Origin of the sequence: Oceanospirillum sediminis (assembly GCF_014164585.1) — a bacterium.
Lineage (GTDB): Bacteria > Pseudomonadota > Gammaproteobacteria > Pseudomonadales > Halomonadaceae > Oceanospirillum > Oceanospirillum sediminis.
Genome location: NZ_JACJFM010000008.1, coordinates 1 through 115,343, shown reverse-complemented (window position 1 = coordinate 115,343; position 115,343 = coordinate 1). Strand labels below are relative to the sequence as shown.

At 48.9% G+C, this 115,343-nt stretch carries 103 protein-coding genes and 4 tRNA genes (1 of these 107 running past the window's edge); 66 read left to right on the top strand and 41 right to left on the bottom strand.

Annotated features, from left to right (window positions below; all coding sequences use genetic code 11):
- From H4O21_RS08575 to H4O21_RS08540, 8 genes are all read left to right on the top strand, one after another.
- Positions 1-648: the end of an AsmA family protein gene (locus H4O21_RS08575; RefSeq protein ID WP_182808440.1), read on the top strand. The gene continues 2,073 nt to the left of window position 1, outside the view; only the last 648 of its 2,721 coding nucleotides appear in the window; its start codon lies off the left edge, out of view; the stop codon is at positions 646-648.
- 126 nt (positions 649-774) lie between these two features.
- Positions 775-1,857, top strand: a complete 1,083-nt coding sequence (gene mutY / locus H4O21_RS08570; RefSeq protein WP_182808439.1) for an A/G-specific adenine glycosylase — start codon at positions 775-777, stop codon at positions 1,855-1,857.
- Positions 1,858-1,913: 56 nt separating this feature from the next.
- Entirely contained in the window at positions 1,914-2,201 is a 288-nt protein-coding gene (locus tag H4O21_RS08565) for an oxidative damage protection protein (protein WP_182808438.1), read from the top strand.
- Between the two features lie 75 nt (positions 2,202-2,276).
- Positions 2,277-2,352, top strand: a tRNA-Phe gene (locus tag H4O21_RS08560).
- A gap of 10 nt (positions 2,353-2,362) precedes the next feature.
- Positions 2,363-2,437 (top strand) — tRNA-Gln (locus H4O21_RS08555).
- A gap of 6 nt (positions 2,438-2,443) precedes the next feature.
- Positions 2,444-2,519 (top strand) — tRNA-Thr (locus tag H4O21_RS08550).
- A 54-nt stretch (positions 2,520-2,573) separates the two neighbouring features.
- A tRNA-Thr gene (locus H4O21_RS08545) sits at positions 2,574-2,649 on the top strand.
- Between the two features lie 228 nt (positions 2,650-2,877).
- On the top strand, positions 2,878-4,395 hold the full coding sequence (locus H4O21_RS08540) for a response regulator (protein WP_182808437.1): 1,518 nt from the start codon (positions 2,878-2,880) through the stop codon (positions 4,393-4,395).
- A gap of 95 nt (positions 4,396-4,490) precedes the next feature.
- Here H4O21_RS08540 and H4O21_RS08535 read toward each other — a convergent pair whose 3' ends face one another.
- Both H4O21_RS08535 and pomA read right to left on the bottom strand, forming a co-directional pair.
- Entirely contained in the window at positions 4,491-5,411 is a 921-nt protein-coding gene (locus H4O21_RS08535) for a flagellar motor protein MotB (protein WP_182808436.1), read from the bottom strand.
- A 33-nt stretch (positions 5,412-5,444) separates the two neighbouring features.
- A complete protein-coding gene (gene pomA, locus H4O21_RS08530; RefSeq protein WP_182808435.1) occupies positions 5,445-6,221 on the bottom strand; it encodes a flagellar motor protein PomA in 777 nt (258 codons plus the stop codon).
- A 359-nt stretch (positions 6,222-6,580) separates the two neighbouring features.
- On the opposite strand from pomA, the gene H4O21_RS08525 reads away from it, so the two are divergent.
- The 4 genes from H4O21_RS08525 to H4O21_RS08510 all read left to right on the top strand — a co-directional run bounded on the left by H4O21_RS08525 (position 6,581) and on the right by H4O21_RS08510 (position 10,260).
- Positions 6,581-6,826, top strand: a complete 246-nt coding sequence (locus H4O21_RS08525) for an exodeoxyribonuclease VII small subunit (protein ID WP_182808434.1) — start codon at positions 6,581-6,583, stop codon at positions 6,824-6,826.
- Positions 6,827-6,835: 9 nt separating this feature from the next.
- On the top strand, positions 6,836-7,711 hold the full coding sequence (ispA, locus tag H4O21_RS08520; protein ID WP_368737537.1) for a (2E,6E)-farnesyl diphosphate synthase: 876 nt from the start codon (positions 6,836-6,838) through the stop codon (positions 7,709-7,711).
- A gap of 20 nt (positions 7,712-7,731) precedes the next feature.
- The gene (gene dxs / locus H4O21_RS08515) at positions 7,732-9,639 is read left to right on the top strand and encodes a 1-deoxy-D-xylulose-5-phosphate synthase (protein WP_182808433.1); all 1,908 of its coding nucleotides are present in this window, start codon (positions 7,732-7,734) and stop codon (positions 9,637-9,639) included.
- Positions 9,640-9,777: 138 nt separating this feature from the next.
- A complete protein-coding gene (locus H4O21_RS08510; RefSeq protein ID WP_182808432.1) occupies positions 9,778-10,260 on the top strand; it encodes a cupin domain-containing protein in 483 nt (160 codons plus the stop codon).
- 138 nt (positions 10,261-10,398) lie between these two features.
- Here the strand turns inward: H4O21_RS08510 and ribA are convergent, their stop codons facing one another.
- On the bottom strand, positions 10,399-11,055 hold the full coding sequence (ribA, locus tag H4O21_RS08505; RefSeq protein ID WP_182808431.1) for a GTP cyclohydrolase II: 657 nt from the start codon (positions 11,053-11,055) through the stop codon (positions 10,399-10,401).
- Between the two features lie 256 nt (positions 11,056-11,311).
- Here ribA and hemE point away from each other — a divergent pair, with 256 nt between their 5' ends.
- Both hemE and H4O21_RS08495 read left to right on the top strand, forming a co-directional pair.
- Complete coding sequence (gene hemE, locus H4O21_RS08500) at positions 11,312-12,376, top strand: uroporphyrinogen decarboxylase (RefSeq protein WP_182808430.1); 1,065 nt, start codon at positions 11,312-11,314, stop codon at positions 12,374-12,376.
- A gap of 39 nt (positions 12,377-12,415) precedes the next feature.
- The gene (locus H4O21_RS08495) at positions 12,416-12,775 is read left to right on the top strand and encodes a hypothetical protein (RefSeq protein ID WP_182808429.1); all 360 of its coding nucleotides are present in this window, start codon (positions 12,416-12,418) and stop codon (positions 12,773-12,775) included.
- Positions 12,776-12,836: 61 nt separating this feature from the next.
- On the opposite strand, the gene H4O21_RS08490 is transcribed toward H4O21_RS08495, so the two are convergent.
- Complete coding sequence (locus H4O21_RS08490) at positions 12,837-13,427, bottom strand: peroxidase-related enzyme (RefSeq protein ID WP_182808428.1); 591 nt, start codon at positions 13,425-13,427, stop codon at positions 12,837-12,839.
- 433 nt (positions 13,428-13,860) lie between these two features.
- Between H4O21_RS08490 and H4O21_RS08485 the strand changes: the two genes are divergently transcribed.
- Positions 13,861-14,172 (top strand): YqfO family protein, encoded by a 312-nt coding sequence (locus H4O21_RS08485; protein WP_182808427.1) that lies wholly within the window; start codon positions 13,861-13,863, stop codon positions 14,170-14,172.
- Between the two features lie 6 nt (positions 14,173-14,178).
- Here the strand turns inward: H4O21_RS08485 and H4O21_RS08480 are convergent, their stop codons facing one another.
- Positions 14,179-14,763 carry an NUDIX hydrolase gene (locus H4O21_RS08480; protein ID WP_182808426.1) on the bottom strand — a complete coding sequence of 195 codons (585 nt, stop codon included), beginning with the start codon at positions 14,761-14,763 and terminating at the stop codon, positions 14,179-14,181.
- A gap of 249 nt (positions 14,764-15,012) precedes the next feature.
- Here H4O21_RS08480 and H4O21_RS08475 point away from each other — a divergent pair, with 249 nt between their 5' ends.
- The 7 genes from H4O21_RS08475 to H4O21_RS08445 all read left to right on the top strand — a co-directional run bounded on the left by H4O21_RS08475 (position 15,013) and on the right by H4O21_RS08445 (position 20,926).
- On the top strand, positions 15,013-15,654 hold the full coding sequence (locus tag H4O21_RS08475; RefSeq protein ID WP_182808425.1) for a CoA pyrophosphatase: 642 nt from the start codon (positions 15,013-15,015) through the stop codon (positions 15,652-15,654).
- A gap of 174 nt (positions 15,655-15,828) precedes the next feature.
- Entirely contained in the window at positions 15,829-16,353 is a 525-nt protein-coding gene (locus H4O21_RS08470) for a gamma carbonic anhydrase family protein (protein ID WP_182808424.1), read from the top strand.
- A 51-nt stretch (positions 16,354-16,404) separates the two neighbouring features.
- On the top strand, positions 16,405-16,635 hold the full coding sequence (locus H4O21_RS08465) for a DUF1289 domain-containing protein (protein WP_182808423.1): 231 nt from the start codon (positions 16,405-16,407) through the stop codon (positions 16,633-16,635).
- Positions 16,636-16,894: 259 nt separating this feature from the next.
- A complete protein-coding gene (gene purT, locus H4O21_RS08460; protein WP_182808422.1) occupies positions 16,895-18,076 on the top strand; it encodes a formate-dependent phosphoribosylglycinamide formyltransferase in 1,182 nt (393 codons plus the stop codon).
- Between the two features lie 260 nt (positions 18,077-18,336).
- Positions 18,337-19,365 (top strand): tryptophan--tRNA ligase, encoded by a 1,029-nt coding sequence (trpS, locus tag H4O21_RS08455; protein WP_182808421.1) that lies wholly within the window; start codon positions 18,337-18,339, stop codon positions 19,363-19,365.
- Positions 19,366-19,519: 154 nt separating this feature from the next.
- Positions 19,520-20,515, top strand: a complete 996-nt coding sequence (locus H4O21_RS08450) for a sensor histidine kinase (protein ID WP_182808420.1) — start codon at positions 19,520-19,522, stop codon at positions 20,513-20,515.
- A gap of 36 nt (positions 20,516-20,551) precedes the next feature.
- On the top strand, positions 20,552-20,926 hold the full coding sequence (locus H4O21_RS08445; protein WP_182808419.1) for a response regulator: 375 nt from the start codon (positions 20,552-20,554) through the stop codon (positions 20,924-20,926).
- 41 nt (positions 20,927-20,967) lie between these two features.
- On the opposite strand, the gene H4O21_RS08440 is transcribed toward H4O21_RS08445, so the two are convergent.
- The 6 genes from H4O21_RS08440 to H4O21_RS08415 form a co-directional block, all read right to left on the bottom strand.
- A complete protein-coding gene (locus H4O21_RS08440; protein WP_182808418.1) occupies positions 20,968-21,867 on the bottom strand; it encodes a GGDEF domain-containing protein in 900 nt (299 codons plus the stop codon).
- 48 nt (positions 21,868-21,915) lie between these two features.
- Positions 21,916-22,518, bottom strand: a complete 603-nt coding sequence (locus tag H4O21_RS08435) for a chemotaxis protein CheC (RefSeq protein WP_182808417.1) — start codon at positions 22,516-22,518, stop codon at positions 21,916-21,918.
- The gene (locus H4O21_RS08430) at positions 22,496-22,882 is read right to left on the bottom strand and encodes a response regulator (protein WP_182808416.1); all 387 of its coding nucleotides are present in this window, start codon (positions 22,880-22,882) and stop codon (positions 22,496-22,498) included. Before H4O21_RS08430 ends, H4O21_RS08435 begins: the two co-directional genes overlap by 23 nt.
- Before the next feature lie 214 nt (positions 22,883-23,096).
- Entirely contained in the window at positions 23,097-26,168 is a 3,072-nt protein-coding gene (locus tag H4O21_RS08425; protein WP_182808415.1) for an efflux RND transporter permease subunit, read from the bottom strand.
- A gap of 18 nt (positions 26,169-26,186) precedes the next feature.
- A complete protein-coding gene (locus H4O21_RS08420; protein ID WP_182808414.1) occupies positions 26,187-27,230 on the bottom strand; it encodes an efflux RND transporter periplasmic adaptor subunit in 1,044 nt (347 codons plus the stop codon).
- A 274-nt stretch (positions 27,231-27,504) separates the two neighbouring features.
- Positions 27,505-29,076, bottom strand: a complete 1,572-nt coding sequence (locus H4O21_RS08415; RefSeq protein WP_182808413.1) for a hypothetical protein — start codon at positions 29,074-29,076, stop codon at positions 27,505-27,507.
- Between the two features lie 268 nt (positions 29,077-29,344).
- On the opposite strand from H4O21_RS08415, the gene H4O21_RS08410 reads away from it, so the two are divergent.
- From H4O21_RS08410 to H4O21_RS08400, 3 genes are read left to right on the top strand one after another with little or no spacing between them, the layout of a single operon-like run.
- Positions 29,345-29,755, top strand: a complete 411-nt coding sequence (locus H4O21_RS08410) for a GtrA family protein (protein WP_182808412.1) — start codon at positions 29,345-29,347, stop codon at positions 29,753-29,755.
- A gap of 1 nt (position 29,756) precedes the next feature.
- On the top strand, positions 29,757-31,160 hold the full coding sequence (locus H4O21_RS08405) for a glycosyltransferase family protein (protein WP_182808411.1): 1,404 nt from the start codon (positions 29,757-29,759) through the stop codon (positions 31,158-31,160).
- On the top strand, positions 31,157-32,170 hold the full coding sequence (locus H4O21_RS08400; protein ID WP_182808410.1) for a glycosyltransferase family 2 protein: 1,014 nt from the start codon (positions 31,157-31,159) through the stop codon (positions 32,168-32,170). Before H4O21_RS08405 ends, H4O21_RS08400 begins: the two co-directional genes overlap by 4 nt.
- Before the next feature lie 218 nt (positions 32,171-32,388).
- Here the strand turns inward: H4O21_RS08400 and H4O21_RS08395 are convergent, their stop codons facing one another.
- The 5 genes from H4O21_RS08395 to H4O21_RS27075 form a co-directional block, all read right to left on the bottom strand.
- A complete protein-coding gene (locus H4O21_RS08395; protein ID WP_182808409.1) occupies positions 32,389-33,120 on the bottom strand; it encodes a sulfite exporter TauE/SafE family protein in 732 nt (243 codons plus the stop codon).
- Positions 33,121-33,291: 171 nt separating this feature from the next.
- On the bottom strand, positions 33,292-33,963 hold the full coding sequence (locus H4O21_RS08390) for a YitT family protein (protein ID WP_182808408.1): 672 nt from the start codon (positions 33,961-33,963) through the stop codon (positions 33,292-33,294).
- Between the two features lie 109 nt (positions 33,964-34,072).
- On the bottom strand, positions 34,073-34,273 hold the full coding sequence (locus tag H4O21_RS08385; protein ID WP_182808407.1) for a hypothetical protein: 201 nt from the start codon (positions 34,271-34,273) through the stop codon (positions 34,073-34,075).
- 355 nt (positions 34,274-34,628) lie between these two features.
- Positions 34,629-35,669 carry a lipopolysaccharide heptosyltransferase II gene (gene waaF, locus H4O21_RS08380; protein ID WP_182808406.1) on the bottom strand — a complete coding sequence of 347 codons (1,041 nt, stop codon included), beginning with the start codon at positions 35,667-35,669 and terminating at the stop codon, positions 34,629-34,631.
- A 189-nt stretch (positions 35,670-35,858) separates the two neighbouring features.
- Positions 35,859-36,272 carry a Tim44 domain-containing protein gene (locus tag H4O21_RS27075; protein ID WP_370463918.1) on the bottom strand — a complete coding sequence of 138 codons (414 nt, stop codon included), beginning with the start codon at positions 36,270-36,272 and terminating at the stop codon, positions 35,859-35,861.
- 574 nt (positions 36,273-36,846) lie between these two features.
- Between H4O21_RS27075 and H4O21_RS08370 the strand changes: the two genes are divergently transcribed.
- The gene (locus tag H4O21_RS08370; RefSeq protein WP_182808404.1) at positions 36,847-37,401 is read left to right on the top strand and encodes a hydrolase; all 555 of its coding nucleotides are present in this window, start codon (positions 36,847-36,849) and stop codon (positions 37,399-37,401) included.
- Positions 37,402-37,489: 88 nt separating this feature from the next.
- Here the strand turns inward: H4O21_RS08370 and H4O21_RS08365 are convergent, their stop codons facing one another.
- From H4O21_RS08365 to H4O21_RS08355, 3 genes are read right to left on the bottom strand one after another with little or no spacing between them, the layout of a single operon-like run.
- Positions 37,490-38,524 carry an ABC transporter substrate-binding protein gene (locus tag H4O21_RS08365; RefSeq protein ID WP_255487213.1) on the bottom strand — a complete coding sequence of 345 codons (1,035 nt, stop codon included), beginning with the start codon at positions 38,522-38,524 and terminating at the stop codon, positions 37,490-37,492.
- Entirely contained in the window at positions 38,524-40,701 is a 2,178-nt protein-coding gene (locus tag H4O21_RS08360) for an MFS transporter (protein ID WP_182808403.1), read from the bottom strand. The genes H4O21_RS08365 and H4O21_RS08360 overlap by 1 nt, the downstream gene beginning before the upstream one ends.
- Positions 40,701-41,531, bottom strand: coding sequence for a hypothetical protein (locus tag H4O21_RS08355; protein WP_255487212.1), 831 nt, complete (start codon positions 41,529-41,531; stop codon positions 40,701-40,703). Before H4O21_RS08355 ends, H4O21_RS08360 begins: the two co-directional genes overlap by 1 nt.
- A gap of 325 nt (positions 41,532-41,856) precedes the next feature.
- Here H4O21_RS08355 and H4O21_RS08350 point away from each other — a divergent pair, with 325 nt between their 5' ends.
- From H4O21_RS08350 to H4O21_RS08340, 3 genes are read left to right on the top strand one after another with little or no spacing between them, the layout of a single operon-like run.
- Positions 41,857-43,917: a type VI secretion system Vgr family protein gene (locus tag H4O21_RS08350; RefSeq protein ID WP_182808402.1), complete on the top strand. Its 2,061-nt coding sequence runs from the start codon at positions 41,857-41,859 to the stop codon at positions 43,915-43,917.
- Complete coding sequence (locus H4O21_RS08345) at positions 43,917-44,483, top strand: DUF6931 family protein (protein ID WP_220495571.1); 567 nt, start codon at positions 43,917-43,919, stop codon at positions 44,481-44,483. Before H4O21_RS08350 ends, H4O21_RS08345 begins: the two co-directional genes overlap by 1 nt.
- Before the next feature lie 57 nt (positions 44,484-44,540).
- Complete coding sequence (locus tag H4O21_RS08340) at positions 44,541-44,840, top strand: PAAR domain-containing protein (RefSeq protein ID WP_182808401.1); 300 nt, start codon at positions 44,541-44,543, stop codon at positions 44,838-44,840.
- 138 nt (positions 44,841-44,978) lie between these two features.
- Here H4O21_RS08340 and H4O21_RS08335 read toward each other — a convergent pair whose 3' ends face one another.
- Entirely contained in the window at positions 44,979-45,992 is a 1,014-nt protein-coding gene (locus tag H4O21_RS08335; protein WP_182808400.1) for a phosphatidylinositol-specific phospholipase C domain-containing protein, read from the bottom strand.
- 472 nt (positions 45,993-46,464) lie between these two features.
- Between H4O21_RS08335 and H4O21_RS08330 the strand changes: the two genes are divergently transcribed.
- The 18 genes from H4O21_RS08330 (at position 46,465) to H4O21_RS08245 (ending at position 68,422) form a co-directional block, all read left to right on the top strand.
- A complete protein-coding gene (locus H4O21_RS08330) occupies positions 46,465-47,841 on the top strand; it encodes a type VI secretion system protein TssA (RefSeq protein ID WP_182808399.1) in 1,377 nt (458 codons plus the stop codon).
- Positions 47,842-47,888: 47 nt separating this feature from the next.
- Positions 47,889-48,413 carry an Hcp family type VI secretion system effector gene (locus tag H4O21_RS08325; RefSeq protein WP_182808398.1) on the top strand — a complete coding sequence of 175 codons (525 nt, stop codon included), beginning with the start codon at positions 47,889-47,891 and terminating at the stop codon, positions 48,411-48,413.
- Between the two features lie 25 nt (positions 48,414-48,438).
- Positions 48,439-48,939, top strand: a complete 501-nt coding sequence (tssB, locus tag H4O21_RS08320; protein WP_182808397.1) for a type VI secretion system contractile sheath small subunit — start codon at positions 48,439-48,441, stop codon at positions 48,937-48,939.
- Complete coding sequence (gene tssC, locus H4O21_RS08315) at positions 48,939-50,420, top strand: type VI secretion system contractile sheath large subunit (protein WP_182808396.1); 1,482 nt, start codon at positions 48,939-48,941, stop codon at positions 50,418-50,420. The genes tssB and tssC overlap by 1 nt, the downstream gene beginning before the upstream one ends.
- A 134-nt stretch (positions 50,421-50,554) precedes the next feature.
- Positions 50,555-51,988, top strand: coding sequence for a type VI secretion system contractile sheath domain-containing protein (locus tag H4O21_RS08310; protein ID WP_182808395.1), 1,434 nt, complete (start codon positions 50,555-50,557; stop codon positions 51,986-51,988).
- Between the two features lie 25 nt (positions 51,989-52,013).
- A complete protein-coding gene (gene tssE / locus H4O21_RS08305; RefSeq protein WP_182808394.1) occupies positions 52,014-52,442 on the top strand; it encodes a type VI secretion system baseplate subunit TssE in 429 nt (142 codons plus the stop codon).
- Positions 52,435-54,216, top strand: coding sequence for a type VI secretion system baseplate subunit TssF (gene tssF / locus H4O21_RS08300; protein ID WP_182808393.1), 1,782 nt, complete (start codon positions 52,435-52,437; stop codon positions 54,214-54,216). Before tssE ends, tssF begins: the two co-directional genes overlap by 8 nt.
- Positions 54,207-55,160, top strand: a complete 954-nt coding sequence (locus H4O21_RS08295) for a type VI secretion system baseplate subunit TssG (protein ID WP_182808392.1) — start codon at positions 54,207-54,209, stop codon at positions 55,158-55,160. The genes tssF and H4O21_RS08295 overlap by 10 nt, the downstream gene beginning before the upstream one ends.
- An 11-nt stretch (positions 55,161-55,171) precedes the next feature.
- Positions 55,172-57,781 carry a type VI secretion system ATPase TssH gene (gene tssH, locus H4O21_RS08290; protein WP_182808391.1) on the top strand — a complete coding sequence of 870 codons (2,610 nt, stop codon included), beginning with the start codon at positions 55,172-55,174 and terminating at the stop codon, positions 57,779-57,781.
- Between the two features lie 137 nt (positions 57,782-57,918).
- Positions 57,919-58,635, top strand: a complete 717-nt coding sequence (locus tag H4O21_RS08285; protein ID WP_182808390.1) for a substrate-binding periplasmic protein — start codon at positions 57,919-57,921, stop codon at positions 58,633-58,635.
- Positions 58,636-58,637: 2 nt separating this feature from the next.
- Complete coding sequence (locus H4O21_RS08280) at positions 58,638-59,609, top strand: type VI secretion system-associated FHA domain protein (RefSeq protein ID WP_182808389.1); 972 nt, start codon at positions 58,638-58,640, stop codon at positions 59,607-59,609.
- Positions 59,606-60,103: a type VI secretion system lipoprotein TssJ gene (gene tssJ, locus H4O21_RS08275; RefSeq protein ID WP_182808388.1), complete on the top strand. Its 498-nt coding sequence runs from the start codon at positions 59,606-59,608 to the stop codon at positions 60,101-60,103. Before H4O21_RS08280 ends, tssJ begins: the two co-directional genes overlap by 4 nt.
- Before the next feature lie 9 nt (positions 60,104-60,112).
- Complete coding sequence (gene tssK, locus H4O21_RS08270) at positions 60,113-61,438, top strand: type VI secretion system baseplate subunit TssK (RefSeq protein ID WP_182808387.1); 1,326 nt, start codon at positions 60,113-60,115, stop codon at positions 61,436-61,438.
- A 5-nt stretch (positions 61,439-61,443) separates the two neighbouring features.
- Positions 61,444-62,640 carry a type IVB secretion system protein IcmH/DotU gene (gene icmH / locus H4O21_RS08265; RefSeq protein WP_182808386.1) on the top strand — a complete coding sequence of 399 codons (1,197 nt, stop codon included), beginning with the start codon at positions 61,444-61,446 and terminating at the stop codon, positions 62,638-62,640.
- A 16-nt stretch (positions 62,641-62,656) separates the two neighbouring features.
- Positions 62,657-66,130 (top strand): type VI secretion system membrane subunit TssM, encoded by a 3,474-nt coding sequence (gene tssM, locus H4O21_RS08260; RefSeq protein WP_182808385.1) that lies wholly within the window; start codon positions 62,657-62,659, stop codon positions 66,128-66,130.
- The gene (locus tag H4O21_RS08255) at positions 66,130-66,897 is read left to right on the top strand and encodes a protein kinase domain-containing protein (RefSeq protein ID WP_182808384.1); all 768 of its coding nucleotides are present in this window, start codon (positions 66,130-66,132) and stop codon (positions 66,895-66,897) included. Before tssM ends, H4O21_RS08255 begins: the two co-directional genes overlap by 1 nt.
- Before the next feature lie 105 nt (positions 66,898-67,002).
- Entirely contained in the window at positions 67,003-67,824 is an 822-nt protein-coding gene (locus H4O21_RS08250) for a YbaY family lipoprotein (RefSeq protein WP_182808383.1), read from the top strand.
- 73 nt (positions 67,825-67,897) lie between these two features.
- Positions 67,898-68,422, top strand: coding sequence for a GNAT family N-acetyltransferase (locus tag H4O21_RS08245; protein ID WP_182808382.1), 525 nt, complete (start codon positions 67,898-67,900; stop codon positions 68,420-68,422).
- 80 nt (positions 68,423-68,502) lie between these two features.
- Here H4O21_RS08245 and H4O21_RS08240 read toward each other — a convergent pair whose 3' ends face one another.
- Both H4O21_RS08240 and glnE read right to left on the bottom strand, forming a co-directional pair.
- On the bottom strand, positions 68,503-69,432 hold the full coding sequence (locus H4O21_RS08240) for a branched-chain amino acid transaminase (protein ID WP_182808381.1): 930 nt from the start codon (positions 69,430-69,432) through the stop codon (positions 68,503-68,505).
- Positions 69,433-69,524: 92 nt separating this feature from the next.
- The gene (glnE, locus tag H4O21_RS08235; RefSeq protein ID WP_182808380.1) at positions 69,525-72,419 is read right to left on the bottom strand and encodes a bifunctional [glutamate--ammonia ligase]-adenylyl-L-tyrosine phosphorylase/[glutamate--ammonia-ligase] adenylyltransferase; all 2,895 of its coding nucleotides are present in this window, start codon (positions 72,417-72,419) and stop codon (positions 69,525-69,527) included.
- 392 nt (positions 72,420-72,811) lie between these two features.
- Here glnE and H4O21_RS25815 point away from each other — a divergent pair, with 392 nt between their 5' ends.
- Both H4O21_RS25815 and nhaB read left to right on the top strand, forming a co-directional pair.
- Complete coding sequence (locus H4O21_RS25815; protein ID WP_255487211.1) at positions 72,812-72,940, top strand: hypothetical protein; 129 nt, start codon at positions 72,812-72,814, stop codon at positions 72,938-72,940.
- 49 nt (positions 72,941-72,989) lie between these two features.
- Entirely contained in the window at positions 72,990-74,504 is a 1,515-nt protein-coding gene (gene nhaB / locus H4O21_RS08230) for a sodium/proton antiporter NhaB (protein WP_182808379.1), read from the top strand.
- Between the two features lie 120 nt (positions 74,505-74,624).
- Here the strand turns inward: nhaB and H4O21_RS08225 are convergent, their stop codons facing one another.
- Positions 74,625-75,377: a FadR/GntR family transcriptional regulator gene (locus H4O21_RS08225; RefSeq protein ID WP_368737536.1), complete on the bottom strand. Its 753-nt coding sequence runs from the start codon at positions 75,375-75,377 to the stop codon at positions 74,625-74,627.
- Between the two features lie 292 nt (positions 75,378-75,669).
- On the opposite strand from H4O21_RS08225, the gene H4O21_RS08220 reads away from it, so the two are divergent.
- Positions 75,670-76,653 (top strand): MDR family oxidoreductase, encoded by a 984-nt coding sequence (locus H4O21_RS08220; protein WP_182808378.1) that lies wholly within the window; start codon positions 75,670-75,672, stop codon positions 76,651-76,653.
- 89 nt (positions 76,654-76,742) lie between these two features.
- Here H4O21_RS08220 and H4O21_RS25810 read toward each other — a convergent pair whose 3' ends face one another.
- The 6 genes from H4O21_RS25810 to trxA form a co-directional block, all read right to left on the bottom strand.
- Positions 76,743-76,871: a hypothetical protein gene (locus tag H4O21_RS25810; RefSeq protein WP_255487210.1), complete on the bottom strand. Its 129-nt coding sequence runs from the start codon at positions 76,869-76,871 to the stop codon at positions 76,743-76,745.
- A gap of 344 nt (positions 76,872-77,215) precedes the next feature.
- Positions 77,216-77,959: a dihydromonapterin reductase gene (gene folM, locus H4O21_RS08215; protein WP_368737535.1), complete on the bottom strand. Its 744-nt coding sequence runs from the start codon at positions 77,957-77,959 to the stop codon at positions 77,216-77,218.
- An 85-nt stretch (positions 77,960-78,044) separates the two neighbouring features.
- Complete coding sequence (locus tag H4O21_RS08210; protein WP_182808377.1) at positions 78,045-79,079, bottom strand: 2Fe-2S iron-sulfur cluster-binding protein; 1,035 nt, start codon at positions 79,077-79,079, stop codon at positions 78,045-78,047.
- Positions 79,080-79,155: 76 nt separating this feature from the next.
- Positions 79,156-80,628 carry a 4-hydroxy-3-polyprenylbenzoate decarboxylase gene (gene ubiD, locus H4O21_RS08205; protein WP_182808376.1) on the bottom strand — a complete coding sequence of 491 codons (1,473 nt, stop codon included), beginning with the start codon at positions 80,626-80,628 and terminating at the stop codon, positions 79,156-79,158.
- A gap of 129 nt (positions 80,629-80,757) precedes the next feature.
- Positions 80,758-82,017, bottom strand: coding sequence for a transcription termination factor Rho (gene rho, locus H4O21_RS08200; RefSeq protein ID WP_182808375.1), 1,260 nt, complete (start codon positions 82,015-82,017; stop codon positions 80,758-80,760).
- 327 nt (positions 82,018-82,344) lie between these two features.
- On the bottom strand, positions 82,345-82,671 hold the full coding sequence (trxA, locus tag H4O21_RS08195) for a thioredoxin TrxA (protein ID WP_182808374.1): 327 nt from the start codon (positions 82,669-82,671) through the stop codon (positions 82,345-82,347).
- A gap of 227 nt (positions 82,672-82,898) precedes the next feature.
- Here trxA and ppx point away from each other — a divergent pair, with 227 nt between their 5' ends.
- Positions 82,899-84,425, top strand: coding sequence for an exopolyphosphatase (ppx, locus tag H4O21_RS08190; protein WP_182808373.1), 1,527 nt, complete (start codon positions 82,899-82,901; stop codon positions 84,423-84,425).
- 82 nt (positions 84,426-84,507) lie between these two features.
- On the opposite strand, the gene pssA is transcribed toward ppx, so the two are convergent.
- On the bottom strand, positions 84,508-85,335 hold the full coding sequence (gene pssA / locus H4O21_RS08185) for a CDP-diacylglycerol--serine O-phosphatidyltransferase (protein ID WP_182808372.1): 828 nt from the start codon (positions 85,333-85,335) through the stop codon (positions 84,508-84,510).
- Between the two features lie 297 nt (positions 85,336-85,632).
- Positions 85,633-86,649, bottom strand: coding sequence for a ketol-acid reductoisomerase (gene ilvC / locus H4O21_RS08180; protein WP_182808371.1), 1,017 nt, complete (start codon positions 86,647-86,649; stop codon positions 85,633-85,635).
- Between the two features lie 333 nt (positions 86,650-86,982).
- Between ilvC and ilvY the strand changes: the two genes are divergently transcribed.
- Positions 86,983-87,873: an HTH-type transcriptional activator IlvY gene (ilvY, locus tag H4O21_RS08175; RefSeq protein ID WP_182808370.1), complete on the top strand. Its 891-nt coding sequence runs from the start codon at positions 86,983-86,985 to the stop codon at positions 87,871-87,873.
- Between the two features lie 61 nt (positions 87,874-87,934).
- Here the strand turns inward: ilvY and H4O21_RS08170 are convergent, their stop codons facing one another.
- Complete coding sequence (locus H4O21_RS08170) at positions 87,935-88,843, bottom strand: GntR family transcriptional regulator (RefSeq protein WP_028299664.1); 909 nt, start codon at positions 88,841-88,843, stop codon at positions 87,935-87,937.
- Positions 88,806-89,657: an alpha/beta hydrolase gene (locus H4O21_RS08165; RefSeq protein WP_182808369.1), complete on the bottom strand. Its 852-nt coding sequence runs from the start codon at positions 89,655-89,657 to the stop codon at positions 88,806-88,808. The genes H4O21_RS08170 and H4O21_RS08165 overlap by 38 nt, the downstream gene beginning before the upstream one ends.
- 92 nt (positions 89,658-89,749) lie before the next feature.
- Here H4O21_RS08165 and H4O21_RS08160 point away from each other — a divergent pair, with 92 nt between their 5' ends.
- From H4O21_RS08160 to H4O21_RS08145, 5 genes are all read left to right on the top strand, one after another.
- A complete protein-coding gene (locus H4O21_RS08160; RefSeq protein WP_182808368.1) occupies positions 89,750-91,864 on the top strand; it encodes a TonB-dependent receptor in 2,115 nt (704 codons plus the stop codon).
- Positions 91,865-91,967: 103 nt separating this feature from the next.
- Positions 91,968-92,888, top strand: coding sequence for an ABC transporter substrate-binding protein (locus tag H4O21_RS08155; protein ID WP_182808367.1), 921 nt, complete (start codon positions 91,968-91,970; stop codon positions 92,886-92,888).
- Positions 92,866-93,927: a FecCD family ABC transporter permease gene (locus H4O21_RS08150; RefSeq protein ID WP_182808366.1), complete on the top strand. Its 1,062-nt coding sequence runs from the start codon at positions 92,866-92,868 to the stop codon at positions 93,925-93,927. The genes H4O21_RS08155 and H4O21_RS08150 overlap by 23 nt, the downstream gene beginning before the upstream one ends.
- Positions 93,924-94,895 carry a FecCD family ABC transporter permease gene (locus tag H4O21_RS25435; RefSeq protein WP_220495569.1) on the top strand — a complete coding sequence of 324 codons (972 nt, stop codon included), beginning with the start codon at positions 93,924-93,926 and terminating at the stop codon, positions 94,893-94,895. The genes H4O21_RS08150 and H4O21_RS25435 overlap by 4 nt, the downstream gene beginning before the upstream one ends.
- Positions 94,892-95,665: an ABC transporter ATP-binding protein gene (locus H4O21_RS08145; RefSeq protein ID WP_220495568.1), complete on the top strand. Its 774-nt coding sequence runs from the start codon at positions 94,892-94,894 to the stop codon at positions 95,663-95,665. The genes H4O21_RS25435 and H4O21_RS08145 overlap by 4 nt, the downstream gene beginning before the upstream one ends.
- A 78-nt stretch (positions 95,666-95,743) precedes the next feature.
- On the opposite strand, the gene H4O21_RS25805 is transcribed toward H4O21_RS08145, so the two are convergent.
- The 5 genes from H4O21_RS25805 to H4O21_RS08125 all read right to left on the bottom strand — a co-directional run bounded on the left by H4O21_RS25805 (position 95,744) and on the right by H4O21_RS08125 (position 102,787).
- Complete coding sequence (locus tag H4O21_RS25805; protein WP_255487209.1) at positions 95,744-96,736, bottom strand: MFS transporter; 993 nt, start codon at positions 96,734-96,736, stop codon at positions 95,744-95,746.
- Positions 96,737-96,762: 26 nt separating this feature from the next.
- Entirely contained in the window at positions 96,763-97,536 is a 774-nt protein-coding gene (locus tag H4O21_RS25800) for an MFS transporter (RefSeq protein WP_255487208.1), read from the bottom strand.
- A gap of 392 nt (positions 97,537-97,928) precedes the next feature.
- Positions 97,929-98,420 (bottom strand): acetolactate synthase small subunit, encoded by a 492-nt coding sequence (ilvN, locus tag H4O21_RS08135; RefSeq protein ID WP_182808364.1) that lies wholly within the window; start codon positions 98,418-98,420, stop codon positions 97,929-97,931.
- A gap of 1 nt (position 98,421) precedes the next feature.
- The gene (locus H4O21_RS08130) at positions 98,422-100,143 is read right to left on the bottom strand and encodes an acetolactate synthase 3 large subunit (protein WP_182808363.1); all 1,722 of its coding nucleotides are present in this window, start codon (positions 100,141-100,143) and stop codon (positions 98,422-98,424) included.
- Between the two features lie 724 nt (positions 100,144-100,867).
- The gene (locus tag H4O21_RS08125; RefSeq protein WP_182808362.1) at positions 100,868-102,787 is read right to left on the bottom strand and encodes an ATP-binding cassette domain-containing protein; all 1,920 of its coding nucleotides are present in this window, start codon (positions 102,785-102,787) and stop codon (positions 100,868-100,870) included.
- 56 nt (positions 102,788-102,843) lie between these two features.
- Here H4O21_RS08125 and H4O21_RS08120 point away from each other — a divergent pair, with 56 nt between their 5' ends.
- Both H4O21_RS08120 and bamJ read left to right on the top strand, forming a co-directional pair.
- A complete protein-coding gene (locus H4O21_RS08120; protein ID WP_182808361.1) occupies positions 102,844-103,380 on the top strand; it encodes a TIGR02444 family protein in 537 nt (178 codons plus the stop codon).
- Between the two features lie 400 nt (positions 103,381-103,780).
- Positions 103,781-104,491 (top strand): BamJ family beta-barrel-assembly machinery protein, encoded by a 711-nt coding sequence (gene bamJ / locus H4O21_RS08115; RefSeq protein ID WP_182808360.1) that lies wholly within the window; start codon positions 103,781-103,783, stop codon positions 104,489-104,491.
- A 72-nt stretch (positions 104,492-104,563) separates the two neighbouring features.
- Here bamJ and H4O21_RS08110 read toward each other — a convergent pair whose 3' ends face one another.
- Both H4O21_RS08110 and typA read right to left on the bottom strand, forming a co-directional pair.
- Positions 104,564-105,238 carry a prolyl hydroxylase family protein gene (locus H4O21_RS08110; protein WP_182808359.1) on the bottom strand — a complete coding sequence of 225 codons (675 nt, stop codon included), beginning with the start codon at positions 105,236-105,238 and terminating at the stop codon, positions 104,564-104,566.
- A gap of 113 nt (positions 105,239-105,351) precedes the next feature.
- Complete coding sequence (gene typA / locus H4O21_RS08105) at positions 105,352-107,172, bottom strand: translational GTPase TypA (RefSeq protein WP_182808358.1); 1,821 nt, start codon at positions 107,170-107,172, stop codon at positions 105,352-105,354.
- 367 nt (positions 107,173-107,539) lie between these two features.
- On the opposite strand from typA, the gene H4O21_RS08100 reads away from it, so the two are divergent.
- From H4O21_RS08100 to ntrC, 6 genes are all read left to right on the top strand, one after another.
- Positions 107,540-108,589: a tRNA (5-methylaminomethyl-2-thiouridylate)-methyltransferase gene (locus tag H4O21_RS08100; RefSeq protein ID WP_182808357.1), complete on the top strand. Its 1,050-nt coding sequence runs from the start codon at positions 107,540-107,542 to the stop codon at positions 108,587-108,589.
- Between the two features lie 263 nt (positions 108,590-108,852).
- Entirely contained in the window at positions 108,853-109,083 is a 231-nt protein-coding gene (locus tag H4O21_RS08095; protein WP_182808356.1) for a sulfurtransferase TusA family protein, read from the top strand.
- Positions 109,084-109,313: 230 nt separating this feature from the next.
- Positions 109,314-110,720 carry a glutamate--ammonia ligase gene (gene glnA, locus H4O21_RS08090; RefSeq protein ID WP_182808355.1) on the top strand — a complete coding sequence of 469 codons (1,407 nt, stop codon included), beginning with the start codon at positions 109,314-109,316 and terminating at the stop codon, positions 110,718-110,720.
- Positions 110,721-110,848: 128 nt separating this feature from the next.
- On the top strand, positions 110,849-111,187 hold the full coding sequence (locus tag H4O21_RS08085) for a hypothetical protein (RefSeq protein ID WP_182808354.1): 339 nt from the start codon (positions 110,849-110,851) through the stop codon (positions 111,185-111,187).
- Between the two features lie 286 nt (positions 111,188-111,473).
- On the top strand, positions 111,474-112,547 hold the full coding sequence (gene glnL, locus H4O21_RS08080) for a nitrogen regulation protein NR(II) (RefSeq protein WP_368737534.1): 1,074 nt from the start codon (positions 111,474-111,476) through the stop codon (positions 112,545-112,547).
- Positions 112,544-113,977 carry a nitrogen regulation protein NR(I) gene (gene ntrC, locus H4O21_RS08075; protein WP_182808353.1) on the top strand — a complete coding sequence of 478 codons (1,434 nt, stop codon included), beginning with the start codon at positions 112,544-112,546 and terminating at the stop codon, positions 113,975-113,977. Before glnL ends, ntrC begins: the two co-directional genes overlap by 4 nt.
- 74 nt (positions 113,978-114,051) lie before the next feature.
- On the opposite strand, the gene H4O21_RS08070 is transcribed toward ntrC, so the two are convergent.
- Complete coding sequence (locus H4O21_RS08070) at positions 114,052-114,516, bottom strand: tRNA (cytidine(34)-2'-O)-methyltransferase (RefSeq protein WP_182808352.1); 465 nt, start codon at positions 114,514-114,516, stop codon at positions 114,052-114,054.
- Positions 114,517-114,759: 243 nt separating this feature from the next.
- Here H4O21_RS08070 and H4O21_RS08065 point away from each other — a divergent pair.
- The coding region (locus H4O21_RS08065) for an MCP four helix bundle domain-containing protein (protein WP_182808351.1) at positions 114,760-115,343 on the top strand (584 nt) is incomplete at its 3' end.

The following is a 115,343-nucleotide window of genomic DNA, read 5'->3' as shown; positions in this document are numbered from 1 at the left end:
ACGACACATCTGCAGGCGGATATGACCGCCAGCACCCGTTATATGAGTACGATTATGGCGAGCCTGAATGGCAACGCCAGCTTTAACGTGCTCAAAGGTGCTTTTAACCGGATTAATGTACCAAAAGAGCTGTGTTATGCCGCCGGAGGGCAGGTGCAAGTTGCTGAATGGTCGCCAAATACCGATTTTACCTCTATGAAGGGCGATATCCGTTTTACCAATGGTATCGGTAATAATGAAAACCTGACGGTGGCGATTCCAGGGGTAACCATTACCGGTTTTGGCCTGGTGAATTTGCCTGCCAGTGAGTTTACTTACAATATCGGGGCAAATATTACTAATGCTAACGATAAGGTCTGTAAGGTGAAGTCGACTCTGAAAGCGATTCGCTGGCCTGCAGAGTGTAAGGGTGGTTACGGGACCGGGCTTGATTTCGGCTGTGTATTTGATGTTGCAGCCATTGGCGATACGCTGAAAAATATTGCCCGGCAAGAGTTGCAGGCGACACTGGATAAAGAAGAAGCCCGCCTGAAAGCAAAACTGGCAGAAGAGCAGGATGAACTGAGACAGAAACTGAAAGCAGAACAGAAAAGAGCAGAAGAAAAAGCCAGAAAAGAACTGGAGCGGGCCTTGCAGAAACTGTTCTGATGGGATTACAGTCGCTGACTATCTGCCTGGATTCAAGTAATAAGTGCAATCCAGACTTGATCTGACCGTATAAGGGCTGGCCGTCGTGCCAGCCTTTTTTATTAGCTTAAAAACAACGAAAAAATTGTGACTACTGATTTAAATTCTGATTCATTACAACGGCATCCGGCGAGCGATGTATCTGATGCGATTCTGGCCTGGTTTGATCAGCATGGTCGTAAAAACCTGCCCTGGCAGCATCCTAAAACAGCCTATCGGGTCTGGCTGTCTGAGGTTATGCTACAGCAGACTCAGGTGGCTACTGTGATACCTTATTTTGAGCGCTTTATCGAACGCTTTCCGGATGTTCAGAGTCTGGCGCAGGCTGAAGTTGACGAGGTGTTGCATCTGTGGACCGGGCTGGGATACTACGCCAGGGCGAGAAATCTGCATAAGTGTGCTCAGGTGGTTTGTGAGCAGCATCAGGGCAAGTTTCCGGTGACGGTGGATGAGCTGGCTGCATTGCCCGGTATAGGACGGTCAACGGCAGGGGCTGTATTATCGATTTCGCAGAATCGCTATGCGCCTATTCTGGATGGTAACGTTAAACGCTTTCTGGCGCGTTTACACTGTGTGCCTGGCTGGCCGGGCAGTACTTCGGTGCAGAAAGTGCTGTGGACACTGGCGGAGCATTATACTCCTCGTGAACGCTGTGCTGATTATACGCAGGCGGTGATGGATCTGGGAGCGACGCTGTGTACGCGACGTAATCCGTTATGTGATGAATGTCCGTTATATACCTGGTGCGCTGCCAGAGTGACGGCAAGCCAGCATAGCTTTCCGGCATCTAAACCGAAAAAAGAACGTCCTGTTCGTCATGCAAACCTGTATTTGCTGACTCATCAGGGACGTATTCTGCTAGAGCAACGCCCTCCGACAGGTTTATGGGGTGGGTTATGGAGTCTGCCGGATCAGGAGTCTGTTGCTTTTTTCTGTACACTGTCGGAGCGTTCTGGACGTGATGATGAACAGGGCGTGTTGTATCAGACGCTGACTCACCAGTTTTCACACTTCACGCTGCAGGCTAAGATCTTTCATAAAGAAATTTCATTACCGGATCAGGTGGCGGAAAAAAACTGGTGCTGGTATCACCCTGAACAACCAGAAGAAATTGGTTTACCAGGCCCAATCCATAAGCTGTTACATAAGATGTCCTCCAGCCTGCTATAGGTCAGGGCATCTGACTGACATTATTTTCTCTGTTATTGATTCAAGGAATTCTGATTATGAGTAATACCGTTTTCTGTAAAAAATATCAGCAGGAACTGAAAGCACTGGACTTTCCTCCATTTCCCGGAGTTAAAGGCCAGGAAATTATGCAGACGGTTTCTGAACAGGCCTGGCAGGCCTGGCAAAAATACCAGACCATGCTGATTAATGAGAAACGCCTGAATATGATGAGCCCGGAAGCCCGGACTTTTCTGTCTGAAGAAATGGAGAAGTTTTTCTCTAATGCTGATGATCTGGCTCCTGTAGAGGGGTACGTGCCTCAGGATAAGCCTGTGGAACAATAAGCTGCTGAAATTTTTTAAAAAACTTAAAAAAAGTGTTGACGGTGAAACGGGTTTCCTGTTTAATACGTCCCCGTTGGCCGGATAGCTCAGTTGGTAGAGCAGAGGATTGAAAATCCTCGTGTCGGCGGTTCGATTCCGTCTCCGGCCACCATTTAGAGATTTGGGGTATCGCCAAGCGGTAAGGCACCGGTTTTTGGTATCGGCATTCCCAGGTTCGAATCCTGGTACCCCAGCCATCTCTTGCCGGTATAGCTCAGTAGGTAGAGCAACTGACTTGTAATCAGTAGGTCCCGGGTTCAATTCCTGGTGCCGGCACCATTTCTTTTTTATGCCGTATCATTTTAAGATGTCGTAGATGGCTTCTTACATCCTGCCGGTATAGCTCAGTAGGTAGAGCAACTGACTTGTAATCAGTAGGTCCCGGGTTCAATTCCTGGTGCCGGCACCATTATCCTTCCTTATGAATATTTCCGTATGACACAGTAATATGTAATCAGAATGATTTTATATTCTGTCAGATGCTAATCTATCAGGAAAATAGAGTCGTATTATCTGGTGTCCGGACTGAGTGCGTCAGCTATGTTTATGGTTTGCTGTATGCTCATGATTTATTCTTTTATTCAGGATGCCTGTTGCATACACTGTAAATATCCAGACTGAATAAATTACTGAATGAATGTCGCACTCTAATAAGATCCTGCTGGTTGATAACTCGCCTTTTTTTCTGAATATTCTCAGAGAAGCCATTGTCGCAAAAAGCCATTTTGAAGCGGATGTATCTGTTGCTTCCAGCCGTCAGGAAGCTCTGTCTTGTCTGAAAAGCAGCGATGGCTGGCTGGTCGTCATTAGTGGCTATGAGTTGCCTGATGCCAGTGGTGGGGAGTTTATTCAGGATACACTGGCGTTTAATATACCGGTGATTATGCTGACTTCTGCGCTGACAGAATCGGAGCGACAAAAAGCTCTGCGGTTGAATATTGTTGATTACTTCCCAAAAGATACGAATTGTTTTTCTGAAGTGGCCGGGCTGGTAAATCAACTCAGAGATAATCATCGTCATAAGATTCTGATTGTGGATGATTCACCGGCGTTCTGCTCCTTTGCTGAGCGTTTGTTGTTAAGCCAGAATTACCAGGTACAGGTTTGCCACTCTGCCCTGGAAGCCATGACGCTGATCCGGAAGGATGCTGATATTACGCTCACTCTGATTGATTATATTCTTCCTGATATGGATGGCAGTCAGCTGATTCCTCGTTTGAGAACGTCCAGAAATGCTAATAGCCTGCCAATTATTGCGATTTCTGCTTTTGATGAGAAAAATATTGCGGCCAGAATGATTAAAGCAGGTGCCAGTGATTTTCTGCTTAAGCCGGTAGATCATGAAGAATTACTACTGCGTATTCGTAGTAGTCTCAGGCTGCTGGATCAGTTTAATTATGCTGAGCAGGCCAGGATAGAGGCTCAGGAAGCCAATCGGGCTAAATCCCAGTTCTTATCTCGCATTAGTCATGAATTTCGTACACCTTTGAACGCAATTATCGGCTTCAGCCAGCTGTTATCCGGAGATGATAATCTGGATAAAGAGCAACTGGAGTGTCTGGAAGAGATTCATCATGCCAGTGAACATCTCCTTAGTCTGATTAATGAAGTGCTGGATCTGAGCCATATTGAATCCGGAAAGGTGAAGGTACTGATTTCTGCAGTCAAAGCCAGTGAGCTGGTTCAGGAGGCTGGGCGCATGCTGATTAATCAGGCAGAAGAGAAAGGGGTTAAGTTGAGTTTACCGGATGTTATTGCGGATAATCGTGATCTGCTGGTAACCGATGGTGGACGAATCAAGCAGATTCTGATCAATCTGATCAGCAATGGTATTAAATACAACAGAGAAGGTGGTTCTCTGATAGTCTCTCTGGAGGCAGTGGATGGTGCATGTGTTTTCTCGGTTAAAGATACCGGTTCAGGCATTGATGAAAAGCATCTGGACACCTTGTTTGATCCTTTTACCCGAGCGCATTCGGAGCAATTGAAGATCGAAGGTAATGGGCTGGGGTTATCGATCTGTAAAAAACTGGCTGATTTACTGGGTGGTGAGATCCGTGTGCACAGTATTCTGGGTGAAGGTAGTACTTTTACGCTGAGGCTTCCTGTTGAGCCTCCGGAGGCATTATTGACGTCTGGGATGTGTCGATTGTAAAACAGAGCAGCAGGCTGCGTTCAGGCGAATAATAAAAAACCCGGACTTATTCAGTCCGGGCTTTTTATTTTTGCAGTCATATGCATGGATTGTAATCAGAACACTTCATCTGGTTTTAACTCAAACAGACGCTCTTCAATCTCAACATTGACCTCATTTCCTTCCGCTTCCGCCTTATCTTTTTCTTCATTCAGATAGCTGACGGTACCGGTATCTTCACTGAAACCCTGGTCAACAATGATCTCAACACGACGGTTTTTAGATCTGTTTTCACGGTTATCATTAGGTACCAGAGGCTTGGTGTCAGCATAGCCAATCACTTTCATGCGGTCTGGTGTCACCAGTTGATCAAGTTCCAGTTCGTAGGCTACAGACGCTGCGCGAGCTGACGACAGATCCCAGTTTGAACGGAAGCGATCGGTATTGATCGGGATATCATCAGTATGCCCTTCAATCGTGATCTTGCCTGGCGTTGCCGCCAGAGCCTGGCGAATTTTGTCCATAATCTGTTCAAACTGTTCTGACAGCACGGCACTTCCCGGAGAGAAAGAACCTTTCTCTTCAACCCGGATAATGATGTTGCGTCGGCGTGATTCTACCTGAATCTTACCTTCTTCAATTTCCTCTTTCAGGATGCGGGCGATCGCCTCAGCATCGGCTTCTGTCTGAGATTCTTTTTCGGTTACGGTCTGAACACTTTCCGTTCGGAGATTGGGTTCAGTCTCTGTTGTTTTCTGCTGAATAATCTCCAGAGGGTTCGGTTCAGGTTTTCCCGGAGTGTAGTTCTGCATAATCACGCTGGTACCCATGGGAATATCCTCTGCGCGAACCTGCTTCTGTACACCGTAGGCGTTACGTAGTTCACCTGCCAGACGTTTAAACTTGATAACGTCCATTTCCGAAAATGACAGCAGCAGAACGAAGAAGCACATTAACAGTGACATCAGGTCTGCGAATGTCATTACCCAGGCAGGTATGCCCGCGGGGCATTCGCACTCTTCGTCTTCTTCCGACATAAACTGTGATCCTGTATTTTCCGTTAGTGTCCGTTATTCTGCCGCGGGTTGATCAAAGTTAGCATCATCCCGAGTGCCTGCTGGCAGGTAGTTACGCAGCATATCCTCAATCACGCGAGGGTTCTGGCCAGCCTGGATTGCGAGCAGAGCATCGATAATGATTGCCTGGATACGGGCTTCTTCTGTCATGCGAAGGTCCAGCTTGTCAGCAATTGGGATACAGATCATCGTTGCCAGCATCGCTCCGTACAGGGTGGTCAGAAGGGCTACTGCCATCGCAGGCCCAATGGATTTAGGATCATCCATGTTAGCCAGCATCTGCACCAGACCAATCAGCGTACCAATCATCCCCATCGCCGGGCCTACATCACCCAGCGCGGTAAAGACTTTTGCACCCCACTTGTGACGTTCCAGAGTCAGTGAACGGTCTTTTTGCAGCATGGTCTTAACGACTTCTCTGTCCTGACCATCAACCAGAAGCTGCATGCCGTTTTTCAGAAAGGCGTTATCAACCTCTTTCTCTTCCAGTGCCAGTAAGCCGCCTTTACGAGCTACCTGCGCGACATCAACCAGTACACCGATGATCTCTTCAGGAGATTCCAGCTTAAAAGCAAATGCTTTAGCGGCGACTTTGACCGCCCCGAGAAACTGACCAAGAGAAAATTTAGCCAGCACCACAAACATGGAGCCGCCGATGACGATCAATAAGGAGGGTGGGTTGATGAAGATTGTCGGGTCACCACCGAGCACCATAGCCATGGCTACAATAGCGACTGCGCCGATAATACCAAGCAGGGTTGCGATATCCACTCTAGAACTCCTTGGTTCCTTTTAAATAAAAATCTGTGCTACAGCTCTTAGCATAGGATGAAATCTGCTTCATCATCATATGTAACATTATGCAACTTTTTCCAGTAACGCCGTATGATAACCAGTTTTCCCCATTCATTGAATGGCTATGCTGCACTACTTTAGCTTTCCCGATATCTTATTTTGCAGTTATTACGATACTTTACCTCAGACCTGCCATTAAAGCCCAGACAAAATAAAACGGTTCAACGGGCTGATTTTCAAAGCATTCCTGATATTACGACGTATAATATCTTTTAACTATTGAACCTGTCCCGGATCTCCGGTAACTTCTGCCGGTTTAATTCAGGGGGATTTCTATGGCTCCTGCAGAACAAGCCAAAGATTTTGCCGGCAAAATGGCTGAACTTGAAACACTGGTGAATCAGCTGGAAACCGGAGACCTGTCTCTGGAAGAGTCTTTACAGGCTTTCGAAACCGGGGTGCAGCTGATTCGGGAGTGCCAGAATCGCCTTCAACATGCTGAACAGAAAGTTTCTCAGTTACTGGAACAGGATGGCCAGCTGACAGAGCAGCCTGCAGCAGGACATCTTCATACGGAATAAGAACAGAACGTGGCAATAAAAGAAAAACTGCATCCGCTTATTGACCGGACTGATCAGCAACTTAACCGCTTCCTTTCAGAGGATAGTTCAGCCTCTGATCATCTGCTATCGGCAATGCGCTATAGTATCTTTAATGGTGGCAAGAGAATCAGGCCTGTACTGGTTTATGCGGCAGGTCAGGCGGTAAAAGCGCGACCTGAGGCCTGTGATGCGCCTGCTATTGCCGTTGAGATGGTTCACGCTTACTCCCTGATACATGATGATTTGCCTGCGATGGATGATGATGATCTGCGTCGTGGTCAGCCAACCTGCCATATTCAGTATGATGAAGCGACTGCGATCCTGGCAGGCGATGCTCTGCAGACATCGGCTTTTTCAGCTTTATTGACACCGGCTGAGCAGCCCGGACGTCTGGAGATATTGCGGGAGCTGTCGGATGCCAGTGGTAGTCTGGGCATGGTGGCGGGCCAGATGATTGATCTGGCAGCCGTAGGACAGACGCTTAATCTGGCTGAACTGGAAAATATGCACAGGCATAAAACCGGTGCTCTGATACGAGCCAGTGTGCGTATGGGAGCATTAGCCGGTGAGGCGAGTGCCATTCAGCTGCAATCACTGACTGAATATGCTGTGGCTCTGGGCCTGGCGTTTCAGGTTCAGGATGACATTCTTGATGTGGAAAGCGATACCGCCACTCTGGGCAAACAGCAGGGAGCGGATATTGCGATGAATAAACCAACCTATGTTTCTCTTCTGGGGCTGGAAAAAGCCCGTGCAAAAGCGCATCAGCTGATTGATGAAGCCCTTGAGTCTCTGAATGATTTTGGCTCTGAAGCAGATCTGTTAAGAGAGCTGGCTCGCTATGTAATTGAGCGCAATTACTAGCATACGGATAAGATAAACCTATGTCTGAATATACGCTGTACCAGGAAATTCCCGTTACCCGACCTGACACTCCGTTACTGGACCAGATTCATCTGCCAGAAGATATGCGTGGCCTGGATGAAAAACAGTTGCCGCAGCTGGCCAATGAACTCCGGGAATATCTTCTGTACAGTGTAGGACAAACCGGAGGTCATTTTGGCGCTGGTCTGGGGGTCGTTGAGCTGACAGTGGCGCTGCATTATGTTTTTAATACTCCGGATGACCGTCTGGTATGGGATGTAGGCCATCAGGCTTATCCGCATAAAATTCTGACCGGACGTAAAGAGGCGATGACGACTATACGTCAGTATGATGGTATCGCCGCTTTCCCGAAGCGGAGCGAATCTGAATTTGATACCTTCGGTGTAGGACACTCCAGTACGTCAATCAGTGCGGCGCTGGGAATGGCAATTGCAGCCAGAGAACAGAATAAACAGCGCCATGTTGCGGCTATTATCGGTGATGGAGCAATGACTGCGGGTATGGCGTTTGAAGCGCTGTCTCACGCGGCCCATGTGGATGCTAATATGCTGGTGATTCTGAATGACAATGAGATGTCGATTTCAGAAAATGTCGGCGGTTTTGCTACCTATCTGGCTAAAATTCTGTCCAGTCAGGCTTATACCCGTATGCGTGAAGGCAGTAAGAAGGTGCTGTCTAAACTGCCTAAAGCCTGGGAGCTGGCTCGTAAAACAGAAGAGCACTTTAAGGGAATGGTATCGCCCAGCACTCTGTTTGAAGAGATGGGGTTTCATTATATCGGTCCGATTGATGGTCATGATATCCACTCCCTGGTGACAACGCTGAATAATATTAAGGATCTGAGCGGGCCTCAGTTCCTGCATGTGATTACTAAAAAGGGTAAGCGCTTTGCTCCGGCAGAAGCTGATCCGATTGGCTATCATGCGATTACCAAGCTGGAAAAAGACAGCGATAAAGCAGATAAGCCAGCAGTAGAAAAGAAAAGCGGGCCGAAGTACTCCAGTGTTTTCGGTCAGTGGCTGTGTGATATGGCTGCCAGAGATGAGCGTCTGGTAGGTATTACTCCGGCCATGAGGGAAGGGTCTGATCTGATTCAGTTTTCAAAAGATTATCCTGAACGTTACTTTGATGTTGCCATTGCGGAACAGCATGCGGTGACACTGGCTGCAGGTATGGCCTGTGATGGCCTGAAGCCTGTGGTTGCGATTTATTCGACGTTCCTTCAGCGCGGTTATGATCAGCTGGTACATGATGTCGCGGTACAGAAACTGGATGTATTATTTGCGATTGATCGAGCGGGCCTTGTCGGTGAAGACGGCCCTACCCATCATGGTACTCTGGATCTGAGTTATCTGCGTTGTGTGCCTGAAATGCTGATTATGGCCCCGGCTGATGAAAATGAGTGCCGTCAGATGCTTTATACCGGTTATCAGTATGAAGGACCGGCAGCGGTGCGCTATCCGCGAGGTACGGGACCGGGAGTTGAGATCGAACCTGAAATGACCGCTTTGCCTGTAGGACAGGCTCAGCAGCGCCTGAGTGGACAGTCGGTGATGCTGATGGCGTTTGGTTCTATGGTTCCTGTCGCACAACAGGTCGCTGAAAAACATGGTTATGGTCTGCTGAATATGCGTTTTGTTAAGCCTTTGGATGAAAAGGCTATTCTGTCGGCAGCACAGCAATATGATCTGATTGTGACGGTGGAAGAAAATGCTATAGCAGGTGGCGCGGGCAGTGGCATCAATGAATTTTTGATGCAGAATGCGATCATGCGACCAGTACTGAATCTGGGTTTACCGGATCGCTGGGTTGATCAGGGCAACCATAAACAATTACTGGCAGAATGCGGACTGGATGCAGACGGTATTGAACACAGTATTCAGAAGTATCTGCAGAAACTGAAATAAACTATTTTAAAAAACTGTATGCAATACCCGGATATATGGCATGATCCGGATACCCGGATAAACATATCCGACGTTTAAAAATGGATATATCAATCGGAGATGGATCTCCTGCAAATCCCCTGTTATGAGGGGAAAGCTGTGCCATACAGGCGTACTCCATCTCTGCTTCATCGGGATGATCCCGGCATAGTAAAAGGAGATACGCTGTTGAAATCCTACCTTAAAACCCTGTCCGCTGCTCTGGCAGTATCTGCAGGCTTGCTGACTGGTCAGGCATTTGCTGACCACCATGACGTGTCCGGCATTAAAGCTCCGGCTGATCTGGATAATATTCATGTGGTGAAGCTGTCAACAGATCAGCACTCAACCGACTTTGTTATCTTTGTTAAAAAGAAAGTTCCGCTGCATAAACATGCCTATCATACGGAAACTCTGTATGTACTGGAGGGGCAGGGCGATTTTACTATGGGAGATAAAACTATGGTGATTTCTGCCGGAGACTATATTCGTATTCCTGAAGGCACGCCACACGCAGTGACGGTAACGTCTGATGTTCCTTTGAAGGTGCTGTCTGTACAGGCACCGGAGTTTCTGGGGAAAGATCGCGTTATGCTGAACTGATCCGCAGGCTTTGCACTGCGCAGACCTGGTGGTTCCGGGGCAGAAGCTTCAGAGCCATGACAGACAGCCCGGATTTAACACCGGGGTGTCTGTCACAGGTTGGCTGTCAGAAACCAGCAGGACTTCTGTCTGGCACTTTTATGGTGTGTTATCTTCATCAGGACGAGTGCGGTTAATATCCACATCTGCAGCCTGAGTGAATCCATCCAGATCCATCATATGTCCCAGTTTGCCTGCTTTAGTGGCGAGGTAACCTTCATTATGAGGGTTCATACCGGTCTGAATAGCGACGCGCTCTGTGACCTGAACACCGTAATTGCTCAGAGCCTTAACTTTGCGTGGGTTATTGGTCATCAGGCGAACAGAGGTAACACCAATATGCTTCAGCATAGGCTGGCACATGGTGTATTCGCGCATATCGGCACCAAAGCCCAGCTTTTCGTTGGCTTCAACAGTATCGGCTCCGGCATCCTGAAGATGATATGCGCGAATCTTATTCAGCAGGCCTATACCTCGTCCTTCCTGACGCAGATACAGCAGGACGCCTCTTCCTTCTTCGGCGATACGTTTCAGAGCTTCCTGCAGCTGATAACCACAATCGCAACGCATACTGAACAGAGCATCCCCGGTCAGACACTCTGAATGAACACGGGCCAGTACTGGCTCACCGCTGGACACATCTCCCATGGACAATGCCACATGGTCTTTCCCTGTTTCAGGGTCTTCAAAACCATGCATCGTAAATACACCCCAGGGTGTCGGCAGACGGGATGATGCAATAAACTTAACGGACACAGCTCACCTCACCGAAATAAAGAGGGAAACTATTCTAACAGCGAGTGCCATAATGTCATCTGTCAGAGCCTTTTAAATGCCCGTTTGAAAGTAAAAAAACTATTCATCCTGAGGTAATAATACCTTTTTCAGACGATTTTCGGGTTTAGCACCGCCCTGACCCTCAGGTACAATGTCGGCAACATTTCCAGTGCCTGTATCTGTATGACAGATTTTCTGGCGCTGGATTCAATATGACTGACCGGTTTTAGAGATCATGACAGAACTGAAAAATGACCGTTTTCTTCGCGCTCTGATGCGCCAGCCCGTTGATGTAACACCTGTATGGATGATGCGTCAGGCTGGCCGCTATCTGCCAGAGTACAAAGCCACTCGTGCCCAGGCTGGCAGCTTTATGGATCTTTGCATGAATGCAGATCTGGCCTGTGAAGTGACGATTCAGCCTCTGGAGCGTTTTGATCTGGATGCAGCCATTCTGTTCTCTGACATCCTGACTATTCCGGATGCTATGGATCTGGGGCTGTATTTCGAAACCGGTGAAGGCCCTAAATTTAAAAAAGTAGTCCGCACTCAGGCTGATGTGGACGCTCTGCCGATTCCTGACCCGGAAAAAGATCTGGGTTATGTGATGAATGCAGTAAAAACGATCCGCCGTGAACTGAACGGCCGTGTACCGCTGATTGGCTTCTCCGGCAGTCCCTGGACACTGGCAACCTATATGGTTGAAGGGGGTTCCAGCAAAGAATTCCGCCATATTAAGGGTATGCTGTATGGTCAGCCGGATACGCTGCATCAGCTGCTGGAAAAACTGGCAGAATCTGTGACCAGTTACCTCAATGCCCAGATTCTGAATGGTGCCCAGGCAGTGCAGATCTTTGATACCTGGGGCGGCGCTCTGAGTACACCAGCGTATCTGGAATTCTCTCTGAAATACATGGAACAGATTGTTCACGGTCTGATTCGTGAGCATGAAGGCCGTAAGATTCCGGTGATTTTGTTTACCAAAAATGGTGGACAGTGGGTTGAACATATTGCAGCAACCGGTGCAGATGCATTAGGTGTAGACTGGACAACAGAGCTAGGGGCTGTACGGGCTCGTACGAAAGGCCGTGTTGCTCTGCAGGGTAACATGGACCCTAACGTACTGTTTGGCTCTCCTGCGGGTATTAAAGCTGAGGTTGGGCGTATTCTGGAAAGCTATGGCTATGGCAATGGCCATATCTTTAATCTGGGGCATGGTATCAACCAGTTTGCTGATCCTGAGCATGCTCGTGTATTTGTTGATGCGGTACATGAGCTGAGTGCGCGCTATCATAAATAAGTAGTTATTAAAAAAGCCAGTGCTGGCAAGGAGGGTGAAATGAGTGAAACCGATCGGGATACACAGGACACTGCTCAGGAGGCCAGACTGGCTGAACCGGAACACTTCAGTCTGTTTCAGCAACTGGAAACCCGTGAGCGTCTGGTTCGGCTGGAAGAAGAAAACAAGCATCTGAAAGAGCTGATCAAAGAGCAGGGTGAAAAGCAGAAAAACCTGCGTAGTGTGATTGATGACCTGAGAACAGAGCAGACCTCTCAGCTGAATGAGAGGGCCTGGAAACTGGGGCAGCGAATTGATACTCTGGCCCGTCGATTGGACCGTTTATTCGGTTTCTGGATGTTGTCGACGATGCTGATGATTCTGTTTGTTGTTGTACTGATGTTTAAAGCCGGCGTATAGCGCCGGCTTTACCCTGATCAGGGGATCAGCCTGATGGTTTTTCCGGTTTTTCTTTCAGCTGCTAGCTCTTGTCTTTAGGCACGCGTCCCATCAGATAGAACTCATCGTTAGGCGGTGTATTAGTCAGACTGACCAGGCGGTTAGATAAACCAAAAAAGGCCGTAATAGCACCTATATCCCAGATATCATCCTGACTGAAACCCACTGCCTGCAGTTTTTGCTCCCAGTGTTCGTTCAGCTCACCCACATCCTGTGAAATATACATGGCAAAGTCGAGCATTACCCGCTCTCGCTCACTGATGGCTGCCGTTTTATGATTGATTGCGATCTGATCAGCAACCGTTGGCTTTTTGCTGTAAATACGCAGGATAGCGCCGTGAGCTACAACGCAATACAGGCACTGATTCCGGGCGCTGGTAGCGACAACTATCATCTCTTTCTCTGACGGGGTCAGCGTATCTGACTCTCTTTCCATCAGAGCATCGTGGTAATCAAAAAAAGCCCGTGCTTCCAGGGGGCGATGGGCCAGCATCAGAAATACATTCGGCACGAAGCCTGCTTTTTCCTGCACCGTCAGAATGCGTTCTCTGAGGTCGTCTGGCAGATGATCAATACTTTCCGGGACGGGAAAACGACTGAGGGGTAAATTCATAACAGCTCCTGCAGATTTATTGTTATTTGTATGACAAATAACAATAGGGCAGTCTGCCATCCGGAGCAAGAAGGCATTATGACTCTGAGGTCAGACAAAATATTACCATATTCCATATCTGGCTGACCGATCTGAAAGGACAGCAACTGGCGGATAGTCCCAGGGCTTATTGACTGGCTTATCACCAGGATACTCATAACAAGCTGAACGAGGCCCTGCGTGAAATCCGTAGTGGTAATCTGCAGCTGGGTTTTATGGAGACAGAGGATGATCCTCAGATAAATGATCTGCAGGCCAATCGCACCGGACAGAATGATGGCGATTCCTGATCCGGGATGAACCTATGGATCTGGAACTGTTTAAAGGCGGTACTATCACTTTTGAGCTGGAAGAACTATCGTATTGACTCCATTTCAATTGAGGATTGATCTGAATGTACAAACTGGCTTTTTTTGTGCCCGAATCTCATCTGGAAACCGTTAAAGCGGCTGTGTTTGCAACCGGCGCCGGGAAAATAGGCAATTATGATCATTGTTGCTGGCAGATCAAAGGCCAGGGGCAGTTTCGAGCCTTAGAGGGCAGCCAGCCTTTTCTGGGACAACAGGGGCAGATTGAAACAGTGGAAGAATACCGGGTGGAACTGGTTTGTCACGATGAGCTGATTCGTGAAGCGGTTGCTGCCATGAAGCTGGCTCATCCTTACGATGAACCCGCTTATGATGTTTTTCCGCTGGCAGATATCTGATCTTATTCAGCCATTACTGACTGCCTGATGATGCAGGCTGGTAAAAAAACGATCCCGGTCTTCTTTGGTGACCTGGCACTGGTGCAATGGAAAGTGTCCCTGGCGCCTGTCAGAGAAATACTGACGCAGAGTTTTTTCGATGGTCGGAAAGGCCAGTTCATCCCAGGGAATCTCATCTTCTGAGAACAGTCCTACCTCCAGGCTCTCCGGACCTGCTCCGAATACCGGCTCCGGCATGTCTGCCAGAAACATCATATACACCTGGCTGATGGCAGTGGTATCGATCAGCATATAGAGGTGCCGGATATCGACCTGAGCCTGGGCTTCTTCCCAGGTTTCGCGGGCGGCAGCGTCAGCTGTGGTCTCTTCATTTTCCATAAAGCCTGCAGGTAGTGTCCAGTAGCCGACACGAGGCTCGATGGCTCGTTTACATAACAGTACTTTATCCTGATACACCGGCACTGTACCGGCTACAATTTTAGGATTCTGGTAATGAATAGTATGACAGTTGTCGCAGATATGACGTGGTCTGTTATCGTCATCTGGGATACCAACCCGAACCGGGTGGCCGCATTCGCTACAGAAATTCATCCGGATATCCTTTTTAATATTCACCGAGTCTGAAAAAGATCCTGCCCGGCGACCAGCCACTGTATATACAGTGTTCCGCAGAATGAGGGGCAACCAGATCCTGAAACATTGTGGCGGCTCTGACTGGATTGCAGAATCGCTTTAGGTTCCAAGAATACGGCAGATCTTGTGCATTGACCAGTGTCAGGCTTTTCATCAATTCTGCTTTCGCCTTTAATATAAATAAAGTTATGGCTAACGGAGCAATATGTGAAACTGAAACAACTTGAACAGGCGCTCAGTCAGTTCACTCCGCTCAATATCAAAGGGGCTCATCCGGAAGCCTCTGTGCTGATTGCTCTGACGAATCAGCCTGATCCGGAAATCATTCTGACCAGAAGGGCATCTCATCTGTCCAGCCACTCCGGACAGGTGGCTTTTCCGGGAGGGATGAAAGATCATAGTGACCCGAATCTTAAATTCACTGCACTCAGAGAAAGCTGGGAAGAAGTGGCTATGCCGCAGGATGAAGTAAGAATTATCGGACGCCTGAATCAGGTTGTTTCCCATATGGGAGTGCGGGTTACGCCCTGGGTAGGCATTGTTGAGCCAGATATTGAGCTGACGGCTAATGAAGATGAACTGGATGCGATTTTTCGGGTGCCTTTATCCTTTTTTCTGGCCGATGAACGCCATCATACCGATGTGATTCCTGTTGGGGACAGGGCTATTTATGTCCCATGTTATCACTTTGGAGAATTTGTTATCTGGGGATTATCCGCCATGATGCTGGTTGATTTACTGAAAACCGGATTTCAGGCTGATATCTCACTGCAGCATAAACCCGAGGCTGGCAGCCCTCTGCGTTATCTGGAGCCCAGTAAACATCGCCGGGTCAGTGAAACATCCTGATTGGGGATAATATATAATAATGAACATATATCGTGGCAGAGATGATGTATCATGGCTGACCGGTATATCTGATGGAATGTAGCCTGTCAGGCAGGACAGGTGATCTCCCGTCATATTAAGGGCCGAAAGAGCCTGAGCGATGAATGTCGCAGAATAACCCTCAAGGAGCAGACCGTGATTTATGATTTAGGCGACCGCAAGGTTGAATTTGATACTGATGAACACTTTGTGGCTCCCAGTGCTGATCTGATTGGTTCAGTTCGGGTGGGGCACCAGGTCAGTATCTGGTTTAACGTGACGGTGCGTGGCGATAATGATCTGATTACTCTGGGTGAACAGAGCAATGTGCAGGATGGCTCTGTTTTGCATGTCGATGATGATATGCCTCTGACTCTGGGTAAAGGCGTTACCATTGGCCATAAAGTGATGCTTCACGGCTGCGAAATCGGTGATTATAGCCTGATTGGTATGAATGCTGTTGTTCTGAACGGTGCCAGAATTGGTAAGTATTGCATTATTGGTGCAGGTGCCGTGGTAAAAGAAGGGATGGAAATCCCTGATGGTTCTTTGGTTGTAGGTGCTCCGGCAGTGATTAAACGACAGATTACCGAAGCCCAGTACGCTATGCTGGAAGCCAGTGCTGAACACTATGTGAATAATGCTCAGCGCTATCGTTCTCAACTTAAGGTACGTACCTGATTGTCAGCGCAGGCTGATCACTCTGGTATACCTTGTGGCTATGGAGTTCCTGTGAATCCCGAATCGTTTGTACAACAGCCCTCATCCCGGTCTGCTGAATCCCGCAACCGGATTTCTTCACCCTGCGTCAGCATCTGTGCTCTGAACGATGAAGGTTTCTGCATCGGTTGTTATCGGGACGGTAATGAGATCCGTCTCTGGAATACCTATACCGAAGCGCAGAAACAACAGGTTCTTAACAGCTGCCAGCGCCGGGCGGAAATTGATAAAGCCTTCATGTGAGGCCGGTTTCTGGGTTCTGGCCAGAAACCGCACCTGTCTGAGCAAATGTATTTCGATATTCTCCAGCCAGTGGTCGGAGAATACGACAGTTTTCAGCAAAGAAACGTTTGTTCAGGTGCTTAACCGGTACGGGCTGAATTGATCAGTCTGCTGCCAGAATAGTTCATTCATATAAGTCAGATACTATCTTTATTACTGAAATGATGGTCGTTGTCTGCTGTGAGTGAATTGTTCCTGATACCTTGAGGAAAAAGCGATTATGGCAACTATAGGTACTCCACTGAGTGCAACGGCAACCCGCGTTCTGATGTGCGGTTGTGGAGAACTGGGTAAAGAGGTAGTGATTGAGCTGCAGCGTCTGGGATGTGAGGTCATTGCTGTTGACCGTTACGAGAACGCCCCGGCTATGCAAGTAGCACATCGTAGTCATGTGATCTCTATGCTGGATGGCGCGGCGCTGCGTCGGGTGATTGAACAGGAAAAGCCGGATCTGATCGTACCGGAAATTGAAGCGATTGCGACGGATACTCTGACAGCACTGGAACAGGATGGTTTTAATGTTGTACCGACGGCTCGGGCGACTCAGCTGACCATGAACCGGGAAGGGATTCGTCGTCTGGCGGCGGAAGAGCTGGGGTTAAGCACATCACCTTACCAGTTTGCTGCGACGAAAGAAGAGTATCTGGCAGCCATTGACCATGTGGGGATGCCCTGTGTCGTAAAACCAATTATGTCCAGCTCAGGTAAAGGCCAGAGCCTGGTACGCAGCGCTGATGATATTAATCATGCCTGGGATTATGCTCAGGAAGGTGGCCGTGCCGGTGCCGGAAAGGTGATCGTTGAAGGCTTTGTGGATTTTGATTACGAGATCACCCTGCTGACGGTTCGTCATAAAGGTGGGACCAGTTTTTGTGCACCGATTGGCCATCGCCAGGAGAAAGGGGATTACCGAGAGTCCTGGCAGCCTCAGTCAATGTCTGCTGTGGCGCTGGCAGAATCTCAGCGTATCGGTCAGGCAATTACTGATGCTCTGGGGGGGCGTGGCCTGTTTGGTGTTGAGTTATTTGTCAAAGGGGATCAGGTCTATTTCAGTGAGGTTTCACCCCGTCCCCATGATACCGGTATGGTCACGCTGATTTCTCAGGACTTGTCTGAATTTGCACTGCATGCCCGTGCGATTCTGGGGCTGCCGGTGCCAGTGATCCGTCAGCATGGTCCATCCGCGTCTGCGGTCATTCTGGTGGAAGGGGAATCTACTCAGCCGGTATTTGGTAATCTGGCGGAGGCACTGAAAGAAACAGATACCCAGTTACGCCTGTTTGGTAAACCAGAAGTACAGGGAGAGCGTCGTATGGGCGTGGCTCTGGCGCTGGATAACAGCATTGAACTGGCAATTGAGAAAGCAAAACGAGCGGCATCAGCCGTCACCGTGACGTTATAAGCTTTTTATTCTGCGTGTTTTACAGGTCGGAGATACTCCGGCCTGTTCTCCCTGTCGATCAGTTTTCCCCCTCCTGTTTGTCAGCGCTTTACAGTATCTGACGTAGTTTTCCTTATCCAGCACTTAAGAAGCCTGTCAGAGTGGCAGTGAAACAGGCTACAATAACCGGGTCTCAGCGAACTGATACATGTATCGGAGTATCTGAATGATCCCTGTTATTGGTCGCTACTGAATGAACTGAATAAGACAAGCCTATCATCATGGAAAAACGCAGAATTCTGACCGGTATTACAACAACCGGTATTCCGCACCTGGGTAACTACGTGGGTGCTATCCGTCCGGCCATTGAAGCCAGTCGTGATCCCAGCAATGAATCTTTCTATTTCCTGGCTGATCTGCACGCTCTGATTAAAAGCCACGATCCGAAGCGAGTAGATGAGTCCCGTCGAGCCATCGCCGCAACCTGGCTGGCTTTAGGTCTGGATACGGATACTTCTGTGTTTTATCGCCAGTCGGATATCCCTGAAATTACCGAACTGACCTGGCTGTTGACCTGTGTGTGTTCCAAAGGTCTGATGAACCGGGCTCATGCCTACAAGGCGGCTGTGCAGGAAAATGAAGCGGAAGGCGCTGAATCGGGTAAAACGGTTGACCCTGATAAGGGGATCACCATGGGACTGTTCAGCTACCCTGTACTGATGGCGGCAGATATTCTGATGTTCAATGCCACGGATATTCCGGTTGGACGTGATCAGATTCAGCACATTGAAATGGCGCGGGATATGGGCCAGCGTTTTAATCATATCTACAAGGGCCAGTTCTTTACTCTGCCAGAAGCCCGAGTTGATGATGAGGTCGCAGTGCTGAGTGGTCTGGATGGCCGTAAGATGAGTAAGAGTTATAACAACACCATTCCTCTGTTTGAAACAGAGAAAAAGCTGTTGAAACTGATTCGCAAGATCAAAACCAACTCCCTTGAACCGGGTGAACCGAAAGACACTGAGGGCTGTACTCTGTTCCAGATCTGGCAGGCGTTTGCTACGGCAGATCAGGTGGAGTATATGCGTAAGCGTTACGAAGACGGTATCGGCTGGGGTGATATGAAAAATGAGCTGTTTGAGTTGATCAATGAACAGCTGAAAGAGCCTCGTGCCCGTTACGAAGAACTGATGAATGATATGGGTTATGTAGAAGAAGTTCTGCAGAAAGGCGCACTACGTGCCCGTGAAGAAGCGGCACCGACCATTGACAGACTGCGTAAGGCCGTCGGTTTTGGTTCTTTCGCCTGATTGTTCTGTTCAGCGCTATACTTCTGAAAGGGTGACGTAATGTCACCCTTTTTTGTGATGTTTTTAACAAAAAACATTTACGCATTATATTGGTTTTTTATTTTCGAATACGGGTTGTTCAGAAAAGCAAAACAGCTTGTAACGGAGCGGGGTTATGCCTGATAAACGCAGACAGAAACTGATGAAAGAAAAGGTTCACCTCAGCAATCGACGACAAGTCATTATCGCAGTGTCTTGTTTTTTGTTGTTAAGCCTGACTCTGGCTGAACTGGAAGCATTTGAAGTCGTGTATTATTTTTCCAGGACACATGAAGACTGGGAATTGGATGAGTTGATTCTGGGGGCCCTGGCTGCTCTGATTACCACAGCCTTTACTTTCGCTTACAGCACCTGGCGTTATAACAGAGTGTTGAACGAGGAAATTGAATACCGGGTGAAGCTGGAGCAGGAACTGGCCCAGGCCCAGAAAATGCAGTCATTAGCGACTCTGGCTGGTGGTGTGGCGCATTCTACTAATAATTATTTGCAGCCAATACTGACGTTAAGTCGTCTGACAAAGAAACAGCTACCGGAAGACAGCCCTGTGCAGGGGATTATGGATAAAATTCTGCTGGCGGCAGAAAACGCCAGAGAAGTGCTGGCACAATTGCTGCGTTTTAGTCACTCTGACAATCGTGAAATGTCTCATTGTGACTTATTGCATGAGCTGAGTAAGCATCAGCTGCTATACCGTAGTGTGCTGTCGGAACCCGATTTACTGGTCTTTGAGTTAACCGATCAGCCTTGCCGGGTCGGGCTTAGTACCAGTGAGGTGAGTGATATTCTGTTAGCGCTGATTACTAATGCAGAAGACAGTTATCCTCAACAGATGGGCGAGATTACCGTGACTCTGAGTGCAGATCGGGACAGGGTTATTCTTCAGGTAACCGATCAGGGCTGTGGTATGGACCTGGCGTTACAGGCGCGTATTTTTGATCCATTCTTCACCAGTAAAGACGTAGGGCAGGGTACAGGACTTGGTTTATCCATTGTTCACGGACTGGTTGAGCAGCAAGGTGGAAGTATTGAGGTTGAATCGGCACCAGACCAGGGGAGTTGCTTTACTGTGATATTACCGTCAGTTCCTGATGAACAGCCTGATGATAAATAATAATATACAGAAGCAGAGCCGATACCCGGAGGTGATATGTTCCACATTCTTTTAATTGATGATGATGAGCTGGTTCGTTTTGCTCTGGGACTGGCACTGGAAATGGCGGAGTTCAGAGTGACTCAGGCAGAACATGGTGCAGACCCTGTTATTGAGCAGGTATTGAATAGCGAGCATAAGCCGGATCTTATTATCAGCGATATCATTATGCCTGAGATGGAAGGTATCGGGCTGTTAATGCAACTGAAACAGCAATACCCGGATATTCCTGTGATCAATATTTCCGGAGGGGGACGGGTGTCGGGAACGAATTATCTTAAAACGGCTGAAAAGCTGGGCGCGGTAGCTACTTTTAGTAAGCCTTTGGATGAAGAAGAACTGATTGCCGGGATACACCGCATTCTGGGCTGAGTCTATATCGGTTAAGGAGATGGAGTACTCTCAGGATAAACTCAGGTTTTACCGGATAACACCACCCGATTGCGCCCGGATGTTTTTGCCCGGTACAGGGCATTATCTGCTTTCAGAATCAGGCCGGTGAAGGTATCTGTCTGGCCAGCTCTGAAGCCTGCAACTCCGAAGCTGGCAGTGACTACATCACTGATCTTACTGGCGGGATGACTGATACTCAGTTGTTCAACATGGTTGCGATAGCATTCAGCCATCCTGCTGGCCTGCTCAGGCTCGGTATCTGGCATAATAATACAGAACTCCTCACCGCCATAACGTGCCAGATGAAAGCCGCTGCTTTCCAGTTCTGAGCTTAATTGACGGGTAATTCTGGCCAGACACTGATCACCGGCCTGATGGCCCAGATTATCGTTAAAGGGTTTAAAAAAATCGATATCAAAGAAGATCAGGCTCATGGGCTGGTTCTGCTGAATCGTCTGGTTAACGGCTTTTTCCAGTAAGCCATTAAAATGTCGGCGATTTGCGATACCGGTCAATTCATCGGTTAGCGCCATCCGGTTCAGTTTTTCAGCCTGTTCATTGAGCAACTTTTCCCGCCGCATCATGGTACTGACATCCTGGATTTCCAGCATGCAGTAGCGCTGATCGTTCTGCTCCATTGGCTGAATACGGATCATCTGGGCAAAAACACTCTGCTCCCCATTATCATGAATACAGTTACATTTATGGCATAACGGCAGGGGGGCCTGATTCAGGCCTGGTGACAGGATTGATGGCAGGCCCTGTTCCAGGGCCTGCTGTATACACTGGTGTATCCGTTGATCAGCCAGCTCAGGAAAAACCTCTAATAGCTTTTTATCCTGCAGCGGGTAGGGATGTATGAAGGCGTTATCCAGCCACTGATTGATAAAGGTAATGCTGAGTTCCTGGTCCAGAATCATAACTCCTGACTGGAGGATATTCAGTGATTGTTCAAATAACTTCATTAATCAGCTCACACCGTTCAGGAAACTGCTCAGGGCATTCTGCAGCATATTCTCTGACTCGCCGCCCATCAGAAAGGCAAGATAGCCCTCCAGGTTACGTTCTTCAAGGGAAAGCTGAATTTGCAGAAATAACACGCTTTGTTTTTGACCACTCTGGGCCAGAATCTGATCAATTTCTGCCACCCTCATCTCTGGCAGGTTGCAGGAAAAACTGCCTTGTAGCATATCGGCAATGGCTGCAAAGCAGGCATTGAGGATAATATTGCCTATCTCGCTCAGGGCATCCTGTTCTATCTCAGACAATTGTTCCAGAGGCACCTGACTGCCCAGCATCAGGCGAACCACTTCCAGGCTGCTACGTTCTGGGAACATCAGCATGGCTTCTCCAGAAAAGGCTCCGGAAAAATACTGACTGATGCAGGTTAGCTTCTCTTGTGAAAAGCCAAACAGATCAACGACCCGTTCAGGGGACAGAATATGCACCATAGGTACACTCATACCCACGGACTCTCCGGTCAGCTCACTCAATACTGCAGCAGAGCGCCCGACACTGATATTAAAGATTTCAGACAGGGCATCCAGCTCAAGAGCGCTCAGATCCTTCATGTTCTTCTCCCCAGATCGTCAGGGCCTGCTCGGCAACAGATGGTGTGATAGGTTTGGCTATAAAGTGAACACCCAGCTCTTCAGCACGCTGTTTGCTGGAAGCCTGAACATTGGCTGTCAGCATAATAAAAGTGGTATCCGGCAGTTTCGGGCGTAAGTTTTCAGCAGCCTGAAAGCCATCCATAACCGGCATATTGACATCCATAATAATCAGATTGGGGGCAAACTCCAGCCCCATTTCAATGGCTTTCTGGCCGTTTTCAGCTTCAATAACCTGCCAGTCTGCATCTTTTTCGGTGATAACCCGTGTCATCATCATGCGGGAGACTTTACTGTCATCTACCACCAGAACCGTTTTATTCATTGCTTTACCTTATAAAGTCTGTAAGGCCTTCTCAGGCCTTAAGAGTCTGAATATTGTCCGATTCCTTATGGCACATTTTTCAGGAAAAACAGAAGTTACCCATATAATGGGGTATTCGAAATAACGAGTTTAAAATATAGCATTAAAAAAGCCACTCATTAAGAGTGGCTTTTTGTCACCAGAGTACCAGGATCACTTTATTTACAGAACCTGATCATGATTCATAATCAGGCTCTGGCATATGAGGAATCCTGCGGACAATGTAGGTGTATACCACAGGCACCACATAAAGAGTCAGTATTGTCCCCACGGTCAGACCACCAACAATGACCCAGCCAATCGCCTGGCGGCTTTCGGCACCGGCGCCGGTTGACAGCGCCAGAGGGATATTACCCAGCACCATTGCACCGGTTGTCATCAGAATAGGACGCAAGCGTAATACACTGGCTTCAATAATGGCTTCCAGTTTCGCTTTGCCTGTTTCTCGCAGCTGATTGGCGAATTCGGTCATCAGAATACCGTGCTTGGTAATCAGGCCGATCAGAGTGATTAAACCAATCTGACTGTATACGTTCAGAGTGCCACCTGTATACTGCATCGTCAGCAGAGCACCCAGCATAGCCAGAGGTACTGTCAGCATGATCACCATAGGAGACGCAAAGCTTTCAAACTGAGCAGCCAGTACCAGATAGATAAAGCCGAGAGCCAGAATAAAGGTCAGCATCAGGGTGTCACCTGTTTGAATGAACTCACGAGCCTGACCGCTATAGTCTAGCTGAATACCGATGATATCCATCTCTTTTGCTGTTTCTTCAACAGTATGTTGCAACCATTCCAGAGCTTCACCCTGAGTCATTCCAGGCGCAAGACTGGCCTTAATTGTCGCAGAGCGCAGCTTGTTGAAGTGGTTAAGTGCTCGTGGAGCTACCGTCTCTTTGATGGAAACCAGGTTGGACAGCTGAATCATCTGACCACTCTGGGAGCGCACATATACCGACGAGAGTGATGATGGCGTTGCCCGGTCGACATCCGCAACCTTCACAATCACATCGTACTGCTCGTTGCCCTGTTTGTAGCGAGTGACAGAGCGTCCGCCCAGCAGGGTTTCCAGTGTACGGCTGATCTCTGAGATGGTAATGCCGACAGCGGCAGCTTTATCCCGATTGATGCTGATATTCAACTGAGGTTTATTCAGTTTCAGGTCCACATCCGGGTTCACCAGCTTGCCACTGGCATACACCTTCCCCATCACTGCGCCAACCAGTTGCTGCAATTGTGCAAAGTCCCCTGTGGACTGAACAACCAGTTCTACCGGGCGGGCAATCGGGCTTTGCCCTAGTGATGCAGGTAGCACCGGGAAGGACATGATACCGGGAATACCGGCATACATAGGACCGCCCAGAGCGCCAGCGATTTGCTGTGAGCCTCGCTGACGCTGTTCCCAGTCCTGCAGGCCCGCAAAGGCAATAATGTTACTTTCAGTCGGGAACAGGCCGGTGATAACGAAGTAACGCTCAACCTCTGGCACACCGGAGAATATGTTCTCAATCTGGCTACTGTACTGATCCAGAAACTCGGTAGTAGACCCTTCAGGGCCGATACCAAAGCCAATAATAGTGCCCCTGTCTTCGGTCGGAGACAGCTCTGAGTTCAATTGGGTGAAGGTATGGTAAAGCCCGAACATGCAGCCCAGACCTATCAGCAGAACCAGAGGACGTACTTTAAGAGTCAGGTGCAACGAGCGACGATAGGTATTTTCCAGCGCCTCCAGCATACGTTCGCCAGTGCGATAGAACCAGCCCGGATTCTCTTTATGCTTCAGCAGGCGGGAGCACATCATCGGAGACAGTGTCAGTGCGACAAAACCCGATACCAGTACAGCCCCTGCCAGCGTCAGCGCAAACTCCGCAAACAGTTTCCCGGTACGGCCTTCGGTAAAGGCAATAGGAGTAAATACGGCTGCCAGTGTAATGGTCATCGCAACAACAGCAAACCCAATCTCTTTTGAGCCTTTAAAGGCAGCCTGAATCGGGTTCATGCCTTCTTCGACATGGCGGTAGATGTTCTCCAGCATCACAATCGCATCATCGACTACCAGACCAATGGCCATCACCATTGCCAGCAGAGTCAGAGTGTTGATGGAGTAACCCAGCGCATACATAAAGATAAAAGCACCGATCAGAGAGACCGGAATAGTGACCAATGGAATCAGGGTCGCACGGAATGAACGCAGGAACAGGAAAATAACCAGAATAACCAGTCCGACAGCTTCAATGATTGTGCTGTAAACGGCCTGAATAGAACGATCAATAAAGATGGATGAGTCGTAGGCTACTTCTACCTGCATGCCATCCGGGAGCACGGACTCAATCTCCGGGATCATGATCTTGATACCCTTCGATACATCCAGTGGGTTAGCAACCGATTGCTTAACAACACCCAGAGCAACCGCTGTTTTGCGGTTAAAGCGTACGGTACCCCGATCATTTTCTGTTCCAATCCGAACCTGAGCAATATCACTGATTCTCACCAGGTAGCCGCTGTCGTCGCGGATAATAATGCGTTCGAATTCTTCCGGGGTTTGCAGATCCGTCTGAGACAGCACCGTAAATTCGCGCGCATCAGATTTGATTGAACCAGAAGGCACTTCCAGGTTCTGAGCCCGTATAGCACTTTCCACATCCGCTACTGTAATGCCGTAAGCGGCCATGCGCGCCTGATCCAGCCAGATACGCATAGAGTAGCGACGTTCACCAAAAATGCGCACTTCTGCCACGCCGGGCACAGTTTGCAGGCGATCTTTAACCAGACGATCAGCGAAATCTGTCATCTCCAGAGGCGTATGATTCGGGCTGGAGAAGGCCAGGTACATAATCGGCTGAGCGTTCGCCTCAACTTTGGCGACAATCGGCTCATCGATCTCATCTGGCAGCATACCCCGCACACGACCTACCCGGTCTCGCACATCCGATGCCGCGTTGTCTGCATCTCGATCCAGCTTAAAGTTGATCGTGATTTCACTCTTGCCAGAACTGGAAGAGGACGTCATAAAATCGATGCCTTCGATACCAGACAGAGAGTCTTCCAGCACATTCGTGACCTGAGACTCAATAATGCTGGCATTAGCACCACTGTAGGTGGTTTCTACCGAGACGGTCGGTACATCGATATTCGGATATTCCCGCACCGATAAACGATCATAAGCGATGATACCAACCAGCAGCAGCAGCAGGCTCATCACCGTCGCAAAAACGGGGCGTTTGATTGAAACTTCAGACAATACCATGTCTTAAGTACTCCTTATTTACTGCGCTTTGGGCAGATTAACCGGGGCCGCTGCAGCGCCCGGACGCAGCTTCATTTGGCCGGCAGTGACGACAATATCACCCGCTTTCACTCCCTGTACCACCTGAACCCGACCACGTTCACGCAGTCCCAGTGTGGCTGGTGCGATGTTCACTTTGCCATCGACCAGGGTATAAATTAGCTGTGCATTACCTTGAGGCACCAGAGCTTCTTCTTTGACCATCAGAGCGTCTTTTATGGTTTCCAGCTGAAGGCTGACACGGGCAAACAGACCAGGGCGCAGGCGGCCATTTTCATTGGGTAATGTGGCCAGTACCTTGACGTTACGGCCATTCAGATCCACTTCCGGAGAGATTGCAAATACTTTACCTGTGACGGTTTCGCCGGGCAGAGCATCAAACTTAACGTTAACGGATTGATTAAGGCTGATACCACTCAGGTAGATTTCGGGAACCCGGAACTCCAGGCGGATCGGGTTGACCGACACCAGACTGACCAGTCCTTGCCCCGGTGTGACGTATTCGCCATCACTGACCTCTCGCAGGCCAACAATGCCATCAAATGGTGCGCTCAGAGTCATTTTAGCCAGACGCTCTTTGGCCAGGTCGACACCGGCCTGATCAATTCTCAACTGTGCCAGGTTGTTATCCCTGGTGTTTACACTTCCTGCATTGGTACTGAGCAGCTCGCTGGCACGTTTGTATTCTTGTTGACTCAGTCCCTGACGGGCCTGGGCCTGTTTTAATTCTGCTCGCTGAACAGAACTGTCCATGGAAAATAACAGGTCACCGGCTTTGACCGATTGGCCTTCTGCAAAATGAATCTGCGCAATACGCCCGGATACCTCAGGGCTGATCATAACGGACTCATTGGCAGACAGAGAACCGACCAGTTCAATCTTTCTGACCAGATCTTCTGGCTGAACGATCTGGGCCTCTACTGGCATAGGTGGCATTTGGGGTTTCTCTGCTGCCAGGGCTATAGTGCCGGAGGACAACATCAGAACGCCTGATAACCAGGCGAAAGAGAGCAATTTTTTCATGTAATAGGCCCCGCAGATCCATAAGCTGGGTTGATATGATAGAGAACAGCAGCTGAGTACGTACTGGACAGAATATGATATCCGTCAGTCATAAATAGTTCTCACTGACAATTAATCTGTTTCAATCAAATGATTAATTATAGGTTGATTATCCGAAGAAAATATTTTAATGCGATATTTCTGATGTATGGTCAGTTAAAAGTATTCTGATATTTTCCAGCCACTGGCAGGAAAATATCACCACTTACTGAGACGCTTTTGGTCTGATGCTTATTCAGAATTGAAGTGTCCGGATCGGAGAAAACCACCATCGCCCATCTTTCATACTGAAGATCTGGTAGGGTTCATCAGGGGCGGGGCGAATCAGTTTTTCTCTGAATACAGGTACGGGAACAGACAGACCTCGCCGTATAAACATAACGCCAGTGATAGCTCCCGGACTATGGGGCATTATTTCCCAGCTCAGCACGCCGTCCCTGTATCCTGGATCGTGGACGATATCTGGCCTGAGTTCTGAGCGCTGACAGGTATACTGGGAGTGATCTGTTACTTCTGCGCCCTCACTGTCAAATATCATCAGAGTGCGCCCTTCATTGTATTGGGCAAAGGCTGCCAGACAGTTCTGGGTAACCTGTAACCAGGGTTTTCCCATCAGTCTGAACACTGTCATCCACTGGCCTTCCTGATAGTTCAGAGATGTCAGCAGGGTAACAGGGGATGATCCCGAATAGTTCTGTATAAAGGCATTAATCGGGTAAGCAGGCAGGCTTTCCTGTTGCAATCTGAAGTTCTGAATACTAAAAGCCTGACCCGGCACAATGATCAGGATGAGCGCCGTGCTGCTTAAGAACAGTTTCAGCCTGCTTGTCAGCAGTGGAGTCAGCACTGTACTACTGACCACTATTAGTCCCAGATGAAAGGCCAATAATACCCGATCAGCATGCTGTTCCGGAGCGGAGATCGCGTGAGGAGCTCCCAGAGCCGGGGCCAGAAATAATCCGGCTGCAATAAATAACAGTTTCTGACGGAAACTGGCGTAAAAAAATGCCAGTAATGCCGTCAGGGCAATAATTGCATTATGTTGCAGATACCAGATCGCAAATGTCTGCCACTGCTGGCCGGATAAACTGAGCAGATCTGTGAGCATAGAGTTCCCCGTACGCCCTTCATCAGAGATACCTAGTACCTGAATTCTGAGAATCAGATAGGTAATCGATGCCAGTAACACGGCAAGAGCCGCTGACATGCGCTTATCCCGAATACAGATAAACAGCAGTAATGGCGGAAGCATAAAATAGATCTCTTTGCACAGCAGGGCAAACAGGGTGGCGATAAATAATAGTACGGCTTTCCAGAAACCTGCATTCTGATATGGCGAGCAGAGCAGAATAAAGCAAGTCAGGCTGGCCAGGGCTCCCAGCAGATAATGCAGTGTATAGAATCGGTAAGCCACTGAGATCAGATTCATATCTGACAGAAATAGCAGACAAACCAGAACTGTAGCCAGAGCATGGCCTGAGTAATGTGCGGATAATCTGGTGACCAGTACCATGATGGCTGCCAGTATCAGGGCCTGTGCCAGAAGATATGCCTCTGACGATATCCCGGCTGCTGTGATAAGCGCTTTGTAAGCGGTTAACAATATCGGGGTATAGTGGACCACAGAGAGTTTCTGGTATTCATCGGATTCCAGATAAGGGGATAGCCAGTTCTGGTCAAGAACCAGTTGTATGATATGAGCATCATCCTCAGAAAAAATGACCCACTCACTCTGTGCCATCAGGGCTGATATAAGTACTGTACATGCTGCAGTTATAACGATCGCAGACGCTTTTCTTTCATCCATTGTTAAATCTCTAAGGGTTTTACCTGCTGCTTACTGCGGTAGTTGATTCCCCGGTGCATATCTGATTAATAAAGACAAATTAATGGGTTGATTAAATGTTTTTAATACGAGGCAATGACCATATTTATGTTAATACTGCAGGCATTAAATCAGGTTTTTTATTATCTGGTGTGACCGTAATCACTTTTTATATTTCTTACCTGGATATTATCTGGCCGAAAGGCTTTTTAGTAAGTGTCAGATTGATACATAAGATACGTATTGTTACATGGAATATATTGTTGAAGCATTGAAATATAAGTACAGAGAATATCTTGCCTATACTCTGGTTATGGGTGTTTGCTGGCTGATTGATAACCTGGTATTTGCTGTCCTGGTTAATGTTATTTCTGTTGGCGCTGCTGTTTTTATTGCTCGTATTACGGGGGCGTTAGCTGGTTTTGTTTGTCACGGAAAATATACCTTTAATGTGGACGTCGATGGGTTAAAAACTCTGTTAAGTGCATTTAAATATGTGGCTGTGTGGCTTTTTGCCTATTGGCTGGTGATATCAAGCGTTGACTTTTTTGCGACAAATACTGACGTAAATATTGTTCTGGCCAAAATGATAACGGAATGCTTTGTTGTACCTTTAAATTTTATTTTAATGAAATATATTGTGTTTGCTGACAGGAAATAATATGTGGAAAAAGGATGTCTCGTGGTGGCTGGCAGCTTGCCTGGTATTTACAGTGGTGGCTTTTTATTATGGTGTCACCGAACTGTGGTGGATGTTCGATGACAGCCAGCATTTGAAACTGGTCAGTCATTATGGTTTGAAAGTATTTACTCATCCTGCTGCCGAGGCTGGCTATATACCAGCTAACTTTACTCCCTGGCTATTTCTGAATTACTGGATTGACTATCAGCTCACCGGCCTGAACCCGAAGGGTGCTTATATACATCATCTGGTTTCCATGGCTCTGGTGATGATTGCTGTGTTTATACTGGCTCGCAAAGTGATGGGGCCCTGGTTTGCTGCTGTGCTGGTGATATGCTTTTTTATGTCGCCAGTCATGTCAACACTGATGCATATTTTATGTACCCGCCACTATCTGGAAGGTCTGGGGTATAGTTGTCTCAGTATTTTTTTATTTATTCAATGGAGGGAGCAGCACCAACTATGGCAGTTGATCGTTTCTGCTCTTTTTTATGCTATCGCAGCGTTGAACAAGGAAGTCTATGTACCACTAATTGGTATTTTTTTCAGCTTGATTTTTCTTGATTTTATTAAACAGTATCAATGGCGTGTCTGGAAATCATTAACTCCATATATGGTCGTTGCTACTGGTTATATATTTTATCGCGGATATGCTTTGGGCTGGCACAGGCTGATCTCTGGCTATGGTAGTCAGGGTGAACATAAAGGTTTGCAAGAGATAATCTATTATCTTTGGGAAGTGGTTAGCTATAATAAACTCCTTCTTGCAATACTGGTTGTTGCTATTTTTTCTGTAGTCAGAGTTTATAAACATGAACAGCCGGGTAAAGTCGATTTTTTCAGATTTTTTGTTGTCGCTGCATGCTGCGTGATTTGTACTTTGCTGCCAGTTTATAAGGTGATGCATACTGCGGATATTAATCATAATTATATTTTTGTTGCGACGTTTGTTGTCTGGTTTGGGCTTGTTTATCTGGTATTCATGCTGTGCCCTGAAAAGTTTGAAAATAAATATATCACATTAGCTGTTATTACTCTGGTTGGTTTCGTTTTTTATCAGGCAAAGTATGCTATTCCGGGAACCTATCTTATGAGTTATTCGCAGCAGAGTAATCTGTTTGAGCGCTATAAAACGGAAGGCCGTTTTATTCTTTATCGCACTGAAAATGTTCAGTTACTGCAACCCGTTGGTGCGCCCTGGCATCACTCAGGTTTATATGATCTGCGTCTTCAGGTGCTGGGGCAACCCACAGGACCGGTAGCCTGCTCCAATATCTGTCAATGTGATCCGGGTATGCCGGTTTATACCTGGTCTGATAATCAGATTTTCCCTGCAGAACTTGCAGGTATTTCTTGCACAGAAAACAAGGTTGTTTCCCAATGAAAAAAATTGAATTTATTGTGCCGCTGCTGAATGAGCAGGAAAATATCCGGTTATTTTACCAGTCATTACTGACGGAGCTGGAAGGGCTTTCATGCCTTCAGTATCAGATTACTTACATTGATGATGGTTCAACGGATCTGAGCTGGCAACAGATTGAGCAGCTCAGTGATCAGGATAGTCGGGTCAGGGGAGTTCGCTTCTCGCGCAATTTTGGCAAAGAGTTTGCCATAGAAGCTGGACTCCGGCAGTCAGATGCGGATGCCGTCATTGTTATTGACTCTGATCTGCAGCATCCGGTCGCTATGGTGCCTGAGTTTATACAGGCGTGGCAACATGAAGGATATAAGGTGGTATCCGGCGTTAAAGCTCGTCGTCAGAAAGAGAGCAAACTGAAAAGTGTACTGGCGAATAGCTATTACTTCCTGTTTAACCGTTTGTCAGGCCTTGCACTGGACCAGATGACAGACTTTAAGTTACTGGATCGTCAGGTAGTGCAGGCCTGGCTGGCACTTCCTGAGCGAGAGCGTTTTTTCCGGGGACTGGTTGCCTGGCTGGGCTATCGTGAAAAAACGCTGGAATTTGTACCTCTGGAGCGGGTCAGTGGAGAAACCTCATGGTCCCTGAGACAGTTGTTTTCCTATGCCAGAAGCAGCCTGGTCAGTTTCAGTTATGCTCCACTGAAGCTGATCAGTATTCTGAGCCTGGTAATGCTGGTATTTGCAGTCCTGCTGGGTGTTCAGTCTCTGTTCTATAAGATAATGGGATATGCCGAAGAAGGGTTTACTACAGTCATTCTGACCCAGCTGATTATTGGCTGCTCAATTATGTTTGCCCTGAGTAGCATAGGTTCTTACATTGCCCGTATTTATGATGAGCTGAAAGCCCGGCCTCACTATGTCATCTCAGAGCAAACAACGCCTGAACAGCAGGATGCCCGTGTCACTATTTTTCCAAGGGAGATGAAGCGGGAATCCCAGTCACCCTCCGCTGACCTGAAACAGACTCATTAACTTTTCTATCAGCTTTCTGTTGTTCAAAGCAGAAAGCTGAGGATGCGTACATGTGCGCATGGAATATTGTGGAGCTATCTCTATGAAGGACACAAAGAGTATTGTGTCTGATGAAGGTGTTGGGTGCCTGTCTGGTGGTTACCTCTTACTATAGTCAGATTTTTTTGCCCGCTCATCTGTCTGAGTATTAATCTGTTCCGATAAAACTGGCAGGCTTTTCACATTAAGGTCTGCCAGATCAGGCGTAAAGCCAGTAATGTCACAATGGTTTTGAATAGCAGGGCAAATAGATGACCAGGGATACGGTTCAGTAATCTGAGTCCCAGCCAGGTGCCCGCTACTCCGGCCAGGATCATCAGAACAACAGGCTGCCACCAGTCCAGGAAGCTGAAGCCGACAAACCCGAATACTGCGGCTTTCAATAAATGCTGAAAAGACATACATGCTGAAAATGTGGCTGTTGTTGCCAGTTTATCGCTGCCCATTCGGTGAATAAAGGCGGCCACCAGAGGGCCTGTTGCACCAACAAACATAGATACCAGTGTGGTAAGGCCTCCAGCCAGAATAGTTCTGTTCCGGGATAACATGACTTTACCGGGTTTTGGCCCCCATACCATCCACAGAATAAAGCCCGCAACGGCCAGTCGTATACTATCCAGAGGCAGTTGAACAACCAGTTGTGAGGCTATCAGCGCACCTATAGCTGCACCGGTACAGAAGGTGGCGACCAGTGGCCAGTGAATATGCTGGCGAGTCATGAAGGCCCTGTTGCCGTTGGAACCAAGTTGTACCAGGCCATGGACCGGAATCAGTGCTGACACTGGCAGTATGGTTGCCATGACGGCCAATAGCATAACACCACCACCTATTCCGGCTGCAGCTGTCAGAAAAGAAGTGGCTGCACTGGTCAGTATCAGTATAAGAAGATCAGGTGTACTGAGTATGGCCATCAGATATTCTGCTCCGCGTATGGAAGGACGGAGGCATACTCTACCATAATTGAATATGGAGGAGAGGGGGCTTCAGGAGGAGGGGGAAAGGGTTTTCCTGTGCTCTGCTCTGCAAGAGATAAAACGGCCCCGACGGTAAAGCTTTGTAATCCCGTCAGGGCCTGAAAATAGTCAGATTGCCCGTGTTTTAACTGCCGGAACGGATGCCTGAGCTGCTTTGGTCTTTTCCGGTGCATCCAGAGGAGCTGCTTTATTCAGCTGAGGCTGTGCATTTTGCTGACGATAGCGGCCAATGATGGATCCCATTACGACGGTTACCAGCAATGAACTGAGCCACAACTCAGAACCGAATAACCATAAGGCGCAGCTGATCGTCAGTGCATCAATGGCCAGTAGTGCAATTCCCCGGTTCAGCTGCCAGCGACGTTCCAGCCAGAGAACCAGTACCGTAAAACCACCGGTTGAAGCGTTATGCTGAAACAGGGTAACGATACCGAAAGCCATCAGAGCGCCTCCTCCCAGAGCACCGAGGATAGGGGCATCCAGCTGCAGATCAATATTCTGGGCCAGAACATCTGTCAGCATACCGATCAGAGTCACCGCAATCGCTGTGCGTACCGTGAAGGTCCAGCCTTTTTCATGCCAGGCCAGCAGATAAAAGGGCAGGTTAATCGCCAGGAAAACCTGACCGAAAGTAAAACGGTCTGTCAGCCAGTCACCAATCAGTGCGACACCTGTGATACCGCCAACAGCTACATGGGTAGACTGCAGAAACAGAATGCCCAGAGCCATAAGAAAACTGCCTTCCAGAATACCAAGCCAGGCGTGTGCACGACGTTTCATAATCAATCCTCAAAGTGGCGTCATCAGATGTTGTGCTGATGAACGCTCATCGTAAAAACAGGGTTATGTTCAAATGATGGCCTGGAAAATTCAGGCAGGCTGAGGCGTGCTATTTACGACAAGGCCTTCTTTGCTGCTGTCGAAGTGCACTGAACAGAGATTCGTTAGGCTTGCTGTTGGCATCTTTATTCCTGCGCAGAGGCGACAAACGCAGTACTGAACAACAGCCACTGAGTACAGACGCATAGGAGCACTGGCGTGCCATGCACCAGCTCATACGTGTAATGTAACTCAGGGATTCAATCAGCATCTTGTCAGAGTCCGAATGTTCAGAAAGGAATTAGCATAGTAGAAGATTTTAGGCGATATGCTCAGAAGAACAAGTGAATTAATCCTGATCAATTGATGAGAAAAAATAATCAATTGGCTTTCTGGCTGATCAGCAGTTGGCAGTGATTACTGCAGCTGATTCGCCTTTAATAAAAGAGATTGTTGATGTTTATAGCAAAACCTTTCTTGCTATATTGGACGAGCTGGTGAGTCACTTTAATCAATACATACCTGAACAAAAGGATTCCGATACGCCTCAACAGACGGTGAGAAAAATATGGCAACGTTCAGCAGGAATATTGTTGCTCAGGTGCTCTCGACATCAGGGACGCGGGCTAATCCACTTCCTGAACCGGTACCATGCTCAGAATAGATGAGCGCACCCGGTCAACACTGAGCTCTTCCATGCAGGGGACGGTGATTGTTCTGTTACGGATTCTCTGACACTCAGCCTGATCACATGGCTGACAAGAGCGATTGCTGCTGACAGAACGCTGCTCCGAAGTATCTTTGTCGGCAGGCTGAAACTCATTGGCACCGGATAGCACAACTAATGGTTGCCTAAGAGCCTGAACAATGCTGGCAAAGATATTATTAAGAGTAACAGTAACCCGACCTGATGCTATAAGGTCCACCATATCTTCCCATGCCAGACGTCCGGCCAGATTAGCTATTTCCATCTGCTGCTCCCGGTCCAGTGAAGCGCAGATCTGCTCACAGAACGCTCTATCTGCCTGAGGCGCTATCAAACGGATTGTCCAGCCCTGGTCGATCAGTTCAATCGCCAGTTGCGCCCATTGACTGGCAGGCCATTTCTGATTCTGTCGGGCTGCTCCTCCAGGGCAGAATACAGCGACAGGTCGTTCAGACTCCAGATAGTGCTCTTTAATCAGTGCCTGTGCATTGGTTTTATCGGCAATCAGCCGGGGCTGGCTGAATTCCTGAACCGCTTCACCATGATCATCAGCCAGAGCAACATATTGTGTGGTTTCACAGGGAACATTTTTTCTATTCAGCCAGCGGGCATCATTCACTGTAATCAGGCGCAGGCGGCCAAGATAACCCGTACGCCGACTGACTCCGGCCATCCACGGTATCAGTGCCGGTTTCCAGTTATGAGTCAGAATAATGGCCTGATCAAACTGCCAGGTTTCCAGCTGGCGGCCTGCTATCCAGAAATATTTCAGGGGCATAGTCATATCTGGTAGAACCAGAAGTTCATCCAGGTGCTCCAGGCGCCGGGCCAGAGAGTGGATCGCCTGTGGTGCCATCAGGCAGATATGGCACTCTTTATATTTCTGTACCAGACGTTGCATAAGGCACTGGATATTAAATAAGCCTTCCGGGTGAGCATCGGATATCAGCAGTATGTTCATAACAATGTCAGACAGATAAGAAGAATGGGTTCAGGGAGTTCAGGTAAAAACTCTGTCAAAGATAAACAGATGTCAGAGAAAAAAACAGAGTAAACCGACAAAAAACGCAAAGCAGGCTGTAAAAAGCATATAACAGATGACCTGAAGCAAGCAGGCTATAAAGCCTGCTCGCTATCAGTAACAGAACAATCAGTTGTTCTGTTCAATACCCTGTAGATACCAGTTGGCATTTTCAGTACGCATATCACGTACCATATGCCAGGTTTCCATAAAGTCAGAAGGGACTGAGCTGTTTTCACGCAGCTGTCCGGAGAACACAATGCTGGCTTCTACCAGAGAACCCTGCTGACTGATATGGCCCAGGCGGGCATCCAGTTTAACCACTTCTGTCTTAGGTTCTTCGGTCAGAGAACGGCGCTCTTCAGCCAGAATGTTATACATTTCCGGAGTAACAAACTCCTGAATTTCTGACAGGTCGTTATTATCCCAGGCTTTCTGCAGATGAACAAAATGACCTTTGGCACGTTCAACAAAGCTGGCTTCATTAAACCACTCAGGAACCTGATTCATCTGAGGTGCTGCAGAGGATGATCCACCGCCCATCAGATCCGTGTTAAATGGCTGCTGACCCTGATCGTGAGCCTGCTTCTGATAGGCTCCTGCAGGGCTGGCCATAGCCTGCTTTTTCTTACGGGAAATCAGCTTAAATACTATGAACAGCACCAGAGCGATCAGCAGGAAGTCCATAATCTGGAAACCTTCAAATCCTTCTCCGAATAGCATGGCTGCCAGTAAACCACCTGCTGCCAGAGCAGCCAGAGGACCCAGGAAACTTTTCAGCTTGCTGCCTTTAGCAGCCGTTGCACCGGCCGTCTGGGTTTTACCCGGTTGAGTCAGAGTGCTTTGATTATTAGTTGGAGCAGTGGCCTGACGGGAATAAGTCCCGGAGGATTTACCGCTACCCAGTCGTTTTGCTTCGGCTTGCTCAATACCGGTGCCCAGCACCAGGAAAAAAGCAAAAAACCAGACAAACATTCGTTGCATAAAGTTACCTGTATGTTTCCTTATTTTTCGTTATGCTCAGAGTAGTACAGGAGCATGAGGTGAGTCTTGAATTGATCTGCACCTTTTACCTGCCTGCACACAGCTATTTTATCTGTTTACAGGGGATGTTTATATGCTGATTAATTCTGACAACTCTGCTCTATTAGTCATTGATATCCAGGAAAAGTTGCTTCCGGCGTTACATGATGGTGCAACGTTCATGCGTAACAGCCACTGGCTGATCAGCATTGCCGGTGAACTGGAGATTCCGATGCTGGTGACAGAGCAGTATCCGGAAGGGTTGGGGGCTACCGACGCGTCATTATTACCTTTGTTAGAATCGGCGCAGGTCATGCGCAAGGAACATTTCTCGGTAACAGAAGAACCCCATATCCTGAATGCACTGAATGAAAAGGATAAGGAACAACTGGTACTGATTGGCGCAGAAAGCCATGTCTGCCTGCTGCAATCTGCTATTGGTCTGTCGGAGCAAGGGTATGATGTATTTGTGGTCACCGATGCGATCCGTTCCCGTAATCCATCTGACTATGATGCGGCGCTGATACGTTTACAGCAAAACGGTATCCAGCTGGTCAGCAAAGAGATGGTCGCATATGAGTGGCTGAAAAAGTGTAACACGGATCAGTTCCGTCATATCAGTCGGAACTGGCTCAGAGAAAAGCTCTGATCCGATATGGATAAATGCATAGAACCCGTTTTTATTACCGGGTTCTGTGTATCTGCTAAGTAAAATATCTCAGCGATGGATAAGGCTATCAGCGTTCAGTATGAACCAGTTCGGCAAAGCGTAACAGCTGAATCGGAGGATACAGTTCCAGCTGACGGGCGACGGCCATATTGATAAATACAGAGTAACGGCTCAGAGAGGGAATGTTCAGGCTTCCGGGGCGCTGCTGTTCAAACAAAACTTTTCTGGCCTGATTTCCTGCCAGACGTCCAACGTTGTAGTAGCGGTTGGCAATAGATAGCAGTGCATTTGATTTCGTGACCATTACTTCATAGGCACTGGCAACAGGCAAGTTATTATCATTGGCGGCAGAGGTAAACGCATCCCGATTCTGTCGGTTATAGGAGCTTGATCCCACGTAGACCACGTCGGCTCCTTCATCGGATAACTCTTTCATCAGGCCGGGTATCTGCCCTGAAACAGGTTTTCCTTTGTCATTCAGCTGGTAGGTTTTCCGGATCAGTTCAAAATCCATTTCAGCGGCCAGCTGTTCCAGCTTCTGGGTATTCAGCACAGAATTCAGTTCAGCCGTCGTGTAGATAACGCCGATTTTCTTTGCATCCAGATAATCCTTAATTGCTCTGATCTGTACCTCTTCCGGCACCCGGTTTCTGACGCCTGTGACGTGATCTCGTCCGCTTCGGTCATAGGACTCGATAATACCGGCCCCTACCGGGTCGGCCACAACCATAAACAGTGCCGGGATATCCCCAAGATAATTCTCCGGCTGGTCGGTATTCATTGGACCGATAATGTCTTTAGATACTGATGTGCCCCAGGTGACTACCAGATCTGGTTGCAGGGTTTTAGCTTCTTCCAGAAAAACCTGAATACGGCTTTTATCTTTGGCTGCGTCTCGTATCATCACTTTGACGGGCAAGTTCTGTTCCGCCAGGTATTGCCTGAAGCCCTGACAGGCTTCTTCACAGCCGCGCCAGACCACCATCAATATTCTGGCCGGGTCATGTTCAGAGAAGTCTCTGGTCTGAGCTGAGGCGATGCCAGACCAGAGAGCTGCTAACAGCCAGAGCAGCCGGATTGTTGTCTTGATCATGCTGCGCATTATGACGTTATCTCCTGTTTCCTGGCACTGAGATGCATATATATACCCATCACAATACCAGTGATTACGATGCCTGTACCGATAATCGCCATAGCCTCTGCAAAACTGTAAACCACCAGTAGACTGGCGACCATGACCGGTCCGAGCACACTGCCGATACGTTCTGAGGTTCTTAGTAACCCCAGAGCTGTAGTTCGACCTACTTCCGGAGTGGCTTCTGCGGCCTCCATTGCGGCCGCGATCAGTGGTGCTTTAAGTATGGAGTGAGCAACCCCCATCAGAGCAACGGCCAGTAGCATACGCCCGATAGAATCTTCACCGTACAGAGATATAAGAATGACCCCGGAGAGAATTGTGCCCAGTACCACCAGCTGTTTCATCTGGCCACTGTAGTCTGCAAAGCGTGATGCCAGAGGGCTAAGAGGGATAATCACCAGAGAATAAACCATCATAATACGACCGATTTCAGACTGACTGGCGTCCAGAGACACCAGATATAACGGTACCATGTAATAAAGAAAACCGGTCAGAATAATCTTGGCTGGTATCGCACAGAACAGTACGATAAAGGCAAATTGAGGGTTGCGGAACAGTGTCAGAGCGCCGCCTCCGGCTCCGGCTTTCTCCGCATCTTTTTTATTTGCCTTGTCTACATCAGAGGACAGCATCATCCAGGCGAGAATACCAGCAAATGCGGCCAGAATAGCGGATAACAGGAATACGGGCTGATAACCAATACGATCAGCAATAATCCCCCCCAATGCGGTACCACACATGGTTGCTGTCATCAGTACCCCAACAAAAATGGCCATGCCTTTAGCTCTGTTATCAGATGAGACAATGGCTGCAATGTAGCCCTGACAGCTGATGGTAATAATGGCATAACCCAATGCGGTGACACCTCGCCAGAAAATAATGTCGTAGACATCAGAAGCAAAAGCACAGCCCAGATAGCCCGCCAGAGCAGGAATTAATCCCCAGAAGAACAGGCGTTTGTTACCCCAGCGATCAACCCAGCTGCCAGCAAATGGTGTCGCAGCGGCAATGACAAACATAAATACCGATATCGGTAATCCCATCACGATATCTTTGCTGAACCAGGGGTTGGGCTCATAAAATTCAGCCACAAAAAGTGGCATGAAAGATTTTTGCAACTCTTCTGCAAAGGCAAAGACAAACAGAGGAATACGGGCATCCATAATATTGCCATGCTGCTCTTTCAGAACATTGAGCAGGCTGAAACGTTCTGCCAGTTTTCTCAACTGTGCTCTGACTGGATTTGTGGACGGTCTATCCTCTTTTATGATCTCCTCCGGGGATGAAACCACACCGCCCTGGCCCTCACCGATCTGTGCCAGCGTTTTGCGGAAACGTTGCTGAAGTTGTTCTGAATCTTCGTTAAGGCGACGAATATAGCGGCCGATAGATCCGGAACCCGCCAGGTTCTGGTTGACCGAGAAATCACCGGAAGCCTGTCGTTTCAGCAAGGCTTCCGACTTTTGTACCGGGCCTGAGACGTAAAACATCACTACGACCATTACGACTTCAAAAGAAACCAGTAGTACTGCAACCAGTACAATGGCGATATCAAAAAATACATCTGTGAGCTGGGTGCGGATAAAACCGGAATCCAGACCGACATGTACAGCACCGTAGCGCTGATTATCGTGCTCAAGTGGCAGCCAGACGTTTTCTGTAGCGATGCTGCTGGCTTCTCCCAGCGGCAGTAGTCTGGTCAGTTCCATCCCCCCCTGTAACAGCCGGGTCAGGAAGCTGGCCTGAAGCACATTTTGTGTTCCAGACCCCTGCTCCAGTGACATTGCCGCCTGAAAGGAAAAGTCAGGAACATTCCCGCCCTGATATACAATGTCGCCACGGTCAGTGGTAATTGTCAGGTACGTCAGTTCAGGATATTTCTCAACTGTTTCAGATAAATAAGTATCCATACCCTTAATTTTATGAAAGGGCACACCGGCATCAACTGCCAGGGTTGTATCCTCTCTGACCACTTCAGCAACGGCGCTGGCTTTCTGAACCAGCAGCGGCTTCAGGGAGATATTAAACTCTGTCAGGGTATAAACCGCACTGATAACAGATGCCAGAATTGTACTGATCAGTGTCAGTATCAGCAGGCGTCGGTTGATAAATCCAGTTAGTCCATCGGCACGATCAGTCATTATGAATTCTTACCTTCTGACGGGTTGGGGCTAACAGAGATTTTATCCAGTTCAGACTCCACCTGGTGTTTCATTTCATTGCTTCGGGATATCTGGCGAGCAAACTCATGAGCCATAGATCCGGGTTTAAGCGATGCGTGTATTGTCTGATTATCTCTGGCAGAAAGTTGCTGATTGATCAGTTTGAAAACACTGTTCACTTCGCCAAAACCAAAACGTACGGCAATAAAGATCAGCAGAGCAAAAACCATAAAAATCATCACTGTCATTTCAAGCAGATGTAATTTTACCTGGGCAACCGTACTGCCATAGGATGCTTTGTTATAGGCAATGACAATACTGCCAATCAGTTGTTGAGTGCTGTCAAAGAGTTGTTGCCCGCTATACAGGGTGAGATCTTTCTCCAGCGTCCACGAGATCTCTTTACCTTTAAGTGCTTTTCTGAGTACTGCATCTTTATCGTCGTGGTTGAGCCAGCGCTGATCGGTTGAGAAGAGTACGTCGCCGCTCAGATTAATGACAAAGATGCTGTTAACCTGAGGATCTCTGGATTTGCTGCGCTGGAGCAGTTCAGGCAGGTTATCCATCTCTTTTAAAGGCAGTCCCAGTTGCTCTGCTTTAATGATGGATCGTTCCAGTGACGAAGACATGACCTGTAACTGAGATGACACAACCCCGGAAATCAGGCTGTTGAACTTCATGTAGTTCATCAGGTACAGCAGGCCCAGAACGCTGGCAAGGATGATCCAGATCGTCATCACCAGTTTTAAATGTACTTCGATAAAGGCTCTCATCTCATTCCCGGTAATTTCCAGAATTAAAAACGCCATAATGGCGAATTATAGGTTAATAATATTATTTTCTTTATTTCATTCAGTTACATTTGCACTCACAGCACCTTCTGTTTCATTGAATACAGAATACATAGAACAAATAAATATAATATCAGTTTGTTGCCCGAGTTATGGTATCGCCGTCTCGTTTTGAGACAAAGTTCCCGAACTCCTGATAGCTTTGATACAGAATTTAACGTAACTTATAAATTCCCCTGTATTTTTTCTGACTTATCAACTCTGCGTCCTGAAGTCCTCAGGCATCAGCTATTGGTAGAAGGAAAATAATAATTCATCTGCTATGCATCTGAAAGGTACCTTTATGTCGTCTGTGCGAGACTCAAAAAGCAGTTGCCTGCTGGCATCCTGCAATGGAAAAGAATATGTGCTGATGCGACTGAGTTATCAGGATCAATTATCTGGCTATTGCACTATGGAAGCCGATGTTCTGTGCGAAAACTTGTCAGCGGCAGACTGGTTGGGTGAAACAGTGCAGTGTGAACTGAAAGATTCTGCAGGTGATAATGCCGGTACACTCAGAACTTTTTCCGGAGTCGTAACCGGAGTTGATGCCCTGGGTACCGCTGACCAGGATCAGTATTACCGATACCGGCTTCAACTGGAGCCCTGGTTATCGTTGCTGCGTTACAGTCGTAATAGTCGTGTTTTTCAGACCAGAACGGGTAAAGATATTGTCTCTGAAATCTTTGATGAACTGGGATTCAAAGGTCTGTACAGCATTGACTCTATGCCTTCTGATAAACGGGAGTATTGTTTGCAACTGGATGAAAGTGATCTGGATTTTGTGCGCAGAATACTGTCTGAAGAAGGTGTACATATTTATGCCGGTACTGATAACAACGCCGGAAAAATGCTATTACATGATGCGGCTAAGCCTTTCAGCAAAACGGGTTGTGTGTCTCTGGATGATGAGCGTTCACCCAGTGGGAAATATCATATAATTGATAGCTGGTTACCCGGACATCACTACCATGCCGGTAAACTGACTCTGTCGGGATATGATTACAGTCAGAGTAAAATGATTACTGGTACGAAGAAACCAGGGCAAACTGTGGCAGGGCATAGCAAGCTGGAGGATACCAGATATTATGAAACAGGCATTACCGGAGCTTTTAGTGATTTAAAATCAGCTGTTCTGACCAGCCGTTTAGCCCAGATAGAATCTGAATACTGGCATATTAATGGTAGTACAGATAGTTATGAATTATTCATTGGGGGGCTTATTAAGCTGGAAAATCATCCGGATGATAGCCAGAAAGGGGAGTATCTGATTACGTCTCTGAGCTATGAGTTTACTATGAATAGCCAGAATGCATTTGAACAGGTTTGCCGGTTCAGCTGTGTTCCTTCCAGTCATAAATATTACCCTGAGTTTATTGAAAAGCCTCGGGTGCATAGTATGCTGAGTGCGGTAGTGTCCGGAGATGGTTCAGACCCGGCATCTGATAAAGAAGGGCGTATTCGTATCAAATTTCACTGGGATAAAACGACCGGTGATAAGACCAGTTGTTGGGTACGTGTGGCTCAGTCCATGGCTGGTAATGGCTATGGCGTACAGTTTATTCCCCGAGAAGGGCAGGAGGTACTGGTCAGTTTTCTGAATGGTGATCCTGATCAGCCTGTTGTCACCGGTAGTCTGTATAACAGTAAGCATACTCCGCCCTATCCCACCGCCAAAACCACTCAGTCAGGCATTAAAACCCAGCTATCCGGAAAATCGAATGAGCTGAGGTTTGATGACAATAAAGATAAAGAACAACTTTATCTGCATGCGGCTAAAGACATGCTGACCGAAGTGGAAAACAATCAGGAAACAAAAATTCTGGCTGAAAGAAAGGTGCAGGTGACTAAAGATTCATCCCATAGTACAGATGAGAATCTGACCGTCAGTGCAAAGAAAAATATCAGCAGTTCGGCGGAAGAAAATTACGCCCGTAAGGCCGGCAAAGATATATCAGATGATGCCGGTGATAATTACAGTCTGAAAACCGGAAAAGAGATTAGCCTGAGTGCTGGCAGTGACTATAGTCTGAATGCAGATGGTGATGCCAGCGTTAAAGCCAGCAATATCTATTTAAAGGCGGACTCTAAAATAGAGCTGAGTGTTGGCAGCAGTAAAATCACTATGAGCAGCTCGAAGATAGAGATTAAATCGACCAATATTGAGATTAATGGCAGTGCTAAAGTAGATATCAAATCATCGGGTGCGGTGAATGTGAAATCCACTGGAAATCTGAAATTATCCGGGTTGAATGCTGAGCTGGCAGGCAGTGTCAGCGCTAAGGTATCAGGTGGTGCGACAGCTGAATTGTCGGCCAGTGGGCAGGCAGCCGTTAAAGGCGCGATAGTGATGATTAACTGATGATATATAAAAAAATTCCCTATACCGATAGTCAGATACTGTTACAGCAGTTTGAACTGTCAGAGCCGGAACTTAAGAAGAAGCTGGCTCTTCTGTCGCCCCATGAAGTGATTGAATATTTAGCAGAACAGAAGCTGTATATTGATCTGATTAATTTTATCTCGCATGGGTTACCTGTCAGAGAGGGTATCTGGTGGGCCTGTCTGGCGATGGATCTTCGCCATGATACTTGGGGGGCTGATGAGCAGAAAGCATTGGCAGAGTGTAAACGCTGGGTAACCGAGCCGGATGAGCACAAGCGCAGAACGGCAGAATACTTTGCTGAAAAGCTGGAGAATACCAGTGCGGTGCGATGGCTGGCTCAGTCGGTATTCTGGAGTGGTCAGGGAAGTATTGCACCACCTGGTGAACCTGTCACTCTGCCACCTGATTTTCTGCACGCAAAAGCGTCGTCCGGAGCGATTAATACCGCGGCTGTTATCCCGGAATGGGATGGCTATGAAGAATATTATCAACAGGTTATCTCATCCGGGCTGGATCTGGCACGGGGTGGATCTGGTCAGTAAGCAGAACAGACCACAACCACAAGTATTATTATTGAATACAGAAAAGGAAGACTTAATATGCCTCCTGCTGCAAGATTAACAGATATGCATACCTGTCCGATGCAGACCCCGGCTACCCCCCCAATACCTCATGTCGGAGGTCCAATTGTGGGGCCAGGCGTTCCTCTGGTGCTGATTGGCAAATTACCTGCTGCTGTGCTGGGGGATAACTGTGTCTGTGTCGGGCCTCCCGATGTGATTGTTAAAGGGAGTGCGACGGTACTGATTAGTAAAAAGCCTGCAGCCCGTATGGGAGATACAACAGGACATGGCGGTGTGATTGTTGCCGGATGCCCGAATGTAATGATTGGCGGGTGAGTTCAACTTGCCTGCCTGAAGATCGTGAGACTTCTGGTAACAGGCAGAACAGGTGAGTGTCTCATCAGATTTTTCCTGTATTTGCCGTTAGAAGCCGGTTTATACAGGAAAAATCAGCAGACCCTGGCTGAACGGGTATTAGTCCTCAACGATATCCAGAATCTGTCGGCGATTCAATCTTCGGCTGGCGGTGAAAACATTTGAACGGTAGACATTCCGGCATTTAAAGTTATCGACGAAGTCCATTAAGACAATGTTTACACTGTCATACATCTCGTTGTTCAATAAATTATTGAACAGGCCTTTGACATTATCTCTGGAGCCGACACCTGACTGAGTGGAAGACTGGATATTTTTGAGGTAAGTCTGAGTCTGGTACCAGCTATATAAACGATCGCTCTGTAGTTCGTATTTTTTCAGGTTCTTTTGTTGTGTACTCACAGACTTTCCGGCCCATGGGCTACCAGAGAAACTTCCGGATACTCCCAGCCCATTAGTACAGGCATCATTCTTTTTATAGTGATGAAGTCCACTGGTCTGATTGTGTCCTGTGAAGTCTTTATCGAAGATAGCGATAGCTTTTCCCCGTACATCCCCGACGCGAATGCGAGCCAGATTGCCTGTGCCCTGATAAAGCAGGTTGTTATCTCCGAGGATTTCACTGACCAGGTTCATAACGGCGTGAGGTACTTCTTTGCTTTTAGTGAATCGGAGAATGCAGAACTCTGTGTTACGCTGCTGAAGAAAATTCTTGACTTCATTAAGCTGGCTATCGAGATCGGCACCTTTGGTGCCTGTTTTCTTACCACCGTGATAGAACCTTATACGTCCCCGGTCAACATCCTCGCCGTTGGTGATATTTTCAATGGAGTTTTTTTTCTTAATCTGAACGGATCGTGAAACAGGTGTTGATTGGCCAATTCTATTCGCTTCCCTTACTAACCGTGCTCTCAGGTCAAAGAAACGAGATCCCGCATTTAACTGCCCTCCTAGCCCTGTATGCTGACAGATTGCCGCGCCTTTCCAGCCCAGGAAACCAGCATTGGCTGTATCACCTGAGAAAATACCAGCGTCATGGCTGCCTGGCATGATGATGTCTGTGAGCAGTGCATCATCACTCAGATATTTTCCCATCCAGTTATATCCGGGCATATAAGTACTCCTGTAAATACTGATGTTATTTTGTGGCGTGGTTAATGCCGGGCGACTACTTTTATAGAGCTTCAGCCTGTTGGAACTGCATATCATTTGTTTAATGTGAGCTTAAGACAGAAATAATGTTGTGACAACATTTGTTTACAGATGCTAGTGGAAATAGGAACTACATCACAAATGTTATATTGGTTTTTTTTGTGGATTATCTTTATCTTGTTGATATTAATGGTTTTTTTTGTTTTTTGTGAACTGGTTCAATATCTTTTTACGGATAAATTCGTTGCTTTTTCTTTTAACAAAAAATAACCTTTTAAGTAATTCAGCGTATAGCAGGTTAATAATTCATACCGACTGACTACTTTATAAGCATTCGTTTAATTATTGATTGTCATAAAAAATTGAATTGTTTTTTTTTGTTCCAGACTGTAGTCAGGATATAAGATCCGTATTGTTTAATGAGGCAAAATAAATGCAGCATTTATTAGACCCGATTAATGATGATATGCCATGTGGCGATTATCTGAAAAATAATCGCTCGGCATACCGGGAGCTAAGAAATAGCTATAACAAAGCCTTATCCGCATTCAGAACCATGATGGAGTCTCCGGATTCCATGCAAAATGATGAGTTGACCGAAACTAACAGAATCTGCTGGGTTGAACTCTCTGCTCTTTGTGAAAAGAATCTTGCCTCGGTATCTAAGGATGTTGAAGTCTTTTGCTGGTTTATTACTGCTCAGATTTTTTCAGATAAACCTCTGGAAAATCTGAGAGATAGCCTTGAAACACTCAGAAAGGTAATAGAACAGTACTGGGAGTATCTGAACCCCAGGCCTCCTGTTGAGAAATTGAAATCAGATGATACGGCCGGTCAGCAGAAAGAATGGGCGGAAATCAGAGTGAAACCTCTGATTCAGTTGATTGGCGAGTCAGAGGGTAGTGGTCTTTTGTATATGCCTCTGCAAAATATAATCCTTGCGGGGCAAACAACATATAACCAGTACTGTGTCGCAGAAATATCCGGAAAAGCACATGAACTGAAAAGTCAGCTTATAGCTTATTTACCTGATGAACGTGCAGAAATTTGTGAAAGAATTGAGTTGCTCATCGGGATTCAGCAGTCCATAGAAATGCTGGATCTTCTGGTTAATGAGCGATGCCATGAAGCCGGGGCTTCTGGTATCAGCTTCCTGTTTCTGAAACATACCTTTGAAGCACTGATTAACGCCTTCCAATTCCTGTTTGCTGAAGAGATTATGCCATGGCCAGGTCAGCCTGTGCCTGAAGAGGAAGGTGGTATTCTGTCGGAAGTGAATGGTCCGGTTCCGGATGCGTCTGGTATTGAAAGTGCTTTGGTTAATAATGATGTCGTTACTTCTCCTCCTTTGAATACGGCGGTACCGCAAAGCGCTTCGGATACGATTTCGCCCGCCTTTGCCGCTAACGAGCACATTGGTAACAGAGACCAGGCTTTTAATGAGTTAAGAAAAATAGCAGATTTTTTTCAGCGTACGGAACCCCATAGTCCGGTATATATGTTGCTTGAGAGAGCGATACGCTGGGGATATATGTCTTTGCCTGAACTATTACAGGAAATGGTGGGAGAAAACCAGCCTGTAATGGATAGGATTAGTCAGCTGGCGGGGCTGGAAAATACAGAAAAAACAGCAATTCCTGACGTAAGTGCTGTGGCTGCTACACCACTGGCCAGAGAGCAGGATGCACAGATACTTCAGAAACCACCTCAGCCACAGAAGGCCGTTGAGACGATAACTGATGATACGCAAGAACCACCTTCTTCCGGTGGCCCGGAAAAAAGTTCAGGTGTATCGGACTTCGAGTGGTAACGCACTCACCTGTACAGACAATAAATTAGCGAAAGAAAGGAACTATCATGGCTTCTATGTATATGCGTATTGACGGCATCAATGATATCAAAGGTGCTGCAACAATTGGCGAAATTGGCGGAAAAAAAGGCTTCTTTGCAATTAACTTTATGGACTGGGGCGCTGCCCGTGGCGTAAGTGTTGATGTTGGTAATGCGAATAATGCCGATAAGGGTATGGTTGCATTAGGCGAGATCAATATTGCTCGTGAATCCGATGGCGCATCTCCACAGCTGACAACGTTCCTTTTTTCTCCGGGAGCGGAAGGTAAAACGGTTGAGATTCTGCTGACGAAACCTTCCCGTGAAGGCAATGGTGCAGATCCCTACATGGTTATGACGCTGGAAAAGGCTCGTATCGCGCACTACAGTGTGTCATGCAATGATGGTGGCTTGCCGGGTGAAACATTTTCTATGACTTACACCACGTTAGCCATCACCTATTATCAGGAAGCTGATGGCGGCAAAATTGAGAAAGGCGATACCGTTAAGTATGACGTGACTACCGCTAAGCTTGAGTCTAAAGCCAAATAAGCCTAATTAAACCGGGAGATTGAACGTGGCCTTGAATTCACAACACAAACGGGTCAGCAAAAACCGTGTCAGCATTACTTATGATGTTGAAACTAACGGGGCTGTTGAAACAAAAGAGCTTCCATTTGTTGTGGGAGTGATTGGCGACTTTTCTGCCCACAAAGAGGACAGAGAAGATCTGGAAGACCGTACTTTCTATCAGGTAGACAAAGATAACTTTGACACGGTAATGAAGCGTGTGGGTCCAGAGCTGAGAATGAAAGTAGACAATACTCTGTCTGATGATGACAGTCAGTTTGAGGCTGCACTTAAGTTCAACTCCATGAAGGATTTCGAGCCGGATGCTATTGTCGGCCAGGTTGATGCGCTACAGAAACTGGCTGATACTCGCTCGCAGTTGAAGACACTGTTGGCAAAAGCAGATCGCTCCCGTGACCTGGAAAAGCTGCTGAAAGAAGTGCTGCAAAGTGCTGATACGATTAATGCACTGTCTTCAGAGCTGGGTATTGATAAGGGAGAAGCATAATGAGTGGTGAAGAGTTAGCGAATGGCGCTCAGGCTGCAACCGAAGAAGGTTCTCTGAGTTTACTGGACCGGGCGATTGCCGCGACGACACAAACTCCGGCCGATACAACAAAAGAACTGTTCTCTGTACTGGCAGAACAGGCTCTGGACGGCACAGTAGTCTGGGACAAAAATGTCACTAAGACCATTGAGAACGCTATTGCAGAAATTGACAAACAGATGTCACGCCAGCTGTCTGAAATCATGCAACAGGATGATTTTCAGCGTCTGGAAGGTTCCTGGCGTGGTCTGAACAAGCTGGTTAAAGAAAGCGAGCTGGGACCGAGCCTGAAAATCAAACTGGTTGATTTCCAGAAAGAGGAACTGCTGGATCAGTTTGAAGATGCTCCGGCCATTGACCGCAGCCCTTTGTTCGATGCTTTGTATCAGAAAGAATTTGGTACAGCGGGTGGTGAGCCTTATGGTTTACTACTGGGCGATTACACCTTCTCCCATAAAGATGAAGATGTTGCTCTGCTGCGTTATATGGGTGAGACGGCAGCTGCCAGTCATGCGCCTTTTATTGCAGCCTCTAACCCGGAAATGTTCGAATTTAATTCTTTCGAAACCTTTAACGAGGGCAAACCGGTTGCTGCAGGTTTTGATTCACCGACCTATGCGGCCTGGAACGCATTCCGTGACAGCGATGATGCCCGTTATGTTACTCTGACACTACCACAGACTCTGGCTCGTCTGCCATATGGTGAGAAAGGCCTGGGCACTAATGCCTTCAATTATGAAGAGCTGGCGACGGATGCTGATGGTAATCCTCGTCCGAAAGATAACAGCCAGCTGGTATGGTCCAATGCAGCTTACGAGCTGGGACTGAAAATGACTCAGGCATTCACAGCTTTTGGCTGGTGTACTGCAATTCGCGGTCTGGATAATGGCGGTAAGGTTGAGAACCTGCCTAACCTGACTTATCTGTCCGATGCCGGTGATATTCAGCAGCAGTGTCCGGTGGAAGTAAACCTGACCGATGAGCGTGAAAAAGAGCTGAGTGATCTGGGTTTCCTGCCATTGGTACACTACAAAAATACCAACTATGGCGTATTTATCGGTGGTCAGACGACCCAGCGTCCTAAAACCTATACTGATCCGGATGCCACTGGTAACGCTGCAATCTCTGCCCGTCTGCCCTATATCATGGCCAGTAGCCGTATTGCACACTATCTGAAAGTGATGGGCCGTGACAAGCTGGGTTCTAATCTGGAAGCGCCGGATATTCAGCGTGAACTCCAGTCCTGGATTGATATGTATACCAACTCGGGTGCGATGGGGAATGCCGAGCGTTCAAAAACGCCTCTGTGTGAATCCCGTATCGAAGTGGTAGAGCAGCCAGGGCGCCCCGGAGCTTACTCAGCTGTTGCACACCTGCGTCCATGGTTGCAGCTGGAAGAGCTGACAACGTCGGTACGTATGGTAACTAAGATTCCGGGTTAATCTTCAGGCCCGTCATCAATGACTCAGACCCGAAGCTGACGACTCTGATTCAGTGTGTGTTACTCGGGTTAAGGTGAGGCGTCCGCTGTGTTCAGTGGGCGCCAGCCTGGCTATTTTCTCAGGACGCTCCAACGATGTTTGATCAGGACTGGCAACAGCAATTTAATGAACTGGATGCTGCCGATAGCGATTATCTGGTTCAGGCACTTGAACTGATCGGACAGCTGAACCCTGATATTCTGACAGATCCACAACAGCTTAAGCGTTTTCTGGTGCGCATGATTGCTCAGCTGGATCAGGCGTTGTCCCGTCAGTTATCTCATATTATGCATCATGATGATTTTCAGGCACTGGAAGCGCGGTGGCGTAATCTGCATGAGCTGTCCTGCCTGCCTGTCAGTTTTCAGCGCATTCGTATCCGTATGATGAATATCAGCTGGCAGGAAGTGTCATATGATCTGAATACCGCTAATACCACCCGAAGTTCAGTGTTGTATAACACGATAGGTAATCGTGAACTGAATACGCTCGGGGGAGAGCCTTACAATATCATTGTTGTCGATCATGCGGTTCATATGGAGATGGATTTTGATGATGATTACGATGATCTCTATACACTGGAATTATTAGGGCAGTTGGGTGAAGCCGTTTTATGTCCTTTTATTCTGTCGGTATCCGATAGCTTTTTTGGTGAGAACAGCGCGGACTGGTTATCGGATACTCATCGAATAGAAAAAATTTTACAGGGGCCGGATTATCAGGGCTGGCAGCGCCTGCGCCAGGTAAAGTCGACACGCTTTCTGGGGCTGGCTATGCCGGATATTCAGTTACGTAAGCCCTATCAGAATCATCCGGTGCGCTTTATTTTTAACGAGATGGATGAAGGTTTCTCGGGTGATTTACGTCCGGCGGTGAGCCGAAATACCGGGCTTTGGGGCAGTGCGGCGTTTGCCTTTGCCAGCACAGTGATGCGGGAGTTTAACCGTATCAGCTGGTTTGGTTTTATTAAATCCCGCTGGCAGGATCGCTATCAGGGGGCTCTGATTAATTTGCCTGAATCCGGAGTATACCGTTCGGTTTATCAGCATCCGCAGAGTTTTATCCGCCTGTTTGGTCACCTGGCCAGCTTCTATTCTGGTCAGGGGTTTATTCCTCTGTCTCATAGTCCGTTAACCAATAAGTACTTTTTTGCTGGTAATAATTCGGTCTGGTATGCCGGTGATTCTGATCTGGATAAGGTCAGTTGCCAGATACAGACGACATTGATGAGTTGCCGGATTGCTCATTACCTGAAAGTGCAGATCAGAGAGATGCTGGGCAGTTACCAGACTGCCTCAGAGTGTGAACTCCATCTGAGTCGCTGGCTGGATAAGTATTGCAGTAATGTGGCTGATGCCGATGAGAACGTACTGGCAAAATATCCGTTGAGTAAAGGTCGGGTGACAGTGAAAGAGTTACCGGGTGAAAGTGGTCGTTTCAGTTGTGAGGTACTGATTAAACCTCAGTACCAGTTCGATCATTTTTGCGGTGAGATGCTGCTTTCAACTGATCTGCTGTCAGCCAGCTGATGCAAGAGCAAAACAAGGAAATCAGATGTCTTTCTGGAATGCATTTCTGAACAAAGAGCAGAGTATGGATCATGCGGATGAACTGGTGCGTTCCGTCGAGTATCAGTTATCTGCTCTGTTCAGCTCTGAAGCACCACTGACACCGGTTTCCCATCGTTTTAAACAGGTCCGGCAATCGAATTACTGTTATGGACTGGAAAGTATCCAGTCCATCAGTAGCCAGATGAATCAGGATGAATTTACCCGTTACGTTCGTAAACTGGTGCAGGCGTTTGAGCCTCGATTGACAGAGGTCTCTGTTGAGGTCTTTGAGCGGGATGAAACGCACAATCGCATTAACTTTTCCCTGACTGCACAACTGAATACTCGCCAGGGCACTCGTATTGTGGAATTTGATAGCAACATCAGCCTGGCAGACCAGGATACAGAAATAGAGGGACAGGATATTGTCTGATCAACTGATGCGCTACTACGAGCGTGAACTGGCGTATATCCGCAAAGCATTATCCGGATTTGCTCAGCGCTTCCCGGAGCAGGCTGAGCAGCTGCAACTGAATAAGAACAGTGTTGAAGATCCCAGTATCACTCGACTGCTGGATGGCATGGCTCTGCTGACAGCCCGTACAGAGTTAAGACTGGATGAACAGCTACCCGATATTCTGCAGGATCTGCTGAATCTGTTATATCCGGGCTATTGTCAGCTTGCTCCCAGTTATTGTCCTGTACAACTGGAAGAAGATCCTGAGCAGCTGAGTGAAACCGTGATCCTGCCCAAGGGCAGTCAGTTATCTCTGCCTTTGACAGAGACACAGCAGGCACTGTTCACGACCTGTGATGATCTGGTGATCTATCCGTTCAGAATTCAGGATGTCAGGGCTGAAATCGCGCCTTTTAATCATGAACCTCCGCCTGGTGTGAAAAATGCTGAAGGAGTGATTGAAATTGAGCTGAGCGCTTGTGATCCGGAAGCTCTGTTTAATCAGCTGGATATTGAACACCTGGATTTTTATGTGCGTGGTTTTGAGCGTAATGCCAACAGCCTGATGGAGCTGCTACTGAAAGAAGTGCAGTACATTTCTGTGGGTGATACGTCTGGTCAGGATTACCGGATACTGGATACGGATCAGCTTAAAAGCCGGATTGCTGATCCTGAATTCCAGTTTTTACCAGCCTATCTGCAACAGTTCACCGGTTATGATCTGCTAAGAGATTATTTTATCTACCCTGATAAAGCGGCTTATTTCCGCCTGAGTCATTTTGGGCAGGCGCTGAAGTATCTGGCCCATAATACTCTGGTCCTGCGTTTGTATGTCAGACACCTGCCCGCTGAGTTTCTGCGTCTGTTTGATACCCGCGTATTCAGTCTGAATACTGTGCCAGCACTGAACCTGTTCCGACAGCAGGGTGAGCCACTGAATTATGACTTTAGTCAGCTGACGATGCCTGTGGTTGCCGATCTGGGCGATAACAATGAAATCGAAGTGGTCAGCATTCAGGAAATCCGTGAAGTGTTACCGGACAGTGAGCGCCGTGTCGTACCTTTATACGAAGCCCGTTATCAGGCCAGTAAAAATCCATTGCAATGGCAGGGGCGGCAGCGCTGGGATGAAAACAGCCAGCGTCATATGGAGTTGTCTCTGAGTAGCCCTTATTACCTGCCTGATCAGGACAGTGTGGTACTGGCGATGGATCTGATGTGCTGCAATGGCCGTAGCCCTTGCCTGATTGCAGAAGGGACGGAGGTCGAGAATCTGGAAGCGATCGATCTTCCGGGTGAGATGAAAGTGGTTTCGACGCCGTCATCGCCCCGTTATCCTTCACTGGATAACAGTCTGTACTGGCGCTTTATTGCTCTGTTGAATAATAACTTTGCCTCTTTGTTGCAAACCCATGATCCTGTGGCAGCTCTGAAAGATGTGCTGACATTATGCAGTCAGAGCCAGTTATGTCAGGCCGCTGAAGCGATCAGAGAGGTCAGTTATCAGCAGGAAGTTAGTACCATGAATATCTGTGGTCAGAACACCTTTGCCAGTGGCACCCGGGTTAGGGTCACGGTGGATACTGATGCATTGGATGGCAGCTTTGCGGTGCTAAGTCAGGTGCTGAACAGCTTTTTTCAGCAGTTCTGCAGTTTTGATCGTTTTATCCAGGTGAATATTAGTCAGTTTGGTAATGATGCTAATCAGTATAATTTCCCGGCAGTACATGGCAGTCAGTTATGCTTCTGAAGGCCCAACTGGCGCAGTCTCCGCAGACATTTGATTTTATTCAGGTCGTTCGCCTGTTAAGAGGGATGAAGCTTAGTCAGAATATTTTCTTCTGGGCGGAGCCTGTGCCAGCGGGTTATGCCAGAGAGATCACTGCCGTTGAGCAGGCAGGTTCTGTGTCCCGTTACCGGCTGGGGCTGGAAGCCTTGTCGGGTGTTAAGGGCGTTCTGCCCTCTTATTTTCATGAAGAATTACTATCCAGCCTGCACGATGAAGACCGTGCGCTGGATGAATTTCTGAATATCTTTAACCATCGCTATTTCCAGTTATTGCATCAGGCAATCGAGAAAGGCCATCTGCAGTTACGGGAAGAGCAGGAAAGTCAGAGTGACAGCCTGACACGTCTGGCTCAGCGCAGAATCCTGGCCTGTCTGTCTGATACGGATACGTTGGCAACCCGTTCCGAACAGAGTTATCTGCCTTACACCCTGCATCTGGGGATGAAGGTGCGTAGTCTGACAGGGTTACGTCGTTTACTGACCGGGTATTTTGAGTTGCTGATTCATGTCGAAGCTGCACCGCAAAGTATTTATCGTCTGCCTGCCGGATCAGCGACCCGATTGGGACAACAGCTGGGGCAGAATCAGAAACTGGGTCAGGGCGCTGTGCTGGGACGCACGGCAACCTTATGCTGGCAACGGATTGAGATACGGGTAGAGCCCAGAAATCAGCAGGAGTATCTGCAGTTACAGTGTGATGATCATTTTGCTTCCCGGTTAAGGGATCTGGCTCATATTTATCTGAGAGAACACACTGATCTTCGCCTGTATCTTTATGTCCGGCGTGAATTCATTAATCAGCCGCGTCTATCTTCGGATCAACGTCAGTCGATACGCCTGGGGGAAGGCAATTGTCTGGCCCCTGAGCGTCATCCTGAACAATATAAAAAAATTCTCCTTCAATAAGGATTCTGATCATGCCACAGGTAAAGCTAAGCAATCTGGTAGGAAAACTGGACACCAATCTGAAACTGGCTCTGGAGCAGGCTGCCGGTGCAGCTATGAATCAGAACGTGCCTGCTATTGAAGTAGAGCACTGGCTGCTACAGATTCTGGCTATGAATGATGCCGCCTTTATGCAGCTGCTGGATCAGCAGAAAATTGATGTGTCCGGCTTGCAGCAAGAATTGAATCAGCTGATTGAGCGTTTGCCAAAAGGCAGTGAAGGCCAGCCAACCATCAGCAGTCAGTTAAGTGAACTGATTGAATCGGCCTGGATGCTGGCTTCAGTGAATTTTGGTCACTATCAGGTGTCCAGCCTGCATCTGGTACTGGCGCTGAATCAGCCGGATCGTTTTGGCGTTAAGCCGGTGACACTGAAGTCCTTTGCTCAGTTGTCCGTTGAGGCGCTGCAAGCTCAGATCAGTGTATTGAAAACTCAGGCTCCGGCATCTGGCGGTGGTGCCGAAGGTGCACCTGTGGCGGCAGGCCCGGTTGAAGGCGGTGCACTGGATAAGTACACGGTTAATCTGACTGCACAGGCCAGAGAAGGTCGTATCGATCCGATTTCCGGCCGTAATGCCGAGGTGCGTAAAGCGATTGATATTCTGGGCCGTAAGCGTCAGAACAACCCGATTCTGGTGGGTGAACCCGGTGTCGGTAAAACGGCGGTAGTTGAAGGCCTGGCGTTGCGTATTGCTGAAGGCAATGTACCCGCTAGCATTCAGGGAGTGGAAATTCATTCCCTGGATCTGGGCCTGCTACAGGCGGGTGCCAGTATTAAAGGTGAGTTTGAAAATCGCCTGAAAGATGTCATCAACGAAGTAAAAAACTCACCGGTACCGATTATCGTCTTTATCGATGAGGCTCACACCCTGATTGGTGCCGGTGGTGCCGCCGGTCAGAACGATGCGGCGAATCTGTTGAAACCAGCGCTGGCCCGTGGTGAGTTCCGCTCTATCGCTGCGACCACCTGGGCAGAGTACAAAAAGTATTTCGAAAAAGACCCTGCACTGACCCGCCGTTTCCAGGTGGTCAAAGTGGAAGAACCCACTGCAGAAGATGCGATCCAGATGCTGCGGGGGGTATCGGAGTCCCTGAGTGAACATCATGGCGTCTTTATTAAAGATGAAGCCATTGAAGCGGCGGTGAACCTATCGATTCGTTACCTGCCATCCCGTCAGCTGCCGGATAAAGCGATCAGTCTGATGGATACCGCCTGTGCCCGTATTGCCCTGACCCAGGGAGCGAAACCTGAACAGATCGAACAGCTGGAGCAGCGCATTCACTATATCGAAAGCGAACTGGCGGCGATGGAAGCGGAGCAGGCGCTGTTCACGGAAGGCGCTGATGTGATCAGTGCGCTGCAGGAGAAAATCAATGAATTGACGACCGAGCTGGAAGATTGCTCTGATCGTTGGGAGCAGGAGCAGCAGCTGGTTGAGCAGATTCGTGAACTGAAAGCTACGCTGCAGCAGGAGCATTCAGACAACAGTATCGACCCGGCGAAACAATCTCAGCTACTGGCGCTGTTGGATCAGTTACAGCAGGTGCAGGGGGATGAGCCTCTGGTTCACGCGCTGGTGGATCAGCAGACCATCGCCAGCGTGATTTCCAGTTGGACCGGCATTCCTGCGGGTAGCATGATCAAAGATGAAATTACTAAACTGCTGACGCTGGAAGACAGCCTGCACAAGCGGGTGATTGGCCAGAAAACGGCCATCAGTGAGCTGTGTAAGAGTATCCGTATCTCCCGTGCCGGTCTGACCGATAGCCGTAAGCCGGTGGGCGTGTTCCTGATGTGCGGCCCCAGTGGTGTCGGTAAAACCGAAACGGCTATGGCGCTGGCCGATCAGGTATTTGGTGGCGGTGATAACCTGACTGTGATCAATATGACGGAGTTTAAGGAGGAACACAAAATCTCCATGCTGCTGGGTTCTCCGGCAGGTTATGTCGGTTTTGGAGAAGGCGGTGTGCTGACCGAAGCGATTCGTCGTAACCCTTACTCGGTACTGCTGCTGGATGAGATGGAAAAAGCCCATCCGGGTATCCATGATCTCTTCTATCAGATTTTTGATAAGGGGCATATCAAAGACAGTGAAGGTCGCACGGTGGACTTCCGTAACACCATTATTATCATGACCTCCAATGCGGCGGATCAGGCGATCTGTGATGTGTGTGAAGAGAGTGAAGAGCGCCCTGAGAACAATGATCTGGTCGAGCGTATTCGCCCGGAACTGCAGAACTTCTTTAAACCGGCCTTCCTCGGTCGTGCCACTGTGATCCCTTATTATCCTTTGAACAATGATGAGCTGGGCCAGATTACACAGATCAGCCTGAACCGGATTCGCAAGAAACTGGATGAGCAGTATCATGCCAGTTTTGAGTGGGATGATGCTCTGGTTGAGTTTATTGTCGGCCGTAATACCGATCCAACCACAGGTGGCCGTGCGGTTGAGCAGATTATCAATCGCACCCTGATGCCAAAATTGGCGGAAGAGTGTATCGCCCGTCTGAGTGAAGGTGAGCCGATCAGCCGTGTGCATATTAGCGTGGCTAATGGTGAAATAGCCCTGGATATTCAGTAGATGTGGATTTGAGCCTTGTCTTGAAACAGGTGCTTTCGCTGTGACAATCATCCGGTTTGCAGAATAACAGGCCGGATGATTGAACAAGGCATTCATACTGAACAGAAGATACGACAACCCGGAACCTTGTGACCACCATGATCATAGAAAAATCTAAACTCTGGCTGACCGGTTTACTTTCTGGTTACCTGCTGTTGGCAGGTATGCCCTCTTATGGCCTGGACCGGGTCAGATTGGCTACTCAGTTATGGCCTCCGTACCAGACTCTGGATGATGGTGTGATGGGCGGTATTGCTCTGGAGCGCGTGCAGTGCACGTTCCGTCGTATGCAGCAGCCTTATGAGCTGAATATGATGCGTTGGGATAAAGCTCAGTTGCTGGTTGAGACCGGAAAAATGGATGGCTTTTTTGCCGGGTCAAAAAATTCAGCCCGCGCCCGTTATGCCACGATGTCAGAAGCCGTGATCTCAGAAGATCTGTCCTGGTATTTTAATCCTGGGGTGAATCTGAATGCCAACGATGAATCATCAAAATACAAGGCCCGTTTTGGCGCTAAGTTTAATACCAGTAAGTGGTTGTTTCTTAAGAAGAATGGATACAATGTCATTAAGAAACCCAGGGATGCTGAAGCTCTGCTGAAGATGCTCTGGCAAGGGGATATCGATGTGGCGCTGGAGTATGAACTGGTGTTTGAGCATTATATGAAGCAGTCGGGTATACCTACGGACTATTTTCGTAGAGTGCCTATCAGAACCCAGGATCTGAACGTGCATTTTTCCAAAAACTTCCTGAAGGAGAATCCGGGATTTCTGGATCGCTTTAATCAGGCCTTAAGACGCTGTAAGCAGGGTTAATTATGTCGATCAGCATACAGTTAGTTGAAACTCCCGAAAATGAGCAGGTTGGCAGTCGTCAGCTCAGTCTGTCTGATGCCGGTGGCACTATAGGTCGCTCCTACGATTGTAATATTCAGCTGCCTGACTTTCAGCGTCAGTTGTCTCGTGTTCACGCTGAAATCAGCCGGGATGACAAAGGACAGTATTATGTAACAGACCGCAGTACCAATGGCCTGTTTGTGAATAATCGTCGTTTAGGCAATGGGCAGCGTCAGGCAGTGAATGATGGCGATCTGTTGCGTATGGGCGGTTATGTGTTGCTAATCAGCGACATGCAATCTCTGTTTTCTGCTTCAGCAGATCCCTGGGATGATGAGCCGGAAGTCGTGAGTGCGGCACCGGTTTTCTCGATGGATGATCTGAAGAAAGAGGAGCAGCAATGGGACAATCGCTATGACGATAATGATTCGTTGCTTACAGATGGAGAGCCTCTGCGAGCTTTCTCTCACGATAAGGTGCTGTCTGATGATCATGCCGGATACGATCCCTTCGATGATCATTATGAAATGGATATGGCTGGTACTGCTTCGAATTCAGATGTATCGCCAAACCGCAGCCTGACTCTGGACACTGGTGCGCTGGATCATGCACTGGAACCCGGAGCCGGTCAGCAGGCTGATCAGCAGCTGATCAGGGACAGCCTGACTCAGCTGAATCAGTTGATTGATAAGCAACGTCAGATGCAGAGCGAGCAATATAGTCACGATCGCCTGATGGATTGTATCGAGAGAGCGTTGAGCCGTTTTCTTGAAGAGCTGGACCCTGCCAGCCAGGAAGAGATGTTCCGGGATTACATTTCTGGTTGGGGAAATAAAGATAAAAAGTTCTGGCGTTTGTATCGCAAGCAGTTCAGCCAGAAACTGCAGCGCAAAGAGTATCACCGACAGTTTGCGGCATTGTTTATTGAAGAGTTACGAGGAAAAGGTCAATGAGGTTGTTCAGCCTTCTGACATTACTGATGGTTTTATTATCCGGTTGTTCATCTCAACCGGAACAGCCACTGCCTTACCCGGTCAGTGTCTCGGTTGAGATTGCCGATAATGTGAATCCTTATGGTACGGGATCAGCCCATCCCGTGGTGATCAGAATCTATCAGTTAAGTGAGACCGGGCAGTTTAAAAATGCCAGTTTCCTTGATTTATATAATAAAGACCGGGATACCCTGGGTAATGCTCTGATTGATGTTCTGAATCTGCAGCCACTGGCGCAAGGGGAACATAAAGTGGAGCTGGATCTTCAGCCTGGCAGCCGTTATCTCGGTGTGTTTGCTGAGTTTGCTAATTACACTGACGCTGAGAGCAAAGCCGTGATGACTCTTCTGCCTGATCAGTCCGACCAGGAAGATCAGATCATCCGGGTCAGTCTGAACGGTCTGAGCATCAGCATCGAACAATACGAAGATAAAGCCTGGTGGCAGATTTTTTAGGGGAAGGCAGTGAGACGACATCGCAAAGTGGTCTGGAGCGAAGGTATGTTTATCGCTCCCCAGCATTTTCAGCAACAGGACCGGCATTATTACCACTATTTAGAGCGCTATATTGCTGCGGCTCGTGGCAATCAGTTGTACGGCTTCAGTGAACTGCAAATAGATCGGGAGCGTCTGAAAATAGGGAAATTTGCTATTACCAGTTGTAAAGGGATTTTCCCGGACAGCACCTACTTTGAAAATGACAGAGAACTGATTCTTGAAGTGCCTGCTGCCACACTGGAAACTGATATTCTGCTGGCGGTTCCGCTGGCAATTGATGGTGAAGTGGAGTTCGGTGAACAGGCGGAAAATCTGCGTTATTTCCAGGAAAATATCTCTTTGTTTGATGCCAGTCAGGCAGGAAATAATGCGGTAGATACACCGGTTGCTCAGATTAATGCTCGTCTGATTATGGCGGGAGAAGATACGACCGGACTATGTACGATGCCGGTGGCCAGAGTACTGGAATGTCACGATAGTGGTGCTGTTCTGCTGGACCATAGCTTTATTCCGGCAGCGGTGCAGTATCAGGCCTCTTCTTTGCTGACAGAGCGTATGAAGGAGTTGCAGGTACTGACAGAAAACCGGGCAAGAATGGTGATGCAGCGTATTAATAACGGTATGGATCGCAAGAGTGAACAGACTCTGATGCGAGAATATCTATGGCTGCAGACACTGAATCGCTGGATTCCCTGGATTCACAACACCCTGGAAACACCTCAGACCAGCACCTGGGAGATTTATCAGCAGCTGAACGTGATGTCGGCTGAGCTGGCCAGTTTTGAACCCGCGATGGCAGCTCCCGGTCCTGTGCTACAGAGTCATAATATGCAGGCGGCATTTAATCCGTTATTTAACCGTCTGCGTGAACAGCTTTCTCTGGTACAGAACGACAGTGTGAAAGAGTATGACTGGGATACCGGACTGTTTGAGAAGCGCCGTTTACTGCGCTTGATGATTCCGGAACTGCACAGTATGCGTGATCAGCGTTTTGTGTTGTGTGTGCAGTCATCAATCGGTACGGCCAGCCTGGCGCAGCTGTTTCCTTCAGCCTGCAAACTATGTGGTCTGAGTCAGATTGCTGATGTGGTGCGTAACGGTTTGTCTGCTGTTCCTCTGAACGCTTTACCTGTGTCGCCCGGAGAGCTTAAACCTCAGCCGGATGTCTGTTATATCGAGATTGATACCCGTCACCCGTACTGGGCGGCGATGGTTGAAAAGCGGGAGCCTCTGGCATTGCATGTCGATGGTCGCTTACCTGATCTGGATCTGAAACTGTACGCGCTGGGATAGTCATCATGAATATGGATTACCTTGACGAAGCGACTGTCGCCATTGATCAGTCGGGTTCTGAGCATGGGGAGGCAGTGAATGCTCCTGGGCAGGATATTCCGTTAGCCGGATCTGCGGTGCTGAAATATGAGCTGCTGAATCAGAGCTTTCTGCAGGAGTTCAGTTATCACGACAATAATCTGATTAATGCCGGTGCAGAGCTACTGGGCTTATGTGCCAGTATTCATCATATGTCTGAACCTGATGATCTGTATCGTTTTCGACAGGGAATTATCCGTAAGATCACAGAGCTTAAGCAACGTATCGGGCGCTATGATTATCCTCCTTCTGTTGCCGATAAAACCTGTTTTTTGTTCTGCATTGTGCTGGATGAGATGATCCTGCACAGTGACTGGGCTGAAAACAGTGGCTGGGAAAACCAGACGTTTGTCAGTGAGCTGTTTGGTGTCCGTGACGGGGGAGAACAGTTCTACTGGCTGGCAGAAAAGGCGTTGTCACAGCCTAAGCTGTTACTGGATCTGATTGAGCTGATCTATATCTTTATCCGTCTTGGTTTCCGGGGTCAGTATCGGCAAAGTGGCCGCAAAGATCTTGAGCAGCTGACCCATCAGCTGGAGAAGGTGATCTTTCAGGCCCGTCCGGCGGCAGGTATTCAATGTCAGACCCAGGTCAGTCAGCCCCGGAAAAAGCATCTGCCTGCTCGTCCTGCTCATTTTATCCGTCAGCTCTTGCTGTTTCTGGTGGCTATCGCTCTGGCCTGGGGAGCGACCAGCTACTGGTATCAGACCACCCTGGAGCAGAGAGCCAGAGATTTTATCGGTTTGTCAGAGTTCAGTCAGTCTTATCTGAGTCAGGATGACGATCGCGTAGTGACTTATACCAGTACCGACGAAGAGATGAATCTTGCGGTACAGACCTATGGCCGCCAGCCTGCAATCAGTGTCCGTAAAGCTGAGCCTGAAAATGTCCCCGCCTCTGTTGGTGAGCGGGAGTGGACAGTACAGCTGGCCACGGTAAACAACCAGCGTCAGGGAGAGCGGTTTATTCAGGACAACAAGCTGGATTCTCTGGGCGCAGAAGTGAGGGCCTGGAAGAATCGCTATCGGGTCATAATTATCGCAGACAGTCGCCAGCATGGTAGCTCATTGGTCAGCAGAGCCCGTGCTCTGGGCGTCAGCGATGCCTTTCTGTTTCTGAATTAATGCACAGGTAAGTTAGATGGAAAAGATTAAACTGGCTTACTGGCCATTTGTACTCCTGATGCTGGTACTGTCCGTTGTCTTCTGGCTGGGCAGTCTATGGTTTGAGTGGTGGCAGTGGCAACCCTTGTGGTTGCCTGTGCTGAGTGCTGGTCTGTCATTGTTGCTGGCGGCACTGATCAGCTTCGGCTGGCGGGTTTTGCGTTTAAGGCAGTTACGTAATCAGCCATCTGAAGACGTCTTAAGACAGAAACAGCAGATGGCTTATCAGCAAAAACGTATGATCGCCCTGTTTAATGCTTGCTGGCGTCAGCTTAAGCCCCGACAGAGTGATCCATATCAGGTGCCCTGGTATTTTGTTGTGCACAGCCAGTCTATGGCTGATGATGATCACCTGCTACGAATGATGGGCATGGAACCTGTCATGCTGGATGACCGGACTGATGGTGATCTGCCGGTACACTTCTGGATCAGCGAATTTGCCGTTCTGATCAGTTTACCGGATCACTGGCAGGATGAAGGCACCGAAGCCTGTGTACAGACGGTACTGAACAAACTGAAGTCTCATAGGCCACGTCAGGCCGCAAATGGTGTGCTGCTGGCCACGCCTGTCAGAACACTGCTGAATACACAGCAAACAGCGCTGGATGCTCTGGCTCGTCAGCAGAAACAGATACTTCAGACATTGAACAAACAGCTGGGAGTGAATCTGCCGGTTTATAGCCTGTTGACCCGCATGGCTGATCTGACCGATTTCAGTGAAAGCTTTGCGGTGCTGGATGAACATCGTCAGGAAGAACCTTTTGGTGCCATGATGCCTGTGCCGGATAAGCCGGGCTATGATGCTCAGTGGTTTGATCAGTCTTTTGACCAGTTACAGTCTGCCATGACTCAGCAGATCAGTGCCGGGCTGAAGTTGCAGTTAAATTCAGATTTTCGCTCGTCTGTACTGGCAGCTCCCTTCCAGTTTGGTCTTCTGAAGTCAGAACTTGGACAATATTTCTCGGTATTGTTTCTGGATTATCAGTTTGAAGAAGCGGCGCTTAACTTCAGAGGATACTTCTTTACCAGCACCCATAAGGACAGTATTCCGGTTGACCCTCTGAGTCAGCATCTGTCATCTGATCTGGAGCAGAGTCGGGTATGTGGTCGCGAGGCGCAGACCCATAGCCGGGGGCTATTTGCTAAGCAACTGCTGCGGCGGGAAATTCTTAGTGAGCGCTTCCTGGTGGGCGTGAATACCACCAGAGAAAACCTGTACCGGGTGATGAAGTTTACCTGGACCGGTGGCCTGATTGCCCTTTTTCTATGCTTTTTATGGTTGCTTAAAGCTAACTTTGATTATTTCCATGAACTGGATAACCGGGCACTGGCGCAGGCTGAAAGCTACAAACGCCAGCTGGCTGAGAATCCGCCGGATACTGATGATCTGGCCTCACCGATATTCAGTCTCAGTGAACTACGTAATGTCAGTCTGATCTATAGTGAAGAGCCTCCCTGGTATGTGCAGTCCTGGCTACCCGATCCGAGTATCCGTCATCCGGCATATGCCGCGTATCAGACCGAGCTGAAGGAGATTCTGCTGATTGTGCTGCGGGATTACCTGATGAAGGATCTGTATGTCTACAACAAGCTGGAAGACAGGGTTAAGACTCTGGAGCTGTTTAATCTTCAGCAACTGTTGTTCAGTCCTGATCGGGATAATAACGATGCTTTAATGGATTACTATATCCACTTCATGCAGGAGGAAGGGCAGGGCGATCCTGATACGCTGGAGCATTTCCGCCTGCTGGCTGCTGATCTTCTGAAACCAGGTGTTGTACCTCCGGCGAATAATGAGCCGCTGGTTGAACTGGTCAGAAATCGCCTGTCCACCGAAGATATCAGCGATCTGCTGTATCAGCATATTCTGCAGCAACCGGGGTTCAGCGAACGTCTGGATATGCGCGAGCGTCTTGGACAGCACTACCGTCAGACACTGGCGTTTGATGAGGCCGCCGGGGCTTACATGATCCCGTATATCTTTACCCATGAAGGTTTCCGGGAGCTGATGCAGCGTACTGGCTTTCAGCTGGCACAGGAAGCCTTAAAAGATTATGAGGGCGTGATTGATCGTATCAGCAATGAGAATGAACTGAACCGCATCAACCGTAAACTGAAGCAGCGCTATATTGACGACTATACCGCTTACTGGCAGCGACTGGTGACGGGGGTTGAGTGGCAGTCCCCGGATAGCTGGGCCAGTACTCATCAGCAGCTGACATTGCTGAGTGATCCGGTCTTTTCTCCGTTAAAACGCTTCTATCGACTGGTGTCTTATCATACCAATCCTGATGCAGAGATAGCTCCGGCTGAATCTGCAGAAGAGGAGAAGAAAAAAGGCATTAAGCTGAAAGGTAAGGTTGCCAAAGTGGCAAAACAGGCTGAAGCAGAAGAAGCTGAAAGGGAGGCCCGTCTGGCAGCAGAGCGCCAGGAAAATGCCCGTCGGGTGGCAGAGGGGATCAGTCAGTCGTTTGAGCCGTACCATAATCTGATTAAGGCGGATGAAACCGGACAGACTCGTCTGGATCTGGCACTGAATCAGCTGATACAGATTCAGGAGTGGCTGAAAAAAGCTTCTGGCGAAGTATCCAGAGGTCAGTACTTCCTGAACCAGTTGGCTGAAGCGACCAGTATAAGCCCTCTGGAACGGACACTGACACTGGCGGATAACTATCAGAGTCCCTTATTGCGCACTATCCTGGCTGGGTTGTCAGATCAGGTGAATGGTCTGGCGATGACGGATATCCGGGCACTGATTAACCGGGACTGGCAACGTAATGTACTGGATTATTACAATGCTCAGATCGCCAGCTTTTATCCGTTCAGTCAGCAGGCTGTGCTGGATGTCAGCCTGAAGGCTTTTGAGGATTTCTTTGCCCCCAAAGGCATGATGGCGGACTTTGCCAATCAGTATCTGGTGTACTTCAGTGCACGGGAAAACAGCCATCCGGTGTTACAGAGCTTTTTACCGGGACGCTTTATGAGCCTGAGTGCCGGTTTCTGGCGATCTATGGATGCGGTGTCGGATATTCAGTCTGCTTTCTTTATTGCCGATACCTTCGGGTTACAGTTTGCGGTAAGGACGCAGCAGCTGACCCCTCAGCTGACAGAGTTTTCTATTGCCAGTGATCGGGTGATTTACAGTTATCGCAACGGGCCGTCATTATGGAAAAATATCCGCTGGCCCATTTCAGGCAGTGAGGCCTGGGATCTGAGTGTCCGTCTGAAGAGTCTGGATGCCAGTCAGTTCCAGCAGACCTATACTGGTATCTGGAGCTGGTTCAGACTGGCACAGGCCTTAAATGGTCAGCCGACTCAGGAACGAGCGATCAGTTTGCTTACCGCTCGTCATGGCGAGGCATCGGCTAAGATCTTACTGAGAGTGGATGGCGATAATAATCCTTTTGTTAAAGGGTTCTTCGATCAGGTCATGCTGCCCGGAACGATCTGATGTCGCTGACAGAATCTTTGCCTGCTCTCTTATCTGAACGATGGGAGTGCTATGGTGAGATCTGTCCGGTCAGCCCTTGTGTCTGGCGACTCAGGCACAAGGCAACACAGCAGTGGCACTATCTTAAGCTGGCGCAAGAATCCGTTCAGCAAAAACTACTGGCGAATGAAATACACTGGTTAAGCGTCCTGACCGGCGATTACCTGCCTGAGGTCATTGCTGTCTCTGAAGATAGGCATAAGTCCCCATATCAGCCCCGGACCTGGCTATTAACCGGCCAGGTACCCGGCCAGCCTCTGAATCAGTTGATTCGGTCGAATCAGATTAACCGTGCTGATTATCATGTGATTATTAGTGGCTTGTTTACTGTACTGAGACACTGCCATCAGCAGGGTGTGGTTCACAGTGATATTAAACCGGCTAACCTGATCTGGTGTCGGGAGTCTCAGCAACTGTCGCTCATTGACTGGGGCAGTGCTAACAGGCCGGGTAGGCTTATTTCAGAACAGCCCTGGCGCAGCTTCAGCCCGTCATACTCTCCACCTGCTTTGCAGCGGGGGGAAGGGCATCTCTCTTCTCTGGCAGACTGGTACAGTTTTCTGATTATGGATCAGTTACTGCAACAGCAGCCTTTGCCTGTATTTGACTGGCAGCAACCAGAGTGTGTCAGTCGCTATTATTCCCGGCATGGTTATTGCCCGGCCCTGTCTGAAGAGCAACGAATGTTTCTGTACCATTGTATGCTCCAGCTTAATCAGCTGGGCTGATTGCTTCGCTAAAACATCTCCGACAAAACCTCCCATTGTTGATACATAACGCTATAGTTCAGAAGCAGGGCGTGACAGTTATTCATCTCTCCCTGGCGTATGCTTATGCTTTTCCTGAAGAATAATTATGGAGAGATTATTATGCTATCAGCCTGTTATCGCAGCCCGGCTTTGCTGCCCGTTGTATTGTTATTATCTGTGTTGATGGCAGGTTGCAGCAATCAGCCTGCCAAAGAGCCGGTATTCCGGGAAGTATCCGGTCAGGTAATCTATCTGGAGCGATTACTGTTACCGGCTGCCAGTCGTCTTGAAATAACCCTGCAGGATGTTTCTCTGGCTGATGCTCCGGCTGTGGTTATTGATCGGATCGTGGATAATACGCCAGACACACCACCCTATCCGTTTCACTTCCGTGTTCCAGAAGATAAGCTGATTCAAGGGCATAGTTATTCAGTCAGTGCCCGTATTCTTCATGATAATAAACTCCTGTTTATTACTGATACCCGTTATCAGGTGCTGGCAGGTGACGATGATAGCGATCTGATGTTGATTATGACGCCGGTTAACCATACTCCTGATGCATCCTTACAGAACACCTACTGGAAGCTGAATAGCATTAATGAACAGAAAATCAGTGTAAAAGAGGGGCAGCGGGAAGCTCATCTGATTCTGAAACAGGGCAACCGGGCTCAGGGATATTCTGGTTGTAATCAGTTTTCGGGGAATTTCCGTCAGCAAAAGAACCGATTGAATTTTGAACGGATGGCGGTAACCCGTAGAGCCTGCTTGCCGGATTTACGCTATGAATCGCTTTATCTGGGCCTGTTACAGGGTGAGGTGAGCTGGAAAGTCAGAGGCAATACACTGTATCTGGAAAGTACTGCCAGAGGAATACGGGCCAGTTTCAGCGCGGTATATCTGAACTGACTTATATCGTACAGTGACAACAGGGACATAACGGGCAAGGCTGATAAGTATGTCATGCCGGATAGTGGATATTATGACGCACATTAATATATCGGAACATATTACACTGGAGCCTCTGGCTGTATCGGATGCAGAAGCTATTTTTCTTTTAATTGATAGCAGCCGGGAGTCTCTGAGTCAGTATTTGTACTGGGTGGATTCTGTAACTGATATTGCAACAACCCGGAAGTATATTCAGAGCAGAGTGTGTAGTGGCCTGGATGGTGCAGCCTGGTACAGAATTAAGTTTCTGTCTGAGAATGTTGGTGTTTTTGGTATTAAGTCTGTCGATGTCGAAAAGCAAAGGGCAGAGATAGGGTACTGGTTGCATTCCGATTATCAGGGGAATGGTATTATCACTCAGTCGGTGTCAGGTATTGCTCAGCATTTAAAGCGGAACCGTGCTGTTCGTTATCTGGAAATAAGATGCCTTGAAAAAAATAAGGCAAGTATTGCTGTTGCGGTTCGTGCAGGTGGCCAGCACTCCGGAACTATCTCCGGTTATAACACAATCGGAGGAGCGTTACAGGATTTATATATTTATACTGTGCCGCTTTAGCAAGCTATAAAACAGAAACAGGCATAAGGCCTGTTTCTGCTTCATCTGAATAACAGAGCTATCTGCATTCAATAACGAACTTAGCCGTTAACCGGGCTCAGCCACTCAGGGTGTTCTGCACGCTTGCCTGTTACCTGATCAAAGTACAGTGTCTGTAGCTTCTCAGTGATCGGGCCACGGCGACCAGAACCAATCTGACGACCGTCCAGCTCACGAATCGGCAGTACTTCAGCAGCAGTACCGGTGAAGAAGGCTTCATCTGCAACATAGACTTCATCACGAGTGATACGTTTCTCGATGACATCCAGGCCCAGCTCTTCTTTCGCCAGTTCAATCACTGTACGACGAGTGATACCGTCCAGACAGGAAGTCAGCTCAGGCGTATAGATTTTGCCTTCACGGATCACAAAGATATTCTCACCGGAACCTTCCGCCACATAACCTTCGTTATCCAGCAGCAGAGCTTCTTCACAACCACTACGCAGCGCTTCACTCAGAGCCAGCATAGAGTTCATGTAGTTGCCGTTTGCCTTGGCCTTACACATGGTGATGTTTACGTGGTGACGGGTGTAAGAAGAGGTCTGAACCTTGATACCCAGCTCTTTGGCTTCCGGTGACATGTAAGATGGCCATTCCCATGCGGCAACCATCACATGTACTTTCAGGTTGTCCGCGCGCAGGCCCATGCCTTCAGAGCCGAAGAATACCATAGGGCGCAGATAGGCATGCTCCAGGTTATTCTCACGTACGGCTGCCAGCTGAGCTTCGTTGATCTCTTCTTTGGAGAATGGCATTTCCATATTCAGGATATGCGCAGAGCGGAACAGACGATCCGTATGTTCCTGCAGACGGAAGATCTGAGCACCTTTGTCTGTTGCGTAGGCACGCACACCTTCGAAACAGCCCATACCGTAGTGCAGGGTGTGGGTCAGTACGTGAACTTTGGCATCTTTCCAGTCCACCATTTCGCCATCAAGCCAGATGAGACCTTCGCGTTCGGCCATTGACATAGGGTAATTCCTTACAAAATGATCTGTCTTATTTTTAACAATAATGCACTGACTTTAGCACACTCGGGAGGCTTAGAAAGTCAGTGCTGCTTTTAACTGTTATCTTCCAGCAGATTATGCCAGATTTGGCTGACTCTTGCCCGGTACTCGACGAATTCTGTTGCCGGAACCTGACTTTTTGTTTTCTGCATGGACGCGTTGTGGGCTGACTGCCGGTAAGCCAGATAGGCATCGCTCAGCAGGCGAACATCATCCTCTGGCAGAATTCCGGTATGCTGCAGTGTTTCCAGAATGCGCATGTTATCGGTCCAGCGCAGCAACTCCGGGTGCTGTTCACTGTATCTGAGCACACAGTACTGAGCCATAAACTCAATATCGACCATGCCACCGGCATCCTGCTTCAGGTGGAACAGAGGTATTTCATCCCCTGTTGCCGGTTTTGAACCCAGGTTGTCACGCATTTTAATGCGCATAGATACCACATCTTCTTTCAGCTGAGCCTCATCCCGGGGTTGAGCCAGAATTTCTCTACGGATCTGTTCAAACTTGCTGGCGACTTCCGGACAGCCCGCTACGACTCTGGCTCTGACCAGTGCCTGCTTTTCCCAGGTCCAGGCTTCTTTTTCCTGATAATCCCGGAAAGCTTTTAATGAACTGACCAGCAACCCTGAGTTACCGGATGGACGCAGACGCATATCCACTTCATACAGCTGGCCAGAAGGTGTCATCGTATTCAGGATATGGATGATACGCTGTCCCAGGCGGGTAAAAAATACGCCATTATCAATACTCTTATTACCATCGGTATAGCCCTGAGACGCAGCGTCATGCAGGAATACCAGGTCCAGGTCTGAACCATAACCCAGCTCTATTCCTCCCATTTTTCCGTAGCCTGCAATGGCAAATGACGGATCACAGGGCTGACCATCGGCCTTTTGTGGCCGCCCATGTTTATCGGTCAGTTTTTTCCAGGCCATCTGCAGCACATGCTCCAGAATGGCTTCGGCAATAAAGGTCAGATAGTCACTGACTTTCATCAGCTGACGGGTGCCCATAATGTCTGAGGCGGCAACTCGCAGCACATGAGCCCGTTTGAAATAGCGCAGGGCTTCCATCTGGGCTTCTTCATCTTCTTCCGGAATGCGCAGCATCTGCTGACGCAGTTCATCTCTCAGAGGCTCAAGCTCTGCCGGAGTATAGAGGGTCGCTGTGTTCAGCAGTTCATCCAGCAGAATCGGTGTCCGCGCCAGATGTTCTGCAATCCAGGGACTGGCCGCACAGAGTTTGACCATCTGCTTCAGTGCGCCTGGATTTTCCATCAGGAGCACAAAGTAAGCACTACGACGCAGTACGGCTTCGACCAGCAGCAGAGTGCGTTCCAGGGTACGGGATGGTGTTGTACATTCAGTCACTGCTGCCAGCAGCAGAGGCATAAACTGATCCAGGCGTTGTTTACCCTCCCGTTGCAGGCTCTGTACAACCCGGCTGGATCTGAGCTGTTCCAGACGTTTATAGGTTTCCTGAGCTTTTTCAAAGCCCTGGTCTTCCAATAAGGATACACCGGCATCCGGCTCATATTCCCCTTGCCAGATAGCTCTCAGCTCTGCGTTCAGCCCCTGGTTGTTTTCTTCTTCGTCATCCGGTGCTGCAATCACATTGGCAAAATGTTCGGCAACCCGGTTACGGTGATGATCCAGCTTCTCTTCAAATGCCTGCCAGTTATCAAAATTCATGATGCAGGCCATCCGCAGGCGAGGGAAGTCGTCATCCGGCAGGGTCTGAGTCTGCTGATCTGCTACGCCTTGCAGCGCATGTTCTGCGTTACGTAAAAACAGATAGGCATCCAGCAATTCGTCAGTAATCTGTTGAGGCAGAAGACCCATACCGCTGATGATTGGCAGTACTTTTCTGATGGAGCGTTCCTGCAGCTCTGTTTCACGACCGCCACGAATCAACTGGAACACCTGGGTGATAAATTCAACTTCCCGGATACCACCTGAACCCAGCTTTACGTTAGTGGACAGGCCCTTACGTCGTACTTCCCGGTTGATCATCGCCTTCATATCCCGCAGGGATTCAATGGCGCTGTAATCGACGTATTTACGGTAAACAAAGGAGTTCAGTTCATCCAGCAGCTGATTACCAGAGTCGGTATCACCGGCAATTATCCGGGCCTTAATCATGGCGTAGCGTTCCCACTCACGTCCCTGATCATGGTAATAATCCACCATGGCCGGGAAGCTCAGTGACAATGCGCCACTTTGTCCATATGGGCGTAGTCGCATGTCTACCCGAAAAACAAAACCATCTACCGTATTGTTATCCAGTGCGGCAATCAGTTTCTGTCCCAGACGGACAAAGAAGTCCTGGTTTTCCAGAGTGCGTCGGCCTCCCTGGGTCTGACCATGACGAGGGAAGCAGAACATCAGGTCAATATCGGAAGACAGGTTCAGTTCCCTGGCCCCCAGCTTACCCATACCGATAACGATCATTTTCTGAGGAACAGATTCTTCTCCGGCCTCTGCTTTGGAGTAGGGGGTTCCCCATTGCTGACAGTAATGATTGTAAAGCCAGTTCAGCGCTTCATCGGTACAGATATCTGCCAGATCGCTCAGTTCGGCTGTGGTTTGCCACATATTGGTCCGGAAGGAAAAATCCCGCCAGATAATACGTACCATCATCTGACGGCGGAACTGGCGTAAGACACGGTGCAGATCATTTTCGCTGTCGATAGCCGCGATTTTGTCTTGCAGAATAGCGCGCATCTGAGCCGTGTTCAGAGGGATTTCCAGCCACTGCTGATCCAGCAATTCTTCTGTCAGCAGAGGGAAACGCTGCAAGCTTTCGACAACATATTCACTGGTAGTGATGATTTTTTCGGCATCAGGGACCGCTTTCAGGCGTTCAATCAGACTGGCATCCAGTTTATCTTCCAGACGTTGCCAGTTCTGGCGGGTAGTATCTTGTAGCAGCTCAGGCACACTCATGAGGCATCCTTTTCGGCAAAAGTTCGGGGTGGCACGAAGCGGATGCGCCTGTATATCCGTGCTGGCCGGATACCAGGTGAAACGGGTGTCCTGACAGGACTTTCCGGGTCGCTTCGTGAACAGGGCCCTGACAAATGATACCGAAAATCATACCAGATCAGGGGGGAGTCGAGGGAGATGCAGCTCAAGGTATCAGCGATGCCAGCATATTGAAAAATGTCGCAATTTCTGAAGTTTACGGCGTTTAATCGACGTTACAGAATATTCCTTTTTAAAATCATGGTCTTACCAATTTGCTTTTCCAGAACAGGATACTCTACCCGGGTATTAGCCCTAAAGTACCCCGGTAAAAAACCTGGCGGGCGCTCTGATTTTATTTTCAGGTGTGTATAATGCGTGCGGCTTTATCCTGCTGGGCAGAGCAGGGCATGCCTGTGCATAACAAAAATACTGACTGCACAGACCAGGCACGCTCTCAAGACTCCGGTATTTTCCGCGAGTTCCTGAAAGATGGGTGCTAACAAAAATTATTAAAAATTTGACCCCAAACTTTTTAAAGGAACGCTCAAGATGGCACAGACCATGTCGCAGGGCTTTTTGAGAAACTTTCTTGGCAACTCCCCACTGTGGTACAAGAAAGTTATCATAGCCTTTCTGATAATGAATCCCATTATTTATCTTATGCCCGGCTTCGGCCCTTTCGCCGCAGGCTGGATCCTGATCCTCCAGTTTATCTTCACTCTGGCAATGGCATTGAAATGCTATCCTCTGCAACCCGGTGGTCTGTTGGCCATTGAGGCGATTGCTATCGGACTGGCATCGCCAGAATCCGTCATGCATGAGGTTGAAGCAAATCTGGAAGTACTTCTGCTGTTGATCTTTATGGTGGCCGGCATCTACTTTATGAAACAGCTCCTGCTGTTTGCTTTCACTAAAATTCTGCTGGGTGTCCGCTCCAAGAGCATGTTGTCCCTGCTGTTCTGTATCGCTGCGGCTTTGCTGTCTGCCTTTCTGGATGCGCTGACTGTCACTGCGGTGGTCATCAGTATTGGTGTCGGCTTCTATTCTGTTTATCACAAGGTAGCGTCTGGAAAGCAGTTTCATGCTAAAAGTCATGATCATGGTGATGATGATGAACTGCACGACCAGCATAAAGAGGATCTGGAGCAGTTCCGGGCCTTCCTGCGCAGCCTGTTAATGCATGCTGCTGTTGGTACCGCACTGGGTGGTGTCTGTACTCTGGTTGGTGAGCCTCAGAACCTGCTGATTGCTAAAGTGGCAGGCTGGAGCTTTGTTGAGTTCTTTGTGCGTATGGCGCCTGTCACTATGCCTGTTCTGGTGACAGGTCTGATTACATGCGTCTTATTGGAAAAAAGCAGAATTGTTGGTTATGGCGTTAAACTACCTGAATCGGTACGTAAAATTCTGAAAGATTACGACCGTCATCAGACAGAGAAGCGTACGGCAAAAGATAAAGCTGCATTAGTGGTTCAGGCGATTTGTGCTTTTTTCCTGATCTTTGCGCTGGCATTCCACATTGCTGAAGTGGGCTTAATTGGTCTGGCGATTATTGTGCTGCAAACGGCATTGAATGGCATTACGGAAGAACATCAGATCGGTCATGCGTTTGAAGAGGCTCTGCCGTTTACTGCACTTCTGGTCGTCTTTTTCTCTGTAGTGGCAGTGATTCATGAGCAGCATCTGTTTCAGCCCTTTATTCAGATAGTACTGAGTATGGAGCCGAGCCAGCAGCCTGGAATGTTATTTATTGCTAATGGTCTGTTATCAGCAATCAGCGATAACGTTTTTGTGGCGACGGTCTATATTTCTGAAATTAAGGCTGCTCTGGACTCAGGAGCCATTACCCGTGAGCATTTTGACACTCTGGCGGTGGCGGTAAATACCGGGACTAACCTGCCCAGTGTCGCCACACCGAATGGGCAGGCTGCTTTTCTGTTCCTGCTGACCTCGGCAATTGCACCTCTGGTGCGCCTGTCCTATGGACGTATGGTGCTGATGGCGCTGCCGTATACCATTGTGATGTCTATGGTCGGTATGTTTGCTGTGGCTAACTGGATCGGCTGATCCCGTTTATCCTTATGATGATCCCTGAGTGTATTGTTCAGGGATAGCTTCCCGGACCGGATTCAGGCTGATCCCTTTATCCGGTTCCGATGCCCCTGTGCTGGCAGACTTATTTTGTGTTCAGTTCTGTCCCGCTGATGATTGTCCTTGTTCTGCCTTCCACTGCTGAGCAGCTTCAAAGCGGGCTTTCAGATATACCATCAATCGATCCAGAGCGACTCCGGCTGCCAGGCTGTCCTGTTGCTCTATCGCCTGATACAGAGCCTTATGGGCTTCTATCACATCCTGTCGGTCACGGAAGCGGTATACCACCATATTCGCTACGGGCTGCATGGCTTCAATCACGCCATACATCAGAAACTGCAGCATCGCATTACGGCTCATATCCACCAGAGCCCGATGAAAACGAACATCAGACGCGCAGAACTCTTCATCGCTCAATGATTCCTGTTGCTGAATGGCCAGCTCTTTAGCCATCTCTGCCAGCTGAACCGGATCTGGCTGTTGAGCGGCAAGACGACAACAGATCGCCTCCATTTCATGGCGGGCATCAGCAATCTCGGACAGGCTGAACTGGTCCATACTGGCCAGCAGGGTTGCTGAGGAGGTCAGGCTCTGACTGGCCTCTTCCAGTGTAGGGCGATTGACAAAGGTACCTCCGGCAGGCCCCCGACGGGAACGAATCAGGTTCTGAGCCGCCAGGCGTTTCAGTGCCTCCCGGATCGTAGGGCGGGATACCTGATAACGACTGGCCAGTTCTTCTTCTGTTGGCAGTCTGTCGTCGGCTTTCAGCTCGCCAGACATAATTGCTTCTCTGAGTTGTTCAGATATCTGTTTGGCCAGGCTCTGGGTGACCAGAGGTTCTATCTTCACGGGTGCTTACCTGTATCAAAGTTATTCGGGTTGAGCATTTTTTCCTGACAGACAAGCCGTCATCTTCGGTCGAGTGACCCAAGCGTTCCGCATTATAGCAGAGCACGAGGTTAAATTGTTAAATATCTATTTGTTTGACAAATAGAGGAATTGGCGATTATCCTGAAAAAAGTTCTGATTTAACATGACGTATGTCTGTGATGTTAATGCATCTGAAAACGGGCATGAAGTACTGAAAACGACACTGAGTGCTGCAGATAGCACTGGTCTGACAAATAAAAAGAGGTAGACCATGAATAAAGCTCTGGTACTGGAACAGGAAGATAAAAAAACACTGGCAGGCGTCCGTGAACTGTCGATGGATGAGCTGCCGGAAGGTGATGTACTGGTTAATATCGATTTCAGCTCATTAAACTTTAAAGACGGGCTGGCGGTGACAGGTGCCGGTAAGATTGTTCATCAGTTTCCTATGGTACCGGGTATTGATCTGGCCGGAACGGTTGCTGAGTCGGATAACCCGGATTATAAGCCCGGTGATCCGGTAGTACTGACTGGCTGGAGTGTGGGGGAGCGTTACTGGGGCGGTTATGCTCAACAGATGCGTTTACAGTCGAAATGGCTGGTGCCTCTGGCAGAAGGTCTGACAGGTCGCCAGGCCATGATCATTGGAACGGCTGGTCTGACATCCATGCTGTGTGTGATGCGTTTACAGGAAGGTGGCCTGAAGCCTGAAGATGGACCGGTTGTGGTCACCGGTGCAACGGGTGGCGTTGGCAGTATTGTGGTTGCTTTGCTGGCACGTAATGGCTATGAAGTGGTGGCTGTCAGCGGCAAAGCAGATAGTGAGGATTATCTGAAACAACTGGGTGCCAGTGAAGTACGTACCCGCAGCGAGTTTGAAGAGAAAGCCCGCCCTCTGGACAGAGCGTTGTGGGCTGGTGCTGTCGATACAGTGGGTGGCGATATTCTGGCTAAGGTCCTGTCTCAGATGAAATATGATGGTCGGGTTGCCACTGTAGGGCTGGCGGCCAGTCATGCACTGAATACAACCGTTATGCCTTTTATTCTGCGTGGAGTTGATTTGCTGGGCGTCGATAGTGTGATGATTCCGTATGAGCGCCGGGTTCAGGCCTGGAAGCGTCTGGCTGAAGAGCTGCCGGAAGAGATTCTGGATCAGGTGACTGAAGAAGTCAGTCTGGAGCAGGTGCCAGAGTACGCACAGAATATTATTGAAGGTAAAGTACGCGGTCGTGTACTGGTTAATCCTAATCTCTGAATCTGAAATACAAAGGGGGCTTGTCAGCCCCCTTGTTCACGAATCCTTCCGTTGATGAACTGAATGTTCACCTGTCCGGCATGTTCTGATTAACCCAGCAGCAGGCGGGACCAGAAAATAGTGGCTGGCAGGCAGTTCATACCTACCAGAATAGCCAGACCCGGAATAAACCAGATAATGCCAGAGTCATCGCGGAAGTTTTCGTCATGATGATCCATCAGAGGCTCCTCACAGTTGATCGTTTATGTAGCTGAGATTTGATGTTTATTATTGATGTTTATCAAATGTGTTGTGCATTTTACGTACAAAAGCTGGAGTGTCCAGCGAACACTGGTCTGCTTGATCAATTCGCGACTAATTAACGACGAAAAGTGGCGCAAAGGAGTAATAACTGATTAATAACCATAGAGAAAAAAAGATTATTAGCCCTGTCTTGATGTGAGGCTTAACGGTCTCTTTTCCGGCTGAAATAATGGTCTGACTGGCTTGTAGAGATTGATTGAATCTGCGGATAAAAAAGCCTCTCACCAGACAAAGAAACGCTGATGTGGTCCGGTCTCTGTCAGACAACTGACCGCCCGCCTTCCACTGGAATAACGACACCGGTCAGATAAGGATTATTCAGAATATAATCCAGAGTCCGGGTGATCACATCAGCTCCGGGTTCTGTTTGCAGTGCTGACTTTTTCAGGGCCTTGGCTTTGTAAGCATCATCATCGTCTTCATTAAACATAATCAGCGCTGGTGCGATGGCGTTAACCCGAATCTGTGGAGCAAACATGGCGGCAAAAGACTGGGTCAGACTTTCCAGACCCGCTTTAGTGGCAACATAAGCACCATGCTTTCTGGAACCTTTGCTGACGACGGCATCCGTCATATGCACAATATCCCGAGGCCCGTCACTGGCCAGTAACAGGGGCTGGCATTGCTGATTGATCAGGTAGGGAGCCAGCATATGGATATTGAATAACCGGGTAAACCCTTCGCTCATCTGCTCCATATCAGAGCTGTCCGGCAGCCAGTCAGATGCGTTATGAATCACAGCTCTTAGGCTGGAGGTCTGTTGTTTCAGGTGATGAATAAAGTCTGAAATACCTTCCGGTGTGCTGAAGTCTGCTTGCAGAGTGATAATACCTTTCTGATGAAATTCACTCAGGTCATGATGATCACTGCGGTAACTGATAATGACCGGGTACCCCTGATCGGCAAACCATAATGCTGCCGCTTTACCCAGTCGCTGGGCGGCTCCTGTGATCAGAATGGGTGATGAGCAGGTGATATGATGACTTTCTGACTGGCTGGACACTGCTTAATCCTTTATTGGGTATTTAAGGCGGGTAGCCGGATTGAAACAGAGGTGCTTCTATCCGGCCAGAGAGTACAGAATGGTATTACTTGCGCGGAGCGTAGGAAAATACGTCAGAGAATACGCAGGTTTCATCCAGACCATACTGAATCAGGGTATCGGTTACCGAGTACACCATGTTGGGCGAGCCACTGGCATAGACCGTTGCATCATCAAACTTACCATGATCTTTTATCATGGCATCATGCAGCATACCGACATGGCCATTCCACTCCTGGTCCGGCAGCAGATCGCCAATCACAGGTACAAAATGGAAATTTTCGTATTCCTGATCCCATAGCTGAGGCAGCTCTGCCATATACAGGTCCTGAAGTCGGCGGGCGCCCCAGTACAGGTATAGTTGTTGATTGCTACCCTGCTCAAACGCTTCTTCCAGCAAGGCTTTCATCTGGGTGAATCCGGTACCGGCTGCCACAAAAAAGGCTTTATCTGTACCTGTGTCTTTCAGAATACAGTTGCCTTTTGGCAGTTCGGCGTTAATCATTGTCTGCTGTTGCAGGGTTTGCAGCAATGTACGGCAGTTGTCCCGGTCTGGCAGGTACTGAATATGTAGCTCAATCCGGCGACCATCAGGGCGGTTGGCAATAGAAAAAGCGTTCCGGCTGCCCTCTGGCAGGATGATCTCCAGATACTGTCCGGCATCATAGTCCAGTGTCTCTCCGGCCGGAGCCAGCAGTTCGACTTTATAAACATCTGATGTGCCGAGCAGTTCAACACTTTTAATCTGACAAGCCAATGTCTTCACTCTATATTCTCCTGGCGCCAGTACCCGTGGCAGACTGACTTCTGCTCCGGTCAACGCTTGTGCAGTACAAAATAAAAAATATTCTCCGGGACCGGCAATCTGCTCCTGTCCCCGGCCTCTGTAGCTCAGTTGACCCTGTAATACTGTGCCTTCGCAATATTCGCAGACACCATTACGGCAACCTTTCAGCAAACGAAATCCCTGTTGTGCAGCATCTTCCGATAACAGCCGGTCTGGCTTTTGCCAGATAACCTGTCCGGATGGCTGGCAGGTTACAGCGATGCAGTCTGATGTTATTTCCTTTGACGGACTCATTTGCCTGATGTCTGATTAAGTCTCTGAGGGGGTTATTCCCTGCAGCTTGTCGCAGGGGTGTTTATTCAAAAGTATATCATGGCTCCATGATGCCGAGCTGATCCCACAGCTGGTCCACTTTCTCTTTTACACTATTATCCATTTCAATCGGAACACCCCACTCTCTGTCTGTCTCTCCTGGCATCTTATTTGTCGCATCCAGACCCATTTTAGAACCCAGACGAGGAATAGGGGAGGCAAAATCCAGATAGTCGATCGGGGTATTTTCGATCATCACCGTATCACGGGCCGGGTCCATACGCGTGGTAATGGCCCAGATGACATCGTTCCAGTCTCTGGCATTCACATCATCATCGGTGACAATAACAAATTTGGTATACATAAACTGACGCAGAAAAGACCAGACTCCCATCATCACGCGCTTAGCGTGCCCCGGATACTGCTTTTTCATCGTGACAACAGCCATGCGATAAGAGCAGCCTTCAGGAGGCAGATAGAAATCGGTAATTTCCGGGAATTGTTTCTGTAGGATAGGCACGAAGACTTCATTCAGTGCCACACCAAGAATAGCGGGCTCATCCGGTGGACGTCCGGTGTAGGTGCTGTGATAAATCGGGTCTTTACGATGAGTGATGCGCTCGACAGTGAATACCGGGAAGTGTTCCACTTCGTTGTAGTAGCCCGTGTGATCTCCAAAGGGGCCTTCCGGGGCCATGTCATCCGGATAGATATGGCCTTCCAGTACGATTTCTGCAGAAGCCGGTACCTGTAGATCATTACCGATACACTGAGTCACTTCTGTTTTCCCGCCTCTCAGAAGACCAGCAAAGGCATACTCTGACAGAGTATCCGGTACCGGAGTGACTGCACCCAGAATCGTTGCCGGGTCTGCTCCCAGGGCTACACTGACGGGGAAAGGTTTACCCGGATGAGTCTGCTGCCACTCCCTGAAATCCAGCGCACCGCCACGGTGTGACAGCCAGCGCATAATCAGTTTGTTTTTACCGATCAGCTGCTGACGATAGATTCCCAGATTCTGACGCTCTTTATGAGGGCCTCGGGTAATTACCAGAGGCCAGGTGACCAGAGGTCCGGCATCACCTGGCCAGCAGGTCTGAACCGGAATTTTGTACAGATCGACATCATCGCCTTCCAGCACGACCTGCTGACAGGCGGCATTACGCACTTTTTTAGGCCCCATATGCAGGACTTTTTTGAATACTGGCAACTTCTCTATGGCATCTTTAAAGCCTTTTGGCGGCTCGGGTTCTTTCAGATAAGCCAGTAACTGGCCTACTTCACGCAGTGCTTCTACGTTATCTTCTCCCATGCCCAGAGCCACACGCCGTGGGGTACCGAACAGATTGCCCAGTACCGGCATCTCATAGCCTGTCGGGTTTTCGAATAGCAGTGCCGGTCCACCCTGTCTCAGGGTCCGGTCACAGATCTCGGTCATTTCCAGGTTCGGATCAACCGGTTGAGAGATGCGTTTCAGTTCACCCATCTCTTCCAGCTGATCAATAAATTCTCTCAGGTCTTTATAGCGCATAGCCTGTTACCTTAACTTATCCCCTGAGTGTCCCGGTATATTGCGGGGCAGCCGGGTATCCATAAATAAAATCAGGGCATTAAAAAGGGCAAGCCATGGCTTACCCTTTTTTACTCTCTGGCAGACGCTTTATTTGCGTTTCATTGCCTCGAAGAATTCATCGTTAGTCTTAGTATCTTTCAGACGCTCGATCAGGAATTCGATAGCTCCGGTATCTTCCATTGGATGCAGCAGTTTACGCAGAATCCATACGCGTTGCAGTTCTTCTTCCGATGCCAGCAGGTCTTCGCGACGGGTGCCGGAGCGACGGATATTGATTGCCGGGTAAACACGTTTCTCTGCAATCTTACGATCCAGATGCAGTTCCATGTTACCGGTACCTTTAAACTCTTCGAAGATCACTTCGTCCATCTTAGAGCCGGTATCCACCAGAGCCGTTGCAATGATGGTCAGACTGCCACCATGTTCAACATTACGGGCTGCACCAAAGAAACGCTTAGGTTTTTCCAGAGCGTGAGCGTCAACACCACCAGTCAGTACTTTACCGGAAGAAGGGATCACAGTGTTGTACGCACGGGCCAGACGGGTAATGGAGTCCAGCAGAATAACAACGTCCTTTTTATGTTCTACGAGACGTTTAGCTCGCTCGATCACCATTTCTGCAACCTGAACGTGACGGGCTGGTGGCTCATCAAAGGTTGACGCAACGACTTCACCCCGCACGGAGCGAGCCATCTCTGTCACTTCTTCCGGACGTTCATCAATCAACAGAACGATCATGTGACATTCAGGATTGTTGCGGGTGATGGAGGAGGCGATGTTTTGCAACATCAGGGTCTTACCGGCTTTTGGAGGGGATACGATCAGACCACGCTGGCCTTTACCAATCGGAGCAACCAGATCAATGACGCGGGCTGTAAGATCTTCGGTTGATCCGTTACCGATCTCCATCATCAGACGTTCTTCAGGGAAGATCGGCGTCAGGTTTTCGAACAGGATTTTATGCTTGGAATTCTCTGGTTTATCGAAGTTAATCTCGTTAACTTTCAGCAGGGCAAAGTAGCGTTCGCCGTCTTTAGGTGGGCGAATTTTACCGGCGATATGGTCGCCTTTTCGCATATTAAAACGACGAATCTGGCTGGGTGATACATAGATATCATCGGGGCCTGCCAGATAAGAGCTATCTGCGGAACGCAGGAAGCCAAAACCATCCTGGAGAATCTCCAGTACGCCATCCCCATAAATATCTTCACCGCTTTTCGCGTGCCTTTTCAGAATCGCAAAAATAATATCTTGCTTGCGGGAACGAGCTACGTTATCGACGCCCATTTCCTGGGCCAGTTCTAATAATTCAGGAACAGATTTTTGCTTTAATTCGGTAAGATTCATGGGTCGTATAGGCGTTTTGATTTGATAGTCAGATAATGCTGACAAAGAATTCGTTCAGACCAGGCTGGCCGGACACAATCACTTCTCTTAATAATCAGTATTTATCCGGTAGTATTGTTAAGTTGTAATCAGCACTGGCTGTGAAACAATAAAAAAATAGCAGAAAACAAGACAGAGCTGAGAATTGTCAAAGGAGACGGTGTTTCAGGTAGACAATAAGCTGGAAGTTAAAATACCACCAACACTGGCAATATACCAGCTTTACAGAAAATTAAAAGGGCAAGATAGTTGTGCAGGCTATAAAAACCTGCACAAAGTGTCCGGCTGTTACAGAGAGGCTTCCAGGAAAGCTTCCAGCTGGGACTTAGACAGTGCACCAACCTTAGTGGCTTCAACGTTGCCATCTTTAAACAGCATCAGTGTTGGAATACCACGAATACCGAACTTAGGTGGCGTTTCAGTATTTTCGTCAATATTCAGCTTGCAGACTTTCAGTTTGCCTGCATTATTTTCTGCAATCTGATCCAGAACCGGAGCAATCATTTTACAAGGTCCGCACCACTCAGCCCAGTAATCTACCAGTACAGGAAGTTCTGAATTCAGTACTTCTTCTTCGAAAGACGCATCAGTTACATTGACTATTTTGTCACTCATTGAACTGCCTCCAAGGCAAAACAGATTTATTTTGTGCCTATGATAGCACCGGAAAGCCTGACGGTAAAAGTTGGTGATTAGGCATTTCTGATGCATATGTTGCTTTTTGCCCGCAGTTTCAGAAGGGTTTTTCGCAATTGCGTATTTTTTGTCACTGATTCGTCATGTGACACTTTTATGATCGTGCCATAATTAGGGATATGATAAATACAGGCCCCGAAAAGACTATGAATAATACGGATAACTCTAACCAGAATGAGACACCTGCTGATGGTGAAATGCTGGCAGCGATAGATCTGGGATCGAATAGCTTTCACCTGCTGGTGGCGCGTCAGGGTAATAACGATATTCGGACACTGGAAAAGTTGGGCGAGAAGGTTCAGCTGGCTGCTGGTCTTGACTCCGATAATAATCTGACAGATGAAGCTCAGACCCGAGCACTGAACTGCCTTAGCCGTTTTGCCCCTTTTCTTGAAGGGATTCATCATGACAATCTGAGAATTGTCGGCACCAACGCTTTGCGTGAGGCTCACAATGCTCAGCAATTTCTGGATAAAGCTGAAGAGATTCTGAAACACCCTCTGGAAGTGATCAGTGGCCGTGAAGAAGCGCGTTTAATCTATGTTGGAGCGGCCCAGACACTGGCAACTCCGAAAGGTCGACGACTGGTTGTCGATATTGGTGGCGGCAGTACTGAATTTATAATTGGGGATGGCTTTGATCCTCTGGCTCTGGAAAGTCTGCATATGGGGTGTGTGGCTTACAGTAAACGTTTTTTTGCTGACGGACAGATTACAGCTAAACGTTTTCAGCAAGCGGTAATGGCCGCGAAAAATGAGCTGCTCAGTATTCTTAAGCCTTATAAAAAGCTGGGCTGGCAACAGGTTGTAGGGACATCTGGCACAATTAAAGCAACAGCTGCTGTGCTGCAACTGAATGGCTGGACTGAAGCGGGTATCACTAGGGAGGGGTTAAATCGGCTGTCAAAACACCTGCTGAAATTTAAAACCCTTGATCAGGTTGAGATGCCAGGGCTGAAGCCGGATCGGGCTAAGGTATTTCCAGCCGGTGTCGCTATCCTGCAAGGTGTCTTTGAGTTGCTGGATATTGAGCAAATGGAATTTACGGACGGCGCATTGCGAGAAGGTATTCTGCAAGATCTGGTGGGACGTTCGGCGGATCAGGATATCCGGGAGAAAACCGTCAGTGCTTTGATGGAGCTTTATCAGGTTGATATCGCTCAGGCTGAAAATGTCAGCCAGACTGCTGAAAATTTGTATCAGCAGGCAAAAAAAAATTGGAAGCTGGAGACTGAAGATCTGCACTTGTTACTGAAGTGGGCTGCTTTGTTACATGAGACAGGCTTATCTATTTCTCATAGTCAGTTCCATAAACATGGTGCCTACTTACTGCAACATTCTGATTTATCTGGTTTTTCTAAATATCAGCAGAGTATGCTGGCCGTGCTGGTGCGTGGCCACCGACGTAAATTCCCGATGGTTGATTTCCGTCTGCAGCCTGAGAGTATGCAAAAAGCCCTGATCCGACTGGCGGTTTTACTGCGCCTGGCAGTATTACTGAATCATAGTCGTCCGGATGAGGCTCATCAGCAGGCTCAGATTACTGTAAAGGGTAATGATGTTGTGCTTGAGCTGGGAGAGTCCTGGCTGGAAGATAACCCGCTGACAGTTGCTGATCTGGAACTGGAACAGGAATATTTGCTGGCGCATCAGATCAATCTGACATTCAGCTGATGACAGTTGTAACCTTTTGAAAATCCCTGCCAGATAATTCTGACAGGGGCTTTCTTATCCGATCTGGCAGCTTCTCTGCTGACTATTGATCCGCTTTTTTAACACGACGCAGTAGCGCTCGCCCTGGCCCTGAACCAGCGTAGCCCATAAACAGCAGCAAGAGCACGGTTGCCGGATCATAAGCAATCACAACAAAGAAGATGGCGATAACAAACATCGTCAGAAAGGGAACCCGGCCTTTCAGATCAATCTCTTTGAAGCTGTTGTACCGGACGTTACTGACCATAAGTACACCAATGGAAGCAACGATAAAAGCCAGAGCATAGGTATAGGCAGTATCGTTCAGATCCAGGTCGCTGAATGTCCAGACAATACCGGCAACAACAGCGGCTGCCGCAGGACTGGGCAGTCCAATAAACCAGCGTTTATCCACAGAGCCAATCTGAGTATTAAAGCGGGCCAGACGCAATGCTGCACCGGCTACATAAACAAAGGCGGCAATCCAGCCAATTTTTCCTATATCGGACAGCATCCAGCTGAAAGCGACCAGAGCGGGTGCGACACCAAAAGACACCATGTCGGCCAGACTGTCGTATTCTGCTCCAAAGTCACTCTGAGTATTGGTCAGGCGGGCAACACGCCCATCCAGTCCATCCAGAATCATGGAGATAAAGATAGCAATGGCAGCACTATCGAAAGCGCCATTCATAGCTGAAACAATGGCGAAAAAACCAGAGAAAAGTGCACCGGTTGTGAAAAGGTTTGGTAGCAGATAGATGCCGCGCCGACGCACTTTTTTTCCGGCTTCGACGGTCTCTTCTTCTACCTCATCTTCCCCCAGGGACAACATGCGGGTTTCTTCCACAAGATCGTCATCACCGTTATGGGGCTGTTTTTCCTGTTCGTTCATAATCAACCTGCAATAAAAAATGAAGCCGTTATTCTACACATATCAAAGGTTACGGCACTATGCAGAAAATCAATTCGATGGATAAAAGTGGTGAAAAGTCATTCTACTGGAATAAATAGCCGCCAATTCAGCTGCGGATTCGCGCTCTGGCGGAAAATAACAGGTGTCATAAGCGGTTTGGCAGATAGCCAGTAAAACAGAGAGGGCAAAGCCGTTACTGTTCAGATAGAGGATAGCGGGCCCAGAAACTAAAAAAGCCAGCATGAGCTGGCTTTTTCAGAGCAGAGAGAAAGATGCTTAGTTCTTCTCTTTGTCTACGATCTTGCTTGCCGCGATCCAAGGCATCATCGCACGCAGTTTCTCACCCGTCTCTTCGATTGGGTGAGCGGCGTTGTTACGACGACGTGCAGTCATGGATGGGTAGTTAGTCTGACCTTCCGCGATGAACATCTTCGCGTACTCACCGTCCTGAATGCGCTTCAGAGCGTTACGCATTGCTTCACGAGATTGCTCGTTGATTACCTCAGGACCAGTCACGTACTCACCATACTCAGCGTTGTTAGAGATGGAGTAGTTCATGTTGGCGATACCGCCTTCGTACATCAGGTCTACGATCAGTTTCAGCTCGTGCAGACACTCGAAGTAAGCCATTTCTGGAGCGTAACCCGCTTCAGTCAGGGTTTCGAAGCCCATTTTAACCAGCTCAACCGCGCCACCACACAGTACAGCCTGTTCACCAAACAGATCGGTTTCAGTCTCATCTTTAAACGTAGTCTCGATAATACCGGAACGACCGCCACCAACGCCCATTGCATAAGACAGAGCCAGTTCTTTAGCACTACCGGAAGCATCACGGTAAATTGCGATCAGATCCGGGATACCGCCGCCTTTAACGAACTCAGAACGTACAGTGTGACCAGGCGCTTTAGGAGCAACCATGATGACGTCCAGATCAGCACGTGGCTCAACCTGGTTGTAGTGGATAGAGAAACCGTGAGCGAAAGCCAGAGTAGCACCCAGCTTGATGTTAGGCTCGATCTCGTTTTTGTACAGCTGGCCCTGGAACTCATCCGGAGTCAGGATCATTACTACGTCAGCTGCCGCAACTGCATCAGCAACATCAGCAACTTTCAGACCGTGAGCTTCAGCTTTTGCACGAGAAGAAGAACCAGCACGCAGACCAACAGTGACATCAACGCCGGAATCTTTCAGGTTACACGCGTGTGCGTGACCTTGAGAGCCGTAACCGATGATAGAAACTTTTTTGCCCTGGATGATGGAAAGATCACAATCTTTATCGTAATAAACCTGCATGGTTCTACTTCCTTAAAGTTTGGTTAACTGTTTAGCGCCTGCTGTTAGGGTACGCAGGCTGCAAATAGGGTTGGCAGTAAAGCTCTGTTAGCTCTTGCATGTTATTCATTAACAGATCATCACAGCGGAAGCGGTGACAGGTCTTTGCCCGTTCGTTTGCTCTTAATCGGCGATTGCCGCTTCAGCCTTGCCTTATTCGTTGAGCTAAAGATACCGCCTTAAAAGCATTGCGTAAAATGATATATACGCAATGTTATATCCCGATTTTTGCAATATGGTTCTCTCTAATACTATAATTCCCTGAGATGTCATTACCTCGCAGATTAAAACCCTATGGATATCCGCCAGCTCAAACATTTTGTCGCCCTGTCTGAAACCCTGCACTTTGGCCGCGCCAGTGAAGCCTGCCATATCAGCTCATCGGCCCTAAGCCGGAGCATTAAGCAGCTGGAAGATACTCTGGGGGTTGCATTGTTTGAGCGCGATAACCGCACCGTGACATTGACTCGGGAAGGAGAGAAGTTCCAGGCCTATGCCAGAGATGCCTTAAGTCAGTGGGATATGATTCGCCACACCCTGCTGGAAGACGCCAGTCAGTTACACGGTGAGATCAGCATGTATTGCTCAGTAACTGCCAGCTATAGCTTCTTACACGATATTCTGCGTCGCTTTCGCAGCCGCTTTCCCGGTATAGAAATAAAGCTGCATACTGGCGAGCCAGGCCCCGCCGTCAGCCGGGTTATAAATGGTGATGAGGATGTATCCATTGCCGCTCGTCCCGATCACCTACCCGCCAGTCTTGCGTTTAAATCTACAGGGCTATCGCCACTGTATTTTATCGCCCCGGTGGATGATCCTGTACTTAACCCTCTGGTGGAACAGGAAGTTAATGCTATCGATTGGCGTAAAGTGCCTATGATTCTGCCTGAAAAAGATCTGGCCCGACGCCGGGTGGATCAATGGTTCAGTAACAAGGGAATTAAACCGAACATCTATGCTCAGGTCGCCGGTAATGAAGCGATTGTCAGCATGGTCAGCCTGGGGTTTGGTATTGGTGTAGTGCCCAAAATCGTACTGGATAACAGCCCTCTGGCCGACCGTGTAAAAGTATTATCGGTTACCCCGACGCTGGCCGCTTATGATGTCGGGGTCTGTGTACTGAAGAAAAAACTGAAGAACCCTTTAATTGAAGCGTTCTGGTCACAGCTGGATACGGATACCTGAGTGAGATATGTTCAGGCATCGTTAAGCTGGAAAATGGCTGATCCGGTGGTGATCAGTGCAATTATTCTGGTACACCCAGCTGTCCCTTGGAAGAGATGCCCAGGTGACGCTCCATCAGAGTCGCTGCCCACTCAAAGTCCCGCGCTTCAATCTGTTCCAGAATGTCCAGATGTTCCTGACAGGACTGCAGCATACGCTCCGGGTATAACACCGCACCGGATTCGGTAAAACGTCGCATCCGGTTATGCTGACGAATAATCTCACTGAAATAGCGATTACCGGAAAAGTCCGCCAGCATCTGATGAAAGCCCGCGTTAATATTCAGCAATGCATGGTGAGGGGTTTCAAATACCAGTCCATCAACCAGTTGTTTATGCATGGCTAAACAGGCCTGAAAACGTTCCGGTTCCGGTTGAAAACCAGCACTGCGAATAGCGGCCGGTTCAATGATCCGGCGTAGCTCATAGCTATCCTTATTACTTTCCACACAGCCGATCAGACGGGTAAACAGCCAGCCTTTGCCCTGCGCCTTCTGCAATAGCCCTTCGCTGACCAGTTGTGTCAGTACCTTGGTCAGCAGCGCTTTAGGCACATCGTAGCGACGTAACAGGTCTGCTTCGGTGACATGTTCTTCCAGTTGCCCCTGCACCCGGTCCTGACCGATCTGCACATACAACTGATCCTGCGGTGATTCTGGTAACGTCATCTCAACCCGCATCAGAGCAGGGCTGTCCATGGCCAGACGCATACCGCCACCCGGACGGGGTTCAACCACCTGGAAATGCTCCAGCAGTTTCAACGCGGCACGAATCGGAGAACGGGAAACCGACAGCTTTTCTGCCAGCTCCCGCTCAGATAAAGCACTGCCTGTGGTCAGCCCCTCCCGGATAAAGAGGGCGATCAGCTGATGGCTCAGTTCAGCCTGTAACGGGTTAATGCTTCTCAGGTTCTCGTCCTTCTGAGTGCTCAAAGCGGGGTTCTCCATGACTAATCCAACGGGCAAGAAAGTCGGTGGCATCAGGGATCAGAGGGAAGCCCTCATGATGAATGCCCGGAATCACATCCAGCTGTACCTGACAGCCCTGATCTCTGAGCGCAGAAGCCAGCACTGTGGCACGTTCCAGACGGTTGCGACCAGCTTTATTGCAATCGGGGCGCCAGTACCGGGAGGCTGGTGTCAGGTTTATTTCGCTGCCATCCAGATCCTGTTCGCCCACCATAATCTGTATAGGTATACTTTTTATGGTATCAAAGTCTGGATAAATACCAAAAATTTCTTTGCTATCCGATAGCCCCATCCACCAGCGTTCATCACTGGGCAGGGTTACAACACCCGGGGCAGCCACCGAAACCGCCTGCAGGCGATGAGGGTGCAGGTAGAGAAAACGATGAGCAAACTGTCCACCACCAGAAAAGCCGTGCATCAGAAAACGATCACGACGGGCAGAGAAGCGTTCCGCCACCTCTTCCAGCATGGCTAAAAGAACCAGATCATAACGAATTCCTTTTTCATACAGGTACTTATAACCACTGGTATCGTCTCTGTCCGGGATGCCCACCGGGAATAACGGGCACAGAATAATACAGCCCTCGCGCTCAGCAAAGTCGGCAAAACGATCCCGATAACCCTCAACGGTACGGCGGGAACCGTGAATGACGGCACAGACCGGCAAATTTTTCTGCTGATGAATCTGCTGAGGCACATAAAGACAGTAGCTGAATCTGGGGTCGGCCTGACAGGCGTAGAAGGTGGTCGCACCCACGTCATAAATACCAAAAGACAACTTGCCCTCCTTGTGGTTTTTTTATTAAGATAAAAACCAGTTAATAAAAACGATTATCAAATACATTATTTTTAAATTTGTTGATTCTACCTATGAAATACTCAATCGTCGCCCCTCTGATGCTGACTACGGCTGTCGCTAGCCCCCTGGTGCTGGCTGCATCATCCGATCCTCAACAGCAAGATGATCTGGTGATTAGTGCATCCCGCCATAACACGGTACTGAGTGAGATCCCACGCTCTGTGACTGTGATCAGCCAGCAAGAACTGAGACAACAGTTCAGCATTTCCCCGTCACTGGGAGATGCCCTGGGTAAGTTGGTGCCTGGTATGGCTCCGGCGGGTAAAACCATGACCAATAACAACCAGACTCTGCGTGGTCGTAAGATGCTGGTACTGGTGGATGGCATTCCACAGAATGCCAACCGCAATATCTCCAGGGATCTGGCCGGTATTGCCCCGGAAACCATTGAGCGCATCGAAGTGATTCGCGGTGGCAGCGCTATCTATGGTAGTGGTGCTTCGGGTGGTATTGTGAATATCATCACCCGCAAAAATACCGGTGTTTCAGAATCTACTATCGGGCTGAACACCTCACTGACTCACGGTAAGGATTCTGTCGGCTGGAAAGCATCGCACACTGTTTCAGGTCAGAGTGATCAACAGGATGGTTCGCTGGATTACGGTCTGACCATAGGTTACGAACAGACTGGCGGTTTCTTTGATGCTGTTGGTGATCGCATTGCGCCTGAACTGGGGCAAAGTGATCTGAGTGATACCGGTTCGCTGACACTGGCAGGTAAAGTGCGCTGGAGCGATGACAAGCAGGCGATTACGCTGTCGGTGAATCATCTGGAACGGGACCAGGATACCGACTATACGCGGGTTGATGGCCCTGACGGTAAAGCTCTGGCAGCATCCGGCCTGTCACTGGATAAGCAAACCGCCGTTGAGAATACTCAGTTGAATCTGGCCTGGTCACTGTACGAAACCGCTTTGGGTGCGCTGGATGCCCAGCTGTATTACCGCGATACCTACAACCGTTTCCTGCCCTTTGATGGTCGCCCTTATGGCTCGTGGAACCATCTGGCTCAGACCGAGCTGTCCGGTCAGTACTGGGGGTCTCGCCTGACCATGAACACCCCGGTTAACGATGCCGTTATGCTGCGCTGGGGTGTGGACTTTAACCACGCTACCGAAGACGGCCCTGCGCTGATCTACGATGGTGATATTTACGACAACAGCAATAAGCTGAACTTTGTTCAGACCGGTAAAAAAGGCTTTGTACCTGAGATCCGTCAGAAAACTCTGGGAGGTTTTGCTCAGCTGGAAGCAGATCTGAGCGATAACCTGATCTGGGAAGGTGGCCTGCGCTACGAAACCATCAGCGCTGAATTTGATGATTATGTCACCCTGGGCCAGGAAGTCCCCATTGATGGCGGTCGCATCTCTTATGACGATGTGATGTTCAATACCGGTCTGACCTGGCTGGTAACAGACCAGACCGAAGTATACGCCAACTTCTCTCAGGGTTTTGAGCTGCCAGATCTGGGCCTGCGTTTGCGTTATACCTCCAACTTTGATGCTGGTAGTTCCGAACTGGAACCGATGAAAACCGATACCTATGAAGTGGGTGTTCGCTCTGACCTGGGTGATACTCAGCTGAGTGCGGCGGTATTTCACAGCACCTCGGATCTGGGGAGTATCGCCATTGAAGACTTCTCTCTGGTGCTGCCTCGGGTTAAAGAACGCATCACTGGTCTTGAGCTGACCGGTCGCCATCAGCTGAATGATCAATGGCGCCTGGGTGGCCTGCTGACCTGGATGAAGGGGGAATCCTACGACAAGAACCAGGGCAAATGGCTGGATCTGAACAGCTTCCGTGTCCCACCTGTACAGCTGAGCGCTTACGTGCAGTATCAGTCATCAGCAGACTGGCTGCATAAAGTTCAGGTGAATCATTCAGCCGATCGCGATGAAGCATTCAAAGATGGCGCAGGCTGGGGGCGGGGCGAAGTTAAAGCCTATACCACACTGGATTATTTTGCTGCGTATCAGCTGGGACAAGGCAGTATTAATGTCGGGATCGAAAACCTGCTGAATGAAGATTACCGCACTGTACTGGGACAGCTGAACCGTTCGGAATCTCAGGGGCAACACTACGCACCGGGACGTACTCTGATGGTGTCTTATCATCATCAATGGTAATGCAGTCTGACCAATGAACTTACGGTATCACCGGCACAATCTGCACCGGGGCAGGGCTATAGCCCCCTGTCTCCGGGCAGGCAGAACTCTGGTTCTGTTTCTCATGGCAGGCCTGTCTTTGCTGATTGCAAGGGCAGGCTTTTCTGCGTCTTTAACTCACAATTCTGCTAACCCTGACCGTTCTGCTGAAAGCTGTCATTGGGTCGAGCATGCAATGGGACAAAGCTGTGTGCCTCATCAGGTGCGCCGCCTGGTGGTACTGGATACCGGTGAACTGGATATCAGTGTCGGGCTGGGGCATTTACCTGTAGCAACCACCTATCCCTATCAGATCGATCATCTGCCGGACTATATCCCGGCAGATCAGACACCGATCTCTGTCGGATTAAACTCTGAACCGGATCTGGAGCGTATTCTCCAGCTGCAACCGGATCTGATTCTGGGCAGTCGCTCAGTGCACGGTCATCTGTATCCAATACTGAGTCGGATCGCACCGACGGTACTCAGCGAACGCATTGGTGTCAGCTGGCGGGATAATCTGCAGCTGTTTGCCCGCGCCTTACAGCAGGAGCAAAAAGCCAGTGACTGGCTGACCGGTTTTGAGCAGCAATGCCAGCGTATTAATGCCTTATATAGACAGAAAGGCCGTCCCACAGTGTCTGTTGTTCGCTCCATGCAGGACCATGTGCGTCTGTATCTGCAGGATACTTTTATCCACACCTTATTGGACCAATGCGGTATTCGTCGTCCTGAAAATCAGGATATTAAAGGCTTTGCCACCCGGCTGCGTTCACCGGCGCAGATTCGTCAGCTGGAGGGGGAGTTGATCCTGTTGAGCGAATACAGCCCTGAACTGGGATCTATGATTCGCCAGTGGCAGGGCACCGGCTTCTGGTCATTACTCAAAGGCCGGATTGTCCCGGTGGATGACCATTACTGGATGCTGGGCATAGGACCGCTGGCGGCAGAACAGGTATTACACGATCTGGAGGCGATTATCCGTGCTTACACGCCCTCATCCTGAAGCGACAGCCGCATCCGGGTTATTCAACCTGATCCGGCAGTATGCTATCTGGCTGGTTCTGGTTACGGTATTGCTGGCCTCTGTGCTGTTATCTCTGCTGGCCGGTTATCCACAACTGTCTTTAGCAGACTTATACCTGAGTCTGGTATCTGACGCTCAATCACTGCAACAATCCATTCAAAAACCGATTCAGCAGCTGGTACTGACAGAGCTTCGTTTTCCCCGACTGATAGCGGGCCTGCTGACCGGTGCCGCTATGGGCTGTGCTGGTTTTTTATTACAGCGACTGAGCCAGAACCCTCTGACCAGCCCTTCGACACTGGGTGTGACTCAGGGTAGCGCACTGGCACTAGTGCTGGTATTTATTCTGGGTATCGAAATGAGCCCGGTAATGCGTTTTAGTGCTGCACTGGTCGGCGCTCTTTTTGCCGGAGGATTACTGCTGGTCCTGATGTTGGCGAACCGGCAGCGTAACGATACCAGCACCCTGATTCTGCTAGGCGCACTGATGGCCAGTTTTTTTGCCGCGCTGACCACCAGCATGCTGTTACTGGAGCAACACGCGATTAATGCGATCCGCTTCTGGCTGTCCGGCAGTCTGGCGTTTGTCCCTGCTGAGTTACTGCCGGTTCTGGCGCTGATCTGCCTGAGCTGTTTTGCCGTTAGCTATCTGATGCTGCCCGGGGTTAATCTGGTCACTACTGGAGAAGCCAAGGCCAGTAGCCTGGGGATCTCCCCCCTGAGGGTCTATCTGGTTGTGCTGGTTCTGATTCTGTTACTGACCGGAGCCTCCGTTGCGGTAACCGGGCCGATACTTTTTACCGGTTTAGTGGTGCCTCATCTGGCCCGGTTACTGGTCGGTGTTAAAGCGAGCGCTCATCTCAGTGCCAGCTTGTTACTGGGGGCGATTATGATGACCCTGGCCGATGGCCTGACCCGTTGGGTTGCTCCGGAAACATCGGCCTCTCCCAGTATTCCTATGGCGATTATTGGCGCGCCCTGGTTTATGTGGCTGGTGTATCAGAGGTATCGGACATGAGCTATCTGTTACGTCACTTATGGCTAATCGCTCTGGCACTGATCAGTGTGTTGCTCTATCTGTTTAACGGCAGCGCCGATACCCTGGCATTACTTCTGTCAGAGCAAAGCGAGCTTGCCTGGCAACTGGTTATGGAACTGCGTGTCCCTCGTTTGTTACTGGCCATCACCGCGGGGGCCTGCCTGGCCTGCTCCGGACTGTTGCTGCAGACCCTGACTGGAAACCATCTGGCTGATCCTGGTATTCTGGGCATTAATCAGGGGGCTGCGATTGCGGTACTGTGCAGCGTTATGTTTTTACCAGAACAGATGCTGGTCGGGCAGGCCTTAGCCGGGGCTGCTGGGAGTCTGTTTACTCTGACGGTAATCGGCTGGCTGAGTCAGCGCTTAAGCCCGGTGGCACTGATTCTGTGTGGTATCGGTTTATCAGCTCTGCTTTCTGCTTTACTGAATCTGCTGATGCTGAGCGCTGAAACCCATCAGATCGGTCAGGTGCTGACCTGGCTGTCAGGCAGTTTATCCGGTGCTTATCAGGAGAAGGCACTCTGGTTGCTGGTAATGGCACTGCCGGTACTGATATTGTCTGTGTTACTGACTCTGCACCTGAAACCTATGCTGCTGGATCAGCATACCGCAACGGCATTGGGGCTGGAGTCATCAACCCGTCTGTATTGTCTGTTAGCCGCCGGAGTACTCAGTGCACTGGCAGTTACTGCTGTTGGAGCACTGGCTTTTATTGGCTTGTTAGCCCCGCACCTGGCCCGCTTCAGCGGTGAGAAAACACCTGCCGCTCTGCTATTACCGACGCTGTTATGGGGCTGCATTCTATGTGTTCTGGCGGATCTTATCGCCCGTACTTTATTTGCGCCGATCCAGCTGCCCTTCGGACTGATCATCGCCATTACCGGCGTACCTGTCTTTATCTTCCTGTTACTGAAAAAGCCTCCGGCTGCAAAGGTGCTATCGTGACTGCTATTTCTGCTCATCATATCTGCGTGCAATACCAGCAGACTCAGGTACTGAAACAACTGGATGTGACTTTGCCTGAGGGTAAGGTGACAGCTCTTCTGGGGGCAAATGGCTGTGGTAAATCAACTCTGCTAAAAGCCTTATCGGGGCAACAAACGATCACGGAAGGCGAGATCAGACTGGGTCAGGACCCGCTAGGCGCGCTCTCCCGTAAAGCGATTGCCCGCAAGCTGGCTTTTCTGCCTCAGCACCCGCAAGCACCGGATACCATGACGGTGGCAGAACTGGTGATGCTGGGGCGTTATCCGTATCGCCGTTTTCTGGCCATCAGCTCTGCAGAGGACCATCGTGTTGTGCAGGATGCTCTGGTCAAAACCGGGCTGGAAACTCTGGCTGATCGGCATCTGAATCGTCTGTCTGGAGGTCAGCGCCAGCGCGCCTGGCTGGCGATGGTGCTGGCCCAGCAGGCGCCACTTATGATGCTGGATGAACCCACTAGTTTTCTCGATATTGCCCATCAGTATGAGCTTCTGTCTCTGGTACGACAGCTGAATCGGGAACAAGGTACGACTGTAGTTATGGTACTGCACGATATCAGTCAGGCGATCTACTTCTCAGATCATATTCTGTTGATGAAACAGGGGCAGATTCTGGCTCAGGGTGCACCAGGCGAGGTGATCAATGAGGACAGTATTCAGCAGGTGTTTGGTTTTAACTGTCGTCTGGAGCAATCGGGGCAGACACAACTACTGGTGCCAGAGGGGTATTGATAGAGAGTCTATTGAATAAGATGTCGTGATATTAAAAACGCTCTGCCGGATTAACCGGCAGAGCATCTGAACAAGGTATCAGGCAGGTTCAGCTTCCTTGTTTGATGTGTTATCTGTTTTTTGCACGGGTTTATCAGGTGCATGTTCCGGGTGGGTATTATGCACGTGGTGCTTGTCATCCACATGCTTGATGCCCAGGTTGGCAAAGAAGGCGATCACCAGCAGTGCAGCCATCGCATACATGGTGGTGTTATACAGACTGGAGGTCGGATCAACCGTACCTGCCGGGGCGATTTCCATCAGCCTGGAGATCGTTACCGTTTTGGCTGCGATCAGGTTTTCCAGTTGATCCATGCCTGCCCCAAAGGCCTGACGGAAGGCTTCCGGGTCGACTTTAGCCGCCAGATCTTTCAGGGCATCTTCCACCGACATCTGACGCAGATAGGTAATGGCAAATGGCCCCAGAACCCCTGCGGTGCTCCATGCGGTCAGCAGACGGCCGTGAATACCACCCACGTGCAGAGTGCCGAAGATATCAGCCAGGTAAGCCGGAATAGTGGCAAAACCACCGCCGTACATGGTGAAGATGGTCATGGTCGCACCATAGAACAGTACCAGCCACATGGTAGACGGCTCTACGCTGACCTGAGTCGCCACGAAGGGAATCGACAGATACAGCAGCGTGCCCAGCACAAAGAAGCAGTGGTAGGTGTTTTTACGGCCAATAAAATCAGAAATAGAAGCCCAGAAGAAACGCCCCACCATATTGAAGACACTGATCATCAGCACATAGGTGGCGGCAAAACTGGCATCGACAATTTCGGGTAGGGTCGAACCAAAGATCTCACCCATCATGGTCTTGGCGACACCAATTACCCCGATACCGGCCGTCACGTTCAGGCAAAGCACAATCCACATACGGGCAAACTGAGGAGTTTTAATCGCCTGGTCGATATGAACATGATTATCAGAGATCATCTTCTTACCGGATTTCTCGTCAGATGGCGGTGTCCAGCCTTTCGGCGCCCAGTCTTTTGCCGGTACGCGATATGAGAACGCCGCAATCGTCATAATGACAAAATAGACAATACCCAGGGTCAGGAAGACGCTTGCGGCACCGGTATCACCCGTGCCGACAACATAGACACCTTATAGACACCTTCAGGTCCGGGCACTGGCACTTTAGCCATATCGGCTGCTGTTGCCACAACCACTTCAACCTGTTGTCCCGCAACCTCAGCAAAACGACGACCACCTTCTGTGATCAGATTAACATCGGCCAGCTTACCCAGATATTGCGGTGCTTCGTAATACACAGACAGCAGCCAGGTTTTCAGGGGCGCACCTATCATCGCACCACCACCAAAGCCCATAATCGCCATCCCGGTCGCCATCCCCCTTCGGTCCGGGAACCAGCGTATCAGGGTACTGACCGGGGAAACATAGGCGAGGCCAAGGCCACAGCCTCCTATCGCTCCATATCCGAGATAGACCAGCCAGAGCTGATGGGTCGCGATACCGGCACTGCCGATCAGAAAGCCGCCTCCCCAGCAGATCGCAGCCAGAAAGCCGACCATACGCGGGCCCACTTCTTCCAGCCATTTACCGCCAACAGCCGCAGCCAGCCCCAGGAAAACAATCGCGGTGGAGAAGATCCAGACCACGGAACTGAGTGTCCAGTCATCCGCTGCACTGGCGACTACGCCCACCTGCTTCACGAGAGGTGGGTTGAAAATACTCCAGGCATAAACGGAACCGATACACATGTGAATTGCGATTGATGCGGGCGGCACCAACCAACGATTAAAGCCCGGCTTAGCAACGATCCGGTCTTTCATCAAAAAGGCCAGAGGCCCTGAAGAAGCAGACATAAATGAACTCCATTCTTGTTGTTATGACATTTGGAATTGAGGTCGGAGGGTTGGGGTTGTTCTGTAAACGTCCGAACCTGCTGCAGGGTTTAGCAAAAGCTAAGCCAGTCACTGTAAAGCCTTTTTTTACAAGAGGTTATGAAAAAGGATGATGAATATTCCTATCTGATCTGATCAAAAAGACCCATAAGTCATAAGTATCAGGGTCATAATGTCCCTGTTGTGCAGACATGAGGAATGTGGGAGAAGAAGGCGTTGCACTTATCAGGAAGGGATATGAGGGCTGCTTCGATCTTAGTTCTGATGGGTGTCAACAGAGAGACAGGCATAAAAAAGCCGTTCCCAGTGATGAGAACGGCTTTAAAAGGAGAGCAGATATTAATCGCCGGATATCAGAGGCTCAGAACCTTTTCACCGCGAGAAATACCGGATACTCCGGTACGCACGACTTCCAGAATCGTGTTAACGCCCAGAGCCTGGATAAAGGAATCCAGCTTGTCGCTATCACCAACCATCTGTACGGTGTACATGGTGCTGGTGACATCAACGATCTGACCACGGAAAATATCCGTTGTGCGTTTAATTTCAGCACGCTGAGCACCAACGGCTTTAACCTTCACCAGCATGAGTTCACGCTCCACGTGAACACCTTCTGTCAGGTCAACCAGTTTGACGATATCAACCAGTTTATTCAGCTGTTTAGTGATCTGTTCGATCACCTGATCAGAACCCTTGGTCGTCAGCGTCAGACGAGACAGTGTCGGATCTTCTGTAGGTGCAACGTTCAGCGATTCAATGTTGAAGTTACGCTGAGAGAACAGGCCTACTACCCGTGATAACGCACCGGCCTCATTTTCCATCAGAATTGAGATAATGTGTCGCATCTTAGGTACGCTCCGTCTTACTCAGCAACATGTCACGCATCGACCCCTGAGGAATCTGCATCGGATAAACGTGCTCTTTCGGATCGACCATAACGTCCACAAACACCAGTTTATCTTTCATAGCAAACGCTTTTTCCAGCGTGGGCTCCAGATCTTCAATCTTCTCAACTTTCAGAGCAACGTGGCCATAGGCCTCAATCAGCATCTTAAAGTCAGGCAGAGACTGCATGTAAGACTGAGAGTGGCGTTCCTGATAGTTCAGATCCTGCCACTGACGAACCATGCCCAGAGACTGGTTATTCAGGTTGATAATCTTCACCGGAATACCAAACTGACTACAGGTCGACAGCTCCTGCATCATCATCTGGAAACTGCCCTCACCGGTGACCAGGGCCACATCGTTGTCAGGGTAGTTCAGTTTGATGCCCATTGCTGCCGGGAAACCAAAGCCCATAGTGCCCAGACCACCTGAAGTGATCCAGCGGTTTGGTTTGTCAAACTTGTAGTATTGAGCCGCAAACATCTGGTGCTGACCTACATCTGTTACGACGTAAGCATCGCCTTCTGTAACCTTCCACATGGCTTCAACAGCCTGCTGTGGTTTGATTGGTCGATCTTCTTCTGCGGTATACAGCACAGAATGGCTGGCACGCCAGTCATTGATCTGCTTCCACCAATCAGCCAGAGCATCCTGATCAGGGCTGTTTTTCGCCTGTTCAACCAGATCCAGCATTTCACTCAGTACAGAATCCACCGGGCCAACGATAGGTACATCGGCGCGCACTGTCTTTGAGATAGATGCCGGGTCGATATCCACATGGATAATCTTCGCCGTCGGACAGAACTTGCTGGTGTTATTGGTGGCACGATCATCAAAGCGAGCGCCGATGCAGACAATCAGGTCTGAATGGTGCATCGTCATATTCGCTTCATAGCTACCATGCATACCCAGCCATCCAACACTCTGTTTGTCTGTCTGAGGATAAGCGCCGATACCCATCAGAGATGAGGTGACCGGGAAGCCCAGTTTTTTTGCCAGTTCAGTGAACTGAGGTGCCGCTTTACCCAGAATGACACCACCGCCAGCGTACAGAATCGGACGCTTAGCTTTCAGCATCATATCAACCGCTTTTTTGATCTGGCCCGTGTGGCCACGAACCACCGGGTTGTATGAGCGGATTTTCACTTTCTTAGGATATTCATATTCGAAACGATCAGTCGGAGCTGTCATATCTTTTGGAATATCTACTACAACCGGACCAGGGCGGCCTGTGGTTGCAATATAGAAAGCTTTCTTAATCACTTCCGGGATTTCAGAAGCATGCTTCACACTGAAGCTGTGTTTAACGATAGGGCGGGACACACCAATCATGTCCGTTTCCTGGAACGCATCTTCGCCAATCAGGTGACTCATGACCTGACCACACAGCACGACCATAGGAATAGAATCCATGTAAGCTGTGGCAATACCGGTCACGGTATTAGTTGCGCCAGGACCAGACGTTACCAGTACCACCCCCGGTTTGCCGGACGCGCGGGCGTAACCGTCTGCCATATGGGCAGCTGCCTGCTCGTGACGAACCAGAATGTGCTTAACTTTATCCTGGCGGAATATGGCATCGTAAATATGAAGAGCCGAGCCGCCGGGATAACCATAAATGTACTCTACGCCCTCATCCTGAAGAGAACGAACGAGCATGTCGGCGCCAGAAAGTAATTCCACCGTAGTGAACCCCCTAAAAAAATAGTTCGAGTGCAAAAACGAACAACTATCACAAGAAACGACAGCCTGAGTCGGCTATGCGTTATTCCGGATATATAAATTTTCCAAGTGAGGTGACTGATAAAGGGCAGCCACCTTCAACATCGCTTAGTCATGCAGGCTCATGACAAGGCTGCCTTACCTGGCACTTAGGACCGGGTGGGTCCTGCACTCTTCTTCGCACGGGTATATGCGGGTCGGGGCGTCAGCCAGGCCTGGCGGATAAACCTGGGCCTGCTATTCCTTCGGCGGGTAAATTAGCCTGTTTACCCTTCACGTAGACTTCGGGGGGTCACCCATTATCTCTACGCCCGTAAAATAAGGAGAAGTAGGTTCTAACAGAGCCATGCAGATGTCAATAGAACATTGGCGCAAGTGCACAACGAGTAGAGGAAAAAACTGTATTGATGTTTGATAACAGGAAATAACCCGTAAAACTGAGGGGAATTATCAGTCCTGTCAGAGTATTCACTCCATAGTGCTCTGTTGTATTTTTCACTCTTTCTGATCTGCATTTACTGCTGTCCGGTTTTCAGACTGGATCTGTCTATCCATGTCGGTATATATCATAATTTATGATATTGATTCTCATTTTGTGTGGACGGATATCGCTATGCCGATAAGAGTATCCGCTACAGATAACGGATCTCTCTGTCTCAGGTATACTCATCCGAATGAGGTCTGATTATTCGGCTTCCAGTTCTGCTTCCAGAGCTTCCAGCTCTTCCTGAATCAGCATCCATTCCTCTTCAATGCTTTCAGCCTGCTGGCTCAATTCACCCTGTTTCTTTAACAATACCTGCAGCTTGTCTTTATTGGCGGCTTCATAGATATCCGGCTCGGCCATCGCCTGTTCAATATCCGATAGCTCGGACTGAACCTTATCCAGCTGCTTCTCCAGTTTATCCAGCTGTTTTTTCAGTGGACGCAGCTGCTCCCGACGCTGTGCCGCCAGGCGACGTTCCTCTTTACGATCTCGTTTGACGTCCTGACTATCAGTATTAGCTGTGCTCTGAGAGGGTTTGTTCAGCTCCTGAGTCCGCTGTTTCATCCACTGATAATAATCTGGCAGATCACCGTCAAAAGGCTGAACCTGGCCATCACAGACCAGCCAGAATTCGTCTACGGTATTACGCAGCATATGACGATCGTGGGATACCATAATCACCACGCCCGGAAAAGCCTGTAGCGCCATAGTCAATGCCAGACGCATTTCCAGATCCAGGTGGTTGGTGGGTTCGTCCAGCAGCAGCAGGTTTGGTTTCTGCCAGGCGATCAGTGACAGTGCCAGGCGGGCTTTTTCGCCGCCGGAAAAGCGGCTGACTTCGGTGTCAGCATCATCTCCTCTGAAGCCGAAACCGCCCAGATAGTTACGAATCTCCTGTTCTGACACCTTAGGCGACATACGTTGCACATGCAGCAAAGGCGAAGCAGCAAGATCCAGCGCTTCCAGCTGATGCTGAGCAAAGTAACCCACCTTCAGGTTTTCACCAGCGGTAAAGATACCTGCCTGAGGTTGAACGTCGCCGACCATGGTTTTAATCAGAGTGGATTTACCGGCGCCGTTAGGGCCGAGAAGGCCAATTCGCATGCCTGGTAGCAGACTCAGATTCACCTGTTGCAGGATGGTTTTGTCGCCATAGCCGATATTGGCCTGGTCCAGAACCAGTAGTGGTGAAGAGGTTTTCTCAGAACAGGGAATGGTGAACTCAAACGGTGAATCAACATGTGCCGGAGCAATTTTTTCCATGCGTTCCAGCTCTTTTACCCGGCTCTGGGCCTGCTTGGCTTTTGAAGCCTTGGCCTTAAAGCGGCGGACAAAGTTCTCGATCTGGGCGATACGTACCTGCTGCTTCTCAAACTGGGCCTGTTGCTGAGACAGGCGTTCAGCGCGCATGATTTCAAACGCCGAGTAGTTGCCCCGATAAAGCGTAATGTTCTGATGTTCGAAATGGGCGATGCCTTCGGTCACACTGTCGAGGAAATCCCGGTCGTGAGAAATCAACAGCAGGGTTCCCGGATATTGTTTCAGCCAGTTTTCCAGCCAGAGCGTAGCATCCAGGTCCAGGTGGTTGGTGGGTTCGTCCAGCAGCAGTAAGTCCGAGGTCATCAACAGCGCCTGGGCCAGATTCAGACGGATACGCCAGCCACCGGAAAAGGATTTAACCGGCAGCTGAGTCTGAGCCATAGTAAAGCCTAACCCCAGCAGCAGTTGTTCTGCCCGGTTAGCGGCAGTATAACCATGAACCTCTTCCATTCTGGCGTGCAGGGCGGCAATGGCGTGATTGTCGCCAGAGGCTTCAGCATCTGTCAGCTGCTGTTGAATCTGGCGCAGTACCTTATCGCCATCCAGTACGTACTCCAGGGCTGTTTTATCCAGCGCGTGAACTTCCTGAGCCATATGGGCAATACGCAAATTGCCCGGCATTGAAAGATCACCGGTATCCGGGTGTAGTTCCCCTAATAACAGTTTAAACAGGCTGGATTTACCGGCACCATTGGCTCCTACAACGCCGATGCGCTGGCCACGGTGAATAATCAGAGAGGTGTCCTTCAGCAGAATCTGGGTTCCACGTTGCAGGCTCAGGCGTTCTAGTGTAATCATTGTCTGGTAACGGATATCAAATAGTAAAAATTATCGCTGGCCCGGAGGCAGGCAACATGTCAGAAATCTCATTGGAGTATGATAACCCATTCTGGCTTTTTTCTACGAAACTCTATCGCCTGGATGAGGTGGAAGCCGCCTGTATCTATCTGCAGGATCATCAGAATATTATGGTTAACCAGTTATTATTCTCCTGCTGGCTGGCGACACAGAATATGTCGTATGCAGAAGACTGGGCGCAGCAGGTAGAGCCTGTACTGGGTTGGCACAATCAGTATGTGGTGCCTTTAAGGAAGCAGCGTCGCCAGCTGAAACCGATGGCAACGGCACAACCGCATCTGCAGAAGCTGCAAAGCCACTTATTGCAGGCTGAGTTGTTATCCGAACAGCATGAGCAGGCTCTGCTTTATCTGCTGTACAGCCTGAGGAAAGGGCTGGTTACGGCTGAGGATCGTGAGCAGGCTTTGAAAACCAATTTGTCCTTTGTCGTTAAGGACACGACGCTGAGTCTGACGTCCCAGCAGCAACTAGCGAAAATTGCAGAGAAAGTTATTGATGAAGAGCGGGCGCACCAGCTGGTTACAGAATTATAAATATGAAGACCCGGACACAGTTCATGCGTTTATATTCTGCTAGTGTCGGGGATATTAAAGCTTTTATTTGTTCTCTGACTGTTGAACTGGAGGTATTTTGCCCCCATCAGTCAGTTATGACTGAAGCCGGTTTGCTGTAGTTTCTGGTTATATCATCACTGGTATATCGGGTCTGCTATATCGATTCGGATACTGGTGATGGCTCTGATGCTAATTATGAGTACCTGCCTGAGTTCAGGCTTTTCTCTGCCAGAACCGAACTATCTGATGTAATGGTTGTCGATTCGGTACTCAGTAACAGAAACTGAATTAAGCTATTCTTAAGCGCCAGCCAATAAGATCGCAGATGCGCTGATAAATATAAACAAGGGGTTAAGATTAATCCCATGAAGGAGTTTTCATGAAAAAAGCATTACTGACCCTGGCCCTGAGCGGTCTGCTGGCCACACCTGTTATGGCTGCAACTGAGCTGAAAACAGAAGACGATCGTCTGAGCTACAGCCTGGGCATGATTATGGGTCAGCGTCTGAAACAGGATGTTGAAAACCTGAATGTTGATGTTATGGCGCAGGCGATTAAAGACCTTTATGCCGGTAAAGAGATGAAGATGACCGACGCTGAAGTGGGCCAGACTATGCAGGCTTTCCAGCAGAAGAAGATTCAGGAGCAGCAGGAGGCTCAGGCTAAAGCAGCAGAAGAGAATCTGAAAAAAGGTGAAGATTTTCTGACTGAAAATGGTAAAAAATCCGATGTAAAAACCACTGAATCTGGTTTGCAGTATCAGGTGCTGACAGCGGGTAATGGTGCTAAACCTGCGGCAACGGATCAGGTTAAAGTTCACTATGAGGGAAAACTGATCAGCGGTCAGGTATTTGACAGCTCTTTGCAGCGTGGTGAGCCGGTAACCTTTACTTTGAATCAGGTTATTCCGGGTTGGCAGGAAGGACTGCAGCTGATGAGTGTTGGCAGTAAGTGGAAGCTGTTTATTCCTTCCGGGCTGGCGTATGGCCCAGGTGGTGCCGGTGGTGCGATTGGCCCTAACGAAACTCTGATTTTTGAAGTTGAGCTGCTGGATATCAATCCAGAAAGCAAAGAAAAGAAAGAAGGCTGATCTCTGCATCAGTTGAATAAAAAACGGGGCATGGCCCCGTTTTTTATTATATGTGTTCAGAAAGAGCTGAAGTCAGAAAACTTTACTGAATTTCTGCCGGATAGGTACTCCGGGTTTAAGCTGTTGTTGCTGATAAGGTTTTTCCCTGAACCATAAGTTAACAGCCCATTTCTCTCCTTTCTCAACGGGTAAGCCACCATGCAGGCTATCCGGGTGGCGCTGATTTGTACCTTCATGGCAGTTATGGAAAATCACCATGCGCCCCTGCTTAGCTTTCACTTCAACATCCAGTTTCGGGAATCCGGTACCACCACCGGCTTCTACATCATTCAGATAGATCAGGCAGGTAATCAGTCGTTGTCCGCCTTTTTGCATACAGCGAATACCTCTGTCGGTACTGCTGTCCCAGCCGTCAAAGTGTGCTGCATATTCCTGAGTTTCCCCATAGTGGATTACCTGAAAAGACTCTGCTTTAATCAGATCTATACCCACTAATTTGCTGATACGCTGTGCCAGCTTCAATAGCTGAGGGGTGTGATTATGAGGCAGCCAGCAGTTCCTTCCGGTACGGCCTTTACTTTCAACTCCGGCTTTATCTGAGCTGACGGTGGCCCGCTTCATTTTTGACTCTGCTGCTTCAATGATCATTGCAGCCTCTTCTGAAGAGAGAAAGTCTTCAAACAGATAGACAGGTGGTGTGCTATTTATTTTCAGGCCAGAGTCGTAATCGACCGGTATCCGGGTCATCAGCTGCTTCCTTTTCCTGGTGAGGGTGGCCTTTACTTTAACCTGCTTTAATTGTCGGGAAAACAAAAAAGCCGACATTACTGTCGGCTTTTTAGTATCAGGCAGAAAAGCTGTTACTTGTTCTTCGCGCGCTTACGCTCGTTTTCAGTCAGCAGCTTCTTACGGATACGGATGGATTCTGGTGTTACTTCTACCAGCTCATCGTTTTCGATGAATTCCAGCGCCTGCTCCAGCGTGTGCTTGATTGGCGGCGTCAGGGTCAGCGCTTCGTCAGTACCAGAGGCACGAACGTTAGTCAGCTGCTTACCTTTAGTCGGGTTAACCACCAGATCATTGCTACGTGAATGAATACCGATCACCTGACCTTCATATACTTCCACACCGTGACCCAGGAACAGACGACCACGGTCCTGCAGGCCGAACAGACCGTATGCCAGCGTCTTACCTTTCACCATAGACACCAGAACACCGTTCTGACGCTTAGCGACTTCACCGTCTTTAACGGTGTCGTAACGGTCAAATACACTGGTCATGATACCGGAGCCTGAAGTCAGAGTCAGGAACTGGCCACGGAAACCGATCAGACCACGGGAAGGCACGGTGAACTCCAGCTTAACGCGGCCTTTTCCGTCTGGCTCCATGTTGGTCAGCTCACCTTTACGCAGACCCATCTCTTCCATGATTGAACCCTGGTGCTGATCTTCAACATCGATCACCACGTTTTCATAGGGTTCCATCAGTACGCCGTCCACATCCTTCTGAATTACTTCTGGACGAGAAACGCCCATCTCGAAGCCTTCACGACGCATGGTTTCAATCAGAACCGACAGGTGTAGCTCACCACGACCGGAAACGATGAATTTATCCGCAGTATCACCCTGTGCTACACGCAGCGCGACGTTATGGATCAGCTCCTGATCCAGACGCTCTTTGATATTACGTGAGGTGACGAACTTGCCTTCTTTACCCGCAAACGGAGAGTCATTCACCATAAAGGTCATGCTTACGGTCGGCTCGTCAACGGTCAGAGGAGGCAGTGCTTCAACCTGCTCAGGATCACACAGCGTATCAGAGATACTCAGGCCATCAATACCATTGATACATACGATATCACCGGCAGTTGCCAGGTCTGTATCCACACGCTCCAGCCCCAGGTAACCTTTAACGTTCAGGACTTTACCCTTACGCTCTTTACCTTCGATATCCTTGATCACGACCTGTTGATTTGGCTTCAGACTACCACGGGTAATACGGCCGATACCGATTACACCTACGTAGCTGTCGTAATCCAGTGCAGAGATCTGCATCTGGAACGCTGCGTCAGGGTCCACTTCCGGTGCAGGAACACGATCAATGATCATATCCAGCAGCGGCTTCATATCATCCGCCATCTCTTCCGGATCATCACCGGCGATACCGTTCAGTGCAGACGCGTATACCACAGGGAAGTCCAGCTGCTCGTCAGTGGCGCCCAGGCTATCGAACAGGTCAAATACCTGATCCATCACCCAGTCAGGACGAGAACCCGGACGGTCGATTTTGTTGATCACAACGATCGGCTTCAGACCACGCTCAAACGCTTTAGAGGTTACGAAACGGGTCTGTGGCATAGGGCCGTCCTGAGCGTCAACCAGCAGCAGTACACAGTCAACCATGGACAGTACACGCTCTACTTCACCGCCGAAATCAGCGTGCCCAGGAGTATCTACGATGTTGATACGGTAGTCGTTCCACTTGATGGCGGTGTTTTTCGCCAGAATGGTAATACCACGCTCTTTTTCCTGGTCGTTGGAATCCATAACGCGCTCTGCACCAGCGTCACGACGATCCAGGGTGCCGGAGAACTGAAGAAGGGCATCAACCAGAGTGGTTTTACCATGGTCAACGTGCGCAATAATTGCAATATTGCGTAACTTACTGATATCTGAAGACATTCGGAGTATTTCGCCTGCTCAAAAATAATAGACCGGCCACACCACACGATAGATAAACCCTTAAGCAATCTAAAGAGCGGACCCAGATCTCTGGACGTTTTTGCCATCTGAAAGATAGCAAAGGAAAAATAAAAAGGCTGGAGATTGTACACACTTTACCGTTGCGGTTATATGAATTTCTTTGTCTGTAATACAGATCCCTGTCCCTGCAGGCTCAGGTCTGTGCAAGTTTTAAGCAAAAACAGTCGGTTACGAAACTCCTGAGTAAAAGGATCACAAGGCGTCGATAAAAAGTCGTGATTTTAACTTTCTATCTGGCGTCGATTCGGTAAAATCCCGCTTTTTTGTCGTTCTAAACGGGTGAGACATGAGTAAACAACGCAAGGCCGTTTCTCTGATTTCCGGCGGACTGGATTCCATGCTGGCTACCAAGGTTATTCAGGATCAGGGCATTCACGTTGAAGGTATCAACTTTTACACGGGATTCTGTGTCGAGGGGCATACCCATGCCATTCGTAAGAAGGATAAGGAAAAAGAGAAGAAGAACAGCTCGTTATGGGTGGCTGAGCAGCTGGGCATCAAACTGCACATTATTGATATCTCGGAAGAGTACAAAGATATTGTACTGAATCCGAAGCATGGCTATGGGCAAAACCTGAATCCCTGTCTTGATTGTAAAATCGATATGGTCAGTCGTGCCTGGCAGTGGTGTATGGATAATGACTTTGACTTTGTGATTACCGGTGAAGTGATCGGTCAGCGTCCGAAGTCTCAGCGTAAAGAAACCATGCCTATTATTGCCCGTGAATCTAAAATTGAAGACCGCCTGCTGCGCCCTCTGTGTGCTAAGCATCTGACTGAAACCCTGCCTGAACGTGAGGGGTGGGTCAATCGTGATGAGTTGTTTGATTTTCATGGCCGTAACCGTAAGCCTCAGTTTGCACTGGCGAAACAGCTGGGCTTCTCTGAATGGTCGCAGCCTGCTGGTGGTTGTTGTTTCCTGACCGACGAAAGCTACAGTAACAAGCTGCAGGATATGTGGGATTCCCGTGGTGAGCGTAACTACGAGGTAGACGACATTATGCTGCTGAAAGTAGGACGCCATATTCGTCCAGCGAAACACTTTAAGCTGATTGTCAGCCGTGAGCAGGGTGAAAATAACTTTATGCGCGGCTATCGCCCTATGTACAGTTATCTGTATCCGACCAGTCATGGTGGTCCACTGACCCTGATCGACGGTACGCCATCGGAAGAAGATATCCAGAATGCAGCCCGTGTTGTCGCGCGTTTCAGTCAGGGACGTGATGCGGATGAAGTGGTTGTGAACTACGTTCAGAAACACAATGGCCCGGAGCAGGTGCTGACAGTGAAGCCGATGCCAGCGGAAGAGATCCCTGACGACTGGTATATTCATTAATCTCTCTGTTGTAAGCCATTCTGATATTAAATATCAGAAGTTGCCTTGCGGAGCGCCCGTCTGTATCTGAAGCATCGTCAATGCATTATTATCGTGGACGTATTCAGACAGAATATCCATAGGGTTGATCCCGTATCAGCCCGGTGCAGGTGAATTCATCTGTACCGGGCCAGAATCCATTCCTGCACAAAAACAGCGCATATCATAATGTCTGTTTTTCATAATCATTCTGACCATCAGGTCTATTCTTCAGGTCCGTATCTATGAACCAACATGAACTGAACGCCCGTAACCTGCTGTGCCCTATCCCTGTTATCCGTACACAGAACAAGATTGCTTCCCTGGAAAATGGTGATCATCTGGTGGTTTATTGTACTGATCCGGGTACACTACACGATATTCCGGCCTGGTGTCGGGTACATGGTCATACTTTGGTCTCAACGGAAGAAAACAGGGATGAGATTATTATAGAGATTGAAGTTGTAAAAGAGTAAGAGCCAAAATAGTGCGATCATTTATTATGATGCACTTCTTTGGTGCAAAAGGGCGTGCGGCAATTCTTCTTTCTGAGCATAACTCGTTGGTTAGCATGGGTTTTTAATTCATGGCACTAGTATTGCTAAAGAAGAGGTAATTCCGAAGGAAGGCGTACAGCTTTCCAATCGTGATAAAAAAATAAACACGATTTTGACAACCAAGCGAAAGCTCCATTGGAGGACAAGCAATGTCAGAGCAAACTCTGAAGCTAATCGAAGAGAATGATGTTAAGTGGGTAGATCTGCGTTTTACCGACACGAAAGGTAAAGAGCAGCACGTAACCATTCCTGCCCGTTATGTTAACGAAGACTTCTTCGAAGAAGGCCAGATGTTCGACGGTTCTTCTATCTCTGGCTGGAAAGGCATTAACGAATCCGACATGATCCTGATGCCGGATGATTCTTCTTCTTTCCTGGACCCGTTCTTCGAAGATAAGACTCTGGTTCTGCGTTGTGACATCATCGAGCCTGCGACCATGCAGGGCTACGAGCGTGACCCGCGCTCTGTTGCTAAGCGTGCAGAAGAGTATCTGAAGTCTACTGGTCTGGGCGACACCGCATTCTTCGGTCCTGAGCCTGAGTTCTTCATCTTTGACGACGTGCGTTGGGATTCCAACATGTCCGGTAGCTTCGTGAAGATCGATTCTGAAGAAGCAGCCTGGAACTCTGAGAAGTCAATGGAAGGCGGTAACATGGGTCACCGTCCTCGCGTTAAAGGCGGTTACTTCCCGGTTCCACCAGTTGACTCTGTACACGACATCCGTGCCACTATGTGTAACGTGATGGAAGAGATTGGTCTGAACGTAGAAGTTCACCACCACGAAGTGGCGACTGCTTGTCAGAACGAAATCGGCGTAGCGTTCAACACTCTGGTTAAGAAAGCTGACGAAGTTCAGATGCTGAAATACGTTGTACACAACGTTGCTCACGCATATGGCAAAACGGCGACCTTTATGCCTAAGCCTGTAGTGGGTGATAACGGTTCTGGTATGCACGTTCACCTGTCTTACTGGAAAGACGGCGTAAACCAGTTTGCCGGTGACCAGTATGCAGGTCTGTCTGAGTCTGCTCTGTTTGCCATTGGTGGTATCATCAAGCACGCTAAAGCACTGAACGCTTTCTGTAACCCGGGTACTAACTCTTACAAGCGTCTGGTTCCAGGTTTCGAAGCTCCGGTAATGCTGGCTTACTCTGCACGTAACCGTTCGGCTTCTCTGCGTATTCCTTACACTTCCAGCCCTAAAGCTAAGCGTGTTGAGGCTCGTTTCCCTGATCCAATCGCTAACCCATACCTGGCGTTTGCATCTCTGCTGATGGCGGCTCTGGACGGTGTTCAGAACAAGATCCACCCTGGCGATCCTGCTGATAAAGATCTGTACGATCTGCCAGCAGAAGAAGCGGCTGAGATCCCAACCGTTGCAGCTTCTCTGGAAGAGGCACTGGCCGCTCTGGATGCGGACCGTGAGTTCCTGACTCAGGGTGGCGTATTTACTGATGACATGATCGATGCTTACATCGAGCTGAAGAAAGAAGACGTTGCACGCGTAAACATGACCACTCACCCGGTTGAGTTCGATCTGTACTACAGTGTGTAATCGTTAAGATTTCCGCTCTCTTCTCAGAAGAGAATTTAAAACCCCTGCTCTGCAGGGGTTTTTTTATTGTTGCCTGAAAAGCATCGCTCATGGCGATGGTGGTTGTTCGCTTCAATCCGGAATATAGAATGTTGTCAGCTCTGTTACGGATCAGTTTTATCTGGCTGATAATGTCAGGGAGCTATTGTCTGGCAGATACCCCCTATAAAAGTGTTCGCCTGATCAGTCTGCATACGGATCAGAAGGAGCAGCGTATTATTCGTATGTACAGTCAGCCTGCTCTGCAAACCGGCCATACTGCAGAGTTACTGTGTAATGGTAAGGTGTGCCAGAGTCCGTTACATACCGAGTATTTTCTGCTGCACAACCTTTCCCGTGGTCATCATAAAGTCCGCGCCCGGATACTGGATCAGCAGGGTAAGCCCGTTGCTCTGAGTCCACGCCTGATAATTAATATCCCCCACTGACGGGCTTTTTCTGACCGCAGAGAAAAGCTTTTTCCATACCCTGATCTTAATTTTTATATTCCCTGAAAAGTGCTTTGCACCAGAATATTGCATGCTGCACCAACGGGATTTTTTATTGTGCTCTATAATGGTGCGATAGGCGTGCTGTAAATATCTGAGGTGCCGTGTTTCTATAAAAAAGTGTACGCGAAGCCCCCTTGATAGCTGACAAGTCCATATTTTTTAAACACTTGTATTTTTCTGGTTCATATTTTGCTTTTGCATCCCTATTAAGGAGGGAAGCACTGTGGCTATTACATCTGAAAGTCATAAGTTATTGCTGGATAACCTCAGTACAGCGGTTATTCAGCTGAATAAATCGCTGCAGCTGGTTTATCTGAACCCGGCAGCAGAGATGTTGTTTGCCTGCGGTGCTAACAGAGCCATTGGTCAGCCATTGTCTGTGTTATTTACCGAGGACAATGACACTGAGTCTGCCTGGCGCCAGGCGGCCAGTGCCGGACATCCGTTTACCAAACGGGAAACCGGAGTTACGTTGTCGAACGGTGAAAAGAAGGTTGTCGATTACACCGTCAGCCCTATACTGACGCAGGATGGCTACGTATTAGTGGTTGAATTACAGGCCAGAGATCGTTTATTGAGAATCAGCCGGGAAGAGGAGCTGTTTGCTCAGCAGGAGACCCTGAGAACCCTGGTGCGGGGGATGGCGCATGAGATTAAAAACCCCCTGGGTGGTATCCGTGGAGCTGCTCAGCTGCTGGAACGTGCCTTGCCGGATGACAGCCTGAAAGATTATACCGAGGTTATTATCAGTGAAGCGGACCGGCTGAGAAATCTGGTGGACCGTATGCTGGGTCCCAGAAAGATGCCCAATATTGGTGCGTTGAATATTCATGAGATTCTTGAGCATGTTTTTGCTCTGGTTCGTGCTGAAACGGGTGGGCAGATTCGCCTTATCCGGGATTATGATCCCAGCCTGCCTGATATGACCGCTGACAGAGAGCAGTTGATACAGGCGGTACTGAATATTGTGCGTAATGCGATGCAGTCGCTGCAGGAAAGCCAGACACAGAATGCCTGTATTACTTTCAGAACTCGCGCCAAACGCCAGTTTACACTGGGGGCGGAGCGACATCGTCTGCTGTGTCAGGTTGATATTATTGATAACGGTCCGGGTATTCCGTCAGAGCTGATGGAAACCCTGTTTTATCCACTGGTGACCGGCAGAGCATCAGGCACAGGACTGGGGCTGTCAATTGCACAGACTATTCTGCATCAGCATCATGGCCTGATTGAGTGTAAATCTCATCCCGGAAAAACCGTATTTCGTTTATTGATTCCATTGGAGCATAAAAAATGAACAGTCCTTCAAACGTATGGATCGTCGATGATGACCGTTCTATCCGCTGGGTATTAGAACGTTCCATGGAACAGGAAGGTATGGATGTCAGTGTCTTTGAGCAGGCAGAACAGGTCTTGCATGCTTTAGGTAAAGACTCACCGGATGCCCTGATTACTGATATTCGTATGCCGGGTATTGATGGTCTTGAGCTGTTATCCCGGATTCAGGATAGTTATCCGGATCTGCCGGTCATCGTGATGACGGCGCACTCGGATCTGGAAAGTGCTGTGGCCTCTTATCAGGGGGGCGCTTTTGAATATCTGCCAAAACCTTTTGATGTGGATGAAGCCGTTGCCCTGGTGAAGCGGGCGATCAGTCATGCTCAGGAGCAGGCTTCTGCCCAGATTGAAGCTCAGCCCTTGCCCAGTACCGAGATTATTGGTGAAGCGCCTGCTATGCAGGAGGTTTTCCGGGCGATAGGGCGTTTGTCTCATTCCAATATTACTGTACTGATTAACGGTGAGTCCGGGACAGGTAAAGAGCTGGTAGCCCATGCGTTGCACCAGCACAGTCCCAGGGTACAGAGCCCATTTATTCCTCTGAATATGGCTGCTATTCCTAAAGATCTGATTGAGTCTGAGCTGTTTGGTCATGAAAAAGGAGCCTTTACCGGTGCTAACACCCAGCGTCGGGGGCGTTTTGAGCAGGCTGATGGCGGTACTCTGTTTCTGGATGAAATCGGTGATATGCCTGCTGATACTCAGACCCGTTTATTAAGGGTGCTGGCTGACGGTGAGTTTTATCGGGTAGGCGGACATACACCAGTGAAAGTGGATGTCCGGATCATTGCTGCAACTCACCAGGATCTCGAAAACCTGGTGCAGGAAGGCCGTTTCCGTGAAGATCTGTTCCATCGCCTGAATGTGATAAGGGTTCACCTGCCCAGACTGAGTGAGCGCCGTGAGGATATCCCGCGTCTGGCGGATTTTTTCCTGGGTAAAGCTGCAAAAGAACTGGGGGTAGAGCCTAAGGTGCTGTTGCAGGATACCGTAGATTATATGCAGCAGCTGAGCTGGCCTGGCAATGTCCGACAGCTGGAAAATACCTGTCGCTGGATTACAGTGATGGCTTCTGGCCGCGAAGTGCATATGGATGACCTTCCGCCTGAGTTGATGGAGCAGAAGCAGGCTGGGCAGGATACGGGCAGCCGTTGGCAAGGAGCGCTGAATAACTGGGCGGATCAGGCTCTGGCTCAGGGACAGAAGGGTATTCTGGATATTGCCGTGCCTGAGTTTGAAAAGGTGATGATTGAGGTGGCGCTGAAGCATACTGCAGGCCGACGCCGGGATGCTGCTGAGCTGCTGGGCTGGGGCAGAAATACGCTGACACGTAAGATTAAGGAGTTGAATCTGGATTCTAACGGTGAAGAAGATGAGGCTGTTGAGTAACTCGCAGCCTGCCGTTTGCTCCGGTTATAACCGCTTTTCTGATTGTGTCTGTGCTTTTCTTCCATAGTCAGAGATTACACGGCCCCTTCAAAACCGATCTGCCGCCAGGCTTCATAGGCGATCACTGATACTGCGTTGGACAGGTTAAGGCTACGACTGGTGGGTATCATAGGAATTCTTAGCCACTGCTGCGGATCAAATTGCTCCAGAACATCGGCTGGCAGCCCTCGTGTTTCCGGTCCGAACAGTAATATATCACCGGCCTGAAAGGCCATATCTGAAGCAAACCCCTTTGCTTTAGTTGTACAGGGGAAAACCCTTTTTCCCTGTACCTCGGCCATGAAATCGCTGAAATTCTTATGTCGACTCATCCGGGCCAGATCATGGTAGTCCAGCCCGGCCCGTCTCAGTTTTTTTTCTTCCAGATCAAAACCTAAAGGCTCGATCAGATGCAGATAGCATCCGGTGTTAGCGCAGAGGCGAATGATATTGCCTGTATTAGGTGCTATTTCGGGTTCATATAAGGCGATTTCAAACATAAGGCTCTTACAGGTAAAGGTATTAACTGGCTGATATTACTCTGTATCAGCTCATAATGCCCGAGTAAATTTAAACGTGACTGACTGATTGCTTACAAAAAAGTATGACAAATACACATTAATGCACACTATTGGTGTTTTTATATATTCATATCTCTGTTAAGAGGCTAGAATGGCTTAGTGGTGCACTAATTTAGTGCGCATGCTCTAATTATAATAACCAGAGTTATGAGGGATATTTGCATGCTGAATCAACTTTCTGTAGGCAGGAAGCTGGCCTTAATGATGGTTATGCCAGTGATTGGCCTGTTAGCCACATTTTTCATTGCTGAGACGGAACTCAAAGCGTCTAACGACGGGGTGGCAACGATTTATGATGATCGGGTTGTCCCCCTTAAAAATCTTTATCTGATCAGTACTGATTACGCCGTATTGATTATTGATGCCGTGAATAAAACTAATGCAGGACTTATGAGTGCTGAGGAGGCTTATCGGGGTATTCAGGAAGCTCAGAGCCGTATTGATAAAACCTGGAAAGTGTATACAGCGACTGACATGACAGAGAAGGAAGCGCAACTGGTAAAAGAAGCCCAGGTACTTTTTCTGCAGGCCAATCAGTCGATTGATGCTCTACAGGATAAACTCTCTGGTATGAAAGGTACTCAGAAAGGCTTGTTGGATCAGTTTGATGGCACGCTTTACAGCACCATTGATCCTATCAGTGACAAGATTGCACGTAACTATTCAGCTGCCCGGTCAAAGATATCTGGCAGCTGCCCACAAAATAACAGGGTTAAGGCATTACTTGCTGATACCGATTGTTTACG

Bases quoted from the DNA above. Each gene is read 5' to 3' on its own strand.
- H4O21_RS25810 (WP_255487210.1), bottom strand. From the start codon at position 76,871: ATGGATCATCATGACGAAAACTTCCGCGATGACTCTGGCATTATCTGG.
- H4O21_RS08540 (WP_182808437.1), top strand. From the start codon at position 2,878: ATGTCGCACTCTAATAAGATCCTGCTGGTTGATAACTCGCCTTTTTTT.
- trpS (WP_182808421.1), top strand. From the start codon at position 18,337: ATGGAAAAACGCAGAATTCTGACCGGTATTACAACAACCGGTATTCCG.
- H4O21_RS08390 (WP_182808408.1), bottom strand. From the start codon at position 33,963: ATGAAACGTCGTGCACACGCCTGGCTTGGTATTCTGGAAGGCAGTTTT.
- H4O21_RS08565 (WP_182808438.1), top strand. From the start codon at position 1,914: ATGAGTAATACCGTTTTCTGTAAAAAATATCAGCAGGAACTGAAAGCA.
- ilvN (WP_182808364.1), bottom strand. From the start codon at position 98,420: ATGCGACACATTATCTCAATTCTGATGGAAAATGAGGCCGGTGCGTTA.
- bamJ (WP_182808360.1), top strand. From the start codon at position 103,781: ATGAAAAAAGCATTACTGACCCTGGCCCTGAGCGGTCTGCTGGCCACA.
- tssM (WP_182808385.1), top strand. From the start codon at position 62,657: ATGGAAAAGATTAAACTGGCTTACTGGCCATTTGTACTCCTGATGCTG.
- H4O21_RS08395 (WP_182808409.1), bottom strand. From the start codon at position 33,120: ATGGCCATACTCAGTACACCTGATCTTCTTATACTGATACTGACCAGT.
- H4O21_RS08245 (WP_182808382.1), top strand. From the start codon at position 67,898: ATGACGCACATTAATATATCGGAACATATTACACTGGAGCCTCTGGCT.
- ubiD (WP_182808376.1), bottom strand. From the start codon at position 80,628: ATGCGCTATAAAGACCTGAGAGAATTTATTGATCAGCTGGAAGAGATG.
- ilvY (WP_182808370.1), top strand. From the start codon at position 86,983: ATGGATATCCGCCAGCTCAAACATTTTGTCGCCCTGTCTGAAACCCTG.
- H4O21_RS08335 (WP_182808400.1), bottom strand. From the start codon at position 45,992: ATGCCCGGATATAACTGGATGGGAAAATATCTGAGTGATGATGCACTG.
- tssE (WP_182808394.1), top strand. From the start codon at position 52,014: ATGTCTTTCTGGAATGCATTTCTGAACAAAGAGCAGAGTATGGATCAT.
- H4O21_RS08240 (WP_182808381.1), bottom strand. From the start codon at position 69,432: ATGTCAATGGCCGAACGCGAAGGTCTCATCTGGCTTGATGGCGAAATG.
- H4O21_RS08100 (WP_182808357.1), top strand. From the start codon at position 107,540: ATGAGTAAACAACGCAAGGCCGTTTCTCTGATTTCCGGCGGACTGGAT.
- H4O21_RS08360 (WP_182808403.1), bottom strand. From the start codon at position 40,701: ATGACTGATCGTGCCGATGGACTAACTGGATTTATCAACCGACGCCTG.
- H4O21_RS08415 (WP_182808413.1), bottom strand. From the start codon at position 29,076: ATGGATGAAAGAAAAGCGTCTGCGATCGTTATAACTGCAGCATGTACA.
- H4O21_RS08485 (WP_182808427.1), top strand. From the start codon at position 13,861: ATGTACAAACTGGCTTTTTTTGTGCCCGAATCTCATCTGGAAACCGTT.
- tssJ (WP_182808388.1), top strand. From the start codon at position 59,606: ATGAGGTTGTTCAGCCTTCTGACATTACTGATGGTTTTATTATCCGGT.
- dxs (WP_182808433.1), top strand. From the start codon at position 7,732: ATGTCTGAATATACGCTGTACCAGGAAATTCCCGTTACCCGACCTGAC.
- H4O21_RS08445 (WP_182808419.1), top strand. From the start codon at position 20,552: ATGTTCCACATTCTTTTAATTGATGATGATGAGCTGGTTCGTTTTGCT.
- H4O21_RS08310 (WP_182808395.1), top strand. From the start codon at position 50,555: ATGTTTGATCAGGACTGGCAACAGCAATTTAATGAACTGGATGCTGCC.
- purT (WP_182808422.1), top strand. From the start codon at position 16,895: ATGGCAACTATAGGTACTCCACTGAGTGCAACGGCAACCCGCGTTCTG.
- H4O21_RS25435 (WP_220495569.1), top strand. From the start codon at position 93,924: ATGAGCTATCTGTTACGTCACTTATGGCTAATCGCTCTGGCACTGATC.
- H4O21_RS08340 (WP_182808401.1), top strand. From the start codon at position 44,541: ATGCCTCCTGCTGCAAGATTAACAGATATGCATACCTGTCCGATGCAG.
- H4O21_RS08400 (WP_182808410.1), top strand. From the start codon at position 31,157: ATGAAAAAAATTGAATTTATTGTGCCGCTGCTGAATGAGCAGGAAAAT.
- H4O21_RS08085 (WP_182808354.1), top strand. From the start codon at position 110,849: ATGTTGTCAGCTCTGTTACGGATCAGTTTTATCTGGCTGATAATGTCA.
- H4O21_RS08095 (WP_182808356.1), top strand. From the start codon at position 108,853: ATGAACCAACATGAACTGAACGCCCGTAACCTGCTGTGCCCTATCCCT.
- H4O21_RS08210 (WP_182808377.1), bottom strand. From the start codon at position 79,079: ATGAGTCCGTCAAAGGAAATAACATCAGACTGCATCGCTGTAACCTGC.
- H4O21_RS08280 (WP_182808389.1), top strand. From the start codon at position 58,638: ATGTCGATCAGCATACAGTTAGTTGAAACTCCCGAAAATGAGCAGGTT.
- H4O21_RS27075 (WP_370463918.1), bottom strand. From the start codon at position 36,272: ATGGGCGGTGGATCATCCTCTGCAGCACCTCAGATGAATCAGGTTCCT.
- H4O21_RS08440 (WP_182808418.1), bottom strand. From the start codon at position 21,867: ATGATTCTGGACCAGGAACTCAGCATTACCTTTATCAATCAGTGGCTG.
- H4O21_RS08365 (WP_255487213.1), bottom strand. From the start codon at position 38,524: ATGCGCAGCATGATCAAGACAACAATCCGGCTGCTCTGGCTGTTAGCA.
- H4O21_RS08450 (WP_182808420.1), top strand. From the start codon at position 19,520: ATGCCTGATAAACGCAGACAGAAACTGATGAAAGAAAAGGTTCACCTC.
- H4O21_RS08535 (WP_182808436.1), bottom strand. From the start codon at position 5,411: ATGTCGGAAGAAGACGAAGAGTGCGAATGCCCCGCGGGCATACCTGCC.
- H4O21_RS08345 (WP_220495571.1), top strand. From the start codon at position 43,917: ATGATATATAAAAAAATTCCCTATACCGATAGTCAGATACTGTTACAG.
- H4O21_RS08410 (WP_182808412.1), top strand. From the start codon at position 29,345: ATGGAATATATTGTTGAAGCATTGAAATATAAGTACAGAGAATATCTT.
- typA (WP_182808358.1), bottom strand. From the start codon at position 107,172: ATGTCTTCAGATATCAGTAAGTTACGCAATATTGCAATTATTGCGCAC.
- H4O21_RS08325 (WP_182808398.1), top strand. From the start codon at position 47,889: ATGGCTTCTATGTATATGCGTATTGACGGCATCAATGATATCAAAGGT.
- ppx (WP_182808373.1), top strand. From the start codon at position 82,899: ATGAATAATACGGATAACTCTAACCAGAATGAGACACCTGCTGATGGT.
- icmH (WP_182808386.1), top strand. From the start codon at position 61,444: ATGAATATGGATTACCTTGACGAAGCGACTGTCGCCATTGATCAGTCG.
- H4O21_RS08125 (WP_182808362.1), bottom strand. From the start codon at position 102,787: ATGATTACACTAGAACGCCTGAGCCTGCAACGTGGAACCCAGATTCTG.
- waaF (WP_182808406.1), bottom strand. From the start codon at position 35,669: ATGAACATACTGCTGATATCCGATGCTCACCCGGAAGGCTTATTTAAT.
- nhaB (WP_182808379.1), top strand. From the start codon at position 72,990: ATGGCACAGACCATGTCGCAGGGCTTTTTGAGAAACTTTCTTGGCAAC.
- H4O21_RS08490 (WP_182808428.1), bottom strand. From the start codon at position 13,427: ATGAATTTACCCCTCAGTCGTTTTCCCGTCCCGGAAAGTATTGATCAT.
- H4O21_RS25815 (WP_255487211.1), top strand. From the start codon at position 72,812: ATGCGTGCGGCTTTATCCTGCTGGGCAGAGCAGGGCATGCCTGTGCAT.
- H4O21_RS25800 (WP_255487208.1), bottom strand. From the start codon at position 97,536: ATGTCTGCTTCTTCAGGGCCTCTGGCCTTTTTGATGAAAGACCGGATC.
- H4O21_RS08370 (WP_182808404.1), top strand. From the start codon at position 36,847: ATGCTGATTAATTCTGACAACTCTGCTCTATTAGTCATTGATATCCAG.
- trxA (WP_182808374.1), bottom strand. From the start codon at position 82,671: ATGAGTGACAAAATAGTCAATGTAACTGATGCGTCTTTCGAAGAAGAA.
- H4O21_RS08430 (WP_182808416.1), bottom strand. From the start codon at position 22,882: ATGAATAAAACGGTTCTGGTGGTAGATGACAGTAAAGTCTCCCGCATG.
- H4O21_RS08285 (WP_182808390.1), top strand. From the start codon at position 57,919: ATGATCATAGAAAAATCTAAACTCTGGCTGACCGGTTTACTTTCTGGT.
- hemE (WP_182808430.1), top strand. From the start codon at position 11,312: ATGACAGAACTGAAAAATGACCGTTTTCTTCGCGCTCTGATGCGCCAG.
- H4O21_RS08110 (WP_182808359.1), bottom strand. From the start codon at position 105,238: ATGACCCGGATACCGGTCGATTACGACTCTGGCCTGAAAATAAATAGC.
- glnE (WP_182808380.1), bottom strand. From the start codon at position 72,419: ATGAGTGTGCCTGAGCTGCTACAAGATACTACCCGCCAGAACTGGCAA.
- H4O21_RS08160 (WP_182808368.1), top strand. From the start codon at position 89,750: ATGAAATACTCAATCGTCGCCCCTCTGATGCTGACTACGGCTGTCGCT.
- H4O21_RS08220 (WP_182808378.1), top strand. From the start codon at position 75,670: ATGAATAAAGCTCTGGTACTGGAACAGGAAGATAAAAAAACACTGGCA.
- H4O21_RS08425 (WP_182808415.1), bottom strand. From the start codon at position 26,168: ATGGTATTGTCTGAAGTTTCAATCAAACGCCCCGTTTTTGCGACGGTG.
- glnA (WP_182808355.1), top strand. From the start codon at position 109,314: ATGTCAGAGCAAACTCTGAAGCTAATCGAAGAGAATGATGTTAAGTGG.
- H4O21_RS08350 (WP_182808402.1), top strand. From the start codon at position 41,857: ATGTCGTCTGTGCGAGACTCAAAAAGCAGTTGCCTGCTGGCATCCTGC.
- H4O21_RS08385 (WP_182808407.1), bottom strand. From the start codon at position 34,273: ATGCTGATTGAATCCCTGAGTTACATTACACGTATGAGCTGGTGCATG.
- H4O21_RS08255 (WP_182808384.1), top strand. From the start codon at position 66,130: ATGTCGCTGACAGAATCTTTGCCTGCTCTCTTATCTGAACGATGGGAG.
- H4O21_RS08155 (WP_182808367.1), top strand. From the start codon at position 91,968: ATGGCAGGCCTGTCTTTGCTGATTGCAAGGGCAGGCTTTTCTGCGTCT.
- H4O21_RS08330 (WP_182808399.1), top strand. From the start codon at position 46,465: ATGCAGCATTTATTAGACCCGATTAATGATGATATGCCATGTGGCGAT.
- ilvC (WP_182808371.1), bottom strand. From the start codon at position 86,649: ATGCAGGTTTATTACGATAAAGATTGTGATCTTTCCATCATCCAGGGC.
- H4O21_RS08405 (WP_182808411.1), top strand. From the start codon at position 29,757: ATGTGGAAAAAGGATGTCTCGTGGTGGCTGGCAGCTTGCCTGGTATTT.
- tssH (WP_182808391.1), top strand. From the start codon at position 55,172: ATGCCACAGGTAAAGCTAAGCAATCTGGTAGGAAAACTGGACACCAAT.
- rho (WP_182808375.1), bottom strand. From the start codon at position 82,017: ATGAATCTTACCGAATTAAAGCAAAAATCTGTTCCTGAATTATTAGAA.
- H4O21_RS08070 (WP_182808352.1), bottom strand. From the start codon at position 114,516: ATGTTTGAAATCGCCTTATATGAACCCGAAATAGCACCTAATACAGGC.
- H4O21_RS08355 (WP_255487212.1), bottom strand. From the start codon at position 41,531: ATGGCGTTTTTAATTCTGGAAATTACCGGGAATGAGATGAGAGCCTTT.
- H4O21_RS25805 (WP_255487209.1), bottom strand. From the start codon at position 96,736: ATGACGATTGCGGCGTTCTCATATCGCGTACCGGCAAAAGACTGGGCG.
- tssC (WP_182808396.1), top strand. From the start codon at position 48,939: ATGAGTGGTGAAGAGTTAGCGAATGGCGCTCAGGCTGCAACCGAAGAA.
- H4O21_RS08480 (WP_182808426.1), bottom strand. From the start codon at position 14,763: ATGAATTTCTGTAGCGAATGCGGCCACCCGGTTCGGGTTGGTATCCCA.
- H4O21_RS08295 (WP_182808392.1), top strand. From the start codon at position 54,207: ATGCTTCTGAAGGCCCAACTGGCGCAGTCTCCGCAGACATTTGATTTT.
- H4O21_RS08250 (WP_182808383.1), top strand. From the start codon at position 67,003: ATGCTTTTCCTGAAGAATAATTATGGAGAGATTATTATGCTATCAGCC.
- ntrC (WP_182808353.1), top strand. From the start codon at position 112,544: ATGAACAGTCCTTCAAACGTATGGATCGTCGATGATGACCGTTCTATC.
- H4O21_RS08120 (WP_182808361.1), top strand. From the start codon at position 102,844: ATGTCAGAAATCTCATTGGAGTATGATAACCCATTCTGGCTTTTTTCT.
- H4O21_RS08525 (WP_182808434.1), top strand. From the start codon at position 6,581: ATGGCTCCTGCAGAACAAGCCAAAGATTTTGCCGGCAAAATGGCTGAA.
- H4O21_RS08420 (WP_182808414.1), bottom strand. From the start codon at position 27,230: ATGAAAAAATTGCTCTCTTTCGCCTGGTTATCAGGCGTTCTGATGTTG.
- pssA (WP_182808372.1), bottom strand. From the start codon at position 85,335: ATGAACGAACAGGAAAAACAGCCCCATAACGGTGATGACGATCTTGTG.
- H4O21_RS08495 (WP_182808429.1), top strand. From the start codon at position 12,416: ATGAGTGAAACCGATCGGGATACACAGGACACTGCTCAGGAGGCCAGA.
- H4O21_RS08435 (WP_182808417.1), bottom strand. From the start codon at position 22,518: ATGAAGGATCTGAGCGCTCTTGAGCTGGATGCCCTGTCTGAAATCTTT.